The organism is Caulobacter sp. X, assembly GCF_002742635.1.
Taxonomy (GTDB): Bacteria; Pseudomonadota; Alphaproteobacteria; order Caulobacterales; family Caulobacteraceae; genus Caulobacter.
Genome location: NZ_PEGF01000001.1, coordinates 1 through 115343, shown reverse-complemented (window position 1 = coordinate 115343; position 115343 = coordinate 1). Strand labels below are relative to the sequence as shown.

Sequence of the window (115343 nt, the reverse complement as noted above, 5' to 3'; positions counted from 1 at the left end):
GTGCTGGACACCTTCGGCAACCCGATCGACCTGCGCGTTCGCGGCGCGGTGGGCTGGCGGTCGGGCGGCTGGGCGGCCAACATCTTCGCCAACTACACCGACAGCTATCTGAACACCGCGATCACGCCGAACGTGAAGGTCAAGAGCCAGACGATCTTCGACGCGACCGCGTCCTACGCCTTCGAACGCGACTCGGGCTTGGCCAAGAACCTGCGGATTTCGGCCAATGTGATGAACCTGTTCGACAAGGATCCGCCGATCGTCATGAACGGCACCTTCTCTTGGGACAGCCAGGCGGCCTCGCCGCTGGGCCGCTTCGTTTCCGTGGAAATCAGCAAGGCCTGGTGATCTCCGATCTTCCCCCCGGGAACACCTTTGGCGGGCGAGCTTGGCTTCGCCCGCCGCTTCTTTTTCAGTGAGCTTCGTATGAAGTGTTCAGCGAGCGCCCTCGCCGCCGTTCTGTCGGCCGCCGCCGTCAGCGCCGCGGCCGCCCCGCCGGCCAGCTTTGGCGCCTATGCGCCGAAAGAGACCTATTCGCAGCAAGTCGCGACCTCGTTCTACCTGCCGATGCGCGATGGGACGAAGATCGCGATCTCGCTCCACCGTCCCGCCATCGACGGCAGGCCGGTGGACACGCCCCTGCCGGTCATCTGGCACCATACGCTGGACATCGAGAAGTCCGGCGTGCGCGAGACGGGCGCGGCCCAATCGCTGACCGATCTCACCCGCGCAGGCTATGTCGTGGCGATCGTCGCGCGCCGGGGCAACGGCGCCTCGTTCGGCGTTCGACGAGGCTACGAGGACTTCACCGAAGGCTTTGACGCCTACGAGATCACCGAATGGCTGGCCGCTCAACCATGGTCGAACGGCCAAATCGGCATGTACGGCTGCTCGAACACCGGCGAAGCGGTGATGCACGCGCTTATCGCCCGTCCGCCGCATCTGAAGGCCGCCTTCGCGGGGTGCTTCGCCTGGGAGCGCTATGACGGCCACACGCGCGGTGGGATCATCGCCCAATACGGCACCGGCCCGACACGAAGCCTCGAGGACGACATGAAGGCCACGCCCGTTCAGGGCGACGAAGACCGCGTCCAGCTTCGCCAGGCTGCCGAGGAACATCAGAAGTCGACCAACCTGCTCGAGCTGATGAAATCCATGCCCTATCGCGACAGCTGGTCGCCGCTGGTCATGGCCAAGTTCTGGGGCGAGGTCAGCATTGGCGCCTATCTGAGTCAGCTGAAGGCTTCGAACGTGCCGCTCTACATCCAGGGCGGCTGGTACGACGACTTCCGCACCGAGGGCCTCATCGCCCAGGCCAACCTGCCGGGCCAGGCGCGCATCGTGATCGGTCCCTGGCGGCACTGCCTGAACGACGGCTTTGATCTGCGCGCCGAGCAGCTGCGTTTCTTCGACCACTATCTGAAGGGCGAAGCCACTGGCATCGAGACCGACGCTCCGATCCGCTACTTCACAATCGGCGCGCCCAAGGGCCAGGAGTGGCGCTCGGCCGAGCGTTGGCCGCGTCCCGATCCGCGCAATGCGCTCTTCCTCGACGCCGAGCAGTTGAAGGCCAAGCCGGCCGCCAGGACCGCCGCGAGCAGCGTCACGGTCGACTACGCCCCCACCTGTCCGCCCGATCCGGTAAAGCCAAATTGGGGCCCCTTCGCCCAGCCCTGTCATCCGGCCAAGGCCAGCTTCGTCTACAGCGGTCCTGAGCTGAAGGCCGATATCGAGATGACCGGCTCGCCGCTCGCCGACCTGTGGATTTCGTCCAACGCGCCGGAACAGGCGGTGTTCGCCTATCTGGAGGACGTCGCGCCGGACGGTTCGGTGACCGTGGTGAGCGAGGGACGCCAGCGCGCTTCGCTGCGCAAGGTCGTGACCGCCCCGTGGGACACGATCGGTACGCCTTGGCGCCGGGCCTGGACCGAGGATCATCAGCCGCTGAAGGCCGGCGAGCCCGTGCGTGTGTCGTTCGACATGCTGGCGGTGTCCTACGTCTTCAAGGCCGGTCACCGCGTGCGGATCGCTGTCAGCGGCGCCGAGCCGCGCGAGCGCGCCCGGACCGAAACGACACCGCCGCCAACCCTGACCCTGCACACGGGCGGCGACACGCCGTCCAGCGTGACACTGCCGGTGCGGAGCGCCCCATGACCGCGCCCTTCAAGCTCTACATGACCGGCGACCTCGTGCTGGACGAACCGAACGCCGACTTCTTCTTCGACAAGACAAGACCGCTGCTGGCGGAAGCCGACCTGCTGATCGGCCACGTCGAGGTGCCGCACACCACCCGCGGTCAGGAGTCGGTCGGCGACATTCCGGCTCCAGCCAGCGATCCGGAGAACCTGAAGGCGGTCGGCCGAGCGGGCTTCCACATGGTCAGTCTGGCCGGCAATCACATCCATGATCGCGGCGGCGAAGGCATCGAGGACACCATCGCCAACCTGACCGCCCAGGGGATCGTCAGCGCCGGCGCGGGGCTCGATCTCGCTCAGGCCCGACGCCCCGCCTTGGCGTCACGAGGCGGTCTTCGCGTCGGCCTGCTGAGCTATAACTGCGTGGGCCCTAAGGATGGCTGGGCGGGGCAGAAACGCGCGGGCTGCGCCTATCTGAAGATCATTACCCACTACGAGCTCGAGAACGCCAATCCCGGCGGCCCGCCCAAGGTCTACACCTTCGCCGATCCCGACACGGTCGAGGCCATGCAGACCGACATCGCCGGGATCCGCGATCGGGTCGACGTGCTGGTCGTGGCCTTCCACAAGGGCGTGGTCCACACCCCGGCCCATATCGCCATGTACGAGAAAGCGGTGTCGCGAGCGGCGATCGAAGCCGGCGCCGACATTGTCATCGGCCACCACGCCCACATCCTGCGGGGCGTCGAGGTCTGGCGCGGTAAGCCGATCTTCCATGGCCTAGGCAACTTCGTCACCGTCACGCGCGCCCTGACGGCGGAGGGCAACGACAATCCGGTCCGCCGCGCGTGGGCGGAAAAGCGCAAGGCGCTGTTCGGTTTCGAGCCCGATCCGGACTACCCGCTCTATCCCTTCCATCCGGAGGCCAAGAACGGCATGGTCGCCGCCTGCCACATCGATGCGAGCGGCGCGATCAGTCCCGGGTTCCGGCCTATCTGGATGACGCCGACAGGCCAGCCAGAACCGCTCGGCGCCGACGCGCGCGGTCGCGGGGTAGCCGACTATGTCGCGGCGATCAGCCATAAGGCCGGGCTCAAAACCGAGTTCGCCTGGGAGGGCGACCGCGTCGTCTTCAAAGGCGCATGACCATTGACCGCGACAGACTAAATCGACGAGGAAGTCATTCAGCCGCCGGAGAAACAGACCGCCGATGACCGCCAAGGCCGAGCCCATCGCGACCGTTGAAGACGACGAACCCCGAGGCGAGATTTCCCTTGGGGTGCTCGACGACTTGGTCGGCTTCCGGATCCGCCGGATCCAGAACCACCTGTCGCGCGCCTTCAACGCCCTGCTGGACCGCGAGGAAATTCGTCCTGGCGCGTTCTCGGCGCTGGCCCTGATCGCGGCTAACCCGGGGCTTTCGCAGAAGACGCTGGCTCGCGAGGTCGGGTTCGACAAGGCGACGATCGTCGCCATTCTCGACAATATGGAGCGCCTGGGATGGACCATGCGCCAGCGCTCACAGACCGATCGGCGCCGTCATCTCCTGTTCGCCACGCCCGTCGGGCTGAAGGCGCTGGAAGAGATGCGCGCCCTGGCCCACGTCAACGAGGCGTCGATCAAGACGGCGTTGACCGACCAGGAACATCAGATCCTGCACACGCTGCTCGACAAGCTCTACAAGCGCTGCTTCGCGGACAGCGATCAGTAAAACCTTAAGCGGCCGCCGGCTCGTTGGCTTTCAGCCAGCGCGCGCCGATCACCAGGAAGATCGCCGCGAGCAGAAAGCCCATGGAGACCACGACCAGCGCCGTCTGCAGGCCCGCGGCGGAAGCATGAGCGCAAGCCTGCGCGACGTCCGTGGCCGCCCCCTTGACCGCCCGGCCGCCAGGACAGGCGGCATGGAACACGCCAAGCGCGGCCGGGAAGGCGTGGCCGGCGACGCTGTCGCTGACCCCGCCCGCCAGCAGCGGACCGGTCATGCCGCCGACCACGGTCGCGCCGAACATGAACACGGCCGCCCCCGTGGCCCGCATCGTGCCGGGCACGATATTCTGCACCGCGGCGTACATCGGCCCATTCTTAAGATTGTAGGCGACCGAGGCTGCCAGCAGCAGCGGAAGCCCCAGCGTCCAGTTCTGCTGGGCGAAGGCCAGGCCATAGAAGAGGCAGGTCAGGACGCCGCCGACCGCTGGCACCAGCACGTATGAGCGTCCGCGCGCGTCGGCCAGCTTGTCGGCCGCCAGGCCGCCCAGAAAGGTTCCAGCCAGGCCGAGCATCCCCCCCAGGCCCACGACGCCGCCCGCCTCGGACAGAGTCAGACCATGGGTGCGGATCATGAAGGAGACGGTGAAGACCGTGACGCCGTTATAGGCCAAGCCGATGAAGGCCCCGCCCACCACCAGCATCACGAAGGCCGGATTGCGCAGCAGGACGCCCAGGTCGGCGAGGAAGGTGGAATTGGACTTTGCTTCGACCTTCGCGAAGGTGTCGGTCTGGACCCGGTCGCGAGGCTCCCGAAGCGTCAGCCAGGCCAGCAGGGCCAGCACCAATCCCGGCAGGCCCACGACCAGGAACGCGGCGCGCCAGCCCCAATGCTGGGCGACCAGCCCCCCGACGATCGGCGCCAGGATGGTGGCGAAGGATGGCGCCGTGCTGACGATCGACATGACCATGCCGCGTTGGCGCATGCTGAAGTTGTCGGCCAGCAGCGAATGGCTGACCGGAAGGCAGCCGCCCTCCCCCATGCCGACGCCGACGCGAAACAGCAGCAGTTGGACAAAGCCTTGGGCGACGCCGCAAAGCGCCGTCATCGCCGACCAGACCGCGACCACCGCCGCCATCAGGCGAGCGCGGTTGGTCCGCTCGGCCAACCTCGCCACCGGGATGCCAGCGACGGAGTAGAACAGCGCGAAAGCCGGACCGCTCAGCAAGCCTAGCTGCCAGTCGCTGAGCCGCAGCTCGCGCTTGATGGGCTCTTGCAGAACGTTGAGCACGATCCGGTCGAGGTAGTTGCAGATCGTGATCAGCAACAGCAGAGCGACGATGTAGATGTGATAAGGTCGCCAGACGATCTTGCTCGTCGCGCCAGCCTGGGACGCATCGACGTCTCCGCGCACGGCGTCAGACATAGGTTTCCTCCATGGCGACCGTCGCCGCGCCTTCGGCGGGCGCTTTATTTGTTTCTACATCATATTGTTTGCAGCGCAAATCATTTGGCAGAAGGCTTATTTGCCCTGGGCGCGGTCGCCTCGCTGGCGGAGCTAGATCTCGGCGATCCGCTCCAGCACGGCCAGAATCTGCTCTTTCTTGAGGTCGCCGAGCGCCGTCAGCACCTTCTTGTCGTGCGCGGCGTGCGCCGCTTTCGCCCCCTGCAGCAGCGCCGAGCCCTCGGGGGTTATCGAGAGCGCATAGGAGCGTCGGTCGCCAGGAACCGGATCGCGCCGCACAAGGCCTCTGGCCTGCAACTGGTCGAGGATGATCACGAGGTTCGGACGCTGAATGCGCAGCATGTCGCCGATCGCCCGTTGCTGGAGGCCGGGCGTGGCTTCGATGACCAGCAGGACGGAGAGATCCGTGACGCGCAGGTCAAAGGGCTTGAGCGCCGCCAAGAGATCCTTGAACACCGCGACCTGCGCCAGGCGAAGCACGAAGCCCACGGTGGTCTCCAACCCGCCCAACGAAGGGGTTGCCTCCGTCGTCGCCTTAAGTTCCGCAGCGTTAGCCATCAACGCGTCTTCCTCGCCTTGCCCGTTCGTAGCACGGCGAGCGGATTCGCGCCGATCGTCGCGAATAGGAGCGACATTCTATAATAGTTATGACACATATCAAAAAGACGCGACGCAGAGCGCGATGATGAGAAGGGGGAGGATCCATGATCGATGGAAACGACATGGCGCGTGGGCGCACGAGCCTGACCGCCGTCGCCATTTGTTGTCTTTTGGCCGTCTTCGAAGGCTTTGACCTGCAATCGGCGGGCGTGGCCGCGCCTCGCTTGGCGCCGGACCTGGGGCTCTCGCCCGACGCTCTCGGATGGTTCTTCAGCGTCAGCACGTTCGGCTTGATGTTCGGCGCCGCCATCGGAGGCCGCCTCTCCGATCGACTGGGGCGCAAGACCACCCTGCTCTTCTCCGTGGCCGTCTTTGGCCTGCTGTCGATCGCGACCGGCCTTGCGAACGACCTCAACAGCCTTCTCCTCGCCCGCTTCCTGACCGGCGTGGGCCTGGGCGGCGCCTTGCCGAACCTGATCGCGATCGTCGCCGAGAGCGTCGAGCCTCGTCTGCGCAGCCGGGCCGTCGGCTTTCTCTATGCGGGCCTGCCCTGCGGCGGGGCGATCGCCAGTCTGGTCAGCCTAGCCGGCGCCGATCCTTCGGATTGGCGGGTGATCTTCCATGTCGGCGGCGCCGGTCCCCTGCTCGCCCTGGTGCTGGCCATTCCCCTTTTGCCCGATCCGCCGAAACCTATTGCCGAGGCTCGCGACGCCTCCGTCCAGAAGGCCGGCTTCGCCGAAGCCGCGTTTGGCGACGGACGCGGCCTGACGACGCTCCTTCTGTGGGTCGCGTTCTTTCTGGCGCTGCTGATCATGTACCTGTTGCTGAGCTGGCTGCCGTCGCTGCTGATCGGCAAGGGCCTTAGCCGACCCGATGCGGGGCTGGTGCAAATGGCCTTCAACCTCGCCGGGGCAGTTGGCAGCGTCGCGACGGGCTGGCTGATGGATCACCCCAACAGACGAACCCTGACCATACTCGCGGTCTTCGGCGCCTCGGCCATCGCGCTGACCGCCGCGGCCTCGGCGCCCGCCTCGCTCTCGATCTTCCTGGTCGTGGGCGCGGCGGTCGGCGCCACGATCTCGGGCGTCCAGTCCACGGTCTATGGCATGGCGCCGAGTTTCTATCCTACCCGCCTGCGGGGCACCGGCGTCGGCGCAGCCGTCGTCATGGGCCGCCTAGGCTCGGCCGCCGGTCCCTTGCTGGCGGCGTCGCTGATCGGCGCGGGACGGCCGCCCAGCCAAGTTCTCCTGGCGCTTCTGCCCATCCTCGCGGCTGGCGGCGTCGCCTGCCTGTGGCTGAGCGGCCGCACGACTTCCAGCGACGACTAAGTCCAAGCCTTCTCGGTTGTCGAGAGGCTGAACGCGTCCGCTCAGCGCGAGCGGGCGCGCATGCCTCTGCGTGCGCCCGAGGCTCGCAAAGCGCGACCTTCACGCAACATTGTTCTTTGATTTTCGGAACGCCGCGAGAGGCGGTTGCACGCGGCATACAATCATGCTCTGAAATAGTTAGTACGCATAACAATCAGAACGGTCACGAGCGCTCGCGCTGGATGATCATCGACGTACCGGGAGGAAAACCTATGCCCAGGATTGGGACTATCTCCGGCCGCCTGCGCGCCGGGGGACTGATGGCTTGCGCGGTGGCCGGTGTTCAGGCGATCGCGACACCGTCCGTCGCTCAGAACAACGACACCCAAACGGCCCAGATCGAAGAAGTCGTCGTGACGGCTCGCCGCCGCGAAGAGCGACTGCAGGACACTCCCGTCGCCGTCACGGCGCTTGGCGGAGAGGCCCTGCAGAGCCGCGGCGTCGAAAGCGTCGACCAGATCGCCAAGTTCGCGCCCAGCATCCGCTTCGACGGCGCCGCGGCGCTTAGCGGCGGCAACTACAACGCAACGGTCTTCATCCGGGGCGTCGGCCAGAACGACTTCGCGATCTTCAGCGATCCCGGCGTCGGGGTCTATGTCGACGGCGTCTACTACGCCCGCTCCATTGGCGGCACGCTGGACGCCTTCGATGTCAGCCGCATCGAAGTGCTGCGCGGCCCGCAGGGCACCCTGTTCGGCAAGAACACCATCGGCGGCGCGGTGATCATCACCACCGACCAGCCGAAGGACGTGTTCGGGGGCAAGATCGAGGGCGTCATCGGCAGTCTCGATCGCCGCGACGTCAAGGGGCACGTCGACATCCCGCTCGGCGACAAGGTCTCCGCGCGCCTGTCGGCCGCCCGCCTCACGCGCGACGGCTATGGCAAGCGCCTCCTGACCGGCGACGACCTGGGCGATCGCAACGCCACGGCGGCCCGCGCCCAACTGCGCTGGGAAGCCTCGGACGCGGTCACGGTCAATCTGTCCGCCGACTACACCCGCGCCCGCGAACATTCCGCGCCGCAGAAGCTTCTGGTGATCGGCTCGGTCCCCGGCTTCGTGGCCGGACCGTTCATCGCCAACTTCAACACCTATGTCGCGCCTGGCCTCGGCATCACCGCGCCGAACGGCGCCAAGACGCTCAACACCTCGTTCCTGACCAACGATCCGTACACGACCTATGGCACAGGCCCGAACATCAACGATCTGGACCTGTGGGGGACCTCGGCCACCGTGGACTGGGATCTCGGCGCGGTGTCCTTCAAGAGCATCAGCGCGATCCGCGGCCTGAAGGCCACCTTCGCGCGCGACGGGGACAATACGCCCTTTACGTTCCGCGAGACCTTCAATCACGACGTCCAGGCGCAATACAGCCAGGAATTCCAGCTCAGCGGCCAGTCGTTCGACAATCGCCTGACCTGGGTCACCGGCGTCTACGCCTTCCGCGAGCGCGGCACCGACTCCGGCTACGCCAAGCTGGCCCTAGGTCTGGCCCCCGGCGTCTCGCCGCCGCCCTACAGCCCGTCGGCGGCGGTCTACACCAAGGTGACCAGCACAACCTACGCCGCCTTCGCCCAAGGCAGCCTGACCCTGACCGACCGCCTCAGCGCCACGCTGGGCGCGCGCTACAACCGCGATGAAAAGGACTACGTCCTGGATCACCGCCGCATCCGCGACGGCGGCGTGATCGCCCAGCTGTCGCGAAGCGGGTCGTGGAACTCGTTCACGCCGAAAGTCGGCCTGGAATATAAGGCCACGCCCGACATCCTGCTCTATGCGTCGATCGGCAAGGGCTTCAAGAGCGGCGGCCTCAATGCGCGTCCGCTCAACGACGCCTCGGAAGTCACTGAATATCAGCCCGAGACCCTGCTCACCTACGAGGCCGGCGCCAAGACGTCGTGGCTGGACCGCCGCCTGATCCTCAATGTCGCCGGCTATTTCAGCGACTATCAGGACATCCAGGTGACGGTGAACCAGACGCCACGCAACTTCGTCGCCAACGCGGCGGCCGGCGAGGTCAAGGGCGTCGAGGTGGAACTGCAGGCCCGGCCGACGACCAACTGGAGCTTCAACTTCGGCGGCGGCTACATGGACGCCAAATACACCGAGGTCGGTAACGGCCTGGCGGCCGGTCAGGTGCTGCCGATCACCCTGGCGACGCATTTCGTGAAGGCGCCCAAGTGGACGCTGAACGGCGGGGTCGAGTACGGCCACGATCTGCCCAACGGCGGGCGAGTGACCGCGCGGGCCGACTGGACTCACTACAGCACCGTCTACAACGACGTCGCCAACGACCCCGACCTGACCCAGCCCGCCTACGACCTGTTCGGCGCGCGCTTGGCCTATGCGTCTCCGGACCAGCTCTGGCAAGTGGCGCTGTTCGGCTCGAACCTGTCGGACGAGCGCTACAAGGTGTCCGGCAATGCTTCCAGCGGCTTCGGGCTGAAGGAGGCCAGCTATGGCCGTCCCCGTGAATGGGGTCTCAGCCTCAGCCGAAAGTTCTAGTCAACCTCAACGCCTTGCCCGAGCGCTCGCCGTTTCGGGCAAGGCTATCGACTCTCGGCCTGGTAGTCGGCTTCCCACCAGCCCAGCAGATCCCTCTCACCCATAATAGAGAAAAAGCGCATCAGGATCAGACGATGACGCTCGGCGAACTGCCGCCAGATGGGCGTGTCGAGCAGTTCGGCGGTGATCAGGTAGCCGCGAGACGCCTTCTGACACAGACCGTTCTCCGCCAGCCGCAAAGCATTGCGCCTTACGGTTTCGAACGGCATGCCCAGCGATCGCGACAGGGACAAGGCGGAGACGGGTCGCCCAGCGCCGGACTCTGTCGCCTGGCTCGCGCGCAGAATCGTAAACAGCAGAACGATGCCGAGCGGCTCCTGGACCATCGACAGAAGCGTCTCGATCAACCGCAGGAAATGATCCCCCCAGAGCCTCATCATGTATCGATGGGGCGGCTCTCCATCACCAAGCCCGCCAGCTGGCGGGCCCAGCGCGCCCGAGCGCCTGAGGGCGATATAAAGATCGCCGAGCGCGCGCCAGGTCGCCTTGGCGGTTTCGATGTAGACCGGGGTCTCGGTGACGCTCTTGGGCATGAAGACCCCGGCGTTCGTCTGGACCAGAAACCCGGACTCGACCATCAGCGCCACGCGCCGGCGCGCGGTTTCCTGCGGAATCCCAAGCGATATGGCGATCGACCGCGACCTTACCGGCCTGCGCAGTTCGTCGGGCGGTGAACTGCTCAAGCCCGCATAAGTCTTCTGGAACGCCAGGTTGCGAGCCATCGGCGCCAGGTTCGCTTGGGCGATCGCCAGCGCTAGAATCGTGTCGAGCGCCGAGCGAAAGGTCCCCCTGAGGAAGCCGCTAGCGATCAGTTCAGCCGAGAGCGCCAGACAAAGCCTTTCGACGTCTCTGTCCGTACTCGAGGCCGGCGTCGTCATCGCCCGAAATCCTCGTCAAGCCCCTTCCCAAATACTAAGCGCACAACACATGCCCCTGAGTCCCGCCTCGCAACATTTAGGCGTTGCGTTCGGCGGGCGCAATCAGGGCGCGCCAAGACTTGAACCGTCCGCCGCAAATACACCGAGATCATAAAATCATGCCGCGAGACGCATTGCGGACGCCACGCCTCAGGCGCGGCGTCCGGCGTCCCCACAAGAATTGCGCCAAGTGGGCCTAATCCGCGACGCGGTTAAGTCGCTCCAGGGCCTGGCGGCGAAGTGCGGGGACTCAATAGAACGTCACGTCGTCGAGCTCGAACCACAGCTTGCGGCCAGCCGGACGCGAACCTGACACGCCCACCTCCAGCAGATCGGTTCCGGTCCATGCCCCCTCGCCTCGCCCCGAGCGTTTGAACTCGGTGAAGGGCACGGCGACCTTCGTCCAGGTCTTGTCGGCCGACACCGTAGCCGCCCACGAGCCCGAGACGCTGTTGATGACCACGACATAGGGCCCGCCGTCGCCGCGCAGCTCGAAAGTCACGCCCTTGAACGCCGAGGCGTCGACCGGCTCGACCGAGCCGCGGCTCAGCGGCAGCAGGACCCCGGCGTCTGGTTCGGGCTTCTCGGCCATCTTGGCCGCCACGCTCAGCACGTGGTCGCCGTCCCCGCGATCGATAGTCTGGAGAACCTCGACGCTGCGGTCGCGACCGCCATCGAAGTCGCTGAGCCTTAGCGTGTCGAGGCTGGTGCGGCCGTCGGCGCGCTCGAAGTCGTCGACCAAAGGCCCCTTGGCCTTCAGCACCGGCATGGTGGGCTTGTCGTTGGCGGGCGAGCGGATCGCGCCAAGCCCGAAGACCGCCTTGCCGTCGATGAAGACACGCTCGACCTTGCGGACGTCGGTAATGGTCGTCCACGGCTGGCCGGCGATCAGCACGAAGTCCGCGCGCTTGCCCTTTTCCAGGGTGCCCCGGTCGGCCAGCAGGTTCATGGCGCGGGCGCTGGTGGCCGTGCCGGCGATCAGGGCCTCCGAGGGAGTCAGCCCGGCCTGGACCAGCAACTCCATCTCGCGCAGGGTCGAGACGCCATGCGCCGTGCCGGGCATGCCGGCGTCGGTGCCAAGCGCGATCGGCACGCCGGCGTCCTTTAGCGTCTTCACGTTGGCCAGGGCGTAGCCGAACTTGCGGGCCGCTTGCTTGGCGCGGGGGCTGTCGGCGTCGGCCGGCGGCTTCTGGCCCGGCTTGACGGGTTCGTACACCGCCAGGGTCGGCGCGTAGTAGGTGCCGTTGGCCTTCAGCTTGGCGACCGTATCGGCATCAATTGGCTCGTCCTGCAAGCTGTGGGCGATGATGTCGACGCCGCTGTCGGCCGCGACCGCGCCGCGCTCCACGGTGACGGTGTGCGACAGGACCTTGAGGTTCAGCTTGTGGGCCGCGTCCGTCAGGGCCTTCAACGTCCAGCCGTCCATGCTGGTGTTGTCCGGAGCCGAGCCGTAACGCCAGCCGTCAGTGAAGGCCTTGATGGCGTCTGGCTTGTAAGGGGCCAGACCCTCGATGGCGGCCTTGGCCGCTTCGGGCGTGTTGACCCAGCGGGTGGTGGCCTCGTCGGCCCAGTCCGCGCCGTGGCCGCCCGGCGTGCTGACGCGAGCCACGAAGTTGACGTGCGGCGCGGTCAGGGTCGATAGCCACTGGCGGCGCGGCGCGAAGGATTCCGGCTGCTGGTGGAAGTCGTTCACCGTGGTCACGCCCGAGGCCACATAGGCGTCGGCGATCTTGGGCGTGATGGCCGGCGAGCCGGCCGGGGTCCAGTGCGTATGAACGTCGAAGAAGCCCGGCACCACCGCCTCGCCCTTGGCGTCGATCACCTGTGCGCCCTTTGGCGGCTTCGCCTTGGGACCGACATCTACGATGCGGCCGTCCTGCGCCACCAGAACACCCTTGTAGGGCGCCGCGCCCGTGCCGTCGAAAATCTGGGCGTTGATGATCGCGACGGCGGGCGCAGCGGCGTGGGCGGTCAGGGGCAGCAGGACGCTGGCGGCGATCAGCGCGCCTCGGAAGCTGGCCTTGGAGAGCCCGAGGGGGAGAACAGTCATGAGACGCTTTCTTTCTGGAGTACGCATTACAAATCCGCGCTCGGAGCGCAGAACCAGCAGTCTTCGCCGCCAATCGGCATGCCGGGCGGCAGAGCCTCAACCGCGCCGGAGCGAGGCGCGGCCAGGGCCTGCCTGGCGCCGGGGTCGTCACTGAGCAGGGCCCGCGACAGCATGGCGGCCTGATCGCCCTCGGCCCCGCCCCCCTGGTAGACGGCCAGGCTCTTGCCGAAGGTCCGCAGCGCCGCGTCGATCTGGGCAGCCGCCGTCGGCGAGAGCGACTTGTCGCCCTGTGCTTCGATCAGGTCGCTGACGACGCGCGCGCGGATGCGACGACGCAGGTCGCCCAACCGCCCCTGAGCATCGCTTGGCGCCACGGACGCCAGCAGGCGCTCAGCCAACTCGGCAACGCCCAGCTGAGCCGGGTCGCGGCGATTCTGCTCGACCACCCGGTTCAGCCGTTGCGGATTGAGCAGCAGCGACACGGTCTGGTCGGCCGCCATCTCGGCGGCGGTCGGCAGGTCGAAGATCGCCGGGCCCGAGGTCGGGAAGATTTCGATCTCGTAGGCCTTGTCCCGCACGCCCGACTGACCGGACGACAGCAAGTTCAACAGGGGATCGGGCAGATCCAAAGTGGCCGCATCCGTGGTCCGCAGCAGGGCGTCCAGCGCCTTGCGTTGGGTGGCGGCCGCCGGGATCGACGCGCTCTCGTGACCATCGCCGCGCACGGCGTAGGCGTAGTCGACGCCGCCGATCAGCTTCACGGCGGCTTCGACCTGGTAGCGATGGAAGAGGTAGATCGGCGCTAGGACGCGCTTCAAGTCCGCCGCCGGCGCGCCCTTAGGCAGGTTGGCCAGACCGAACCGGCTGAGCGCGATCCTGCGCACGGCCAGCACATGATCCAGCTCCGCGACCGCGTCGGGACCGTTGTCCCATAGCGCGCCATAGGGCTGCCCCGCCGAACCGCTGCGCGAGTCGCCGTCGGTGACGTAGCGGAGCCCCTTGGCCTGAGCCTCGCGCGCCAAGCGGTCCAGGCGCGCGGCCTCGTTCGAACCCGGCGCGCCCTGCGAGTAGAGCCAGTTGATCGCGAAACGATCCCAGGCCCCCACGCCCTTGGCGTAGGCGTCGGAAAGGTCCAGGTGGTCGCCCTGGATCTTCACCTGCGGGGCGGGATAGTCCATGACCGACGCACGGCCATAGGTGCTGCCCGCGAAGTTGTGGGCCAGACCCAGGGTGTGGCCGATCTCGTGCACCGAAAGCTGGCGGATACGCGCCAGCGACACCGTGAGCGGATCGTCGGGACCGCCCTTGCCCGTCTTGTCCGCGCCAACGAGACCTTCGAAGATCAGCCGATCCTGGCGCACGCGCAGCGAACCCAGCTGGACGACGCCGCGGACGATCTCGCCCGTGCGCGGGTCGACCACCGTGGTTCCGGTCGACCAGCCCCGGGTCTGGCGGTGGATCCAGTTGACCACGTTATAGCGCGCGTCCATCGGGTCGACGCCCTCGGGCAGCAACTCCACCCGGAAGGCGTCGATATAGCCGGCCTCCTCGAAGGCCTTCGCCCACCAGCGGCCGCCTTCGATCAGGGCCGAGCGGATGGGTTCAGGCGCGCCGCGATCGACGTAATAGACGATAGGCTTCTTGACCGGCGAGCGGGCCGCGGCCGGGTCGGTCTTCTCGAGCCGGAACCGGCGCGCCAGGCGCTGGACGATCGGCTGGTCTAGCGGCGCGGCGTAATCGGCGAACAGCACCTGGGCGGAGGTGCCCGTGCGCGGATCGTAGGCGCGCGGGATAAAGCCCGGGGCCGGCAGACGGATGAAGCTGTGGTGGACGCCAAAGGTCACGGCGCGACCGTCGGGAACGATGCCGTTCACCTCGCCCCCCGGCTCGTCGGCGGTGAAGGTCTGCCGCGTCTCGAACTCGAGATTGTCGGGGAAGACGCCCGTAAGCGGCAGGTCGACATAGCTGAGCGACGAGGCCAGCTTGTAGGCGCCCTGCTTGCCGCGCTTGAGCCCGCCGGTGATGTCGAAGGCGTCGCGCAGCAGGAACGAGGCGATATCAACTGTCACACCGCCGTCGGGCGTGTCAGCGATCACATCGCCCGACCAGACCACCGAGGCGGGAAAGCTGTCCTGGACGGTGCGGGCTTCCTCCGGCGTGCCGCCGACGGCGCGGAAGCCGTAGTTTTCGAAGGCGATCAGCACCTTTTTGCCGACGCGCCGGAAGATCAACACCTGGGTCTCGCCGGTGGCGGCGCGATCCAGGCCCACGGGCGTCGATCCCAGGCCGCCGCTGAGGCTGGGCTGGTAGAGGAACCGTCCCGACACCCCATCGGCGGCCGGAGGCGGCAACGTCACGATCACGGCGTTCTTGGCCGCGTCGGTCTTCACCGGCAACAGGGCCGCTGGGGAGGCGACCGCCGGCGCCGAGGCGCCAGCGGTCTGAGCGAAGGTGGCCGGCGCGGCGGCGAGCGCGAGCGCGACCAGCGCGCTCGAAACCCGCCAGCGCGCCCGGTAAGCGCTGAACTCGTACTTCACGATCCGCCCCTTGTTCCTAGAACGTCTTCTTGACCGAGACGTACCAGTAGCGAGCGTACGGCAGATAGACCGTTCCGTCGTAGCCGGCCGAGCTCAGCGGCGGATCCTTGTCGGTGAGGTTGCGCACGCCCAGGCGCAGTTTGGTCTGGGCCTGAGCGAAGTCGTACTCGCCATACAGGTTGGCGGTGATCTGCGACTCCACGACCCAGGGGGCGCCGGCGGAGTCGATAAGCGCCGTGTCGTTGTATTCGCCGATATACTGAGTGAAGCCGCCGACAGTCAGTTGCTTGTAGCGCCAGGTCAGAGCGGCCGAGACCTTCCAGTCCGTCTTGCCGTTCTGTTGGAGCAGGTTGCCGCCGCCGGAGATGGTGGTGCCGGCGTTGATCTTGCCCGCGCTGCGCGCCGCCAGAAGTTCGGCGATGCCCGGGGACGGCGACTGGTAGTACTTGATCAGGTGCGCGGCGTTCACGTTCAGGTCGAAGTCACCAAACTTGTCCGTCGACAGACGGTACATCAGGCCCAGGTCCAGCCCTTCGACGTCCTGCGGCTGCAGGTTGGTGTACTTGTCGTTGACGTACAGGACCTGGCCCGCGGCCGCGAGACCGGTGCCGGCGAAGGCGGCGATGTCGTCCGTGGTCGGCGCGGCGCGGATCACGTTCGGATTGCTCGAACCGGACTGACGCAGCAGGTAGTCGAGGATCAGCGCGTTGCCCTCGCCGAAGACCCCGATCAGGCCCTTCTGCTTCACCTTCCAGTAGTCGGCGGTGAAGGTCAGGCGGCCATATTCCGAAGGAATGAACTTCGGCTCCAGAACGACGCCGTACGACAGGGTTTCGGACTCTTCCGGATTCAAGTCGGGGTTACCCGCCCGTCGCGCGGTGGTCAGGAGCGAGCGCGAGCAGCCGGCGAACGAGGTGATGCGGCCCGCGCGCAGGTCGGCCTCGCAGAAGGCGTAGTCGGTTCGGGTGTTCGAACGCGACACCACCGTGGCGTTGATCTGCTCCAGGTTCGGAGCCCGGAAACCCTTGGCCCAAGAGCCGCGAATGCGGACGCCGTCGACTAGGTCCCAGGCGCCGGCGATCTTGGGCTTCGCCGTGTTGCCGAAGTCGCTGTAGTGCTCGTAGCGACCCGCCAGTTGCAGATCCAAGCGATGGACCAGCGGGATCGACATTTCTGGCGAGACCAGAGGAACGGCGAATTCGATATAGGTCGAGGCGACCGAGCGGTGACCCTTGGTGTCGGGGTTCATGCTGGAGTTGATCAGGTCGCTCAGCACCGCGCCGCTGATCGGGTCGGTGAAGGTGATGGTGCCGTCGATGCGCTTGTCGCGGTCATCCAGCTGGGTCTCGCGACGCGCCTCGACGCCGGAGGCCACGCCCACATCGCCAGCCGGCAGACTGAAGAGATCGGGCTTGGAGACCTTGAAGTCCCAAGACGCCAAGGTGCTCTTGGTGCGGCGCTTGATCTTGACGCGGATGGCGTCGATCGCCGCCTCGCTGTTGCGGGTGGTGTCCGCGCCGCTGGGATTGTTGATGTCCGAGCCGTTGAAGACGTTGTAGGCGTCGGGCGTGGACAGCGCCAACTGAGCGTAGAGCTTGGTGTTGGAGATGTTGTCGCTGATGTCGTCGGCGGTGGCCTCCGAATAGACCAGGGCCGACTCCCAGTCGAAGCCGAACTTCCGGCCGCGAACGCCGCCGAGCACCCGGTACTGGTCGTTGGTGACGTCGACATGGGTCAGGCCCAGATCGGCGAAGGTGTAGCCGCGCAGGGTCAGGGGCAGGCCGGCGGCCGGGACATTCAGGTTAGGCAGGCGGTTGGGATTAGTCGTCCCGTTGGCGAAGGTCACCGGACCGAAGGGGTTCCAGTAGTTGCTGGCCGGGATGCTGATCACGCCCGAGGACAGCGTGGCGATCGGCGCTTGCAGGGCGCTGGTCTTGGCGTGGTAGAGGCCCAGTTCGCCAAAGACCGTCAGGTCCTCGGAGACGTCATAGTGGCCCGTGAAGAAGACATTGGTCCGCTTCAGCTCCGGGATCACCGTGGTGCCCAGGGCGGCCGAGTTGAAGCGCAGATCGCGGTCGGCGGCCGAGGTCGCCAGAGCGCCGTCGTCGATGCACATGCCGCCGCTGATATTTAGCTGGCAACCGGCGAAGGTCGACGGCTGGATGTGGAAGTAGCCGGCGCTGCTGGTCAGGGCCGTGGTCCCTTGACGCACGGTTCCGAAGCTCTGCGGCGTCTGGACATAGGCCCAGGGCGTCGTGGTGCTGCGACTGTCAAGGCTGGCGACGCCCGCGAAGCGCGTGTTGGCGAACAGCGGACGGCGATCCAGAGAGGCGGTGTAGTCCTGATCGGTCGAGCGCATGCGCGTACGCTGGTCGTACGAGACGAAGGCGCTGATGTTGCCGCGGCCGTCGGCGAAGTTCTTCCCGCCAAAGGCGTTGAAGTTATACTCCTTCAGGTTCGTGCCCTCGGCGAAGCCGTACTGGGCCGAGGTGGTCAGGCCGTCGATGTCGTCCCGGAGGACCGTGTTGACCACGCCGGCCACGGCGTCCGCGCCGTAGATGGCCGCCGCGCCGTCGCGCAGCACTTCCATGCGCTTGAGGCCCGTCACCGGGATGGCGCTGGTGTTGTAGGTCAGCACTGGCACGAGGTTGTCGTTGGCCTGGCTGGTCGGGTGGGTCACCACGCGGCGGCCGTTCAACAGCACCAGGGTGTTGCCGATGCCCAGGTTGCGCAGGTTCACCGAGCCGACGTCGCCCCGCGCGCTGTTGCTGGAGCCCGGCAGGTACTGGGCGTTGAAGTTCACGTCGCCCATCTGCGGGATCGACCGGAACAGTTCGTCGCCGGACACGGCCCCAGACGCCCCGATCTGGTCCTCGCCCACCACCGTCACTGGGAGGGCTGCGTTGACCTTCGCGCCCTTGATCTGCGAGCCGACGACCACGACGGCCTCGATCTCGGTGGGCTCCGCCCCGGCCGGCGGCGTCGTCTGCGCCCAAGCATGCGCGGCGAAACTCGCGGCGCATAGCGCGGTAGTGGCAAGCACCAGCTTGCGGTGATTAGTGATCATGTAAGCCCCTCCAATAAACGCAACGCGCAAGCCTCCCCCTGCCCCGCTCCCGAGAAAGCAGGGCATGGCTCACGCCACACTCCGAACACAAATGGATCGGACAGCCCTTAATCCCATCAAATTAGTCGTGTTTTAAATTGGAATTTTTCTGACGATAGACGCAGGTTTGATCAAATGGACATCCCAAAATAGGCGCCTTTGCCCAAGCCAAAGGCAAAAAATTACCCAAATAAAGGGATTGACGAACGTGAAGATGCGCCTCTCGCGCTGCAGGGCTGGCTTCTGAAATTATAGAGAGTAGCGCGTGCTGATTCACGGACTTGGAAGCCCCGCCCCGCCTTTGGTGTGGGCTCGCCGCAGCATCTCAAGATTGCCCTCAAGCAGCGCGTTGAGGTCGATCGCCAGGGGCCGCGCCTCGCTGGGAAGATCCTCCGGCTGGCGGCTCGCCTGGCCCATCCTGTCGGCGGGGCGACCGAGCGTTAACGGCTCGGCGACCCTGGCGGGCCGCGTAGAACTCTGGTCCTCAGAGGTTGGCTAACCGAAGCGTGGGGAGCCACACATGTATCCAGGCCAAAGCCAACAGGTAGGCCGCGGCGGCCATTAGAAACAGCGGCAGATAGCCGACGCCGCTGGTCAGCAGCATCCCCGCCAATTGCAGAACCGCCATGCCCGAAAGGTTTCCCGCCAGAGCGCCCAGGCTGGTGACCGTACCCACGCGCTGGTTCGGCACCACGTCGGTGATGATCCCGAAGACATTGACCGAGAAGCCTTGGTGAGCGGCCAGGGTCATGCCGAGCAGCAAGGTCGCGATCCATGGGCTGGGCGCGTGCAGCACCAAGGGCGCGGGCACGACCAGCAGCGCGCAGACCAGCATCACCGTCTTGCGGGCCCGGTTCACCGACCAGCCCTTGGCCAGCAGCCGGTTGACGGTCGCGCCTGCGATCAGCGAACCCGCGGCGGCGATCATGTAGATGACGGCCAGCGGAACGGCGAAGGCCTTCATGCTCAGGCCGAACACCCGGTGGAACAGGTCCGGGGTCCAGAACAGCAGGAACCACCAGACCTGATCGAACAAAGCCTTGGCTCCGACGATCGCCCAAGTGGCGCGATCACGCAGCACATCGACCCAGCGCACCCTCTCCGCTCCGTCCCGGCCGGGGTCAGCCGGGCGCGGCTGGAACACCTCGGACTTGCCCGCGCCGCTGGCGAACCAGACGGCCACCCACAGCAGTCCAGCGCCGCCGACGATGGCGAAGGTGTTTCGCCAGCCGACCGCCGCCGCGAGGAACGGCACAAACAGCGGGGTGACAACGGCTCCGATATTGCTTGCGGCGTTGAATAGCCCCAGCGCCAGGGATCGCGATCGGGCGTCGAAGGCCGCGCTGATGGTCTTGATCCCCGTCGGCGTGCCCAGGGCCTCGGTCGCGCCCAGCGCCACCCGCGCCACGGTGAACTGCGCGACGGTGTGGGCCAGGCCGTGCGCCATGGCCGCCAGGCTCCAGGAGCCGACGGCCAGGGGATTGGCGACCTTCAGTCCGACGCGATCGGTGAACCATCCGGTGAACAGGAACGCCACCGCGGCCGATAGCTGGAACATCGCGGCCAGATGGCCGTAGTCGGCGTCAGTCCAGTGCAGATCCTCCTGCAGCATGGGCTTGAGGATCGCGATGATCTGGCGGTCTGCATAGTTGAGGATGCTGGCGAAGATCAGCAGGGCCAGCAGGAAACGGCGGTCGAGCTTGAAGGTCATGGGCTGTCCTCAGAACGTCCGCAGATCTCGGAACAAGGCCGCGTCGGGCGCGTCCCCGCGATAGAAGACAGGTGGCTTTCCCAGGGGCGCCGGCGTCTCGACATGCTGGCCGCCCGCGAAAAGTTGCCCCGACCACAGATGGACCCAGTCCGCGCCCGTGGGCAGATAGACCGCGCGAGCCTTGCGCCCTTCCTCGATCACCGGCGCCACCAGCAGGTCTCGCCCGAACAGGTACTGGGTCTGCTCGGCATAGGTCGCCGGGTCATCTTCATGATGCAGGAATAGCGGTCGCTGCAGCGGGAGGCCCTGCCCGGCCGCCTCATCGCGAAGCCGCCTGATGTAGGGCGCGAGGTGGCGGTAGACCTTGGTCATGCGCGCGAAGTGGGCGAGCACCTCCGGGTCCTGGTCCAGCTGCAGGTTTTCGTCGGGACGATTGCCCTCGTGCGAGCGCATCACGGCGGTGAAAGCCGCCATCTCGCTCCAGCGCATCAGCAGCTCGGCGGTGCGGACATTGCCGAACAGGCTGGTGTACCCGCCGATGTCGCTGTGGTGGTAGGCGTTGCCCAGCAGGCCCGACGACAACGCCGCGACGATCACCGTGCCGATGCCGTCGTGCCGCGAAAAGTCCACCGACTGATCGCCAGCCCATAACAGCGGGCAGTAGCGCTGCACGCCCGTATAGCCAGCCCGCATGAAGAACAGGGCATCGCCCGTCTTACCCCGGCTGGCGACGGCGTCGGCGTTGACCTTGGCCCACAGGGTCGGCCAGGCGTTGTGCATCAGCATGCCGTCCACGCCATTGGCCAAGCGCACGTCAGTCGGCAGATATTCGCCAAAGTCCGCCATCCAGCCCGACAGGCCGAAGTCGAGCATTTCGCGGCCGATCACATGTTCGGCGAACCAGTCGGCCGCCGCGGGATTGGTGAAGTCGACCACACCGCAGTCAAACTCGCCGAAGTCGACGATGTAGGGCTCGTCGGCGTCCTGGCGAAGGGCCAGATAGCCGGCGTCGCGCGCGACCGGATAGAGATCGCCGTCGATGCAGAGATAAGGGTTCACATAGCCCAGGAAGCGTATGCCCCGCTCGGCCAGCTCGACGATCTTCCGATCGAGGCCTGGATAGCGCTGAGCGTTCCACTTCCAATTCCAGAACAGGCGCTTGCCGAACGAGGTGATGCGCAGGCCCACCCAGTCCTCGCACCAAAGGCCCGAGATCGCCGCGCCCGAGTTCGTGAAAGCCTCCAGGCGCTTGAAGCTCTCGTCGCCCTGCTTGAGGCCGATGATCGCCCCATCCAGCACCCAGTCCGGCAGCGGCGGCTGTCGCCCGAAACGTTCCGACAAGGCGCTGACGATCTCGACGAAGGTGTCGGCGGCGTAGAATTCGATCCGCTCGGGGACTTCCCAGACCTCGATCTCGTGGAAGGCCTCGTGGCGGAAGTCGAACGCAGCATAGGCCGTGGTCTCGAAATGCGCCGCGTAGCGCCGCGAGGAGACGAAGGTCGGCTGAGGATAGTTGGTGTGAAAATAGTCCCCGCCCGCCCCGACCTGGTCTGCCATCCAGGTGATCTGGGTCGACTTGTCCCGGCCGACTCCGGGTTCGGAGGTCCATAGCGGGAAGTGGCGGCCGCGCAGGTCGAAATAGGACATCTGCTCGCCGGCGCCCCAGACATTCTCGCCGGCGTCGGCGACGAGGCGAAGCCACAGGCGGTTGATCGGCGCGCCGCCAGCCTGGAACAGGACGCGGCCGTTACTCAGGACCTCGATCGCAAGACGTTCGGGCGTTCCGGCCTCGATTGAAAAGCTGATGCGGACACGGTCGCCCTTTTTCTCGGCCACGGCGGCGCGCAGCGCGACCCGCTCGGTGACATAGTCGGAGATCGCGAAGTTGCCCCGCGCCATCCGGACCTCGGCTTCGCCGACGCCGACGAAGACGCATGGCGCTTCCGGGGTGTGCCGCAGAACCTCACGGCCGCCGGCCAGCAGGACGAATCCATTTGCGAGGACACGGTATTCGAGCACTGGCGGCCTCCGCCGCGTGCGACGCGGCTTGGTGAACAAGAAGTCGGGCCCGGCCAGGCAGCGAGAGAGAGCGGCCGGGCCCGCAGGGGGGTATCAGTTGAAGTTGTAGCGGACCGTCGCGCCGAAATAGCGCTCGCCATCACGCGGCGTGATCTGCCGCATGAACGAGGAGCCGTTCGGGATACGGTTGATCACGAAGTGCTGGTCGGTGAGGTTCTTGCCCACCAGCGCCAGGCGCAACTTCTGATCCTTGCTGACGAAGGCGACGCTGGCGTCGACCGTCGTGTAGCCCTTCTGGATCGCGTAGGGGTTCTGGTTGATGTCGAAGCCCATCTTGCTCTGGTATTGAACGCCGGCTCCGAAATCCAAGTCGAACTTCTGGCCTTCCAGAGGCACGAAGTACGTCGTGTTGATCGAGACCTTGTGCTTCGACGACAGCGGCAGCGGCTTGCCGTTGATGGCCAGCGCCGTGCACGTGCCGGTGGGCGGGCATTTGAACTTGTCGATCTTGGCGTCGATGTACGCATAGCCGCCGGTGAAGCGCAGATTGCGGACCGGTTCGAAGGTGAAGTCGCTTTCGAAGCCCTTGGTCGAGACCGTGCCGGCGTTCGTCAGGCGCGAGACGACGGTGGTGCCGATCACGTCCAGGTTGGTGGCCTGGAAATTGTTGAAGGTCGTATCGAAGACCGAGAGGTTCAAAACCAGGCGGCCGTCCAACAGACGCGACTTCAGACCCAGCTCGTAGGCGTCGGAGGTCTCGGGCGAGATGCCGAAGTTGTCGGTGGCCTGCATGTTGAAGAACACGTTCATGGCCGGGCCCTTGTAGCCGCGCGTGTAGCTGCCATAGGCCATGATCTTCGGGGTCAGGTCGTACTGCGCGCCGACCTTGCCCGACCAGCCGCTGGAGTCGGTGCCGCCCACGCCCGAGAAGGTCGGGTTGACGCCGCTAAGCGCGGCCGCGCCGGTGGTGCGCAGGCGACGGTGGACGAAGTCGATGGAGTCATGCGTCCAGCGCGCGCCGAAGATGCCCCGCAAGCGGTCGCTGAAGTTCAGCGTGCCTTGGCCGAAGGCGGCGTAGTTCTCGAGCGTGGTCTGGAAATTGCCGATGCCGGAATTGGCCGTGTAGGTCGAGGCGCCCGGCGCGCACGGCGTCGCCGTTCCGAGGGCGCCCAAGGTCACCGGCGCCAAGGTCGAGGCGGTGCACGAGGTCACCGTCCGGACGAAATAGTTGCTCTCCCAGGTGTGGTAGTAATAGAGGCCCGCGACATATTCGAAGAAGTGGCCCACCGGCGAGGCGATCCGCAGTTCCTGGGTGAACTGGTCGAAGTTCAGCCGGCCATAGTCCTCCGTGCGGATGTCCGCGGCCAGAGCGCCCACGGCCACATAGCTCGGCGCGTCTGACCGGAAATCGCCGTCGCGGACCTGGTAATTCTTCCAGTTCCGATAGGCCGTGATCGAGGTCAGGGTGTAGTCGCCCAGCGACCAGTTCACCTGGGCCGAGAAGCCGCTGTTGATGTCCTTGGTCGACGGGTCGCGATCGTTGTCGATGTCCTTGTTGTCGTCGTTGGGCGTTAGCGGCTTCAGCGACGGCAGGAAGACGTTGTCGTTGTAGGCGCTGGAGAACACCGTGCCGATGCTGTCGGCATAGCCGTTATCGACATTGTGCGAGTAGTCGGCGATCAGGTCGACGGTCAGGTCGGCGGTCGGCGTCCAGCGCAGGCGGCCACGCACCCCGTTGTGCTCATAGCCGTTGATGTCGTGGCCGTTGAAGACGTTCTTGCCGTTGCCGTCGAAGTGGCTGAAGAACCCGGCCAGCGATCCGGCCAAGGTCTCCGACAGCGGTCCCGAGACCGAGCCGCGCACGCGGTATTCGTTGCCCTGGTAATAGGCCGCGTCGAGATAGCCTTTCCTTTCCTGGCTAGGCGCGCGCGTGATCATGCTGATCACGCCGGCCGAGGCGTTCTTGCCGAACAAGGTGCCTTGCGGGCCACGCAGGATTTCGATGCGTTCCAGATCCAGGAAGTCGGCGGTGGCCTGGCCGCTGCGGGCATAGACCACGCCATCGACGACGGTCGAGACCGACGGCTCGACGCCCGAGGCGAAGGAGACGGTGCCGACGCCGCGAACGGTCAGGGCAGAGTCCTTGTTGGTGTTGCCCTTCCGGAAGGTCAGCGAGGGGGCGGCCTGAATCAGCTGTTCAGCCGAGTTGATGTTGGCCCGCTCCATCGCCTCGCCGCTGACGACGCTGATGGCGATCGGAACCTTCTGGACATTCTCGGACCGCTTCTGGGCGGTGACGATGATCTCCTCGATCACCGGAGCGTCCTGGCTGGACTGCGCGTAGGCCGCCGTGGCCGAAACGGCGCTCAGCGCCAGAACCATCGCGGCGCCGCTAAGCATGGCGCCACGGTGCGTACTCTTCTTCATGTCCTATCCCTCCCTTTAATCCTACCTTTCCGGTAGGTGTTTATCTGCCCCTCGTGGAGGCGTTGGTCTTCCTAGAAAAACTGTCTCCCCTTGCAGCCCCTCATGCCGACAGCTTGAGCTGCAGGAAGTCGGCGACCTGGTCCCCGACCAGGGTCAGCTGTCCGATGGCGGCGGGGTCGTCACAGGTCCCGTCCTCGCCGAAGCGCGACGTGGAACTGTTGATGGCGGCGGCCATCGGCGTCGGCCAGCCGCGCAGGGCGTGAACGATGGAGCGCAAGGTCGCGATGGTGCTGCCGGTCGCCTGCCAGCCGTAAGCCGTTACGATGAGGCCCACCGGCATGCCGGTGAGATAGACGCGCCCGTCCCGAGCCGTCTCCTCCAACAGGTCCAGCGCGTTCTTGATCACGCCTGAAATGCTGCCGTGATAGCCCGGCGAGGCGATGATCAGGCCGTCGGCGCGACGAACGGCCTCGACGAAGGCCAGCTCTTCGGGCGTACGCGAGGCGGCTTTGGGCGCGTAGATCGGCAAGGTGGCCAGGAAATCGCCGCCGAACAGCTGGGTCTCGACGCCGCGCGCCTCGACAGTCTTCAACGCTATCGCCAACGCGCGCTCGGTGGACGAACTGGAGCCCGCCACGCCGCCCAAACCGACGACGAACGGACGTCCGTTGCGAGGATGAGCCATGACGCGCCTCCCCTTGCCCGGTCTAGCCTAACGGCCCGTGGTCGATGTTCGGCAGCACGTGGCGCGCGAACAGATCGGCCTCGGCGGCGTGCGGGTAACCCGACAGGATGAAGGCCTCGATGCCCATGTCGCGATAATCGTTGAGCTTGGCCAGGACCTGATCCGGATCACCGACGATCGCCGCGCCGCAGCCCGAGCGGGCGCGGCCGACGCCTGTCCACAGGTTGGCTTCGGCGTAGCCGTCGTCCTTGGCGCTCTCGCGCAGGGCGGCCTGGGCCTGGACGCCAGCCGAGGTCGAGTCGAGCGACTTGGCGCGGATGGCCGCGCCGGTGTCGGCGTCCAGCTTGCTGAGCAGACGGTCAGCCGCGGCGCGAGCCTCGGCCTCGGTGTCCCGGACCACGACGTGGGCGCGATAGCCAAAGCGCAGGGCGCGGCCATACTTGGCGGCGCGGGCGGTCATGTCGGCGATGATCTCGGCCACGACCTCCTTGCGATCGGGCCACATCAGGAACACGTCGCAGCCCTTGGCGGCGGCTTCGCGGGCGTCCTCGGACAGGCCGCCGAAATAGAGCTGCGGCGCCTTGCCCGAGACCGTGGTGACGCGCGGCGGATCCAGCTTCAGGTTCCAGAACTCGCCCTGGTGGTCGAGGCTTTCTCCGTTCAGCATGGTCTTCAGGATGCTCATCGCCTCGACCGTGCGGGCGTAGCGCGGCGCCGAGGCCAGCTTCTCCCCCGGCATGTCCGAAGAGATGATGTTGACGGCCAGACGGCCGCCCAGCATCCGGTCGATGGTGGCGATCTGGCGCGCCAGCTGCGGCGGCCACATCTCGCCGATCCGCACCGCCATCAAAAGGCGCATGCGCTTGAGCAGCGGGGCTACGCCAGCGGCAAAGGCCGTTGTGTCGATCCCAAGCTCATAACCCGACGGCAGCAGGATGTTGTCGAAGCCGCCGCTCTCGGCCTGCAGGACGATGTCGCGGCAGTGTTCCCAGCTGGACTTCAGCTTCGGGTCGGACACGCCCAGGAACTCGTAGTCGTCATCGCACAGCGCGGAGAACCAGCTGATCTCGCAAGGCGGGCGCTTAGTCATGGCAAGGGAGCTCCCATGGAGGCGACAAGCACGCGGTACCAGTCCGCGCGGGTCCAACGCGGCTTGTACGCGTCGGGAATTTCAGCGATGCGGGCCACGGTCTGCGAGCCGACGATCGGGATCGGTCGCGCCGGATGCGCCATGATCCAGCTGTAGGCCGCGGCGGCGCGTGAAACGCCAAAGGCCTCGGCCATCTCGTCCAGAACAGCGGCGACGGCGCGCGTGCGATCATCGGTCGGGGCGGCCAGGCGACCACCGCCCAACGGCGACCAGGCCAGGACGGTCATGTTGCGGGCCAAAGCCTGATCCAGCACGCCGTCAGACAACGGCGCGATGGCCAAGGGCGAGAACTCCGGCTGGCAAGACACCACCGGCAACGCCAGGTGGGCGGCCAGCGCCTCGACCTGCGAGGGCGTGTAGTTGGAGACGCCGACCGCGCCGATCTTGCCGGCCTTGTGCGCCGCTTCGAGCGCGCGAGCGATCTCGGCGGGATGGGTCAGGATGTCGGGACGATGGATCTGCCACAAGGCGACATGTTCGACGCCCAGACGACGCAACGAAGCGTCGATGGCGCTCTCCAGATAGGTCGCGCTGGAGTCATAGGGCACGCTGGGAATGATGCCGCCCTTGGTGGCGATCACCATGCGCTGGGCCAGGGTCGGCGCCTGCGCCAGAACCCGCCCCAACAGGGCTTCCGAGGCGCCGAACGCCTCGCCGTTGTCGGGACCGTAGATGTCGGCGGTGTCGAAGAGCGTGACGCCCGCGTCCAGCGCCGCCTCGACCAGGCCGCGAGCCGCCGCGACGTCTTGGCCGCGGAACCGCCACATGCCCCAGGCCACCGAGGAAATCTGGGGTCCATCAGCCTGAAGGCGGCGCGTCGGAGCGGGTGCGTCGAGATATGTCATCGTTGTCATATTGCCCAGGTTCCCATGGCGCGCAACAGCCAAAATTCACTTTCCGCAGCGACAACCAAAAATATCGACTTTCGAGAAAACTTCAGATAAGTTACTGAAATAGATGAGTTTCTTTGATAAATTTACGCCTCAGCGGGAATCGCCCGCTGTTGCCTCAAGACGCCAATATGATAACGGTGTCAGAGATAGACAGAACGTCGACAGACTGTTCTGAACGGCTTTTGGGGGAAGAACATGGCTCGGATAGGCACATATGCGCCCGGTTTGGCGCTGGCGGCCCTAGCAACGCTCGCCGCCGCCTATGTCTCCGACCATTACGGCGCGCCGCTGACTCTGATGTGCTTGCTGTTCGGCCTGTCGATGAACTTCCTGAGCGTCGATTCGCGACTTGAACCCGGCCTGACCATCGCCTCGCGAACTCTTCTGCGATGGGGCATCGTGCTGGTGGCCGCGCGCGTCACCTTTGGCCAGATCGCCCAGTTGGGCCCTCAAGCCCTGATCGCCATCGTGGTCATCGTGGCCCTGACCTTGAGCTGCGGCGTACTGGCCGCCCGCAAGTTGGGTTTCTCGCCCGCGTTCGGCGCCCTCTGCGGCGGGGCGGTGGCGATCTGCGGCGCCTCCGCGGCCATGGCCTTCGCTAGTCTGCTCGGCGAAAAGCGCATCGCCCAGGCCCAATTGACCCTCGTCCTGGTCGGGATCTCGGCCTGCAGCGCCGTGGCCATGGCGCTCTACCCCGCCCTCGCCCATCACCTGCATTTCAGTGACCTGCGCGCCGGCTTCATGCTGGGCGCCTCGATCCATGACGTGGCCCAGGCGCTCGGCGCCGGCTACAGTTTCTCTCCGGAAGCCGGCGAGACGGCCACGATCGTCAAGCTGACGCGGGTGGCCCTGCTGGCGCCGGCCATGGCCGTGGTCGCCCTGTTCATCCCCAAGGACCCGAACGCCGAAATCTCCACGCCCATCCTGCCCTGGTTCGTGATCGGCTTCTTTGGATTGGCGGCGGTCAACTCGGTTGGCCTGATCCCGGCCGTTGTCGCCAATGGAGCCAGCAAAGGCGCGACCGCGCTGCTGGCCTGCGCCGTGACCGCCACGGGCATCCGCTCGAACATGCAGACCCTGACAAAGACCGGACCGCGTCCCTTGCTGGCGATCGTCATCGCTTCAGTCCTGGCGCTAGCGCTCAGCGTCGCCGCGGCCGCCTTCGTGATCCGCGCCTAGGAGATCTTGGGCGGCGCGGTCGAGCCGCGCAAAACCAGCTCGTGGGCCAGGCGACGATTGACTGGCCCTTCGACGCCTTCGAACAGTAGGCTGGCGGCGGCGTGCGCCAGCTGACGCGTCGGCTGACGCACCGTGGTCAGCGGCGGCCATAGCTGGCTGGCCAGGGCGGTATCATCGAACCCGGCCACCGAGAGCTCGCCCGGCAAGGTCATGCCGCGCCGATGCGCGACCGTCAGCACCCCCGCGGCCATGTCGTCGTTACTGGCGAAGATCGCGGTCGGCGGAACGGGCAGGTCGAGCATGGCGTCGGCGGCGGCCTCGCCCGAGGCGAAGTCGAAAAAGCCCTGACGCACATAACGCGGCTCGTATGGCAGACCGGCGCGATCCAGAGCTCGCCTATAGCCGAACAGTCGCAGGTCGCTGGCCGTGTGGTTCACGTGGCCGATGATGAAGCCGATCCGCTTGTGGCCCAGCGAAATCAGGTGGCTGGTCATGTCATCGGCGGCTTGGACGTCGTCCATAGACACCGAAGGACTGCGACCATGGTCGGTGCCCGGAGAAATCCGCACATAGGGCACGCCGCGCCGGTCCAACTCTTCCAGCGCCGCCACCGAGTCGGTGACCGGCGAAGACAGGATGACGCCGTCGACCTGGGTCTGGTCGATCAATCCGCCAATTTCGGCCGCCAGACTGGGCGAGGCCGCGTCGCTGGGCTGGGCCAGCAGGCGAACCCCCTCCTCGATGCAGCGCTCCCAGATGCCGGTCTGGATCTGGTGAATGTAGTGTGGGCTATGATTGTCGTAGATCAGGGCGATCTGGTGACTACGCTTGCCGGCGAGCATCCGGGCGGCGGCGCTAGGCTGGAAGCTCAACGCCTCGATCGCCTCCTCCACCCGCTGCCGCACCTCATCCGAGACGTACTTCTCGCGATTGAGAACGCGCGACACGGTCTTGGTCGAAACACCCGCTCGGGCGGAAACGTCCTTGATCGTCGCGCGCATCACCCAGTCGGTCCATAGAAGCCCTGCACCATTGCTAGCCCATAGTGGGCTGCGGCTTCAATTGCGATCCCCTCAGCTCATCGGATGGATGACGGGATGTTCTCGTCATCCAGCTCTCCACAGTCGCCGCGAAGTCAGTTCATGACTTCAATGTCGCCGTCGCCGAGCCCGCGACCTTGCCTGAACTGGCGGGGCGACAGGCCGTATTGCTCGCGAAAGGCCCGACTGAAGTGGGCCGAACCGTTGAAGCCCCAGCGATAGCAGATCTCCGAGATCGACAGACGGCTATGCTGCGGGCTCGCCAGATCGATCCGGCATCGCTCCAGGCGACGCGTCCGCAGGTAGTGACTGAAGGTCTCGTTGGCCGACGCGAAAAGCTTCTGGACGTAGCGCGGCGAGACCCCCTCCTCGTTGGCGACGCGACGCAGGGAAAGTTCAGGGTCGGGCAGCAGGGTCTCGATGGTCTGACACAGGCGCTGCAGGTGCGCCGTCGGAGTCGAGGCGTCGAGGGTGTCCGTCGCGGCCGCGCCTTGCTCGATCAGGCATTGCGCCAGGAATTCGGTCAGGGCCAGATCCACCGGGCGCAGTTGATCGACCGAGAGGTTCTCCAGCTCTTCGGCCGTGCCCCGCAAGAGGTCCGACAGGATGCGCGGCACGCCCTTGGAGCCGTCCAGCCAACCGACACGAAGATTGAAGGGACGGATCAGGCGATGATCCAGCGCAAGGCGCGGCGCGCGGACGAACAGCAGCCGAGAACGAGTGTCCAGACGCAGCGCCGCGGCCTGGCCGGTCGGGCCGAAGGCGATGTCGCCCGTCGAAACGCCGACCGCCAGTTCGTCCGTGACCAGCGTGGCCTCGCCATGCAACAGGACGGCAAGCCAGACCGCCGCCGGCTGTCCGGACAGCCGGCCAGAGATCGTCTGGGCCCCAGCCTCGACCAGGGCGAACTCGATGCCCAAGGGCGAGGTCAGGCAGATGACCGAAGCCGCCGCCGGCTCGGCGTCCGACAGGCCTTCGATCGGCAGACCCAGACGCCCCATCGCCTCGCGCCAAGCCTCGGCGCGCTCGGCGCGGGGATGGCTCTCGGTGCTGAACGACCAGGCCTTCATGGGCTTGCTAGTCCTTCATCTTGGGGAAGATGTCGCGCGGGATGCGCACGTGGCAGCCCTGGGTGCCGTCGACCACCTGGGTGACGCCGAAGTCGGCGGCGACGCTCATCAGCGAATAGGCGTCGTTCTTGGACAGGCCGACCTGGTCGCTGAGCAGGCTCAGCATCTTGGTCGAGGCGTCCCGCATAGCCAGGTTCAGGTCCTCGTTGAAGCCGTGAACGATCCACCACTTGGGGGTCTCGAGCAGCGGGCCCGGGGTCTGGACGTCCTTGCGAAGAACGATCTGCATCAGGACGTTCAGCGAGCTTTCGATCGCCGTGCCCGAGAGCTCGCCGTCGCCCTGGCTGACATGGGGATCGCCGATCGAGAACAGGCCGCCGTCGACCTGCACCGTGTAGTACATCGTCGCCCCCGCCCCGATGCGCCAGTTGTCGATATTGCCGCCATGCTCGCCGGGCGGAATGGTGCTGACCCGGCCATCGACGGCCGGCGCCACGCCCGCGGTGCCCAGGTGGGGGCGAGCCGGAATTCGCACGCCCTTCAGGGCGGGCTGGCGATCGCATTCGGGACAGTTCGTGATCGTGCCCGGGATCAGATATTTACCTTCGAAGTCATAGGCGTAGAGGGCCGCGGCGGTATTGGTGTTCGGATCCAACTCGTAGATCGTCACCCGCTCCTTCTCGCCGAACTCCTTGTAGAGATAGCCCCAGTTGGCCGCGAGGTTGGAGCCGTAGTTGTTGCGCGGGACCATGCGCAGATAGCGTACTTCCAGCACATCGCCGGGCTTGGCGTCCTCGACATAGATCGGGCCGGTCATGATGTGGACGCCGGGATTACGGTCCTCCTCGGGAATCTCCCTGAAGATCCGGGTGACGCCCTCGTCCATCATCAGCTCGGGCGCGTCGCCGGCGTGGTGCGTGATCGCCTCGGCTTGGACCAGGTCGCCGCTTTTGATCCGCAGCGTCGGTCTTATCGAAGGATCGAAATAGCCCCAGTGTACGGTCTGGGGCGTCGCCGGCAGGCAATGGAGCGCGCCGGGGACGATGTCGGGACGCGTCTCGCCGGGTTCGCAGATGAAGGGCATCGGGATCTCCGGTCAGGCGGCGGGGGACAGGGTCACGCTCGTCATGCTGAGCGAGCCATGCTCGATGTGGTCGGGGGCGAAGGTCGGCGCGTCGCCGGGCAGGCGCGCGCCCAGCACGTAAAGCAGCGGCCAGTAGTGGTCGGGTGTCGGGACCGAACGTCTGGCGTCCTGCCCCTGGCTCTCGAAGTCAATCGCGCGCTGCGGCGCGTCCTCGACAATCGCGGCCTTGATGTAGTCGTTGAACCGCCTGGACCAGTCATAGGGCGCGCAGTCGCGATCGCCCCAGTCCATGGCCGGCAGGTTGTGGACGATGTTGCCGGTGCCGACGAGCAGCACGCCCTCGTCACGCAGCGGGGCCAGGCGCTGGCCGATCTCGAAGTGCCAAGCCGGCGGCTTGGTCGCATCCATGCTGAGCTGGACGACCGGCACATCGGCGTCCGGGAAGGCCTTGCCCAGCACCGACCAGGTCCCGTGGTCGAGCCCCCACCCCTGCTCGTCCTGGAGAACCGGCGTAGGGCTGAGAACCTCGGCGACCCGCGCCGCCAACCCAGGCGAACCCGGCGCGGGATATTGCTGATCGAACAAGGCCTTGGGGAAAGATGCTCCGAAGTCATGGATCGTCCGGGGCTTGGCCATGGCCGTCACCGCGACGCCGCGCGTCAGCCAATGCGCCGAGACGCAGAGGATCGCCTTGGGCTTGCCGGCGGCGTCGCCCATGGCCTTCCAGGCGCGTGTGGTGTCGTTGGTCTCCAACGCGATCATGGGGCTGCCATGACCAAAGAAAATGACGGGCAGGCGGCTCATGCGGCCGCCTCCGCGTTCGCTGACGCCGGAGCGCCCATGGCCTTCAAGGCCGCCCAAGCCTGCTGGTAGCGCGGCGTGAGCCAGCGGTTGAACTGCACCTGCGCGCCCTCCTGCCAGGAATAACGGCCCCGGATCGCGAAGCGCGACCGCAGGCCCTGCTGGACCAGCTCATCCACGTGCATGTCCTGCGCGATGATCTTGCCCGCCGAGGTCATGATCATCTCCAGCCGCTCGGCGAAGCCGGCTGTCTCGGTCGCGCCGGGGGCCACCAGGATGCCGGTGTCCTGCTCCATGGTCTCGGGCCCGGTGGGGCGCAGGATCAGGTAGATGACCATGTCGCTGGTCATCACCAGCGACAGCGTCGGCGGGATGTTGGCGAAGGTGGCGCGGTTGCGATCTTCCTCGGTCAGGTTCGGGAAGATCGGCAACACCGCCTTCTGGGTCGGGTTGAAGCTGGCGTCGGCGTGCAGCGTCCCGTTGAAGCGCAGGAAGCCGGCATCGCCCTCGCCCGCTTCGGGAAAGCTGCACAGCTCGCTGGGAATGAAGTCGTGCAGCGGGCCGCGGTGCAGCTTGCTGGCGTGATAACCGTCGTTGTTGTTCTCGAACATCACCTTCCAGTTCCAGGCGAACTGGCCCGTCATCGGCGGACTGAGGCCGTCGGCGTTAGCGAGGTCGTAGTTGGCGACCGCCGCCTCGACCGCCGCCAGGCGCGGAGCGAGCGGCGCGGCCTCGGCGTCGAAGTTGATGAAGATGAAGCCCAGCCAAATCTCGACCTTGAAGGTCGGCAGCTTGATGGCCTTTTTGTCGAAGTCGCACGTGCGCTCCATGGCCGGCGCGTTCACCAGGTCGCCGTTCAGCGAATAGACCCAGTGGTGATAGGGGCATACGAAGCCGCGCGTATTGCCCTTGCCCTCGGCGACCAGCATGGCGCGATGCTGGCACACGGCCGACATGGCCTTGATCTCATTGTCGCGATTGCGGGTGACGATAATCGGCTCGCCGATGATCCGCGTCGTGAAGAAGTCGCCGGGCTCCTTCACCCAGTCGACGCGGCCGACGCAAAGCCATTCGTGATTGAACAGCGCCTCCTTCTCGAACTCGTAGAAGCCAGCGTCGGTGTAGCAGGCCGGCGGGAGGGTCTCGGCGGCCTCGACGTTCAGCATCGAGCGCGAAAGATCTTCAAAGAAGGCGTCGCTGAGGAGACTCTGGCGCGGTGTCATCGTGAAGCGCTCTGCAAGGTCGGAAGTCGACCATCACGCTAGGTCGCCAAGGTCGGTCGGTCTTGCTCCAGCGCGCACGAAGAGTTGGTCGTCCAGCGCCCTTCCCGGCGCGACGCCGCATTTGCGGGCGATCGGCGCCCACCTGCCGCCAAGGGCGCCCAACAGCGGGTCAATCGCCGGCTCGACGAGAAAGCCGTCGTGCGCGTTGGAGCAAGACCGTGTCGATGACCAAGCCTAGTTTGAAGGGACATCGCACCACGGAGGACGCTATGACGCTGACCGCCGACCTCGCCATCCAGGACCTGAAGCCGGGCTTCGGGGCCGAGATTTCCGGCATAGACCTGGCGACCGCCTCCGACGCGGCGCTGGACCAGGTGGTCGACATCTTCCATCGCCACGGCGCCATCGCCCTGCGCGACCAGAAGATGACTCCGGACGACCTGATGCGCTTCATCGGCCGGTTCGGGGAGCCGGAGGATCATACCCAAACCCGTTTTACCCTGCCGGGTTATCCGAAGATCTTCATCCTCAGCAACCGTGTGGTGGACGGCCAGCCGATCGGCGCCCACAACGACGGGGTCGGCTGGCATACCGACTACAGCTACAAGCCCGAGCCCGTGATGTTGACCATGCTGTATGCGGTCGAGGTGCCCGACGAAGGCTCCGACACCCTGCTGGCCGATGGCTGCGCCGCCTGGAACGCCTTGCCGGCCGACAAGCAGGCCCTGCTGGAGAGCCTGCGGCTGCATCACAGCTACAAACACTTCATGGCCACCCGAACCTTCGGCGAGCAGCAGACGCTGTCGCCCGAGATGGAAGCGGCCAATCCCGACGTCGAGCACCCGCTGATCCGCACTCACCCTGCGGACGGCCGCAAGGCGCTGTGGCCCTCGACCGGCACGGTGACCGAGGTCATCGGCATGCCGGGCCCGGCGGGCCTGGCCTTGCTGGACGAGCTCGTCGAGTTCATGACCCAGGACCAGTTCGTCTATCGCCACAAGTGGCGCGTCGGCGACCTCCTGATGTGGGACAATCGCTGCACGCTCCATACTGGCACGCTGTACGACGACACGAAGTACGTGCGGACCATGCATCGCTTGTGGGTGAAGGGCGACAAGCCCTACTGAACATGACCAAGACCTGGATGATCACGGGCGTTTCCGGCGGACTGGGTCGCCAAATCGCCGAGGCCGCGCTCGCCCGGGGCGACGTCGTCGTCGGCTCGGTTCGCGAGTCCAAGGCCGCCGCCGCCTTCGAGGTGCTGGGCGGCCACGCCGTCATCATGGACGTGACCGACGAGGCCGCCGTGAAGACCGCTGTCGCCGGGGCCGAGCGCGTGACCGGGGCGATCGACGTCCTGGTCAACAACGCCGGATATGGCTTGGTGGGCGCGGTCGAGGAGGCCTCTCTGGACGAGGTCCGCCGGCAGTTCGAGACCAATGTCTTCGGCCCTCTGGCGGTGCTGAAGGCCGCCCTCCCCGCCATGCGCGCCCGCCGCGCCGGCCGGATCATCAACGTCACCTCGGTCTCTGGCCTCGCCGTCTGGGCCGGCACCGGCGTCTATTGCGCCAGCAAATGGGCCCTTGAAGGCCTGACCCAGACCCTGGCCCAAGAGGTCGCCGAGCTGGGGATCAAGGTCGTCAACGTCGCCCCCGGCGGCTTGCGCACCGACTTCGCCCAAGCCTCCAAGACGATCGTGGCCGAGAAGCTCTCGGACTATGACGGCCTGGCGCGCGACGCCGAGAAGATCATGGCCGAGCACGCCGGTCATGAACCCGGCGATCCCGTCAAGGCCGCCCAAGCGATCCTGGCGATCGCGGACGCGCCAAACCCGCCGATGCACCTGCTGCTGGGCGCCGACGCCCTGAAGTACGTCGACTACGCCACTCGAGCGCTGACCGCCGACATCGACGCCTGGAAGGACCTGTCCCTGTCCGTCGGCTTTAACGACTGACACAAAACGCGAGTTTATTCAGTGACCAACACCATGATCTTCGTCGACCTCGCCTCCGACGATCCGGCCGCCGCCGGCGACTTCTACGCTAAGGTGTTCGGCTGGCAGAACGATGCCCGCCCGGAAGGCGTCTATCACCGGATGGTGCCCGGCGGCTTCTTCAAGAAGCCGGACGGAACCGACAGCGAGATCGGCAACCTGCATCTGGGGATCTTCAAGGCCGCCAACGCACGCCCTCATCCGGAGCCGGAGGGCGTCGAGCCGCGCGCCCTGAGCACGGAGGGCCGCAAGCCGCGGGTCTGGGTGCTGATCGGCGATGACGACAACGCCGACCGCATCCTGGCGACCGCCGAGAGCCTGGGCGCGACGATCCTGTGGCGGAACCACTACTGGAAGGAATTCAACGGCTACAATCACGCCTTCCGCGACCCTTGGGGCAACGAGATCGTCCTGTGGGGTAAGGCCGGACCGGATCCGAAGATCCCGACGGACTTCACCCGCGAATAACAGAACGCCGCGCCCGATGAGCGCGGCGCCCTGCCAAATCCGCGAGCGCCGCCATGGCTCATGGCGGCGCTTTGCACATGCGGACGCTAGAAGGGCTTATCGCCGGCGATCGTCACCCGATAGCCCGTGCGGGTGTCGGGGAAATAGTCCCAGATCGCCTGGTGCCAGGTGCAGCGGTTGTCCCAGAACGCCACCGAATTGGGACGCCAGCGGAAACGCACCTGAAAATCCGGATTGCTGGCGTGCTGATAGAGGTAGCCCAGGATCGCCGCGCTCTCGGCCTTGGGCAGGCCGGCGATATGCGTCGTGTAGGATGGGTTCACGAACAGGCTCTTGCGGCCGGTGACCGGATGGGTTCGCACGACGGGGTGGGTCGAGCAATTGTACTTGCGGTCGATGTCCGGGAAGATCGCCTTGTAGACTGGGTTGGCGTCGTGGACCGCCTCCAGCCCCTCCAGATAGGCCTTCATCTTGTCCGACAGCGTCTCGTAGGCCCAGTACATGCTGGCGAAGCAGGTGTCGCCGCCATCGTCCGGAAGGACCTTCATATAGAGGATGCTGCCCAGCGGCGGCTCGGGGTCGCAGGTCAGGTCCGAGTGCCAGTTCTCGCCCGCCACGAATTTGGAATTGGCGTCGGCGTGGATGGCGACGATCTCGGGATGGTCCGGCAGGCCAGGCACGCCAGAATGTATGGCCAAGTCTCCGAACTTGCGGCCTAAATCCTTGTGCGCCTCATGTGACATGTCCTGGTCGCGGAAGAAGATCACCTGGTGCTGCAGCAGCGCCTGATGGACCTCTTCGAACTGGCGGTTGCTGAGCGGCTTGCCCAGATCGACGCCGAAGATCTCCGCGCCGATCCGGCGGGTCATGGGCTTCACGTCGAGCACGTCATAGGCCATGCGGCGAAACTCCAACTAGGTCTTGAGAAACACGCCGCGCACGTAAACAAGCGGCGTCTTGGTCTCGTCGGTCACGACCCGCAGGACGCGTCCGACCAGGATTTCGTGATCGCCGCCGTCGTGGGCGGCGCTCAGTTCGCATTCGATCGCGGTCACGCAGCCGGCCAGCAACGGCGCGCCGCTCACGCCCGCCTCGACGGCGGTCAGGGCGAAGCGATCATCGGCGCCGCTCTTGGCGAAGCGGTAGGCGAGATCCCCCTGCTCTTGCGCCAGGATGTTGACGCAGAACCGCTCCGCCGGCTTGACGGCCGCGAGCGTGCGGCTGTCGCGTTTGAGGCAGACCATGATCAGCGGCGGGTCCATCGACACCGAGCTGAAGGCGCTGACGGTCGTGCCGACCAGCCGCCCCTCGTGACAGGCCGTAACCACCGTCACGCCAGCGGGGAAGCTGCCCATGGCCTTGCGAAAGTCCGCGGGATTCGGCCCCTCTTGGGGCGCGTGAGTTTGTGCCGCCGCGCTCATCACGCATCCCCGAACGGGTTGTCGGGATAGACCGCCGATGCGGGGCGCTTGACGCTCTCGTCGGGAATGGCCCGGCCGCAAACCGCCAGCGCGGTCAGGGCGTAGACCAGCGCGCTGTCGATCAGGTCCTGGGGCGTCGGGCGCCAACGACGGAAGCCCGTGGTGATCGCCGGGATGCGATGCATGTTGAAGACGTTGTGGTCTCGCCACATGCTGGAATAGACCGGATTGGCCAGTGCGACCGGATGGCCGAGACCCAGCTGGGTCGCGACGTCGACAGCGCCGACCAGCGGCGCGACCTCGGCGGCGTCCGCCTCGAAGCCATGGCGCACAACGACCGGTTCGATGTCGATGCGGCCAAGCCCCGCGTCACGCACCATCTTCTCGAGCGAATGCTGGGCGTCGGCCACGCGCTGCTTGGGGCTCAGCCCCACCTCCAGATAGAGGTTCACCAGCTCGGTGCCCGCCCCGAAGGCGTAGGGAATGCCGCCCCGCACCGAGGCGATCTGCGACTTGGGCTGGGCGACGCCGCCGGCGCTTTCGTAGCGGCTCGCCCTCTCCCACTCGCCGCTCCAGGCATGGATCGCCTCGGTCAGCTTGCCCAGCTTGTAGATCGGGTTGGGATGCTGGTCGGCCTTTGGCGGATGCTCCAGCAACGGGGTGAAGACCCCCTCGCCCCACACCTGGAGACGGAACACCGCGTAGCCGCAGCCGACCCAGGTCAGGCCGAAATCGCAGCCCTCGGCGGCGATGGCGTAGTCGGGCGCGACGCCGCCATGGTGGAACAGATAGTGGGCCCCGATGTCCTTGCCCATGTACTGCACGCCCCGGTGCTCCTCGATCGGCTCGGGGCCGATCTCGCCGGGACAGGCGGTCAGGTACATCTTGCCGGCCAGCGCGTAGCCGGCCTTCTTCAGCGCCTTCGCCGCGATCAGGAAGCAGCTCATCGGGCCGCGATCGTTGGCGATCGGATAACCATAGAGCTTACCGTCCTCCAGCCAGCATTTCTCCCACTCGGGATTGGCCAGGGTCTCAGGCGCGTATTTGTAGGCGTCCAGGTCCGGGTTCCAGGTCGGCGCCTCGGTGTCGAGATGGGCGGTGAACAGCAGGTTCTTGCCGACACCCTTGCCGCCATAGGTCCCGATGACGTTGGGCCGCTCCGGCGTCGCGCCGACCTTGCGCGGCGCGAAGCCTTCGCGGGCCATCCAGTCATGGACGTAGTTGGCGACCTCCAGCTCCTTGCCCGACGGCGCGGGAATGTTGCCCAGCGCCAGAGCCAGTTCGACGATCTCGGCCTCATCGATCGCGGCGGCGATGGCCTTGCGATCTTCCTCGGTGACCGCGTACGGCGCCGAAGCGCCCAGGTTCGCAAATCCGTCGGCCATGGTCAGGCGCTCCAGGCGTGCGCGATCGCGGCCGTGTCGGTCAGGATCGCGCTGTTCAATTCCATCACCTTCAGCGAGGCGGCGTGGATGTCGGGCTCGTAGGCGGCGCAGGCGTCGGCGGCGACGAATACGTGGTAGTCCAGGCTGAAGGCGTCGCGCACGGTGCTGTCGACGCAACACTCGGTGGTGAGGCCGGCGACAACCAGAGTGTCGACGCCCATGCTCTTCAACTGCGCGTCCAACGTGGTGCCGACGAAGCCGCTGTAGCGGGCCTTCTTGACCACCAACTCTCCCGCCGCCGGTTGTGGTCCGTAAAAGTCCGAACCGGCCTCGCCTTCACGACACAAGGCGCTTTCGTTGTCGGGATCCCCACCGCGGCGGCGCATGCGCTCCTTCCAGGCCGGGGAGTCGGTCTCCAGCGTGGTGAAGAGACCCACGAACACCACCGGCGTCCCCGCCCCGCGCGCGGCGTCGACGAGGCGCTGGGCGGCGGTCACCGCGGGCTGGACCGCCGCCATGTCGACATAAGCCCCCAGCGCGCCCGCGGGCGAGGCGAAATCGACCTGGATGTCGATCACCAGCGCCGCCGTGCGCGATGGCGCGATCCAGGCGGCTAGGCCCTCGCCCCCTTTCGCGCCGGCGCTCACAACCGAAGCGATTTGGGCGTTCACGGGAAGACCGCCCTCAGGCCGGGCAGGATTTCGGAGCCGAACATGGTCAGGCCTTCGACATAGTCGGGGAAGATCAGCATCAGGCCGTCCAGCTCGCAGTAGCGCAGGAACTCCTCGATCTGGGCGCCGCAGGTCTTGGGCGAACCGACCACGGTCTGGGTCATGAACGCCCCTTGCGCGGCCGCCACGCTCGACAGCTTCTCGGCCGGAACGCCCCAGCTTTCCAGCATGGCCAGGATCGCCCCCATGTCCGCGCCGTCCTTGTAGCGCTCGACCTTGGCCTCGGCGTCCGCATCCGTGTCGCCGTGGACCACCGTGCACATGGCGAAGGTCTTGATGGTCTTGCCCATGCCCTCGGCGGCCTTCTTGGCCCGCAGCGACGCGTCGCGGCGCTCGTCGGGCGTGCGGCCGCCGATGAAGCAGATGTCGGCCTCGCGCACCGAGAACTGGAAGCCCCGGTCGCTCATCCCCGCGCAGACCAGGTCCGGGCGCGGTCGCGACAACGGCTTGGGCTTGGACTGGCAGTCCTTCATCGTGAAGTACTTACCCTGGACGTCGACGCTGTCCTCCGACCACAGCCGCTTGACGATGGCGGTCCATTCCTCGGTCAGGGCGTAGCGGTCGTCATGGGACAAGGAATCGTCCCACGCCCCCATCTGATCGAACTCGCCTTTATAGGCGCCCGCCACGATGTTGAGGCCCGCCCGACCGCCGCTGATGTGATCGAGCGTGGCGATCATCTTGGCCGCCACCGCCGGGTTCTGCAGCAGCGGATGGATCGTGGCCCAGATCTTCACATTGCGGGTCGCCTCGGCGATGCCCGCCATCATGGTCACCGACTCCAGCGCCGTGCCCCAGTGGTCGGTCTCGCCGCCAAAGCCGCGGAACTTGGCCATCGACATCACGAAATCCAGCCCGATCTCGTCGGCCTTCACCGCCGCCGCCCGGTTCTGGGCGTAGAGCCCGTCCAGAGGCGGCGTGGTCTTGGAGATGATCCAGCCGCCATTGGCGACCGGCAGGAAAACCCCGAACTGCTTGCTCTGCGAAGGACGGTGGAACATGGCGTTACTCTCCGGATTCTGATTAGGCCGCGTCGCGCAGCAGGACGGGCGTGGGCGCCGGAACCGGCGCGAGCGAGGCTTCCTCGGTCGCCTTGCGCGGCGGCCGCATGAACAGAGCCGCCACGAAGATCACCCCGATCACGGCGGCGAAGATCTGGAAGGTCGGCGCGAAGCCGCCGAGGCGGTCGCGCATGAAGCCGCCGATCACCGGTCCCAGGGCCGAGACGGCGCCGGCCAGACAGACCAAGGAAAAGAGTTCGAGATTGCTCTTCCGGCCATAGTAGTTGAGCAGCAGGATGCTGACGGCCAGCACGGTCATGCCGAAGCCGACCCCGACGCCGAGGGCGAAGATCACCATCATTGGCCAGGCGGCGGCGTTGGCCAGGGCCAACAGGCCGACGGCCATCATCCCTTGCGCGCCGGCCAGTAGCCAACGCGGATCGATGCGGTCGCCCAGCAGGCCGCCGCTCATCCGGGCCACGACCTGCATCAGCGATTCGAGGCTGAGCGCCGCGACCGCCACGGCCGAGGCCACGCCCATCTCGCCAAAGTGGCTCGGCGCCAGACTAACGGCCGTGACCCCGCCCAGCAGGTGAGCGAAATAGGCCGCGACGATGACGTAGAACTGCGGCGTGCGGAGCGCTTCCTTCACTGTCCAGTCGACCTGGGTGCGATAAACGCGAGCGTTGGCGGGCTGGGCCGCCGCCTCCTCGGCCACGGCCTTGTCGGTCTGGACCGCCGCGGCCTCCAGCCAAGCCTTGCCGCCGACCAGGCCCGCGGCCAAGACGCCGACCAGCGCCGAGGCGATGGCCTGCCAGGCCCAGTACGGTCGCCAGGCGCCGCCGGTCATCTCCATGCCGATCAGGGCCATCCAGGGTCCAGCCACCCCGCCCAGCGAGCCGATGGTGAAATAGATCCCAAACGGCAGGGCGCGCTTCTTGAACAGCATGGACAGCAGATGCGTGCCCGGGATCAGCGCCATCGCCTGGTAGCCGACGCCCAGCAGGGCCGTGCCGACCCAGTAGACCGGCAGGCCGCGCGAGACCGTCAGGCAAACGAAACCAGCGATCATCACGGCCGAGCCGGCGAGGATCGTCGCCCGCACGCCGACCTTGCGGATCAGCAGGGCCGGAAGCCAGGACGAGCCGCCGCAGAACGCCCCCAACAGCGTAAAGCCCAGGAACGCCGAAGCGAAGCTCCACTGCTGGTCCTTGATCATGGCCGGCAGCACCACTCCCAACGATGAGAATGTCGAGGCGGTGATCAGGAACAGCAGAAGGGAAAGAGCGCCCAGGAGGGTCCAGGAACGCCATTGGATCGTCGACATCGCCATCGAGCCTCCATGCAAGCTCGCGGCGCGTCCCTCGCGGGGCGCGCCGCGCGGGGAACTAGAACTTCCGAGAAAGGGTCACGCGCCACTCGCGGCCTTTGCTGGGCAGCGCGCCGAGGTTGGCGTAGCTGTCAGCGTCAGGCGTGAAGTAGAGCTTGTCGAACAGGTTATCGACGTTGAACGTGGCCGTGTACGGACCGTACTCGTAGTAGACGCTGCCGCTGGCCACCCAGTAAGCCGGATAGGTCACGGCGTTCTGGACGGTGCCCGAGGTCTTGGTCACGTGAGTCACGCCAAACGCGCCGCCGACCTTGCCCCAGTCGTGGTCGTCGCCGGTATAGGCGCCATAGAGGCTGACCACCGACTTCGGGATCAGGGTGTAGTCGTAGTCGCCCGCGCGGCCGGGCAGGCTGCTGAACGCCCAGACGACGTAGGTGCCGCCATAAGCCTGCTGCCCCGCGACGCCGGCGGTATAGGCCGGGATGTACTGGAACGAATTGTCGGGTCCCTTGACCGTCGTGTGCTGGGTGTTGCCCGAGAAGGTGAAGCTGAAGTGCTCGCTGGCCAGCCAACGCACCTCCATCTCGACACCCTTGGCGCGCGTGCCGGTCGGCGTGCCGGTGATGCCGGTAAGCTGGGTTCTGTTCTGGCGGTAGCCCGCCACCGATCCCACCAGCGTGCCCTTCAGCCACTGGAACTTGAAGCCGGCTTCCGCCAGGTCGCTGTTTGACAGCCAGGCGTCGCTGGGATCGGCCACCAGGCCAGGCGCGATGTCGCCCGCCTGGCTCATCTCCAAGGCCGAGGCCTTGGCGTAGGTGATGTAAGGCATCACCCCGACCGGGGTCTTGTAGGTCGCGCTGGCGCTATAGGTGAACTTGCCCTTGCTGGCCTTCTGCTGGCCGGCGACCTGGTAGCTGAGATAGCCGGTGTCATTCGACTTGACGTCATAGTCGTCGTAGCGGCCGCCCAGCATCAGGTTCAGACGCTCGCCGACCGTAACGTCGGTCATCGCGAAGACGCCCGCCTGGGTCCATTCGCTCTTGTTGTCGTTCTCCCACAGCAGGCCCTGAACGCCCGCGCCGGTCTCGGTCGAGAACGGACTGTCGATGATGTCGGTCGGGGTCGCGCCGAAGCTGATGTCGCGACGATCCAGCGCGATCATCCCGCTGTTATAGCTTTCACGGCGACGGCCCTCGAAGCTGCGATACGAGGCGCCAACGAACGACTTCGAAGTGATGATCCCCGTGTCGTAAGCGAAGTTATAGGTCGCCCTCGCCTCCCAGACCTTGCTGTCGAACCAGGCCGGATAGCCGTAGCTGACAAAGCGCTTGTTGTTCTGGTCGTCGTAAAACAGCTGCAGCTTCAAGGCGCTGTCGGCCGAGAGCTCCTTGGCCAGGTCGTAATAGAACGTGTTGGTCCGCGTCTTCGAGAAGTCGGCCCCGCTGATATAGACGGTGCGCGGATCCAGCTTCGTCGTGCCGACGCCGGTATCCAGCGTGTGCAGCGCGTTGCTGTCCGGATAGCCGTAGTAGGCCAAGTAGGTGGCGCTGCCGTACGGATAATAGCCGACCTCGTTCGGCGTCAGACGGCCATTGCCGTCGGTGTCCTTCAGCGTGGTGTCGCGGCCGGTGACATAGGTCTGGTTGTCGATCAGCGCCTGGGTCAGACGGTTCCAGCCCGGCGTCTGAACGTCGCCGTCCGAGTGGTAGTACATGCCGCCGAACGCCGTGGTCCAGCCGTTGCCCAGGTCGAAGTCCGATGAGGCCTCAAGTGTCTGGCGACGCGGATAGATGCCCTTGTAGTAGCTGTGGCTGTCCTCGACCTCGCCGTAGAGATAGACGCCGCCTGTGACCGAGCCGAAGTTCGCGGGCAGGCCAATCTGGGCCGTGGCGTTCTTCTTGTTGTACGAGCCGTAGGTGACGGTGGCCTCGCCGGTCGGCGCGGTCAGGTAGCCGCCCTCGTTCTTGCCCGACTTCGGGATGAAGTTGAGCATGCCGCCCACCTTGCCCGAGCCGTAGATCGGGGTCGGCGGACCGCGCACGATCTGGATCTGATCGGCCGCGCCGATCGGGGTCGAGTAGGTCCCGCGGTTCTCGATGCGCTTGAAGCCGCGGAAGTAGTTCTCGGCCAGGGTGCCACGAATGTTCAGCGCGCCCGGCACGCCATAGAAGCTGGCGGTGTAGGTCCCGGGCGAGACGGCGGTTAGTCCGTCGATCGTCTCGATGCCGTAGCGCTGGAGCGTGACGTCACTGACGAAGCTGGCCGAACGCGGCGTCTCCAGCAACGGCTTGTCGATGCCAAAGACGGTGTTGTTGGGCTGTTTCTCCAGTAGGCCAGCCTTGTCACGCGCCTTGACCACGATCTCATCGACGGTGTCGGATGACGGCGTTGGCTCCTCAGCGAAGACGGCTTGCGCGCCCGCAAGCAACACAAGGGCGGAACATCCCGCCATCAAGAGTCGATAGTTCGACATGCGGTCCTCTTTCGAGGCTGTCGCGCCCACCGCCTGCGGCGGTTATCCCCAGGTCGACGCCTCTAGACCGATCTTCCGCCGGTCTCGGCCAGCTTCGAGGCGCGACGGATGACATTTCACTGAAAATGTCGCCCCCGCATGGATGTTGAGCCACGTTCGCTCGCAAAAGCCGCTGGGTGACCACGAAACTTGCCTATAGGCGAACCACAAGGCCCCTAAAAGCGTCCAAAGACCGACGCCATCCGCCTGAGACGGCGCAACGCTCGCCCCGATCTATGGAGAGGCGCCAAAGGATGGGAAGCAGAGCGCCGTCAAGATATCCGACGCTTTTCAAGCTTTCGGGCGAGAGTTCGGCGATGCATGCCCAGGCGGCGGGCCGTTTCCGAAATGTTGAAGTCGGCCTCGACAAGGGTCTGATGGATGCGTTCCCACTCCAGGCTCTTGATCGAGGTCGCCCGAACGCCGATCTCAGCGTCGATGTCCCCTTCCCGCTTAAGAAACGCCGCTTCGATGTCATCGGTATTCGAGGGCTTGGCGAGGTAGTGGGAGGCGCCAAGTTTGATCGCCTCTACTGCCGTGGCGATGCTGGCGAAGCCCGTTAGAACCACGATCAGCATCGACGGATCGCGCCCGGCCAAGGCGCGCACGCAGGCTAGGCCAGACTCGCCGGCCAGCTTCAGGTCGACGACGGCGTAGCGTGGCGCGAAGGTCGTCAACGCCGTGAGCGCCTCGTCCAGGCCGCGAGCGTGGACGACTTCATAACCGCGACGCTCGAAGGAGCGCTTCAGCGTGGCGGCGAACTTCTCGTCGTCCTCGATGATGATCAGCTTGCGGTCAATCGACACGATCACCTCCGATTTCAAGTGACGACAGAGGCAGGCTCAAGACAACCCGCGCGCCCCCTTCAGGACCGTTCGCGGCGCTGACGCGCCCCCCCAGCTTGCGCAGGACATTGACGACCAGGAACAGGCCCAATCCGCCGCCGACCCGCCCCTTGGTGGAATTGTATGGCGTCCCGAAGCTTTGCAATGTCGCCTCGGTGAAACCCGGCCCGTCGTCATCGACCTCGATCCGGATCCAGCCGTCCCGTATCGCCGCGCTGAGCCGCGTCGTCGCGGCCGAAGCCTCGAGCGCATTGTCGAGCACGTTGTGGATCACCTGCTTTAGAGTCGACTCGGCGACGATCGGCGTCGCGTCCAGGAGGTCTGTTTCATAGATCAGATTGTGGTCTGCGCGACTGGCGCGCCACTCGGCCACCACCTCATCCATAAAGCCGCGCAGGGTGCTCGCCCTCACCTCGCCGCTTCGCGCCTCGCCAGCGGACTGCAGAACCCCGCTGACGATCGCCTTGCAGCGCCGCACCTCGCCGCGCATGTCCTCTAGCTCCTGAGCCAGTTCAGGGTTTGCGCCAAACAGCGGCATGCGGCTCCAGTCGCCGAGGATGACGTCCAGCGTCGCCAGGGGCGTGCCCAGCTCGTGCGCGGCGCCCGAGGCCAGCAGACCCATGCGGACGATGTGGGTTTCCTCGGCCGCCTGCTGGCGCAACGCGGCCAGGTGCGCGTCGTGCCGGCGCAGGTTGGTGTTGATCCGCCCGACAAAGGTCACCAGCAGCAGCGCGTCCAGGACGATGCCGATCAGCATGCCCATGATGAAGAGCTCGAAAAACGCCTGGTCGCTGAGTCCAGAGGCGATGATCGGACGATTGAAGGCGATCAGCCCCACGAAGCAGAAGCTGATGAGCGCCACGATCGCCCAGGTCGCCCAGGCCTCGAGCAGGACGGCGCCCAGGATCACGTGCAGCAGATAGAGGGTCGTGAAGGGATTGGTCGCCCCGCCGCTGAAATAGAGCTGGATGGTCAAGGCCAGGGCGTCCAAGGCCAGGGCGCCGAAGAGATCGTAAGGGCCCAGAGGCTCAGCGCGCTTGAGACGCAACAGGCTGAACAGATTGAGCGCCACCAGGGCCGCCAGGACCAGCATCATCGCCGTCAGCGGCAGCTTGAAGCCGAAGCTGAAATGCACCGCCAGGATCGTCAGCACCTGGCCCGCCACCGCGATCCAGCGCAGGTGGATCAGTTGAAGCATGTTCTGGCGCGCGATGGCGTCCGCGGGGCCGTTGGCGTTCTCGGCCGCGCGCGCGCCCGACAGCCAGCCCGAGACGCCGGAGATCAGAAGGCTGGCGCTGGGCGTCATTCGTCCTCTTTCCTATGGGCTCGGCGCGCGTCGATCACGACATAGGCCGCCGCGCCGCCCGTCAGCAGGGCGAGACCGAACCAGGTCAGGGCATAGATAAGATGGCTGTTGGGGAAACGCACGACGGTCAATCCGCCGCGGGGCCAGCCGCCGGGATTGGGCGTGGCGTCGGCGTCAACGAAGTAAGGCGCCAGGCCGCTGATACCCTCAGCGCGGCCGATGGCCTGGACGTCGCGGGAATACCAGCGCCCCTCCCCGGGGCGGTTAGCGCGCAGGAAGCCGCCGCCCGGCTCGCTGAGACGCAGCAGTCCGACGACGCTGACCGGTCCAGGCGCCTGGCTGGCGCCCCGCGCGGGCGACTTCGGGGCGGCGGGAACGAAGCCGCGATTGACCAGGACCGTGAAGCCTTGCTCCGTGCGCAAAGGCGTCATCACCCAGAAGCCCGGCCCCAACTCGGTCACCGCCTGGGTCAGGACCTCGCGCCCGTGATCATAGACGCCCGTCAGCCGCACGCGGCGGTAAGCGTCCTTATCCTGCGATAGATTAGCCCATTGCGCCGGTCCGGGAGGCGGGACTGGCGCGGCGTGGAGGCGCTGCTCGACCCGGGCGATCAGGTCGAGCTTCCAGGCGCGCCGCTGGACCTGCCACGCGCCGAGGGCGAGGAAGACCGCCGTGAAGACCACGCAAAGGCCGATCAGGATGATCGACCGCATGCGAAGGCCTTGGGTCACGGCGTCTGCTGCATGTCGTGCGCCGTCGTCGGCATCATGTGAGTGTTCAGATTGTGCATCACCCACAGCGAGCCGCTCAGCGTGATCACCACCAGGATCAGGGTGAACATCAGGGCCAGCAGGGTCCATCCGCCCTCCGAACGCGAGTTCATGTGCAGGAAGTAGATCATGTGGACCAGCACCTGGATCACCGCCAGCCCCATGACCGCCACGGCGGTCATCGGCGGCGACAGGACATGGCCCATGACCAGCCAGAACGGGATGGCGGTCAGGATCACGGCCAGGACGAAGCCGATCACGTAGTCCTTCAGCGAGCCGTGGGCGCCGCCGTCATGGTCTTCGTGCGCGCCGTGCGCGTCGTGGCTGGCCGCGCTCATTTCAGGACTCCGAGCAGGTAGACGAACGAAAAGACGCCGATCCAGATGACGTCCAGGAAGTGCCAGAACATCGACAGGCACATCAGGCGGCGCTTCATCTCGGCGCCGAGACCGCGCTGGGCGACCTGGACCATCAGGGTGACCAGCCAGATGACGCCGAAGGTCACGTGCAGCCCGTGCGTGCCAACCAGCACGAAGAATGACGACAGGAACGCGCTGCACTGCGGACCGGCGCCTTCGCTGATCAGGTGATGGAACTCGTAGAGCTCCAGCGACAGGAAGCCGAGACCCAGCAGGCCGGTGACCGCCAGCCAGGCCAGGACGGGCTTCGCCTTCTTGGCCTGGGCCGAGATCATCGCAAAGCCGTAGGTGATCGACGACAGCAGCAGCAGGCCCGTGTTCACGGCCACCAGCGGCAGGTCGAACAGGTCCGCGCCCGACGGACCGGCCGCGTAGTTGCGGCCGAGCACCGCGTAGGTGGCGAACAGCACCGCGAAGATCAGGCAGTCGCTCATCAGGTAGATCCAGAACCCCAGCAGGGTCCCGTTCTCCGGATGATGCTCCTTGGTCAGGTAGAAGCGGTTCTTGTCCGCTTCGGTCAGGGCATGGGCTTGAGAGGCCATGGTCAGGTCAGGCTCCGCAGGGCTTCGGTGCGCGCGTCCTCGACGCGGACGACCTCCTCGGCTGGGATGTAGTAGTCACGCTTGAAGTTGAAGGTGTGGGCGATCGCGCTGGCGATCAGGGCGACGAACGAGACGGCCGCCAGCCACCAGATGTGCCAGATCAGGGCGAAGCCGAGCACGACGCTGATCCCCGCCAGGACCACGCCCGCGCCGGTGTTGGCGGGCATGTGGATCGGGATGAAGCCGCTGGTCGGCCGCTGATAGCCCCGCGCCTTCATGTCCCACCAGGCGTCCAGCTCGTGGACCACCGGGGTGAAGGCGAAGTTGTAGGCCGGCGGCGGCGACGAAGTCGACCATTCCAGCGTCCGGCCGCCCCACGGGTCGCCGGTCAGGTCGCGCAGGGCCTCGCGGTTGCGGATGCTGACAACGATCTGGACCAGGAAGGCCAGGATGCCGCACAGGATGATCACCGCGCCGATCGCCGCGATCACGAACCAGATCTGCAAGGAGGGATCCTCGAAGTGGCTCATGCGGCGGGTCACGCCCATCAGGCCCAGCACGTAGAGCGGGGTGAAGGCGACCCAGAAGCCGACCAGCCAGCACCAGAACGAGACCTTGCCCCAGAACGGATCCAGCTTGAAGCCGAAGGCCTTGGGGAACCAGTAGGTGATGCCGGCGAACATGCCGAACACCACGCCGCCGATGATCACGTTGTGGAAGTGGGCGATCAGGAACAGGCTGTTGTGCAGCACGAAGTCGGCGGGCGGGACGGCCAGCAGCACGCCGGTCATGCCGCCGATCACGAAGGTGACCATGAAACCGACGGTCCACAGCATCGGCACCTCGAACCGGATGCGGCCGCGGTACATCGTGAACAGCCAGTTGAAGATCTTCGCCCCTGTCGGGATCGAGATGATCATCGTCGTGATCCCGAAGAACGAGTTCACGCTCGCGCCCGAGCCCATCGTGAAGAAGTGGTGCAGCCAGACGATGTAGGACAGGATGGTGATGACGACGGTGGCGTAGACCATCGAGCTGTAGCCGAACAGGCGCTTGCCGCAGAAGGTAGAGACCACTTCCGAGAAGACGCCGAAGGCCGGCAGGATCAGGATGTAGACCTCCGGGTGACCCCAGATCCAGATCAGGTTCACGTACATCATCGGGTTGCCCCCGAAGTCGTTCGTGAAGAAGTTGGTCAGCAGGTAGCGGTCGGCGGTCAGCAGGGCCAGGGTGGCGGTCAGGATCGGGAAAGTCGCCACGATCAGGACGTTGGTGCACAGCGAGGTCCAGGTGAAGACCGGCATCTTCATCAGGCTCATGCCCGGGGCGCGCATCTTGATGATGGTCACGACCAGATTGATGCCGGAGAGCGTTGTCCCGACCCCCGCGACCTGCAGGGCCCAGATGTAGTAGTCGACGCCGACATCGGGGCTATAGGCCAGGTTCGACAGCGGCGGATAGGCCAGCCAGCCAGTGCGGGCGAACTCGCCCACGAACAGCGAGGCCATGACCAGCACGGCGCCGCCAACGGTCATCCAGAAGCTGAAGTTGTTCAGGAACGGGAAGGCCACGTCGCGCGCGCCGATCTGCATCGGCACGACCAGGTTCATCAGGCCCGTCACAAGCGGCATGGCCACGAAGAAGATCATGATCACGCCGTGGGCGGTGAAGATCTGGTCGTAGTGGTGGGGCGGCAGATAGCCAGCGACCTCGCCGAACGCCATGGCCTGCTGGGCGCGCATCATCAGCGCGTCGGCGAAGCCGCGCAGCAGCATGACGATCGCCAGGATGATGTACATCACCCCGATCTTCTTGTGGTCGACGCTGGTCAGCCACTCGCGCCACAAGTAGCCCCACAGCTTGTAGCGGGTCAGCAGCGCCAGCACCGTCAGGCCGCCCAGGGCGACCATGGCGAAGGTCGCCAGCAGGATGGGCTCGTGGAGTGGAATGGCGTCCCAGGTGAGACGGCCGAAGATGACTTTTACGAGGTCCGGGGACATTAAGCGTCTCTAAGGAAATCAGCGCGCCGCGGAGCCGGCGAAAGGAGCGCAAAGCGCGGCGACGAAGGAGCGGAAACCACCGCCCTCCCCGCGCCGGGTGCGCTTGTCGTATTCGAGGGTGGTGACGTTGTAGACGCCGGCCATGCCCAGCCCGCCCTTGGCGTCGATCGCCATCATGTCGTGCTGGCACATCTTGCCCGGCTCGACGCAGCGGTTGACGGCCTTATGGAAGAGCTCGGCGTCCACCGTGGCGAAGCGCTGGGGCGGGACCCTCTCGCTGGGCTTTTCCAGGACGAGGTAGCGCGAGCCGTCCAGGCGATCGCCCCCCTTGCGGACCTCCTCGGCCCAGCGGGCGAACTGCGCCTCGCTCATGCCGCGGAATTTGAAGCGCATGTGCGAGAAACCCTCGCCGCTGTAGTTGGCCGAGAAGCCGTCATAGACACCCGGCTTGTTGATCACGGCGTGCAGCTTGGTCGTCATGCCCGGCATGGCGTAGATCTGGCCGGCCAGGGCGGGGACGTAGAACGAGTTCATCACCGACGAGCTGGTCAGCTCGAAGTTCAGCGGACGATCGACGGGCGCGGCCAGTTCGTTGACCGTGGCGATCCCCAGCTCGGGGTAGATGAACAGCCACTTCCAATCCAGGGCCACGACCTGGACCTTCAGCGGCTTGATGTTCTCGGCCGTGCGGCCTGGCGCGATCCGGTCCAGCGGACGATAGGGGTCCAGCAGGTGGGTGCTGCTCCAGGTCACGGCGCCCAGGATCGTGATGATCACCAGCGGCGCGGCCCAGATCACGATCTCCAGGCGGGTGGAGTGGTGCCAATCGGGGTCGTACTTAGCCGCCTCGTTCGAGCGCCGGTACTTCCAGGCGAAGAACAGGGTCAGCGCGATCACCGGCACGATGATCAGCAGCATCAACACCGTCGCGAGGATGATCAGGTCGCGTTGCTGGGCGGCGATGTCGCCGGACGGGTTCATGACGACCCAGTCGCAACCGCCCAGCGCCAGCAGCAGGGGCGCCAGGGCGAGCATCTTAAGCGGGGTCGAGCTCGGTTTGAGCCTGATATTCGGTCGCATGGGCGCGCTGATACGCTTGGGCGCCGCGACGCAACATTGGACCGTTTGTCCTAGGTCAATTGCCAGCTTGACGATGATCAAGCGATCTCTGGCCGGGCTGTAACGGGGGCGCGGAGCCGTAGAGGCCTCAAAGGCGTTTGCCAGACGACATACGTTCGCGGCATGCTCGTATCCAGACCGTCGACAAGGCGGCGCGATGCTGGGACGAAACCAAGGACAAGGCGCTTTACGACATGGCCCACGAATTCGCGGTTCCCACTTCTTCCGGCCTTGAGCGCGACGCTCGGCGCCTCCACGCCGACCACAAGGGCGCGCGACCTGGCGAGATCGCGCTGGGCGTGGTCATTGGCAGAACCTCGGAATTCTTCGATTTCTTTGTCTACGCCATCGCCTCGGTGCTGGTGTTCCCGCAGCTGGTGTTTCCGTTCGTGGACCGCCTGACCGGCGTGATGCTGGCCTTTGCGCTATTCTCGCTGGCCTTCGTGGCCCGGCCGATCGGCTCGGTAATCTTCGGCGCCGTCGACCGGCGCTACGGGCGGGGCGTCAAGCTGACCATCGCGCTGTTCCTGCTGGGCGGCTCGACGGCCACGATCAGCTTCCTGCCCAGCTACGCGTCGATCGGTCCGCTGGCGATCTGGGCCCTGGCGGCCTGCAGGATCGGCCAGGGCCTGGCCCTCGCCGGGGCCTGGGACGGCATGGCCTCCCTGCTCGCGCTGAACGCGCCGGAAAAGAAGCGCGGCTGGTACGCCATGATCCCGCAACTGGGCGCGCCGTTCGGGTTCATGCTGGCTAGCGGCCTCTTCGCCTATTTCGTCGCGACCCTCGCGCCGCGCGACTTCCTCGACTGGGGCTGGCGCTATCCGTTCTTCGCGGCGTTCGCCATCAATGTCGTGGCGCTGTTCGCGCGTTTGCGCATCGTGGCGACCGAGGAGTTCGGCGCGTTGTTCGAGTCGCGTGAGCTTCGCCCCGTCCGCATCGCCAGCCTGATGCGCGCCGAGGGGGGCAATGTCCTGATCGGCGCCGTCGCGCCGCTGGCCACCTTCGCGATGTTCCACCTGGTGACGGTCTTTCCGCTGTCCTGGGTCGCCTTGCATAACCCCAGCCAAGCCCTGACCTTCCTGCGCATCGAGGTGGTCGGCGCGGTGTTCGGGGTCGGCGGCATCCTGGCGTCCGGCTGGATCGCCGACCGCATCACGCGCCAGAACGCCCTGGCCCTTTCGGCCCTGCTGATCGGCGCCTTCAGCCTTCTGGCGCCGCGTCTGCTGGACGGCGGTTCTGCGGGACAGACGGCTTATGTAATCGTCGGCTTTGTCATCCTGGGCCTATCTTTCGGCCAGGCGGCCGGCGCCGTGAGTTCGGGCTTCTCCAAGCGCTACCGCTACAGCGGCGCGGCCCTCACCTCTGACCTTTCCTGGCTGGTCGGCGCAGGGTTCGCCCCCCTGACCGCCCTGGGCCTGGCCAGCCTATGGGGCTTGCCGGCCATCGGCCTCTACCTGGCGTCCGGCGCGGTCGCGACCCTCGTCGCGCTGACCCTGGATCGGCACAGGCGATTGGGCCGTAACCAAGAACCAGTCGCTCCTTTCTCATAGATTTGGATTCCCAGAGCGCCGTCCACTCAGCGCCAATTGCCGCCGTTGGCCTGCGCCCAGGAAGGCGACGGTCAGCAGCGCTGTATGTCTATGGCTTGGCGCCGTCCGGAATACTGGGGTCGTCTGCTCTCTGGCGAATGAGCTGGCGCAAAGCCAAGTTCTCGGCTTCGAGGGCGGTCAGGCGTTGCCGGAGCGTCGCGACGGTCGCTTCGACCTCGGCGGCCGTGAACCTTGGCGTGATATGCTGAGGGCAGTTCCAGTCGAAGGCCTCCAGTCGCAGCACCAACGCCCGCTCGATACGGGCGCGGTAACCCGGCAAGGCTAGCCGCTCGGCGAGTTCAGGTTCGTCCGAAAGATTCCGTGCTTGCATGCGGGCCAGGATCTTCAGACGCGCCCGACGCGGATAGTCGACAAGGATCAGGCTGACACGGTCGTCAACCGAGGCGTTGCCGAGACTGATGTACTGCCGGTTGCCCGCGAAATCTGGCAGAGCCAGCGTCTTATCGTCCAACACCTTCACAAAGCCAGGCGGTCCGCCTCGGTGCTGGACGTAGGGCCAGCCGCTTTCGGAGACCGTGGCGAGATAGAAGCTGTCACGCTCCGCAATGAACGTCGTCTCGCTTTGAGTGAAACGATCGAAGGCGCGATCGCCGTCAAAGTCGCTCCAGGCGACGCCGCCGTTTGCGGCCTGCGCCGCGCGCACTGCTGGCGTGGCGAGCGTGTCGAGAAATCCATAGGCCATGAGGTTCTCCTGCGCGGTGACGCCCGCCGGCGGCATGGCCGCCGGCGGGACGATCGGGTCAGACCTGTTCAGCGGCCCGGACGACCGGGAAATCGATCTCGGTTCCGGCGACGTTGTTGAGGAAGTTGGTGAGGACGTTCTCGGCGACCACGGCGACGATCTCGACGATCTGAGCGTCGGTGAAGCCGGCGGCGCGAACCGCGGTCAGATCGACGTCGGAAACCTGACCGCGCGAACGGGTCACCGCGACGGCGAACGCCACGGCGGCGTTTGCCACGGGATCGGACGACGCGCCACGGCGGTTCAGGGCGATTTCCTCGGCGTCGATCTTGGCCAGGTTCAGGCCCAGATAGGTGTGGGCCGACAGGCAGTAGTCACAGCCGTTGATCTGGGCGACAGCCAAAGCGATGCGCTCGCGGGTCTTGACGTTCAGGGTCTTGGCCAGCGCGCCGCCAAGGCCCAGGACGCCTTGAAGCACGGGCGGGCTGAGGGCGATCAGGCGATAGAGGTTGGGCACGACGCCAAGCTGCTTTTCGACGGCGTCGAGCAGGGGTTGAGCGGCGGCGGGGGCGGCTTCACGGGCCGGAACGGCGATGCGGGACATGGGCTCTCCAAGGGATGGAACGCGGCGGCTGCCGTCGTCGAGCAACAGGTAGGCCTCTCCGATCGCCGCGATAATCTAGTGATTTGACAAGTCATTATTGCTCGTGAAGCAATTCCGGAATGGACCGTTTCGACAGCTTGCGGGTGTTTGTGTCGGTGGCCACCCACGGCAGCTTCGCCGAGGCGGCGCGGCGCTTACGCCTGTCGCCGTCGGTTGTGACCCGCGCCATCGCCGACCTGGAGCACCAACTGGGCCTGACGCTGCTGCACCGAACCACACGGTCTGTCCGCCTGACCGAGCGCGGCGAGATCTATCTGGAAAGCAGCCGACGCATTCTCACCGACGTCGAGACCTCGGATGCGCGAGTGCGCGGCGCGAACGCGACGCCAAGGGGCCTGCTGACCATCACCGCGCCGATCCTGTTTGGGCGGCTGCATGTGCTGCCGATTGTCAGCAAGACCCTGAAGACACACGGCGAGCTCGCCATTCGGCTAACCCTCTCGGATCGGTACGTGCACCTGGTCGACGAGGGCGTGGACGTCGCCGTCAGGATCGGGGACTTGGCCGATAGCAGCTTGATGGCCGCGAAACTGGGCTCCGTGACGCGCGTGCTGGTCGCCAGTCCGGCCTATCTGGAAGCGCGCGGCGCTCCCAGGACGCCCGACGATCTGGTCGACCACGACATAGTCTCGTTCGAGAATGTCGACGCGACGAACGAGTGGCGCTTCGACGCCGGCCGTAAGACCGTGCGCCTTAGTCCGCGGCTGATGGTCAACAGCGCCGATGCGGCGATCGCCGCCGCCGAATCCGGCCTGGGCATTACCCGCGCCCTCTCCTACCAGGTGCGCGAGGCCGTGATGCGCGGCCGACTTGTTCTGATACTGGCGGACCGGATGCCAGAAATCTTGCCGGTGAACGCGGTCTTCCCCGCGCGGCGTCAGGCGTCAGCCAACCTCAACGCGTTCTTGGAAACCGCGCGCGGCCATTTCAAAGCTCATCCGCTGAACCCTGACCCGCCCGAGACGTCGGTCCCATAGCGCGCGCCGAGGCATTCGCCGATGTTGGAGCCGCCTGTAACCTTTGAGCGGTTCCCCGCGAATAAGAATGATCGAAGAGGGGAAGACCATGGCGATCAGCGGCGATTATCCCACCCCAGTCAACGTCAACGGCTTTTCGTGCAAGAACTGCACGGACGTCGACAATGCCAAGAAACATATCGATCCCGCCCACCCAAAAGACGGTCCGTATGGGATCAACGCCGAGAACCGAAATGGCGGGGATCGTGGGAAAATCGCCGCAAGCTCCCTCGACACGACCTACGATAGCCAGAAAGCTGTCGTTCTTGGCGGCCGGCTGAGCGCCCTCGTCGATAGGCCCGCGACAGTGCCAGCGGCACGCGCCGCCGCCGGCCATCGCCTTGATCTAGCGGTTTGAAAACGCGCTAGCAAAGACCCCCGCAGACGATACCGATCGGCCGAACAATTTCCGAGGCGACCCGCCGCGCGATCAATCGTCTGGGCCCGATCGCGCCCGATCTCCTGCGCCAGTTCGCCGAGGCGAACCGGATGGCGCTCCGAAACGAAGACGGCTCCTTGAGGCGGCACATCCCTCGAGCGACCGCTCAACGGGGCGAAATCAAATCAAAAGCGGAGGTCGGGGTCTCCGGCTGTCGCGGGGAGCTTTTCCGCTCACGCGCCGCCGCGACTGGATCGCGCGACGCCACACTCGCGGTTCCGTCGCGTGTGCCGGATTGGCGCCACCGGTTGGATATGCGTGAGAACTATTTCTACGACATTGCCTCCGTTCGTACGCCACGGCGCGATAAGGGCAAGAAGCGTCTCAAGCTTTAGGATACGGGGGCGGAGATGGCCTTCCCGGTCTGCGCCAGAAGCGAAAGTTGGCGGACCTCCGGAGACGCGACGTTAGGCTCCAGCCGCGAGGGCCCCTATCTCTCGCCCTGCTTTCCGAAATCCATGGGGCGGCGCGTCAGGAGTGGCAGCAGATCGCGATGGCCGTCGTGGGCATCGGTCCAACAGACGCGTCGCCCACTTTCGCTCTCAGCGCACCAGACGCCCCATCCAACCTCGTGAACACGCGCCAAGCAGCTCAAGGCGATCGTTGTTCGGGCGCTGTAGATGAAGGGTCCGGCATGGCGGGCTGGGCCTTCAAGGCTTTCGGGAGACAGACTGACGACATCGTCGCCTCTCAGAACTCTCAGGCCTCGCCAAATCAGGAGGCCGCAAAACCCAATCATGACGAACGCCGCCTTGGCGACACGGGGGTCATGATCGGTCGCGAAGCGATAGAAGGAAACTGGCGTGAATATCAGCGCCAGCCCGAGCCAGAACCAGGCGACAGATCGGTCGGGGCAAAACTCACGCATCCTCGCCGGCTCCAGCGCCGATCCTGTGAGCCTGGTCGCTGAAAGTTCGCCCTTCCAGGCCCCGTTCACGCAAATACCCTGCGGTCGGCGCAGTGACTTGAGGGAGTGGTCGCCAACGCGGCGACCTCGCCGATGACGATCAGCAGCGGCCCACCTTCTGTGCGAAGCGGAGCGACGGCGAGGTTGGCCAAGGTCGTCTCCGTCAGCCGCGCATGTGACGCCCCGGCGTTTTCGACGGCTGCCACGGAGGTGCTGGCGGCGCGGCCCTGGGCCATAAGCGCTTGGGCCAAGGTCGGCGCGGCCTCGGCGCCCATATGGACCGCCACCGTCGCCTCAGAGTCACCGCCTATACGCCAGTCGCCGGCCATGGCGCCGTCCTCCACGCGCGCCGTGGTGAACACAACGCGCCGTGCATTGCCGCGATGGGTCAGCGGGAAGCCGAACTGGGCGGCGGCCGCGCAGGCGGCGGTCACGCCCGGCACAATCTCAGTCTCGACGCCGAAGCGGTTCAGGAAGGCGGCCTCCTCGCCGACGCGACCGAAGATCGAAGGATCGCCGCCCTTCAGTCGCACCACGTTCAGCCCCCTACGAGCCAAGCGCAGCATCAGGCGGTTGATCTCATCCTGCTTCATGCTTGGCTTGCCGGCGCGCTTGCCTGTCTGGGTTCGCACACAGCCCGGCGGCGCCAGGGCGATGGCCTCTTCCGAGCACAGGGCGTCATAGAGCAGCGCCTGGGCGCTCTCGACCGCCCGGAAGGCGCGGACGGTCATGAGGTCCACGGGACCGGGCCCCGCGCCGACCAGCAGCACCTTGCCGAGCGTGGTCTCAATCGACATGGGCGGGCTCCTTGGACGTCGCGGACAGGGCTTTAATCATGCGAGCGATCTCGGGGCGGCAGGACCCGCAGTTGGTCCCGGCGCCGGTCGCCTTGCCGACGACGTCCGGGGTGCTGGCCCCCTCAGCGATGGCGGTTTCGATGGTTCTGGCGCCGACCTTCAGGCAGGCGCACACCAAGGGTCCCCTGTCGGCCGCCGCGCCGGACGGGCGGCCAAACAGCAGGGCCGAGCGCGCCTCGGCGGATAACGCCTCCTCTGCGAACAGCTCGACCAGCCAGTCGCGGGGCGGCAGGCGGCCGGTCGTAGTCATGTAGAGCGCCGCGACGAGGCGCCCATCCGCGATCCACGCCTCGCGCCGCGCGCCAGTGGCGGCGTCCTCATAGGTGACGAGTTCGCCGGCCAGTCCTTTGGACAGGACCTTGCGCAGGGCGTCGCGCTCGACGGCGTCGCCCCGGCCGGCGAACTCGTGCCGCTGGCAGGCGTCTTGGGGGATGCGCCGCCAGACAAGATCCGCCCCCGCTGGGGGATTCAGGGCGGACCGGGCCAGAAAGAAGCCCGTCCAGGTCTCGCGATAGGCGCTGATCCGGGCGGGGGTATGCTTGAATTCCGGTTGGCCGGACGTCGGATCGACGTTCGGCGCGACCAGGACGTTCGCGCGGCCCGAGGGGGCGAACGCGTCGGTCCAGTGCATGGGCATGAAGAGCCCGCCGCGCCGCTGGCGGTCCGTGACCTTGGCCACGGCGACGGCCTCGCCGCGCGCGGTCGTCACCCGCGCCAGGACGCCGTCGCGCAGGCCGCGCGCCTGGGCGTCCTCCGGATGGATCTCGACATAGGGCTCGGGCGCGTGGCGGCACAGGTCCGGCGCCAGGCCGGTGCGGGTCATAGTGTGCCACTGGTCGCGGATGCGCCCGGTGTTCAGCGACATTGGAAAGGCGGCGCTGGTCGCCTCGGCCGGGCCGCGCGGGCGGGTGGGCGTCATGCGGGCGCGGCCGTCGGGGGTTTGAAAGCGGCCATCGACGAACAGCCGAGGCGTGCCTTCGCCTTCGGCCTTCACCGGCCACTGGATCGGCGAGAGGTCGCGATAGGCCTCAGGCGTCAGCGCCGAAAGACCGGCGAGATTTAGCAGGCGGCCCTTGTTCTCATAGGTCGTCAGGCGCGCCCATTCGCGGAAGACCGCGGCGTTGCTCGCCCAGCCGAAGCCGTCGAAGCCCATGGCCGTGGCGACGTCCGCGACGATCTTCCAATCGCTTTTCGCCTGGCCGGGCGGGGGAAAGAGCGCCCGCTGGCGGGAGATGCGGCGTTCCGAGTTGGTGACCGTGCCGTCCTTCTCGCCCCAGCCCAGCGCCGGCAGCTTGACGTGGGCGAAGGCGGTGGTGTCGGTCTCGACGCAGTCGGAGACCACGACAAAGGGACACGCCGCCAGGGCTTCGCGGATCGCACCGCTGTCGGGCAGGCTGACGGCGGGGTTGGTGGCCATCACCCAGATCGCCTTGATCCGTCCGTCGCGAACGGCGTCGAACATCTCGATGGCCTTCAGGCCCGGCGCGCGGGCCGTGTCCGGCGCGCCCCAAAACCGGGCGACGCGATCGCGATCCTCGGGCGAGAAGTCCATGTGGCCGGCCAGGGTGTTGGCCATGCCGCCCGTCTCGCGTCCGCCCATGGCGTTGGGCTGGCCGGTGATCGAGAACGGGCAAGCGCCGGGCTTGCCGATCCGGCCGGTGGCCAGATGGGCGTTGATGATCGCAAGACCCTTGGCCACGCCCTGGACCGACTGATTGGCGCCCATCGAGAACAGGCTGACTGTCCGTTCATGCTGGGCGAACAGGTCGTAGAAGTCCTGCGCCGCCTCTACTGGAACCCCGCAGTCGGCGGCGACGGCGCTGACTGACTGGTCCATTTCCAGCAGGGCGGCGACGGTCTGCTCGAAGCCGTTCACGTGCTCGGCGATGTAGTCGCGATCGAGGGCGCCGCGCCGGATCAGGTCAGCCAGCAGGCCGTTCCACAAGCGCACGTCGCTCTGAGGCGCAATCGCCAGGTGCAGGTCCGCGCCCTCGGCCGTGTCGGTGCGGCGGGGATCAATGACCACGTGCTTCTGGCCGCGCGCCCTGGCCGCCTCCATGCGCCGGTAGAGCACCGGGTGGGTCCAGGCGGCGTTGTGCCCGCTGAACACCACGAGGTCGGCCAGCTCTAGGTCCTCATAGCAGCCCGGCACCAGGTCAGCGCCGAAGGCCTGCTTGTGAGCGGCGACCGCCGAGGCCATGCAAAGGCGGCTGTTGGTGTCGATGTTCCCCGAGCCGATGAAGCCCTTCATCAGCTTGTTGGCGACGTAGTAGTCCTCGGTCAGCAACTGACCCGAAACGTAGAAGGCGACGCTGTCGGGGCCGTGCCGGGCGATCGTCTCCTTGAAGCGCTTGGCGACCAGGGCGGTGGCTTCGTTCCAGGATGCGACCTTGCCCTTGATCATCGGCTCCAGCAGCCGCCCTTCGAGCCCGACGGTGGCTCCAAGCGCCAAACCCTTGGAACACAGCCGCCCGAAGTTGGCGGGATGGATAGCGTCGCCGGCGATGGCGACCGAACGCCCCTGCCCCACCGCGCCCGCGACGCCGCAGCCGACGCCGCAATAGGCGCAGGTCGTCTTGACCGTTTGCAGGGCGGCGGAGCCGTCGGCCATGATCAGTCCGCCATCGCCGGCTGGGCCAGCAGGACTCGGCCGTCGCGGACCAGGACCGGCACGACGGGCGCGCAGCCCTTGCCGGCGTCAGCGCCCGTCGGTCGCCCCGTCGCGAGGTCGATGACCCAGCTGTGCAGCGGACAGGTCACGCCGTGGCCGTGGACGATGCCCTGGCTCAAGGGACCCTTCTTGTGCGGGCAGCGGTCGACCAGGGCGAACACCTGGCCGTCGCCGGTGCGGAACACCGCGACGTCGCCCTGGGCCGTGGTCACCCGCCGCGCGCCGCGCTCAGGGATGTCGGTCACCGCGCCGACATCCCGCCAATCGGGGTCGATATGGGCTTGCAGGGTCATTCGGCCGCCATCTCCATCGGAAGGGTCGCCATGGGCTTGAACTCGCCGGCCGCCACGCCGCCGGTGGCGCGCTCCGCCCACGGGTCGATCTGGGCGGTTTCCTGCGATTTCACGAAGCGGGCGAAGAGCGCCGCGCGGCTCTCCAGATCGTCCACCGTGGCGGCGCGGATCGTGTCGAGCCCCACCCGGGCCATCCACTTGTAGATCCGCTCCAGGTACCAGCCGCCCTCGCGATACATCTGCATGACCGCCGCGATCACGGCGATCGCCTCGTCTTCGGTGGGGACCTTGGTCAGCAGCTGCGTGCCTTGGATGTGCAGGCCCGCCGCGCCGCCGACATGGATCTCGTAGCCGCTGTCGACGCAAATGACGCCGATGTCCTTGCAGGTCGACTCCGCGCAGTTGCGGGGGCAGCCCGACACGGCCAGCTTGACCTTGGCCGGGGCCCATGAGCCCCACATGAACTTCTCAAGCTTGATCCCGAGACCCGTGGAGTCCTGGGTGCCGAACCGGCACCAGTCGCTGCCGACGCAGGTTTTCACCGTCCGCAGCCCCTTGGCGTAGGCGTGGCCGCTGACCATGCCCGCCGCGTTGAGATCGGCCCACACGGCCGGAAGGTCGTCCTTCCTGACGCCCAGCAGATCGATGCGCTGGCCGCCCGTCACCTTCACGGCCGGAATGTCGTACTTGTCGGCGACGTCGGCGATGGCCCGCAGCTCGGCGGGGCTGGTCATGCCGCCCCACATCCGTGGCACCACCGAATAGGTCCCGTCCTTCTGGATGTTGGCGTGGACGCGCTCGTTGATGTAGCGCGACTGGCCGTCGTCCACGTACTCGCCGGGCCAAGCGCACAGCAGGTAGTAGTTCAGGGCCGGTCGGCACGCGGCGCAGCCGTCGGGCGTGGTCCATTCCAGTGCCTGCATGACTGCGGGCATGGACTTCAACTTGAGCTCGACGATCGCCTTGCGCACGTCGCCATGCGGGTGGTGCGTGCACTTGCAGATCGGCTTGGGACCAGTCTGGGCCTTGAAGCCGTCTCCGAGGGTCAAGCGGATAACCTGCTCGACCAGCGGCGTGCAGGATCCGCATGAGGCCGAGGCCTTGGTCACCGCGCGGACATCGTCCAGCGTGGTCAGGCCCTGGTTCGTGATCGCCGAGGTGATCGCCCCCTTGCAGACGCCGTTGCAGCCGCAGATCTCCTGCGTGTCGGGCATGGCCGCAACGGCCGCGCTAGGGTCCAGGCCCGAGAGGCCCTCCGTGATGGCTTGCCCAAAGATCAGGGTCTCGCGGATCTCGGCGACATCCGTCCCCGCCTTCATCAAGTCAAAGTACCAGCCGCCGTCGGCCGCATCGCCGAACAGCACCGCGCCGGCGACCTTGCCGTCCTCGATGACCACCCGCTTGTAGACGCCGCGCGCGGCGTCGCGGAACACGATGTCCTCGCAACCATCGCCGCCGGCGAACTTGCCGGCCGAGAACACGTCGACGCCCGAGATCTTGAGGCGCGTCGACAGGACCGAGCCCTGATAGGCGCCCTCGCCGTCCGTCAGCGCCTCGGCCAGGACCCGGCACATGTCCCAGATGGGCGTGACCAAGCCGTAGCAGTTCCCGCGATGCTCGACGCACTCGCCGACCGCGAACACGGCCGGGTCCGAGGTCCGCATGGCGTCGTCGACGATGATCCCGCGACTGACCTGCAGCCCGGACGCCTTAGCCAAGGTCGCGTTCGGACGGATGCCGACGGCCATGACCAGCAGGTCGCATGGCAGGATCCGGCCGTCCTTCAGCTTCAGGCCGGCGACTTCGCCGTCCTCGCCGACGATCTCCTGGGAATGAGCGCCGAGCACCGTGTCAACGCCACGCTCGGCCAGGGCCTCGCGCAGCAGATATCCCGCGCTCTCGTCGAGCTGTCGTTCCATCAGCACGTCCATCAGGTGGACGACCGTGGCCGCCATGCCCCGGCGCGCTAGGCCGTAGGCGGCCTCCAGGCCCAGCAGGCCGCCGCCGATGACCACGGCGCGGGCGCCGGGCTTGCCGGAGGCCTCGACCATCGCCTCGACGTCGTCCAAGTCGCGGAAGGTGACGACGCCCTTCAGGTTGGCGCCGGGCAGTGGCAGACGGAACGGGTCCGAGCCGGTCGCCAGGATCAGCTTGTCGTAGCCAACCTCCAGCCCGCCCTCGGCGACCACCTTGCGGCCGTCCAGGTCCACGGCGGTGACGGCGCGGCCGGCGTGCAGGATGATGGCGTTGTCGCGGTACCAGGCCTCGTCGTTGATGACGATGTCGTCGAAGGTCTTCTCGCCCGCCAACACCGGCGACAGCATGATGCGGTTGTAGTTCACCCGCGGCTCGGCGCCGAAGATGGTGACGTCGTAACGGGCGGGATCGCGCTTGAGCACTTCCTCGACCGCCCGGCAGCCGGCCATGCCGTTGCCGATGACGACCAGACGTTCCTTAGGCTTTGGCGCCTTGGTCATGGCTATCTCGCTTGTCGGGGAAAAGGATCAGACGCGGACCGAGACGGCTTCGCCGTGCAGGGTCGGCCAGACGGCGCGCCAGCGGGCCTTGAGCCCGAACAGGGCCACCAGCGCGAACAGGGCAAGAGCCGCGAAGCCGATGAAGCCGGACTGGTAGGAACCGGTCATCTTCTTGGCGAGCCCCAGGGTCGAGGCCAGGTAGAAGCCGCCGATGCCGCCGGTCATGCCGATCAGGCCGGTCATGACGCCGATCTCCTTGCGGAACCGCTGCGGGGCGAGCTGGAACACCGCGCCATTCCCGGCGCCGAGCGCCAACATGGAGAACATCAGCACCGCCAGCGCCATAGAGGCCGAGGGCAGTTGGAAGCTGGCCGCCGTCAGGCCCAGCGCGGCCAGGGCGTAGACGAAGCTCAAGGTCCGGACCCCGCCGAAGCGGTCGGCCAGGGCGCCCCCCACCGGCCGGATGAACGAGCCCGCGAAGACGCACGCGGCGGTGAAGAAGCCGGCGATGACCGGGTCCAGGGCGTACTCGCTGTTGAAGTACATGGTCAGCGACGAGGCGAGGCCCACGAAGCCGCCGAAGGTCACGCCGTACAGCAGCATCAGCCACCAGGCGTCCGGGACCTTCAGGACGTCGAGATACTCGGCCAGCTTCTTGGGCGCCGGCTGCTCAGGGGCGTCCTTGGCCAGCAGCATGTAGACCACAAACGCCACGGCCAGCGGGATGGCGGCCAGGCCGATCACGGCCTGCCAGCCATAGACCTTGGCCAGGACCGGCGCGAACAGCGCGGCCAGGGCGGTGCCGGAGTTGCCGGCGCCGGCGATGCCCAGCGCCAGGCCCTGGTGCTCCTGCGGATACCAGCGCGAGGCCAGCGGCAGGGCGACAGCGAACGAGGCGCCCGCCACCCCGAGGATGACGCCGAGGGCCAGGACCTGATGATAGTCGTGAACGCCGAGCGCCCAGGCCGTAACGAGGCCAGCCAGCACGATCAGTTGGCCAATCATGCCCGTCTTCTTCGGCCCGATCCGGTCGACCAGAACCCCGTTGACGAGGCGCAGAACCGCGCCGGCCAGCACGGGAACAGCGACCATCAAACCCTTCTGGGCCGGGTCCAGGTGGAAATCCTTGGCGATGGCCACGCCCAGCGGGCCCAGGATGACCCAGACCATGAAGCTGAGATCGAAATAGAGGAAGGCGGCGAACAGGGTCGGCGCATGGCCGGCCTTCAGGAAGTCGCGGGAGATCATGACGGCCTCGAACGGTTGCGTGTCTGCGAGAGCGGAGCGTCATCGCCCCGAGCGGGTGACCGCATCCGAGCGGTCCTCTGGCAGCCGCGAACGCCGTTGTTCGGTGGCCTGAGTTAAAGGGGAAACGATGCCGGGCGATCTGTCACGCGAGCTGAAGGAACAGAGACCACCGCCGATGCCCCACGCTCACTTGCTCACCATTCAGGCAGGCCCGGCGCCCGCTAAGGAGGCAGATCAGCGCTGAACGCGGGCGATGTCGAAGCTCTCGGCATAGGCGCGCGCGGCGTTCGGGTCGAAGGGGCGGCCGTCGAAAAGCCGCGCCTCGACAGGCCCGACAGCGTCGGCGAACACCAGCGCCGGCTCCAGGACGGGGCCCAGCGACAAGGCCGCCTCCCGATAGAGGTCGGGCCGATAGACCTGGTCGACGATGACGTCCAGGTCCCGGTTCGCGGCGATCTGCCCCCAGCGGATCATCTGGGACAGGAACCACAGTCCATGTTCGCGCCGCGGCAAGCCGGCGGCGTCGCGGTGGAACACGAGCTCGTGCTCCAGGGCGCGGACGATTGCCGCGGGCGGCGCGTCAACCGTGTCATGCCGGGCCAGAAGCGCGACGAGCGCGTCACGGTTCTCGACCGCGTCCGCCCAGGCCGCCCCGCGGATGATCGCGCGCAGGAGGGCGCGGAGCTCGTCAGGCTTGCGGCCGGCAAGCGCTGTGCTGATCCCGAGAACCTTGTCCGGCCCGCCCAGCCACAATTGGGACGAGGTGGCGAGGATGCGCCCTATGCCCTCGGCCTCAGCGACGGCGTTCCAGGGGGCGCCGACGCAGAAGCCATCGACCTCGCCGGCCCGCATCCGCTCGACCATGCGAGGCGGCGGAATGACCACCAGACGCACGTCGCGGTCCGGATCTACCCCGCCCTCGGAAAGCCAATAACGCAGCAGGTAGTTGTGCATAGACGCGGGAAAGACCACGGCGAAGGTCAGCGGCGCCTCGCCTTGAACACGACGCTTGGCGATCACCTCCCGGAGCTTCGCGGCGGAAAGCGCCGGATTCGTCGGTTCGCCGCCCAGCGCCTCGAACAGCGCCTTGGAGACGGTGATGGCGCTGCCGTTCCGGTTCAGGGCCAGCGGCGCCAGCACAGGACTTTCGGCGGTCTCAAAGGCGGAAGCCAGGGCCATGGGCGCCAGCATGTGGGCGCCATCCAGGGCGCCGACGGCCACCTTGTCGCGTATCGTGGCCCACGAGGCCTCGCGAACGAGTTCGACGGCCAGCCCCTCGTCTTCGAAGAAGCCTTGAGTTTGAGCCGCGATCAGCGGCGCGCAATCGGTCAGTGGGATGAAACCGAGGCGCAGGTCCGACAGGCCGCTCACGAAGCATCCCCCTTCAGCACGCCCGCGAAGGCCAGCAGATCGGCGGCGATCACGCCGATCGGCTTGCCGCGATCCATGGCGAGCTTGCGCAGGAGGCGGTAGGCGCCGTCCTCGTCGAGCCCCCGCTCCTTCATCAGAAGGCCCTTGGCCCGGTCCACGACCTTGCGCGACTCCAGGTCCGCCTTCGCCCGGGCCAGATCGCTTCGAAGCTGTCGCGTCAGGGCGAACCGGCTCATGGCCACGTCGAGGATGGAGCGCACGCGATTGGGGGCCAGGCCATCGACCACATAGGCGGCGACGCCCGCCCGCACAGCCTGCTCAGCGAGCCCGGGCTCCGAGCGATCGACAAACATCACCACCGGATGGCCCTGGCTCGACTCCTTGAGGCTGTCGAGCGTATCGCGGTCGGGGCTCTCGGCGGCGATCACCACCACGTCGGGGGCGAACGCCAGAACCTCGGCCTCGTCGTACAGCGCTGAATGGCGCACCTCCAGAGGCTCGATGCCCTGCAGCCCTTCGGCCACCAGTTCGGCCCGGACCTGATCGGGGTCTATCACGAGGACGCGCATGAGGCTGACCTAGGCGCTGCCCGGCGACTTTGTGGAGCGCCGCCGGGACGTTAATCTCCGCAAAATCCAAACTGCCTAATTCGCGGGCGCCGTCCATCCACAGCTAGGGTCTTTGCCAAAGGCGCCGAACCATGCGTACGAAGCGCCGCGTCCCCCGCGACGGCTGCCGGTCTAGGGCTTACACAGTCGCCGCGTTCGAAAGGCTCGACCATGTCCCTCCACATCGCCCTGCTGCGTGGCGTCAACGCCGCCGGTGGCCGTCTGATCTCCGCTGAAGAGTTGACGGGCCTGCTGACCGATCTTGGTCACACCGAAGTCCGCATGGGCCCCAAGGTCGGCGATCTGGTGTTCGAGAGCGAGCGCACCGGCGCGGACCTTCAGGCCCAGATCGAAGCCGAGCTGATGGCGCGCCTGGGCCTGCGCACCGATGTCTATGTCCGCACCGCGGAGGCCTGGCGGGCCCTGGTCGCGGCCAACCCATTCCCGGAGTTCGCGGCGTCCGATCCGGGCTGGATGATGACTCTGTTCTGCAAGGACACCCCCGACAAGAAGGCCATGGGCGCCCTGCGCGCGGCGATCCGCGGAACCGAGCAGGCGCGGGCCGAAAGCCGTCAGATCTATGCGATCTATCCCGACGGCGTCGGCGGCTCGAAGCTGACGACGAGTCTGGTCGAGAAGACCCTCGGCGCGCGGGTCACGGGGCGGACGTGGACGGTGGTGCTGGCGCTCGCCGAGATGCTTGAGCCAATCTAGTCGCTCACCGTCTTTCCTGTCGCCATCGCCACGCCCTTGGCGTCTAGCTCAAACGGCGCCAGCGCCGTTCAGGCCTTGCCTGACAAGGCCGCCATCACGGCGGCCGACGTGATCGGGATGTGCCGCAGACGGACCCCGACCGCGCGGAAGATCGCGTTGGCGATGGCCGGCGCCACCACCGTCGTCGCCGGCTCGCCCAGGCCGACCGGAACCTCGACGCTGTCGACAAACTGGATGTCCAGCTCCGGCGTGTCGGAAATCCGCAGGGGCGTATAGGTGTCGAGGTTCAGGTCCTTGACCTCCCCGTTCACGAACGCCGTGCCCTCATGCAGCGCCATGCTCAGGCCCCACAGCGCGGCGCCTTCCGTCTGGGCCCGCGCGCCATCGGGATCGACGATGGTCCCGGCGTCGGTCACCAGGGTGAGCTTCTGGACCGTGACCACGCCATTGGCCCGGTTCACATGGACCTTGGCCACGCAGGCCACCCAGGTGGGCATGTCACGCTCCTGGCCAAAGCTGGTGGCCAGGCCCAGGGCGGTGTCCTTAGGCAGGGGCTGCCCCCAGCCGGCCGCCTGAGCCGCGCGGCGCACCACCTCGGCCTGGCGTTTCGCGCCGCCCTTGGCGCTGGCGTCGTCGCCGGCGTTGGCGCCCGCGCCGGTCAGCAGTCTCAGCCGCAGGGCGACCGGATCGGTCTTGAGGTGATGGGCGGCCTCGTCGATGAAGCTCTCGCTGGCCCAGTTGGTCCAGCCCGGTCCCACCGACCGCAGCCAGCCCGGACGGAAGGTCTCGTTGGCCAGGTCGTTATTGATGGCCCGCACCTTGTGGGCGCCCACCTCGTACCAGTGGTCCGCGCCGGAGATGGCGAAGGGGTCATAGACCACGCCATTCTTGCCCTTGGGCATGAGGGCCGGCGCGTTAGCCAGGGTGGGCCAGCCGGCCGCGGCGTGATGCTCCTGAGCCAGAATGTTTCCCGCGCCGTCGAAAGCCATGCGCACGGTCTGGACCGAGGGCGAGCGCACCGAGTCGAAGCGCACGTCGTCCTCGCGGGTCAACACCAGCTTGACCGGGTTGCCCAGCGCCTTGGCCGCCAGGGCCGCGGGCACGGCGTAGTCGCCGTTCAGCCGCCGCCCAAAGCCGCCGCCCAGCATGTAGGTGCGCATGACGACGCTGGTCTCGGGGCGCCCGAGCGCCTTGGCCAGGGTCGGCAGGATCAGGCTCTGCCACTGGTTGCCGGTGTGGATCTCCATCACCCCGTCCTTCTCGAAGGCCAGGGCGTTCAGCGGCTCGAGCTGGAAGTGCAGCACGGTGGCGGCGGTGTAGGTCTGCTCCAGCACCGACTTGGCGGCCTTGAAGGCCGGCGCTGTATCTGCGGTCTTGGTGTCCAGAAGCGCCCCGACATCGGGCTTGGCGATCAGGCTGGCGGCGTGGTCCTGAAGGTCCTTCTCGGACACGGTCGCGCCAGGGCCAGCGGTCCATTTCACCTTGACCAGCTCCGAGGCGCGCAGGGCGGCGGGATAGGTCTCGGCGATCACCAGCACCCAGCCGGGCACGGTGTCGGACGGATCCTCGAGCGTCAGGCAGCGCAGGTAGCCTTTGATCTTCTTGGCCGCGCCATCATCGATCGACAGGACCTTGGCGCCATGGCGGGTCGGCGGCAGCTTGGGCCGGGCGAAGACCATCCCGGGAACCTTGGCGTCGATGCCGTAGATCGCGGTTCCGTTGGTCTTGGCGGCGATGTCCAAGGCCTTGCCCGGCTTGCCGATCAGCTTGCGCTCGGCGGCCGGCTTGATCGGCAGCTTGGCCAGTTCCTCGGGCGTGAACTGCCGCGCGACCCCGCCGCGCTTGACGATGTCGCCATACGAGATCGACCGGCCGCCGACATGCACCACGCCGCCCCGCGCCGTTCCGCCGGCTGGCGAGACACCCAGCAGCTTGGCCCCAGCCTCGACCAGGGCGATGCGCCCGGCCGCCCCGGCCCGGCTGAAGATCGGGAAGGTCTGCCACACCGACCAGCTGCCGCCGGTGACCATCAGGCCCCACTTGGGATCGGAGTCGACATGGACGATCCGCACCTTTTCCCACGCCACGTCCAGCTCGTCGGCCAGGATGCGCGCCAGCGCCGTCCCCACGTGCTGGCCCATCTCGGCGCGGATGATGTTGACCGTGACGATCCCCTCGCCGTCGATGGCGAACCATAGGGTCGGCTCGAATTGAGGCCCGGCCTTGGCCATCGGGACGCCAGCGGGCGCGGCCGGATCCATCGCCGCCTCAACCAGCGCCGAGAAGCCGAAGGCCAGGCCCGCTCCCGTCGAGGCGATCAGGAAATTGCGGCGCGACAGGACGCCGCCGCCCTCGCCTCCCCTCTTTTCGCTCAGCGGCGGAAGGCGGCTCACGACTTGCCTCCCACCGTCTTGGGCGCCTGGCCTCCCATCGCGGCGGCCGCCTGCTTGATGGCGGCGCGAATGCGGACATAGGTCATGCAGCGACAGAGATTGCCGCTCATGGTCGCGTCGATGTCCTGGTCGGTGGGCTGGGGGAAATCCTTGAGCATCGCCGCGGCCTGCATGATCTGTCCCGACTGGCAGGAGCCGCACTGCGGGGTCTGCAGGTCCTGCCAGGCCTGCTGCACGGGATGCTGGCCGGCCGGATCCAGGCCCTCGATGGTCGTCACCTCGGCGCCGTCGACGGCGCTGAGCGGGGTGATGCAGGATCGCGTCGCCCGCCCGCCGACATGGACGGTGCAGGCGCCGCACATGCCGATCCCGCAACCGAACTTAGTTCCGGTCAGGCCGATGTCGTCGCGGATCACCCACAGCAGGGGCGTGTCCTCATCGGCGTCAATGGAGACGGCCCGGCCATTGATCGTGAACTGGGTCATGGCGGGCTCACTTTCCCTGCGCTCGGATCGCCGCGACCTTTTTCTCAAGGTCGGGCCAGGCGGGTTTGCTTGTGCGGGTGGCGCGCAGGTAGGTCGCCAGCTTGGCGACGTCGGCGTCGCTGAAACGGTTGAAGCTGGGCATCAGAACGCCCGGCGCGCCGTCCTTGGCGCTGACGCCGTAAAGCACCACCCGGATCAGATTGGTCGGATCATCCAGATTGACGGCGCTGTTGAGGGCCAGGTCAGGCCGCAGCGGATTGAGCTGGCCCGCGCCGTTGTAGTGGCAGGAGGCGCAGGCGGCCGTATAGAGCCGCGCCGACGGATCGGTCTGCGGCCCGACGTTCAGCCGATCGGCGGCGGCCGCCCTTTGCAGCGCCGGCGCCAGGGCGGCGGCGCGACCCAACGCGCCGTCGCGGTCCGCGAAATAGATCGCCAGGGCCTGGATGTCGGCGTCGGGAAGCTTGCTCAGGCCGTCGTGAACCACCGGCGCCATCGGACCGGCGGCGACGCCGTGATAGCGGCTGACGCCGGTGCGCAGGTAGGAGATCAGTTCGGCCTGATCCCAGGGCGCGGGTGAGGGATTGGCCGCGGTCAGCGGCGGGGCGATCCAGTTGTCGATGGCCGCGCCGGCGAAGGCCTTATCGCGCTTTTCCGCACCCAGGACGTTGCGTGGCGTGTGGCAGGCGCCGCAGTGGCTGACACCTTCGGCCAGATAGGCGCCGCGGTTCCATTCGGCGCTTTTGGTCTTGTCGGGCTCGAAACGGCCAGGCTTGAAGAACAGCAGTTTCCAGCCGGCCTGCAGGGCGCGGATATTTAGCGGGAACGGGACGCCGTTGCGCTTGGCCTGAGCGACCACCGCCGGCCGGGTCATCATGTAGGCATAGAGCGCCGAGACATCGGCGTCCGACAGCTTGGTGAAATGGTCATAGGGCAAGGTCGGGAACAGGTGCGAGCCATCGCGGCCCACCCCCTCGCGCAGCGCCCGGTCGAAGGCGGCCTCAGACCAGTTACCGATCCCGGTCTTGGGATCGGGGGTGATATTGGTCGAATAGACTACGCCAAAACCCGTCTTCATCGGGTAGCCGCCGGCGAACGGCTGGCCGCCTTTCGTGGTGTGGCATGTCGAGCAATAGCCAGCCCCGGCCAGCACCTCGCCACGCGCCACGAGGTCCGGCGCGAAGCTCGACGGGGCGGGCGGCGCGATCTCGGCGATCGCCGGACGCCAGGCGAAGACCCCGAAACCGACCAGTCCCACGACCGCCACGACCAGCAGTCCGACGAGGATACGCTTCAGCACGGGAGGCCCTCCTGGCGGTCCCGCCGCAGACTTGCAAAGCGCATCCGCAACAAGGCCAGATGCCAGAGACCTTGAGATTAAAGCTCGCTCTAGGCAAGGCGCTCAAACCTTCTGCGAGACGTTTGCAGCAACCCCTACCACCGGCTTCGGGGCCTCATTCCATGTGCGGCGCTTTCGAACGCTGCGGCCATGGCGTCGTTCACGCGCCAGAAGCTGTCGTTGGCTTATCCCAGAGCGACGACGTTCAGCTCTGCTTAGATCGCCGAGACGATGCGGCGTGACTGCAACCACAGCCTGCGGCGTCGCCTCGACGAAGGCGCAGACGGGCGAAGCGGGGCGTCGAAGGACAAGGAAAACCTACAAATGGGCGAGCCAGCTATGGCTTAGCCAAAGCCACCCGCTGTCATTCCCAGCCGCCCCCCAAGGCCAGAAAGAGGTTCACCTGGTCGACGGCGACCTGGCTGTCGGACGCCGCAAGCGCGGCTTCAGCGCCAGCCAGGGTCCGCTGGGCGTCGAGACCGGCGAGATAGGGGCTGCGGCCCGCCTGGTAGAGACGCCGGGCCTGGTCCTCGGCCAGAACCGCCTGGTCGCGCGCCGCCTTCAGCGCGGCCTGGCGTTGCAAGTCGTGGGCGTAGGCGTCAAGCCTCGTCTCGGTCTCGCGCAACGCCGTCAGCACGACGCCGTCGAATCGCGCCAGGGCGACGTCAGCCCCGGCCTCGGCCTGGCGAATCCGCGCCCGCTCGCCTTCGCCCGGCAGAGTCCAGGTGATCAGCGAGGTCAGGCCCCAGCGATTGGCGGCGGGTTGGCCGATGTCGGCCAGCAGGCCCGTCGAGCCAGCGCCCGCCCCTAGAGTGATGCTGGGATAAAGCGCGGCAGTCGCCACCCCGATGCGGGCGGTCGCGCCGGCCAGGGTCCGCTCGGCCTGGCGGACGTCCGGTCGCCGCTTCAGCAGGGCCGCGCCGTCGCCGACCGGAATGGGCTGCTTGAGCGCTGGCGGCGTCACGCAAGCCTCGACCGCTTTTGGAAACTCGGCGGGCGGCTTGCCGGTCAGGGTGGCGAGCCGATAGAGCGCGGCGCGGCGCCGACTCTGGAACGTTGGCAAGGCCGCGCGCGACTGGTCCAGCAGAGCCTGGGCGCGCGTCAGGTCGACCACCGTCCCCCTGCCCGCTCCGACTAGCTTGCGCGTGACCTCGAGGCTGCGGGCCTGCAGGTCGACGGTTCGTTGCGCCACCGTCAGTTCGTGGCCATTGGCGCAGGCCTCGACATAGGCGCGCGCGACATCGGCCGCGACGCTGACGCGAGCCAGGTCGAGCGCGGCCGCTGAGGCCTCGGCGTCGGCATGGGCGGCCTCGGACGCGCGCTTCAGGCGCCCGACCAGATCCACCTGGTAGGAGACCTTGACCCCCGCGTCGGCTAGGTTCTCGACCGGCAAGGGCTCGGACAGCAGGAACTGCTCGCCGGACTCCCGCGCGTGCTGGGCGGCCGCCGAGGCGCCGAGTTTGAAGCCGCCCGCGTCGTCGGCCTCGCCCGCCACCGCGCGGGCGCGGGCCAGGTTGGCGGCGGCGACGCGCAGGTCGGTATTGGCCTTCAGGGCCTCCTCGACCAGCCCATTCAGCACCGGGTCGTCGTAGAGCTTCCACCAGCCAGGAGGAACGGGGTCCTGGCTAACGGCGGCTGAAGCGGCGCCCACGAATGGTCCCTGGGCGGAGGGCGCGTTCAACTTCGCTTCGGCGGGCAGCTTGTAGTTCGGCCCGACGGTCGCACAGGCCGCCAGGGCCAGCGCCGAAGCGGCCAGGACCAGGCCTCTCAGCATGCTCATCACCGGGCTCCCGCCAGGACCGACACCGTGGCGGTGCGCCCGGCGATCAGGCGCAGGTCGCGCGGCGTCTGGTCCAGCGCCACGCGCACGGGCACACGCTGGGCCAGGCGCACCCAGCTGAAGGTCGGATTGACGTTGGGCAGCAGGTTGCCGCTGGCGGCGCGATCGCGATCCTCGATGCCGGCGGCGATTGACTGGATATGGCCCTTCAGGGCCTTGTCCTCGCCCATGACCTTAACGCTGACCGGCTGGCCGATCCTCAAACCGGAGAGCTTGGTCTCCTCGAAATAGCCCTCGACCCGGAACGAACGGGAATCGATCAGCGCCAGCACCGGCTTGCCCGCCGTCACATAGTCGCCGGCGCGTAGCGTCAGGTCCGACAGGAAGCCGTCGGTCGGCGCCGTGACGACGGTGCGCTTCAGGTTCAGCGCGGCGATGTCGCGCGTGGCCACGGCCTGGACGAGGGCGGCATCCGCCTGCTCGACCTTGGAGCGGCTCTGCTCGGTCACCTCGACGGCCACGAGATCACCGAGTTCGCGGTTGCGGTCGAGTTCTCGCCGCGCCTGGGCCAGGGTCGCGCGCTGGGCCTCTACGGCGGCGTCGGCCTGGCGCAGGGCCAGGGCGTAGCGCGCGCGATCGACATAGAACAGCGGCTGGCCGGCCTTGACCGTCTGGTCGTTGGCGGCGTCGACGCGGGTGACAAGGCCCGACACGTCCGGCGCCACCTGCACCACGTCGGCGCGCACGCGGCCGTCGCGGGTCCAGGGATCCACCTGGTAGTGGGTCCAGAGCGCCTTGCCGCCAACGACGGCGGCGACGAGGACGGCGCCGGTGACGGCCATGCGACCAGCATAGGGCAGAACGGTCTTCAGTGAGGGCATGATCAGAACTTCAAGGGAGATGGGACCGTAACGACGGCGGCCCAGAGGATGACGAACAGCGCGGTGTCGAAGAGCGCCGGGTGCCAGACGAGGCGATAAGCGCCGAGCCAGGTCAGCAGGCGGCGCAGCACGAAGGAGACGATCAGGGCGATCATCGCCGAGATCAGGACGGACGACAGGAAGACGCCGTCGATATCGATTTCGCCGGTCATCGGGCGGTCTCCGGAACGAAGGCGGGCGCCTCGGGGAACAGGTTTCGGCGCAGGCCGACCAGACCCGACACGCCTTGCACCGCCGAGGCGGCGGACGCTCCGGCAAGATCGCGCAGGGCGGCGTCGATGCGGTCCAGCAGTTCGGCGCCGGGTGTTTTGCGCTCGCCCGCGGCCAGGGCGGCGAAGTGGTCGCCGACACCGTCCAGCGCTGCGTCCACATGGTCCTTGCCCTCGCGCGGCAGGTCAGGACGGGCGGCCTGGACGGCCACCAAATTCATGCCGACCCGCAGGTCGCGCAGCGCGTCGACGCCGACCAGGTCGTGAGCGTGGCCGACCTCGGCCAGCTTCGGCGTCAGGATGCCCAGGCGGTCCACCAGCACGGCGGCGAAGGCGGCCGACTCCGGGGCCTGGCGGGCGCGGGCAAGGCGCGCAAGATTGCGCCAGGTGCGCGACAGCAGCCGGCGAGCGCTGGCGTCCGCCCCCATCGAGCGCAGGCCCGCTGTGACGATGATGGCCAGGAAGAGGCCGACGAACTGACCTAGATTGCCGTTCAGGAATCCCGCGAAGTCGGCGCTGAACGTCTCTTGCAAGGCCAGGGCGTTACAAAAGCCCATCAGCACCGCCAGGGCCGAGCCCATGCGGCGAGGATCGGGGATGTAGAGGCCCAGGAACAGCAGCGGCGGCGCCATGGCGGCGACCAGCATCGGAAAGCCGTCGATCGCCGGCAGCACGGCGAACATGTAAAGCGCCGCCAACGGCAGGGCCAGTAGCGAATAGATTCCGAAGTTCTTGATGGCCGGCACCGGATCGTCCATCGCGGCGAAGAAGCAGCAGAACACGGCGGCCATGACCGGCGCGGCGATCCCGTCGCCCCATCCGAACTGGATCCAGGCCGCGCAGGACAGCATCACCGCGATCGCCGCGGCGGCTCCCGACAGCAGGGCCAGCGGCAGGTCGGCGTGCATCTTGCGGCGCGCGGTCTCGCGGGCGGCCGCGTCCAGCGCCGGCGACAGCGGCGCGTCAGGATCATCGAGCCGCGCCATCAACGCGTGCCCCTCGGCCAGCGCTTGAACGGCTTCGGACAGACGGACCAGCAGACTCTCGATCAGCAGGCTGTTCCAGCTGGCGTCCGACCGACGCGCGGCAAGCGCCCGAAGGTCGGCGATCAGCGCGAGGCCCTTCTCGCGCGGGGCGTCGGCCTCGATCCAGGCGATCACCGCATTGAGGGCTTCACGTACGCGCGGCTCGCGGACCTCCCTGAGCGCCGCGATGCGGTCGCCCAGGCCGGAGAGCAGCGGGATCAACAGCAGCATCCGCTCCTGCAGCGCGCGAACCACGCCGGTCGTCTCGCGCAGGCGCGAGGTGTCGAACGGCAGGTGGACAGCGAGCATGCGGATCTCGCTCGCGGCGGCGGCGAGATGGCGGCGGTCGCGGGCGATCGTGGCCTGATCGCCCCCTTCGCGCAGCACGTCCAGCGCCCAGCGATCGGCCTCGCCCAGCCAGCTGGCCAGGCGCGCCTTCAGCACGCTGCCGACGGGACGCGGAAACACGAGACTGTGGACCAGGGTCGCGCAGAGGATGCCCAGACCGATCTCGATCACGCGCGAGACGGCGACGTCGAAGATCGCGCCGGGCTGGGAGACGCTGGGAAAGCCGATGATCGCGGCGGTGTAGCCGGCCAGCATCATCACATAGCTGCGCGGCGTGCGGTCGAGCAGCGAGATGGTCAGGCAGCCGCCAACCCACAGCGCGAGCGCCAGCGACAGCAGCCACGGGGCGTTGACGAGGTTGGGGACCAGCGCCACGGCGGCGGCCGCGCCCAGCATGGTGCCGAGCACGCGATAGACCGCCTTGGAGCGCACCGCCCCCGCCAACGGCTGGCTGACGATGTATGCGGTCGTCATCGCCCAGTACGGGCGCGGCAGGCCTAGGGCGAAGCCGATATAGAGGGCGAGCATCGCCGCCGCGAAGCTGTTCGCCGAGAACAGCAGCGTATGCCGATCGAACTTGGGCAGCATGTCGGGCGTTTCAGACCCCTTGTCCGGCCGCGAGATCCAGGGCGGTCTCGAAGGCCGCGAAGACACGAAGGGCGGCGGACAGGTCATCGTCGCCGACCTCGGCCAGCATCTGGGCGCGCACGACCTGCACAGCGCTTTCGACGACGGCGGCCAGAGCCTGGCCCTCGGCGGTCAGGTGCAGGGTCTTGGCGCGCTTGTCCGTCGGATCGTCGCGCCGCTCGACGAGATTGGCCTGGCACAGCTGGTCTAGGATCCGGACCAGCGAAGGCCCCTCCACCCCGATCTCCTCCGCCAGCGCGCCCTGGCGGAGACCGCCGCCGGCGCGGGCGATGTGCAGCACCGGCATGGCCTTGGCGTCCGAAATGCCGTGGGCGGCAAGGGCGCGATTGACTTCGCGCCGGTAAACCCGCGCCAAGCGCAGCAGCGACTGGGCGAAAGTGCGTTCGTGAACGGTGCGAGCAGAGGTCATGGAACAGCGATCAATTAAATAGGTAGCTTGCTATCTTTTTTAGATAGCATCCTATCTATCTGACAGCAAGATGAGGCGCTCCAGGAACCCGACGTTCGGTGGAGGCGCGTCGTGCTCTAGCGCAGCGTCTGCTACGCTAAAGGTCGATCTGCTCTGATAGCTCAAGCGCGTCTTCGACCTCGACGCCAAGGTATCGGACCGCTTTCGAGCTTCCGGCGCCCCGGCAGAAGTTGGCGCGCGCAAGTTGCCTGTCTTCTTGTAGATCAGCCACTCCTGGGCTTTTCAAGTCTTTCGGCGCTTTCCAGATGGAGATTTAAAAGCAGGAAAAATCTTCGCTCGGCGACATGAAGCAAATAGAGCCCGGGTTCTGGATGAGTGACACGCATTATGCGTTTTACATCGAAATTCCGGCTCCGCGCCGCAGGCCGATATCGCGTCCCGAACGGTCAAACCAGGGCCATAACTAGGCCAACCGCAACACGCCCATAGCGTGCATTTTGGATCGACCCCATGCTCGACTCGAACCAAAAGCGCCGCCTTTTGCACGCCTTTTCACGATCTCGAGCAAGGTCGTCGGCTTCGGGCGGCTTTGGAGTAGCAGATCGTACAATCGGCGGTGTTGGCGCCCCTTGTCGGATGAAGCCGATCAATATGCGTACGCTATTGTACTCCAACGGCTTCCACGGAGCGACAAGGGCTGCAAACGCGGCCGTCGGACATCGCGGGCTAGGCTGGCCAAAGATATCTGATCCGGCCGCCGAAGGGTCCGCCGCTGCCTTATGACTGGAAGTCGGTAGCTCCCGGCGAAGCTTGATCCCCGCCGGGAGCCCTACCCACTAGTTCTTGACTAGCGTCAGCGACGCGAGGTCCATCGTGAAGCGTCCACCGGCTTCAGCGGGCGGCTTCATCACCGCGGCGAACAGCATCATCGGGCCACTCACGTCCCCAGGAAGATCGATCGTTCCTTGGGCCGAGGTGTGCAGATGGCTACGGACGCCGTCCGGCTTGGCGATGATCACCGGATAGTTCGCCAGCGGAGCTCCCTTGCTCAGCAGGGTGAAGCTCTTCGCCGAAGCATCGGTCGCGATGAACTCGACGCTATGGCCCAACGGCCGCATCGGGTCGCTCCCGCCGTCGCACCGTTCGACGCAGACGAAGGACTTGGCGAAGCGGGTCGACAGGGCCTTTAGGACACGCGGGCGCGGCAGCGCCTCGACGGCCTTCACCGCCGCCGGCTCGACTTGATACTCCTCCATGATCCCGGCGATCCGCTCTTCCGGGTATTCCACCTCCCTGGCTACGGCGCGGGCGGAGAGGATCGCCAGCCCCGGCGTATCACCCTTGAAGTGGGTCTTCAGCGACTTGGAGCCGGGCCCTTCGACCTCGAAGACCGACTGAGGGCCGCCGACGACGCGAAGCTCGGCGATGCGCTCAGGCGGCACCGGGTTGGTCAGGCCAGGAAAGCTGCTGCCGATCGTGACGTCGACCATCAGTGGCGCGCCGCGTTCGACCTTGAACTTGGCGGGCATGATGAAGAAGTCATGCGCCGAGGCGCTGGACGCGAAGAGCGCCGCCAGACAGGCCCCGACCAGACGCGCCTGCACCTTGCTCGGGATGAGAGAGAACTTACCACACATTTCGATATTCCTGATTTATCTGAAGGTCTTGCGATTAGAACTTGGCCGTCAGGCCGACATAGAAGCGCCGCCCGATCAGGTCGTACGTCGACGGATCGGTGTTGGCCGAGATGGCCGGCGTGTAGACCGGAGGCTGCTGGTCGGTGAGGTTGTTCACGCCACCGCGGAGCGAGATCGCGCCATTGACCTTCCACGAACCGTTGAGGTCGAAGTAGTTCACGGCATCAATGGCTTGGGCGCGATTATTGAAATTCTCGACCGCGCCCTGGTAGCGCCACCGCGCGCCAAGGTTCACCGGGCCGTAGATCCAGTTGGCCGATGTCAGCACCTTCCATTCCGGCAGCGTCAGGCCGAAGGAGTTGGAGATGGTGCCCTTGCGATCGGTGAAGGCGCCGCCCGGGATGTCCTGGCGCTGCCACTTCTGCAGCTTGTTGCCCGTGACGTTGAAAGCCAGCGTCCCCCAATCAGGCGCGCCGAGGTCGACCAGGTTCAGACGCCAGTCGACCTGGAAGTCGATGCCGGTGGTCTTGAGCGTGCCGAGATTGGCGTTGGTCTCGAAGGTGTTGATGATCTGGCCCGAGTTGGGGTCGCGGCTGAACAGCTGGCAGAAGAAGTTGTTCTGGTCGTAGGTCGGGTTGGAGACCCCGTCCTGATTGAAGCAGCGCCGCAGCTGTTCGGTCACCGACACGGTGCCGACCACCTGCTTGATGCTGATGTCGTAGTAGTCGATCGACCCCGACAGGTGGCCAAGCCAGGGGTTGGCGAACTGCGACTGCCACGAGACGCCGACCGTGAACGAGTCCGCGGTCTCTTCGCGCAGGTTGGGATTGCCGCCCGTCAGACCCGAGACCTGGGAGTTGGAGAAGGTGAAGCCGTCGATCACCTGCCCCGGCACGTTCTGCGCCAGACAGAGGTTTCGAACCGAAGCTGCGCCCGTCGCGCCCGGCGCGCGATAGGAGCCGCGAACGTCGCAAGGATCGCCCGAGAATTGCCGAGCGCCCGTCGAGGACACCGGCACGCCGATCGACGGGAAGGACAGGTTCTGCGGACCGAACAGTTCACCGATGGATGGCGCGCGGACCGCGCGCTGGATACCGCCGCGCACGCGAAGGCGCTCGACGATCTCCCAGCTGGCGTCGGCCTTGTACGACTGGACGCCGCCGATGGAGTCGTACTTGGAGACCCGATAGCCGAGGTTGGTCTCCAGGCGGTGGACGAACGGCAGGTCCCGCAACAGCGGGATCAGGATTTCGCCATAGCCTTCGTAGACGCTGTCCGAACCGGCCAGGGGCTGGGCCGAGTTGCCCGCCAGTTCAGGGCCGGTGACGCCGTTGAGCGTGAAGGTGGCCAGCAGCAAGGCGTCCGGGACGAGCTTGTAGTTCTGCTCGCGGTAGGTGCCGCCCAGAGCGAGACGGACCTGCCCAGCCGGCAGATCGAAGACGCCGCCCTGGACGTTGGCCTCGAAGACGCGCTGGTCATTGACCGTCGTGTTTTTGGCGATGCGGCTGATGTAGTTGATGCACGAGGCGCTCAGCTTCGTCTCGCCGAACGGATTAAAGCCGCCCGCGCAGAGAGAATTGCCGCCGTCACTGGCGTCCAGCAGACGCTGCGTGGCCGAGCGCGACAGATAGCCGGTGTAGGTGGTGCCATCGTCGACGCGGCCATACGAGAAGTAGGCGTCGTAGGTCCAGTCGCCCAGGCCCTTCAAGTCGCCGCGAAGCCCCGTGGTGACCTGGAAGACGCTGTAGTTCTCGGTCTGCTGGCGCGGACCCAGGATGTTGAAGCGCTTGTCGAGGCGGAACGACCCGGTCGGGTCGGGCCGGGAGTTGAGCACACCGCGCAGCTCGGCCGAGATGAAGGGGTTGGTCGAGGGAACGCGGAAGCCGGTCGTGGGCCCGGTGGCGGGATTGGGCGCCAGCAGGTTGCCGCTTTCGTACTGCGAGAACATGAAGTCGGCATAGGCTTTGATCGCCGAATTGATCTCGTAGCTTGCCGCGCCGTAGATGTTGTAGCGGGTCTGCGGAATGATCAGGTAGTTCTGCGGACCGGTGTTGTAGGTGAAATCGGTCTGCTGCAGCGGCCCGGGCATGCGGAAGCCCTCGTAGTCGATACCGCCGGGGCTGATGTAGTCACGTGCGCCCTGGTAGGCGAACAGCGTGCCGTTGTTGTTGAAACCGAAGGTGTTGCCCCGGGCCGCGCCCGGAATCGCCGCCGTGATGGCCGCGGCGCTTGGCAGGTTGGTGGCGTCGAAGACCGTGGAGCCCAGCGGTGAGGTGCCCGCGAAACCCGAAATCGAGGGCGAACGGCGCGCGGCGTTAAAGACGCTGTCGCGCTCCGAATAGCTTAGCGACAGCGCCGCCCTGCCCCGCCCGTCGGCGATCGGGCCGCCCATCGTCAGGCTGACGGCGGTGGTGGCCGCGTCGTTGCGGCTCGACTGGCCATACTGCAGATCCAGCTGCACGCCTTCGAACTTGTCGTTGACCAGGAAGTTCAGAACGCCCGCCACGGCGTCCGAGCCGTAGGTCGACGAAGCCCCGCCGGTGATCGTCTCGATGGATGAGATCAGAGGCGTGGGCAGTAGGTTCAGGTCGACCACGGAGGAAGCGTTGGACGGCACCACGCGGCGACCGTTGAGCAGGACCAGGGTGCGCACCGTCCCCAAGCCGCGCAGCTGCACGTTCGCCTGGCCGCCGGAGTTGGGGTTGTTGGATGCTGCGTTCGCCGCCGGCGTGAACTGCGGCAGGTCGTTGATCAGGGTCTCGATGTTGATCGAGCCGGTCGCCTGGAAATCTTCCTGGGTGACGGTGACGATCGGGCTGTTGGCGGCGTAGTCCTTCCGGGCGATGCGGGAGCCGGTGACGATGACTTCGTCGATCTGGGCGGGCTCATCCTGCGTCTGGGCGACGGCGGGAGCCGCCATCAGGCTGGTGGCGCCGACCATCGCCAGGCCGGCGATGACGGAGGTGCTGAAGAGTCGGCAACGAAAAGTGTTGTTGGCCAAAATGCTGTTCTCACGATCTGGATTTGGGCCAAATTGCGGCCCCCTGTATCGCGTACGCAGTGGCGATAGCTCACCCCTCAGACCGTGTTTCCCCGCTAAAAGCCGCCCTGCTTTTGCAGGATCGGGCGCCTAAAATTTCCGTTTTTCTGGCCATGTCTGATCAAACAGGCAGCGGTCCGCGGAAGCCGCGGCCGCCTTTTCGGCGACGCTGATGGATGGCGATCGAACCCGGACGACCAGACCCATGGCTCACCCGCGCCTCGTATCGGTGATCAGGATGCGCAGCCACGATCTTGCCCCGACGGTGCTCGGAACAGCGTCGCGCCCGGACCGTTATAGCCAAGGTTCAGGCCCGCCGCCGTCGGGATAGAGCGCGCCGAACCTTGGGGAGATGGCCCGATGGGCGACCGTTTCAGGCGTCGTTTTCTCGACGTCCTCTGCTCGATCTACCTCTACAATGAACATCGCGGATACACGGCGATCGACCGCATGCTCACCGCGATCCGTTCAAGCTGGCCTGACGACCAGGCGCTGATCGGGCTGGTCGAGCGCCATCGCGCCGACGAGCGCAAACACTATCTGATGTTCCGCCGGTGGTTCGAACGCCGAGGCGTGATGCCGCTCGATCTGGACCGCGCCTTCGGGCACATCGATCGCTTCGTCGAGATCATGTTCGGCTCGCCGATTGACGATCTGCCCCCCGAGCTGATCGGCCGCGACGACCTGTTCGAACGGCTCTGCCGGATCATTTCCCTGACAGAAAAGCGGGGCCATCGTCAGGTCGAGGACCTCCTGCGCAACGCCGCGGTGCGGGACGACAGCACCCTGACCAAGATCTTTCGGGTGATCGAGCAGGACGAGCCCAGCCATTGGGCGCCGTACGATGGATGGCTGCGCGACCATGGTCGTCGCCCGCCCAACTGGTGGGAGCACCTGGTCGATGGCTTCGTCCATGGCGAACTCTTGGCCTTCAAGCTGCCACTCCTGTTCCTGACGCCAGGATTGGCGCGCCGCACCGCCTGGCCCGACCAGGACGAGGACGCCTGCCCACCAGACACCACCCTGCGCGCCGCCTGATCCGACGACACGCCTTCGGCGATCGGCCGCGAGCATTTTCTGCAGCTACACATGAGGGGTCCCGCCCACCGGCGCGTATCGACACGCAGTATTGATAGCGGTGAGAGCGAACGATCGTGAACGAGCATTCGCACGAGCACCACGGCCATGGCCGTGGTGCGCAGCAGACCTCCACGCCCGCGCCCCGACGCGAAGGCCTCGTCCATACCTGCCCCATGCACCCCGAGATCCGCCGGGATGCGCCGGGCGCCTGTCCGATCTGCGGCATGGCGCTCGAGCCGGTCACGGTCACCGCCCAGTCCCAGCCCAATCCCGAACTGCGGGACATGACGTGGCGCTTCTGGATCGCGGTGGTTCTGACCCTGCCGGTGTTCGCCCTGGAGATGGGGCCGCACATGGGCCTGATGCTCCTGCACCTGCCGCCCGGCGTGTCGGCCTGGATTCAGCTCGTGCTGGCCACCGCGGTGGTTCTCGGCTGCGGCTGGCCGTTCTTCGAGCGCGGCGCGCGGTCGATCCTGACCCGTCAGCTCAACATGTTCACCCTGATCGCCATGGGCATCGGGGTGGCCTGGAGCTACAGCATCGCCGCCACCTTGGCGCCGCAGGTCTTTCCGCCGGCTTTCCGCGGCGCCGACGGCTCCACCCCGATCTATTTCGAGGCCGCGTCGGTCATCACCGTCTTGGTGCTCTTGGGCCAGGTTCTGGAATTGCGGGCTCGCGAGAACACTTCGGGCGCCATTCGGGCGCTGCTGGACCTGACGCCAAAGACCGCGCGCCGTTCGTTCGACGGCGAGGACTTCGAGATCCCGGTCGAGGAGATCCAGCCAGGCTTCAACCTCCAGGTCCGGCCCGGCGAGAAGGTCCCGGTCGATGGCCGGGTGCTGATGGGCGAGGCCCAGGTCGATGAGTCTCTGGTCACCGGCGAGTCCATGCCGGTGGCCAAGAAGCCGGGCGACACCGTCATCGGCGGTTCGCTCAACAAGACCGGTTCGTTCCTGATGATCGCCGACAAGGTCGGCTCCGACACGCTGCTGGCCCAGATCGTCGCCATGGTGGCCCAGGCCCAGCGCAGCCGCGCGCCGATCCAGCGCATGGCCGACCGGGTCTCGAGCTGGTTCGTCCCGGCGGTGATCGCTGCGGCCGTGGCCGCCTTCCTGGTCTGGGCGTTGATCGGCCCGCCCCCGCGCCTGGCCTTCGCGCTGGTGGCGGCGGTCTCGGTGCTGATCATCGCCTGCCCCTGCGCTCTGGGCCTGGCCACGCCGATCTCGATCATGGTCGGGGTTGGACGCGGCGCGCGGGCCGGCGTGCTGATCAAGAACGCCGAGGCGCTGGAGCGTTTCGAAACCATCGACACCCTGGTGGTCGACAAGACCGGCACCCTGACCGAAGGACGGCCGGCGGTCACCGCGATCCATGTGGTCGAGGGCTTTGCCCAGGATGAGGTCCTGCGCCTGGCCGCCAGCCTAGAGCGCGCCAGTGAACACCCCTTGGGCGATGCGATCCTGCGTGCTGCGGCGGCCAAGGAACTGCCGCTCAGCCACCCGCAAGGCTTTGACTCCCCGCTGGGCAAGGGCGTGATCGGCAAGGTCGACGGCCGCGCCGTCGTCATCGGCTCGGCGCGGTTCCTGGATGAACAAGGCCTGGCGCCCGGCGCGCTGTCGGACATCGCCGAAACCCTGCGCCAGGACGGCGCCACGGCGATCTATGTCGCCATCGACGCGCGTCCGGCCGCGGTCCTGGCCATCGCCGACCCGATCAAGCCCACGACGGCCAAGGCGGTCGAGACGCTGAAGGCCGACGGGATCCGGGTCGTCATGCTGACGGGCGACAACCGCACGACTGCCCAAGCCGTGGCCGCCAAGTTGGGCATCGAGGAGGTCGAGGCCGACGTCCTGCCGCACGAGAAGGCTGAAGTCGTCGAACGCCTCCGTCGCGAAGGCCGCAAGGTCGCCATGGCCGGCGATGGGGTCAATGACGCCCCTGCCCTGGCCGCCGCCGAGGTCGGGGTCGCTATGGGCGCGGGCTCGGACGTGGCCATCGAAAGCGCGGGGGTGACCCTGCTGCATGGCGACCTGGAGGGTCTGGTCAAGGCTCGCCGGCTGTCGCGCGCGGTGATGGGCAATATCCGCCAGAACCTGTTCTTCGCCTTCGCCTACAACGTCGCCGGCATCCCCATCGCCGCGGGCGTGCTCTATCCGGCCTTTGGCTGGCTGCTGTCTCCGGCCATCGCAGCAGCGGCCATGGCGCTCTCGTCGGTGAGCGTCATTGGCAACGCCCTGAGGCTGCGCGCGATCCGCCTCTGAGCGGACGGACGCGGTCGCTCAGAGGCGCTGCATGCCTCGGTCGAGACGCCGCTTATGAACGGCTTCCCGGCTCCAAAACGTGGCTTGCGATTTTTTTGAGGGGCATTCGCACGCGCTGCGTATCCCCGCTGAAGAGCGTGGATGCACGGCGGCGCCCACAAGGTCCGCCCCCCACGCTCATTTGAATATAAGCTCGACTAAGCGTTGAATTAGTTCGACGCTCGATATGTCACGTCTAATTTATATGGCCAGTATTTTTCAGAATTGATCAAATATTTGAATCTTCAGTATAAGATTGTCGAATCGATATTGATCAATCATCGCTGCATTGAACGATTAGACTCCGATCATCAGGCACTGAAATTATAGGCGCAGGCCAACTGGCCGATCGAATAATTGGATTTCCGAAAAATAACCGTTACGTGACGGAAATATTCTGAAATTCGACACCAGTTTCCATAATTCGGTAATTTTCATGCGCGTTTCCGCCTCGAGAGCGCGCTAACGCGCACGAACTTACCCGTCCAAACGCGCTCATATGTATATACATAGCTTGACGCTGCGGCCAGCGGTTCCCGAGCATGCCCCTCAAGACGCCCTGGTCGGGGCGGGATTGGACACACACGAGGGGGATCACTCGATGAACCGGCAGTTCAAGCGGATGCTATTGGCCGGCGCCATGGCCACGGCGTCTTTCAGCGCATGGGCCGCGCAAGCCCAGGAGGCCAGCAGCGTCGAGGAAGTTGTCGTCACCGGCACCCGGATCAAACGTCAGGACATCAGCGGGGTCGGTCCCGCGACGGTGATCTCGCAGGAGCAGGTCGAACGGTCTGGCGTCAACAATGTCGAGACCCTGCTCCAGCGCCTGCCGTCGTCGGCCGGCAACGCGGGCAACCAGACCAACGCCTACTGGACGGGTAACGGTTATGGCACCGCCCAGGTCAATCTGCGCGGTCTGGGGATCAACCGGACGCTGACCTTGATCAACGGCCGCCGGGTGGTCAACGGCGGCACCGGCGCCAACAGCGCACCAGACCTGAACATGATCCCCACCGCGATTATCGGCCGGATCGACGTCCTGAAGGACGGGGCCTCGGCCATCTATGGCGCCGATGCGGTTGCCGGCGTCGTCAACATCGTCACGCGCACCAATGTCGAGGGCCTTACGGTCACGGGCAAGTACGGCGTCGCCGATGAAGGCGATGGGGCAGAATACGCCATCGACGGACTTTGGGGCATGCACAGCGAGCGCGGCTCGGTGACCGCCGCGATCACCTGGCAGAAGACCGAGGCGGTCAACCTGGCCAGCCGCGCCCCGTGCGGCCTGGGCGAGGTCGGCGGCGTGCTGACCTGCTTGTCGTCGGCCTCCACGATCGGCGGGCGGGCGGTGCTGCCCAACGGCCAGCAGATCAACTTCAACCAGACCCCAGGCGGTAACGGGAACTTCTACGAGCCATACAGCGCCGCCAAGCACAACTTCAACTCCAACCCCTTCCTCAACGCCGTCAGCCCGATCCAGCGCTTCAGCACCGCCTTCCTGGCCGACTACAAGCTGACCGACAGCGTGACGCTGTTTGGCGAGGCCTTCTTCACGCATCGCCAGAGCCGGCAGATCGCCAGCCCCGGCACCTTGCGCAACCTGGCGATCGCGGCGTCCAACCCGACCAATCCGACGGGCCAGAACATCACCCTGGTGCAGCGTCGTCTGGCCGAACCCGGCGCGCGCATTTTCTCCCAGAACGTCGACACCTATCGCTTCGTGGGCGGCGCCCGCGGCGAGCTGGGCGGCGACTGGACCTGGGAGGCGGCGGCCAACTGGGGCCGCAACACCGGCGTCGATGGCATGACCAACATCGCCAATCTTGAGCGGGTGGCCAACTCGATCAATCCGGCGGTGTGCAGCACCACGCCCGGCGCGGCCATCCCCTGCGCCGACTATCTGGGCGCGGGCGACCTGACGCCGGCGGCGCTGAAGTACATCCTCTACAATTCGCGCGACACGGGCGGCAACGAGCAGCGCAGCGTCACCGCCGACGTCTCGGGCTCCCTGCTGACCCTGCCCGCCGGCAAGCTCGCCATCGCCGCCGGTGTGGTCTATCGCGAAGAGAAGGGCTGGCGCGACCCTGACGCCTTGACCGTGCTGGGCATCGCCAACACCAACCAGCAGGACCCGATCTCCGGCCAGGTCTCCACCAAGGAAGCCTATGTCGAGCTGTCCGCGCCACTACTGGCCAACCTGCCCCTGGTGCGCACCCTCGAACTCAACGGCGCGGTGCGCTATTCCGACTACAATCTCTTCGGCTCCAACGAGACCTACAAGCTCGGCGTCAACTGGGGCGTCATCGAGGGCCTGCGCCTTCGGGCCACCTACGGCACCGGCTTCCGCATTCCCAGCGTCCCGGAACTCTTCGGGGGCGTGGCCGAAGGCAATCTGACCACCACCGATCCCTGCAGCCGCTATTCCAGCAGCACCAACGCCACACTGGTCGCCAACTGCCGCGCCAGCGGCGTGCCGGCCAACTATGTGCAGCTGGGCAACACGGTGCTGACCACCGTCGGCGGCAACGCCAACCTGTCGCCGGAAAGCGCCAAGACTTTCACGGTCGGCGGGGTGTTGCAGCCGACCTTCGTTCCGGGCCTGTCGGTGACGGTCGACTATTTCGACATCAAGATCACCGACGCCATCCGCTCGATCCCCGGCTCCACCAAGCTGGCGGTCTGCTACGCCTCGACCAATCTCAGCCACCCGTTCTGCGGCCCGGCCAACTTTACCCGCAGCACCCTGACCGGCGAGATCAACTTCCTGTCCTCGCAGCCTTCCAACGCGGGCCGCGAGCAGATGCGCGGCGTCGATATCGGCGTGCGTTACGACTTCGATGTCCGAGGGCTGGACGCCAGCATCGACTGGAACACCACCTATCTGGACAAGTACGTGATCACCCCGTTCCTGGGCGCCAGTCCGATCGTCTTCGACGGCTTTATCGGCGGCGGCAACGGCGGCTATCCGCACTGGCGCTCGAGCGCCAACGCCTCGCTGCGCAGCGATCACTGGTCTGCCAATTACTCGGTGCAGATGATCGGCAAGGCCACCGACTTCAACGCCGCGTCCAAGGACATCGGCTACCGCACATCCAACGTCTTCTACCACAACGCCCAGTTCGCCCACCGGCTGGGAACGCGCGCGGGCCTGACGGTCGGCGTCGACAACCTCTTCGACAAGAAGGCGCCGTTCATCAAGAGTTGGACCGACGGCAACACCGACACCATGACCTACGACCTGCTGGGTCGTCGCGGTTACCTCAAGCTCACCTACCACTTCGACTAAACAAGGGGGAAGCCGGCCAGGCCCTGCGCCTGGCCGGCGACGTTTCGTTCATGGCGACCGCTAAGAAATCCACGATCCGCTGGCCGGCCTGGGCCCGCAAAACCCACAAATGGCTGGCGCTGATCATCGGCGTCCAGGCGCTCTTCTGGATGCTGAGCGGCCTCTACATGACCGCCGTCCACATCGACATCATCCATGGCGACGCCCTGGTGCGCCCCGCGCCCGTCCTGCCGATCGATCCGGCGAGCCTGCGCGACCCCGCCGAGATCCTGGCGCGCTACGCGGCCGCCAGCACGATCAAACTCGACAGCCAGCTGGGCCAGCCGGTCTTCGTCGTCGGCGAGGGCAAGAAGCGCGTGCTCGTAGACGCCCGGTCCGGGGCTCAGATGTCGCCCCTGGACCAGGCGGCCGCGCAGGATCGGGCGCGGGCGCACTTCGCTGGCCCCGGCAAGATCGTGCGCACCGAGCTGCTCAGCGTCATCCCCAGCGAGATCAAGGGCCGCCCGGCTCCGATCTGGCGTGTGGAGTTCGCCGGGCGCTGGCGCCCAACGCTCTACATCTCCCCTCAGACCGGCGAGCTGGTGGCCAAGCGTCACGACCTTTGGCGGATGTTCGACTTCGTCTGGATGTTCCACATCATGGATTACGAGGCGCGGGTCGACGTCAACAACCTGCTTCTGCGGGTGGCGGCCTGGATGGCCGTGGCCACCTCGCTCACCGGAGCCTGGCTCCTGCTCTACAGCTTCCGTCGCAAGCGCCGCGTGCGCAAGCCCGCCCAAGGGTGACCTCGTGTTCCTGATCCGCACCCTGCACAAGTGGTTTGGCCTGATCCTGGGCCTGCAGTTCCTGCTCTGGTCAATCAGCGGGGCCATGATGGCCATGCTGGACGCCAAGAAGGTCGCCGCCGAGGACAGCGAACGCGCCCCGCCCGCGCTGTCTCAGCCGCTGTCGCCCATCCGGCTGGCCAGCCTGGCCCAGTCGCTGGACGCGCCCATCCTGCGCGCGCGGTTGCGCCCGCTCGGCGAGCACTATGTCTATGAGGTCGAGACGCCGCTGGATCTTCGCCTGTTCGACGCGGCCACGGGCGCGCCGGTGACGATCGACGCCCCGCGCGCCCAGGCCCTTGCGCAAGCCGGCTACGCCGGTTCGGGCGCGGTGGCGTCGGTCGAGAAGGTCGAGAAGGTCAGCGGCGAGGTCCGCGGCGTGACCCTGCCGGTCTGGCGCGTGGCCTTCGCCGATCCTGATCACACGACCTTGTTTGTCGATCCCCGCACCGGCGCCATCCATCACCGGGTCAATGACACCACGCGGACCTGGAACCTCTTCTGGATGATCCACATCATGGATTATCCCAACGGCGCGGGGTTCAACCATCCCCTGATCGTCACCGTGGCGACCGGCTGCGTCTGGCTGGCCTTGAGCGGTTTCATCCTGCTGGTCCGCAGCTTCCGCCGGCAGGACTTCGCCTATGTCCTGGATCCCATCGATAAACTGCGGGGCCGCTGATGGCGGCCCCTGACAGCGCTCCGGCCCTTGGTCCGCCGGGCGAAAGCCTGCACGGGCGCATCAAGGCCGACATCGCCGACAAGATCGTCTCGGGCGCCTGGCCGCCGGGTCACCGCATCCCGGCTGAACACGAGCTGATGCGGCGCTACGGCTGCTCGCGGATGACCGTCAGCAAGGCGTTGTCCAAGCTGGTCGATGGCGGCCTCATCATCCGCCGCAAGCGGATGGGCAGCTTCGTCTCGCGACCCAGGATCCATTCGGCGGTGCTCAACATTCCCGACATCCAGGCCGAGGTGCGCGCCCGGGGCCAGACCTACGCCTATCGGCTGCTCAGTCGCCGCACGCGGCCCGTCACCCGGCGCGAAGCCCTCGAGTTCGACCTGCCCGAGACCTGCGAGGTTCTGCTACTGCGCTGCCTGCACAGCGCCAACGAGCGCCCCTTCGCCCTGGAGGAGCGCCTGATCAGCCTGGACGCCGTGCCCGAGGCGCAAGGGGTGGAGTTCTCACTCATGCCGCCGGGCACCTGGCTGCTGCGCACCGTGCCCTGGACCGAGGCCGAACATCGCATCAGCGCCGTGCGCCCGACCAAGGCCGTGGCCCAAGCGCTCGAGACCGATCAGGCCGGTGCGTGCCTACGCCTGGACCGCCGTACCTGGCGTCTGGGCGCGGGTGTCACCCATGTCAGCCTGCTCTTCCCCGGCGACGCCTTCGATCTGGTCGCCCGCTTCACGCCGACCGCGCCCCTGCCCTGATAGGACCCGAGCCGGCGCGATCCGGTTCCTGCGACAAAAAAGCCAGAACCGGGACGAGGGGCCGAAGCCGGGGCCGCGTATGGCCTTACGCAACCTCCTCTCTAGGACTGGATTCCATGAAAGTTCGCGCTCTCCTCCTCACCGTCATGGCCGTCTCGGCCCTGGCCGCCGGCCAAGCCAGCGCTCACGCCAAGCTGGTGTCGTCGAACCCGGCCGCCGCCGCCACCGTCGCCGCGCCCAAGACCATCACCCTGACCTTCAACGAGAAGCTGGCTCCGGCCTTTTCGAGCTTCGAGCTGGCCATGGCCGACGGCATGAAGGTGCCGGTAAAGACCACCGTCTCCAAGGATCGCAAGTCGATCAGCGGCACGCCGCAGGGCAAGCTGATGCCGGGCGGCTACAAGATCACCTGGCGCGCCGCCGCCGGTGAAGATGGTCACCGCATGGACGGCGTCGTCGCCTTCACGGTGAAGTAAGCATGGAAACGGCGGTCGTCCTGCTGCGGTGGGCGCAATATACGGCGGGCTTCGTCCTAATGGGCGGCGCGGCTTTTGCGCTCTACGCACTCCCCGCTCAGGGGCCCTCCAGCGCTGCAACGCTGGGCTGGCCCCGACGCATCCTGTGTGGGTCGGCCGTCGCCCTGCTGCTGACGACGGTGATGGGCCTGATCGCCCAGACCGCGGTCGTCGCCGGTTCGCTGGCCGACGCCCTGAACTTGCAGACGCTCAGCTCGGTGCTGACCGACATGGCCATGGGTCCCTCCTCGGCCATCCGCGCGGTCGTCGCCTTGCTGGCCGCCCTGATCCTTCTGACGCTGCGGCCCGGCGCGGCTTCCTGGTTCGTCGCCGCCCTTCTGGGCGCGATCGCCACCGCCAGCTTCGCCTGGATGGGCCATGGGGCGGCCACCGAAGGGTCCGGCGCCCTGCTCCATCTGGTCGCCGATATCCTGCATCTGGTGGCCGCGGCCATCTGGATCGGCGCCATCGCCTTCTTCATCGGCCTGGCCGCACGTCGGGGTGAACCCGACCGCGACCAGCTCACGGCCTTTCACGTGGCTCTGGCCGGCTTCTCCGGCATCGGCTCGGGTCTGGTCGCCGTCCTCCTGGCCACGGGGCTGGTCAACAGCTGGTTCCTGGTCGGTCCGGACGGGTTGGGCGGCCTGTTCTCGACCCTTTACGGTCGTCTTTTGCTGGTGAAGCTGGCGGCGTTCGGAGCCATGCTGCTCCTGGCTGCGGCCAACCGCTTCCGGCTCACCCCGGCGCTCAATGCGGCGCTGGAGGCTCCGGAACGGGCGCCAGCGGCGGTGGCCGAACTCAAGCGCAGCCTCGTGATTGAGGCCGGCGCGGCGCTGACTGTCTTGGCGCTGGTAGCCTGGCTGGGGCGCCTTGCGCCCATCGTGTCCCAGTAGGCGCCCGTCCCCCGGCGACGCCGGGCAGTCACGCCGGGACGCCGAGGGACGTCGTCACCCCTTAAGACGTCCCTCGGCGATCCTTCGCTCTCCCGCGTGGGCGCCCTGCCGATCCGATCGGACCAGGGCGCTTGACGCGACTAGGCCAGACCCTACCAGGCGGCGTGCAGGCCGTCGTCATCAAGGCCGCCTTCGGGCGGCCTTGAGCCTGTTCAACATCGGGGAAAGTCCATGAAGATTTCAAGCCCGTTGGCGCGCGCCGTCCTGATCGTCGCGGCGCTCAACCTGGCCTATTTCGGCGTTTAGTTCGCGGTGGCCATGCGGATCCAGTCGGCCTCGCTGCTGGCCGACGCGGTCGACTTCTTCGAGGACGCCGCCGTCAATCTGCTGATCTTCATCGGTCTGGGCTGGTCGATCGCCAACCGCGCCCGGCTCGGGCGCCTGCTGGCGCTGATCATCCTGGCTCCGGCCCTGGCGTTTCTATGGACGCTGTGGCGCAAGCTCGGCGCGCCGGTCACGCCCGCCGCGGACCTGCTGTCGCTGACGGGAGCGGGCGCGCTGGCGATCAATCTCTTCTGCGCTTTCCTGTTGGCCCGCCATCGCCACCATGCCGGAAGCCTGGCCAAGGCCGCCTTCCTGTCGGCGCGCAATGACACCATCGCCAATGTGGCGATCATCGCCGCTGGCGGCGCGACAGCCCTCACGCGCTCGCCCTGGCCCGATATTGTCGTTGGCCTGGGCATCGCGGCGATGAACATCGATGCGGCGCGCGAAGTCCTGGCCGCGGCCAAGGGCGAGAAGGACACGGCCGGCGCCCAACCCTAGGGTCGCGGCCCGGCCGTCTGGCGACGATCAGATTAGCGGCTCTCGCCGCGGCTCGGGCAGCGGACGCCGCGCGAAGGGATCGTGGGCGCGCAGCCAGTCGCGCGCCGGTCGCTCGACCAGATGATAGGCCGCCACCGACACCGCCAGGCAGACGACAAAGACGCCAAGCCAACCCACGAACGCGCCGATGCCGGAGAGATTGGGAGCCACGCGAACCAGGGCGTGGAAATAGGCGATGTCGACCGGCAGGTGGGTCATGTAGACCGCGTAGGACACCTCGCCCAGATAGACCATCGCCGGCGCGGTCATCAGCCCGGCGCGACCTTGCTTGGCGGTCTCGGCCAGACAGAAGATGACGAGCGCCAGGGCCGGCCAGATGTAGAGATCGCTCAGGCGCAGGGTGGCGGCCACCACGATCCAGGCCGTGGCGATCAGCGCCCCTGGCCCTGCCCAGCCGGCCGGCAAGGTCACCGAGGATCCGAGGCGATGCAGCGCAGCCCCCATCAGGAAGCTGGGGATGATCCGGATCGCGCCGATCTGGGCGGTCATGTCGGTGAAGAGCACGCCATGGCGCTTGGCGCTCAGGAACATCGCGGCGAACAGCAGCAGCGCCAGGCCCACCAGCAAGCGCGGTCGCGCGCGCAGGGCCAGCGACGCCATCGCCGCCAGTGGAAAGCCCAGATAAGCGAACCACTCGGCCGAGATCGACCAGGAGGGGAAGTTCCACTGCACGGTGGGCGTCGTGCCCCAGGCATGGATCAGCAGCAGGTGTTGGGGCAAGGATCGCAGGTCGAACGCCACGGGGTCGAAGGTCGCCCCCAGTTTCACGGCCAGCATCCAGATGGCCAAGGTGGCGGCCAGCGTGACCAGATGGACCGGATAGACCCGAGCCAGGCGCGCCCACAGGAAGGAGCCGTACTTGAAGCGCTTCTCGGCCACCGCCCGGGTATAGACGTGGCTGAGGATGAAGCCCGAGAGGATGAAGAAGAGATCGACGCCCAAATAGCCCTTGGCGATCAGGCCGTAGCGATCCAGGCCCAGCGTCAGGTGATCGCGAAAATGATAGACGAGCACCCAGAGCGCCGCGCAGATCCGTAGCGACGTGAGCGGACGGATGTCCGTTGGATACATGACCCCCCCCGAGAATCGTGACGGGGCCGGCGTTGATCGCCGGCCCCGTGGCGGCGACTAGAGCGCCTTCAGGCCGACGATGGTCTTGCCCTGCAGCTGGAAGCGGACCTTGGTCCCGACAGCCATCCCCTTGAGCAGGGCCGGGTCGGAGACCTTGAAGGCCATGGTCATGGCCGGCCACTTCAGCGCTGGGATGGCTTCGTGGGCCAGAGTGACGCTGGCGGCCTTGGCGTCGATGGCGCGGATCACGCCGGTGGCTTCGACCGGCGCGGCGGCCGGCATGGCGTGGTCGCCGTGACCGGCATGCTGGTCGCTCATGCCGGCCATCTGGGCGCCGGCGGGTTGCACGCTCGCGGCCAGGGCGGCGAAGGCGAGCAAGGACATCATGCGTTTCATGGGAGTCTCCTTGAGAGGGGCAAAGAAGAAGGGCCTAGAACCAGGCCCGCAGGCCGACGACGAAGCTGGTGTCGCTGACGTCGCGTCCGGCCGCGCGCGCCAGATCGGCGGTCTTGCCGACCGAGCGCTCGTAGGAGACGCCGATATAGGGCGCGAACTCGCGGCGGATTTCGTAGCGCAGGCGAAGCCCCAGCTCGGCCGTCGACAGACCCGAACCCGTTTCGGTTTCGGGGATGTTCTGGGCGGCGAAGTTGAGCTCGGCGCGAGGCTGCAGCAGCAAGCGCTGGGTCAAGCGCAGATCGTAGGCGCCTTCGACCCGCGCCAGCAGGTTTCCCTTGTTGGACAGGAAGACCGCGCCGCTGGCCTCCACCCAATAGGGCAGCAGGGTCTGGAAGCCGGCCGTCAGATAGGTGCGCGACTTGGGCTCCACATCCTGGCGCAGGCCGAACTGCAGGTCGGTATAGGGCGCCATGGCGCGTGAATAGAGAAGCTGTACTTCGCCAGCGTCGACGCCCTTGCGGTCGCCTTCACCCTCGGTCTTGACGACGAAGCGATTGATGTCGCCGCCGAACCAGGCCTCGCCTTCCCAGCGATAACCGTCCGCGCCGGAGCGAACCTGGCGCTCCAGGATGCTGGCCATCACCTGCGAGACCTGGGCGCCGCCGTGTTCACCGGCCAGCACCTTGCGCGCCCGGACCATCGCGCCCGGATCGAAGACCTTGTCGGCCAGGTAATCGACCGGCGGGGGCGGCGGGGGCGTCTCGTGCTCGGCGACCGGAGGCGCGCCCATCTCCATGCCGCCCTGCCCGCCGCTCATCGCGGACATGTCATGGCCAGCGGGCATCGCCATCGCCGCGCCGGGCTTGGCGTCGGCCGGCGCCATACCGTCCATCTTCATGTCGCCCATGGTCGACATGTCGTGGCCGGCCATCGGGGCGGCGGCGGGCTTGGCCGCGTCCATCTTCATGTCGCCCATGCCCGACATGTCATGGCCAGCGTGCGGATCGGCCGGCTTGGCCGCCGGCGCGGCGGGGGCCATGCCGCTCATGCCGCTCATCCCGGACATGTCGTGCCCGGCATGAGGGTCGGCCGCCTTGGCGGCCGGCTTCTTGGCCGGCGCCCTTTTCTTGGCGACCGGCGCGGCTTTCTTGGCGGGGGCCTTCTTCTTGGCGACCGGCGCCGAAGCGGCCGGCTTCATATCGTCCATCTTCATGCCGCCCATGGTCGACATGTCGTGGCCGCCTTGCTGGGCCAGCACCGGGCCAGCCCAGAGAACGGGCAGAAGAGCCAGAACCGAAACCTTCATCGCGCGGCCTCCCCTTGGGCGTCGCGCACGCTGAAGACCTGAAACATCCCGGCGTGCATGTGGTAGAGCATGTGGCAGTGGAAGGCCCAGTCACCGGTTTCGGCGGTGAAGTCGAAGCTGACCTTGCCGCCCGGCAGGACGATCACGGTGTGCTTGCGCGGCAGGTAGCCGCGTGGCCCGAAGGTCAGCTCGAAGAAGTGACCGTGCAGGTGAATGGGGTGGGCCATCATGGTGTCGTTCACCAGGGTGACGCGCACGCGCTCGCCGTTGCGGAAGGTGTAGGGCGGCGGCCCTTCGCTGAACTTGCGCCCGTCGAAACCCCACATGAACCGTTCCATGTTGCCGGTCAGGTGGATTTCCATCGATCGGCTGGGCGCGCGGGTGTCAGGGTTGGGCTCCAGGGCGACAAGGTCCTGATAGACCAGCACCCGGTGCCCGACGCTTTCCAGGCCCTGGCCCGGCTCACCGGTGCGATCGGCCGGCATCGGCGAGATCGTCTGCACGCCGGGGCCGAGCTTGACCCCCGGCGCGTTCAGCGGGTTGCGCATCGACATGTCCATGCCGCCCATGCCCGACATGTCGCCCATCGCGTCGGAGCCGCGCACGCGCGGCGCCGCCATGCCCGGCGCGGGCTTGACCGCCGGCATGGCGCCGTGGCCCATGGCCGCGTGATCCATGCCGCTCATGTCCATGCCCGGCATCGCCTTGCCGCCCATGTCCATGCCGTCCATCTTCATGCCGCCCATGTCCATGGACCCCATGTCCATGCCCATGTCGCGCATGTTGGCCAATGGACGGCTCCGCAGCGGCGGAACCTCGGCGCTCATGCCCAGGCGCGGCGCCAGGGTGGCGCGCCCCAGGCCCGAACGGTCGACCGACTCCGAGACGATGGTGAAGGCCTTGTCCTCGCGCGGCTGAACGATGACGTCGTAGGTCTCGGCGTTGCCGATCTGGAACTCATCGATCTCGACCGGTCGCACCGGCAGGCCATCGGCGGCCACCACGGTCATGCGCAGGCCCGGGATGCGAACGTTGAAGACCGACTGGGCCGCGGCGTTGATGAACCGCAGCCGCACGCGCTCGCCGGGCGAGAACAGGGCCGTCCAGTTGTCCTTGGGGCCGTGGCCGTTGATCAGGAAGGTGTAGGCCGCGGCGGTGACGTCGGAGATGTCGGTGGGGTCCATCAGCATCTTGGCCCACTCCCTCCGCTCGGCGAAGGTCTGGTCGCGGCCGGCTAGCAGGCCCGCCACGGTCTGGCGCTGATAGTTGAAGGCCCCACTCTGCTGCTTCATCTTCTTGAAGATGGTGTGGGGGTGCAGGCGGCTGTGATCGGACAGCACCACCACGTGCTCGCGATCGAAGGTGATCGGATCCTCGCCGGCCGGATCAATGATGATCGGCCCATAGTGACCCATCTGTTCCTGCAGACCCGAGTGACTGTGATACCAGTAGGTGCCCGACTGCTTGACCGTGAACTCGTAGGTGAAGGTCTCGCCCGGCTTGATGCCCGGGAAGCTCACGCCAGGCACGCCGTCCATCTCGAAAGGCACCAGCAGGCCGTGCCAGTGGATCGAGGTCTCCTCGTCCAGGGTGTTCTGCACCGAAAGCTTGACGCGCTGGCCCTCCTTCAGACGGATCAGCGGGCCGGGCACGGTGCCGTTGATGGTGACGGCATGGCCTTCGACGCCATCCACCCGGAACGGCGTGTGGCCGATCGTCAGCTTGATTTCCGAACCCGAGAGCGCGGGGGGCGAGCGACCGGCTTCAGCCGCCTTAGCCCAGCTGGGCAGCAGCCCGGAAAGCGCGGCCCCGCCGCCCAGCAGGCACAGGCCCTGAAGTAAGCGACGGCGGTCTAGAGCCGCATCGGATCGAAGCATGATAACCCTTTGGTCGAAGGTCCGCCGCCGGAGAAGCCCGAAGGGGCTGTGGCGCGGTCTTGACGGGGATTACGCAGCGCGGGGGCTCGGCCCTCACCGGCGCGTCGAAAAAGTATCAGCCCGGCGCAATCCATTCGGCCAGGCGCTTGCGCGCCCGATAGGCCCGGGTCTCGATGGTCTTGGCGCTGACGCCCAGGAGGTCGGCGGCTTCCTGTTGGGAGTAGCCTTCCAGATAGGTCAGGATCAGCGGCTCCTTGAGCTGAACCGGCAGGCGGGAAATCGCCGCTTCCAGCCGCGACAGTTGCTGGGCGCGTTCGGTTTGTGCCTCGGGATCCAGCCCCTCGTCGGCATAGTCGGGCGTACCGGGCGCATCGATCGAGCGTTCGCCCAGGATCAAGCGGCGCACGACCAGGCGGCGGCCATGGTCGCGGCATTTGTTGAGGGCGATGGCCCGCAGCCAGGTCGAAAACGGCCGAGCCGGATCGTAGCGGTCGAGCGCCTTCCAGGCGGCCACGAAACTGTCCTGAACGACATCGCGTGCGGCTTCCTGGTCGCCGACGTGACGGCGGGCAAAGGCGTGCAACGTTCCTTTGTGGCGGCGCATCAGCTGGCTGAATGCCGGCTCGTCGCCAGCCGCGGCCCGCCGCGCGAGGACGGCGTCCTCCGCTTCGCCGAGCCCTTCGGTCACGGCGCTTCGTTCGTGAGAGCCTGGGTGACGCGGCGATCGAACTTCTCCGCCTGCTCGGGAGTCAGCACCTTACGCATCGCCAGAACGTGCTGGACGGTTTCCAGTTGCAGGGCGCCCATGGCGGCGTGGAAGCGTTCAACGGCGGCCTGGACCTCAGGCGAATATTCGTGCCGTTCCTGGATGGCGGCAGCCAGCTGGGCGTTGGCGGCCCTCAGCTCGGCTTCGCGAGCCTTGCGACGCACTGAAAAATCCTGCTCGAGCACGTCGAGCTGGCGGTCCTGGTCCGCTGACAGCTTCAGTTCGTGGTGGACCATCTCGTGCAGCGAGACCGGGCGGCGCGTGGGCAGCAGACCGCAGGAACCGATCCAGGCCCCGGCCGCGCCGGCCAGGAACGCCAGGATGACGGTGAGGATCAGGCCACGGGTGATCTTGAGCATCAGCGACCGCCGCCCAGCAGGGTCGAGGGCGCCAGGTGTGCGTCCACCGAGAAGGCCGAGATTTCCGCCGGCTCGCGCGCGGCCGCCACGGCGGTGAAGGTGCCCCCCGCCAGGCCAACACCCAAGGCGGCGATCACGCAGGCCGCGCGCACGGGCAGAAGCGCGCTGGACATTCGGCGAGCGTCCCGGGCGCTATCGATGCGCGCCCAGATCTGGCCTTCGAGGCCATGCAACGATGCTGTCGGCGATCGCCTCAGCACCTCCAACATTTGATCGAGCTCATCGCTCATGGGTCGATCCCCTGACCTTGAAGTCTCACTATACGCAAGCGGCGCGCGGTCCCCCTCACTTAAGGACCCTTTGGCGCCGTGACCTAGCATCTTAGCGACAAATGGGGCGCGCAGTTGTCTTGTCCGTAGGGGGGGATCGCTCGGGCGGTAGCGCGGCGGACCGAGGGGGCGCGCCCTCGATCCGCGGCGTCAAACCCTGGAGACCGTCGGTTCAGCGGGCCAGCATGGTGCTCATCTGGTCGATCTCCTTCTTCTGGCCCTCGATGATGCCGGCGCAAAGGGTGCGGATTTCCGGATCGCGGATCGGGGCCTTGCCGCACATCAGGATCGCGCCGGAATGGTGAGGGATCATCGAGCGCAGGAACTCGCGGTCGCCGATCAGCCATTGCTGGCGAATAGCGGCAAAACACAAAATCCCGATCGCCAGGCTGGTGGCGATCAGGGCCCGGTTGAGGCCGGCCTTTGGATACATCATCCCCATCAGGGCCAGTTCCAGGACGATCATCGGTGCGGTCATCAGCCCGGCCATGTAGGCCTGGTTTAGGCTGGGGTGGATGCTCGAGGCCTTGTCGACCATGGCGTACATCAGGATGTACATGGCGATGAATGACAGGACGGTCATCACCGCCAGGCGAAGATAGGGTCCATGCTTGTCGTGGGAATGATCCATAGGCGTCGCTCCGTCAGGCGCGGTTTGAGGGATCTTCGGGATACGGCGCGCGCGAGCGCTTCCCTCAGCCCCTTAAGCGTGGCCATGCTCTTTTGTTTGACCGCCAGCCGGCGTATTCAGAACACCATGTGGAGCATCGCGCGCCTCATCCTTATGGTCTTGGCCCTGGCCGGCTTCGTCGGCCAGACCAGCGTGCGCGCCATGCCGATGACGCCAGACGCACCGCCCGCGGCGGCGCCCCTGTCGATGATGGACTGCGCCGACATGCCGGGCATGGGCGAGGCGCCCATGGCCATGGACGTCGGCAAGGCCCAGACGCCGGCCAAGACACCGGCCCCCGCGCCCTGCAAGAAAATGACGCCCGATTGCATCGGCAAGATGGGTTGCGGCACGGCGGCGATCCCCCCGCCCGCCACCTTGGCTTTCGCTGCCATCGCCCACTTCGCCGACGTCTCCTTCCAGATCGCAGAGCGCGACCATGACGGCCTCGATCCGTCGCCTCCCTTCATCCCACCGATAAGCCTGGCCTGAACGCGCGTCCGCACGTCGGACGCCCATGACCAGCGCTCGCCCGTCGCGCCTTGGACGGGCTTTCAATCGGTATGGAGAAGGTCGATGACCTCCAAGATGATCCTGGCGATCGGCGCTGGCGCGCTGTCGCTCACCCTGGCCGCTGCGGCTCAGGCCGCCGACATGCCGGCGCCCGCCAAGGACTACGTCCTGCGCGTCGCCCCGCCGTCACCGAACCCGCACGACGTGTTCCGTCGGACGATCCAGGTCCCGCGCGCGACGGACATGGCTCAAGCGCCGTGCGACTGCCCGATGATGAAGGGCGGTTCGGCCATGCGGGAACACTGCATGGACAAGTCGGCCTAACGACCTGACGTCCGGGACGCGTTGGCGGTCCGCCGTCGACGCGTCCTTTCCTCGACATCGCAAATACGGGAGCGCGTGATGCGCCTTGCCCTCTTGTGCGCGGCGGCCGTGCTGGTCGCGCCGTCCGCGAACGCCAGCCCCCTCACCTATGCCCAGGCCCTGGACGCGGCCGCGCGCTCGGCGCCCAGCCTCAAGGCCTCGGCGCTGAAGATCGACGCGGCCAAGGCCGAGGTCGGCCCGGCCGGCGCCCTGCCCGATCCGACGCTGGCGCTGGGGATCGACAACTTTCCGGTCTCGGGGCCGCTCGCCGGCCGCCTCGGCGCCGACGAGATGACCATGGGCCGCGTCGGCTACGCCCAGGACGTCCCCAATAGCCGCAAGCGCGCCGCCCGGGTCGAACGCGCCGAGGCTGGGGTGGCCACCGCCAGCGCCGAGGCCGTCCTGGAAGCTCGCCAAGTCCGCACGGCCGCCGCCATCGCCTGGATCGAGGCCGACTACGCCCATCGCCGCCTCGCGGCGATCGACGCCATTCTCGCCCAGCTCGAACCGCTATGGTCCGCCGCGCCATCGGCGGTCGCCTCGGGCAAGAGCCGTCCCGCGCAAGCCTTGGCGGTTCAGGCGGCGCGGGCGGCTCTGGAAGATCAGCGAGCCGAGGTCCAGGCCAGCGAGGTTCGCGCCTTGGCTCAGTTGGCCCGCTGGACCGGCGAAGATGATCCATCGACCGCCGGAGCGCCGCCACCAGTCGAAATCGACCCAGCAGTCCTGCGTGCCGGATTGGACCGCCATCCGTCCCTGGCCATCCGCGACGCCGCCGTCGGCGAAGCCCGCGCCGGAACGCGCCTGGCCAAGGCCGAGACTTCGCCCGACTGGGGCTGGGACGTTGCTTATCAGCGACGCGACCCGATGTTCGGCGACATGGTCTCGGCCGGCGTCACAGTCTCCCTGCCCCTCTGGAAACACACGCGTCAGGACCCGATGATCGCCGCCCGCGCCGCCGACCTGGGCCGCGCCGAGGCCCAGCGCGAGGATACGCGACGGACCTTACGCGCCCAGCTCGACTCGGATCTGGCCGATCACGTCATGCACCATGACCAGTGGCTCCGCGCCCGCGACCGGCTCGTCCCCTTGGCCAAGCAGCGGGCCGAGCTGGAGACCGCCGCCTACGGCGCTGGGACAACCGGCCTCTCCGATGTCCTCGACGCCTTCGCGGACTTGGCCAACGCCCAGCTGACCGCCCTCGACCGCGAGGCGGCCGTCGCCGTCGACGCCGCGCGCCTGACCCTCACCTACGGATCCGACCAATGACCTCCGCCCGTTCCCGCACGCCGGTCATCGCGGCCAGCGCCGCCACGCTCGTCCTGGTCGCCGGCGCTGGCGGTTATGGCCTGGCGCGCTTGACCGCCCAGCCCATGGCTGCCGCGCCGACCAACGCCGACGCGCGCAAGCCGCTCTACTGGTACGACCCGATGGTCCCGGGCCAGCACTTCGACAAGCCTGGCAAGTCGCCGTTCATGGACATGCAGTTGCTCCCTAAATACGCCGACGAGAAGGGTGCGGAAGATGGCGCCGTTCGGATCGACGCCGGCGCCGCCCAGAACCTTGGCCTCCGCACGGTCCAGGTGCGCGAGGGCCGCTTGCCCGGCGGTCTTAGCGTTCCCGGGACCGTCGAATTCAATCAGCGCGATGTCGCCGTGGTGCAGGCGCGCGCGGGCGGCTTCGTCCAGAAGGTCAATGCCCGCGCGCCCGGCGACGTGATCGCCGCCGGCGCGCCATTGGCCGACATCCTGGTCCCGGACTGGGGCGGCGCTCAGGCCGAGTACTTGGCGGTGCGCCGATCGGGTGATCCCGCGCTGATCTCGGCCGCGCGTCAACGCCTGAAGCTGCTGGGCATGTCCGAAGGCCTGGTCCAGGCCGTCGAGCGCGATGGTCGCCCCAGAACCATCATCACCATCCCGACGCCGAGTGGCGGCGTCATCACGCGCCTGGACGTCCGCGCTGGCATGACGGTGGCCATGGGCCAGACCCTGGCCGAGATCAACGGCGTGGGCCGTGTGTGGGTGACAGCCGCCGTCCCCGAGGCCCTGGCCGGCAAGCTGCGATCGGGTCAATCGGCGGGCGTCACCTTCACCGCCTGGCCAGGAGAGCGGTTCGATGGCCGCGTTCAGGCGATCTTGCCTCAGGTCCAGGGCGACAGTCGCACGGTCCAGGCCCGCATTGAGCTGGCCAACCCACAGGGCCGCCTACGACCTGGCCTTTTCGCCACCGTCACCTTTGCCGCCGCCGACAAATCAGCCCTGCTCATCCCATCCGAGGCGGTGATCCGCACCGGCCGGCGGGCCGTCGTGATGCTGGCCAGCGGCAATGGCCGCTACCAGGCCGTCGAGGTGCGCACTGGCGAGGAAGCCGGCGGCCAAACCGAGATCCTGGCGGGCTTGAACGCCGGACAGTCCGTCGTCGCGTCGGGCCAGTTCCTGGTCGACTCCGAGGCCAGCCTTTCCGGTCTCCAGGTTCGCCCCCTGCCCGCGCAACCGGCGATGTCGCCAATGCCCAGCATGGCGATGCCCCCGACGTCCAAAGTCGCTCCGACGTCGCCCCTGCTTCCCAGCGCCGAGGGCCGCATCGAGATGATCGACAAGGACGGTGTGACCATCTCGCACGGCCCGGTCCCAGCCATAGGCTGGCCGGCCATGACCATGACCTTCAGCGCTGACGCCCGCCAACTGCAAGGCCTGAAGGCCGGCGATCAGGTCACCTTCGCCTTCGAGCAGACCGCGCGGGGCGCGACGGTGCGGCGCATCGCCAAGATGGAGACGGCCCGATGATCGCCGCCGTCATCCGCTGGTCGGTCGCCAATCGCTTCTTTGTCTTGCTGGCGGCCCTGATCCTGGTCGTGGCCGGCGGCTTCGCGGTGCGCTCGACCTCGATCGACGCGCTACCCGATCTCTCCGACACCCAGGTGATCATCCGCACGAGCTATCCTGGCCAGGCGCCGCAGCTGGTCGAAAACCAGGTCACCTATCCGCTGGCCAGCACCATGCTGTCGGTCCCCGGGGCTAAGACCGTGCGCGGCTACTCGTTCTTCGGCGACAGCTTCGTCTACGTCATCTTCGACGACGCGACCGACCTCTACTGGGCGCGGTCGCGGGTGCTGGAATATCTCAACCAGGTCCAGTCGCGCCTGCCGGCCAGCGCCAAGCCGTCCCTGGGCCCCGACGCCACCGGCGTAGGCTGGGTGTTCGAATACGCCCTGGTCGACCGGCGCGACGGCCATGACTTGTCGCAGCTGCGCGGCCTGCAGGACTGGTTCCTGCGCTATGAGCTGAAGGGCGTGCCGGGCGTGGCCGAGGTCGCGCCGATCGGCGGCATGGTTCGGCAGTACCAGGTGGTCGTCGATCCGGCCAAGCTGGCCGGCTACGGCGTCACCCACCAGCAGGTCGTCGAGGCGCTCAAGGCCGCCAACGGCGAGGCCGGCGGCTCGGTGCTGGAACTGGGCGAGGCCGAATATATGGTCCGCGCCGGCGGCTACCTGAAAAGCCTCGACGACTTCCGCGCCGCTCCCTTGCGCACCGGCGTCGGAGGGACGCCCGTCACCATCGGCGATGTCGCCACCGTCCAGGTCGGCCCCGAGATGCGCCGAGGCGTCGCCGAGCTGAACGGCCAGGGCGAGGTCGCCGGCGGCGTCGTGGTGATCCGCTCCGGCGAGAACGCACGCGCGGTGATCGCCGCCGTGAAGACCAAGCTGGAGACGCTGAAACACAGCCTGCCGCCAGGCGTCGAGGTGGTCACCACCTATGACCGCTCGGGCCTGATCGACCGCGCCGTCCACAACCTCTCGAGCAAGCTGGTCGAGGAATTCCTGGTCGTGGCCTTGGTCTGCGCCCTCTTCCTGGGCCACCTGCGCTCGGCCCTGGTGGCGATCGTCACCCTGCCGCTGGGCGTGCTGGCGGCCTTCCTGGTGATGAAGAGCCAGGGCGTCGACGCCAACATCATGTCGCTGGGCGGCGTGGCCATCGCCATCGGCGCCATGGTCGACGCCGCCGTGGTGATGATCGAGAACGCCCACAAGCACCTCGAACGGTGGGCGCACGCACACCCCGACCAGGACCTGGCTCCGGCCGAACGCTGGCGCATCATCACCGAGGCCGCGGTCGAGGTGGGGCCGGCGCTGTTCTTCAGCCTTCTGATCATCACCCTGTCGTTCATCCCCGTCTTCACCTTGCAGGCCCAGGAAGGACGCCTGTTCCGCCCCTTGGCCCTGACCAAGACCTACGCCATGGCCGGCGCGGCGATCCTGTCGGTGACCCTGGTCCCGGTGCTGATGGGCTGGCTGATCCGGGGCCGCATCCCCAACGAAGCCTCCAACCCGATCAACCGGACCCTGACGGCGCTCTATCGTCCCACGCTCGACGCGGTGCTGGCCAAGCCCCGCCTGACGCTGATCGTGGCCGCCGTCGCCCTGCTGACCACGGCCTGGCCGCTGTCGCGACTGGGCGGCGAGTTCATGCCGGCGATGGACGAGGGCGACCTGCTCTACATGCCTTCGGCCCTGCCCGGTCTTTCCGCGGCCAAGGCCGGCGCCCTGCTCCAGCAGACCGATCGGCTGATCAAGACCGTGCCCGAGGTCGAGAGTGTGTTCGGCAAGGCCGGCCGCGCTGAGAGCGCCACCGATCCCGCGCCGCTGGAAATGTTCGAAACCACTATCCGCCTCAAGCCTCGCAACCAATGGCGGCCGGGCATGACACCCGACAAGCTGGTGGCGGAGCTGGACCGGACCGTCCGCGTCCCAGGCCTGACCAATGTCTGGGTTCCACCGATCCGCAACCGCATCGACATGCTGGCCACGGGGATCAAGAGCCCGATCGGGGTGAAGGTCTCGGGCGCGGATCTCGCCCAACTCGACGACGTGGCTCGGCGGATCGAAACCGTGGCCAAGACCGTGCCGGGTGTCAGCTCCGCCCTGGCCGAGCGCCTGACGGGCGGCCGCTATATCGACGTGACCATCGATCGGACCGCGGCGGCTCGCTACGGCCTCAATATCGCCGACGTCCAGTCGATCGTCTCCAGCGCCATCGGCGGCGAGACCATCGGCGAGACGGTGGAGGGCCTGGCCCGCTATCCAATCAGCGTCCGCTACCCGCGCGAGTTGCGCGATAGCCTGGACGGCCTGCGAACCTTGCCGATGCTGACGCCCAGCGGTCAGCAGATCACGCTGGGAACCGTGGCCGATGTCCGCGTCACCGATGGCCCGCCGATGCTGAAGACCGAGAACGGCCGTCCCACCACCTGGGTCTATGTCGATGTCCGCGACCGCGATCTGACCTCGGTCGTCACCGACCTGCAGAAGGCGGTGGCACGCGAGGTCCGAACGCCGCCCGGCGTCAGCCTCTCCTATTCGGGCCAGTTCGAGTATCTGCAGCGCGCTGCCGACCGCCTGAAGATCGTCGTGCCGGCCACTCTGCTGATCATCTTCGTGCTGCTCTACGCGATCTTCCGCCGCTTCGATGAGGCGGGACTGATCATGGCCACCCTGCCGTTCGCCCTGACCGGCGGAATCTGGACGCTCTACCTGCTCGGCTACCACCAGTCGGTCGCCACCGGCGTTGGGTTCATCGCCCTGGCGGGGGTCGCCGCCGAGTTCGGCGTGGTGATGCTGATCTATCTCAAGCACGCGCTCGACGCGCTGCCTCCGGATCCAACGACGGATCAGGTCGCCCAGGCGGTGCGTGACGGCGCCCTGCTGCGGGTGCGGCCCAAGGCCATGACCGTGGCGGTGATCCTTGCGGGTCTCATGCCCATCCTGCTGGGCCACGGCGCGGGCGCCGAGGTGATGAGCCGCATCGCCGCGCCGATGATTGGCGGCATGCTGAGCGCGCCGCTGCTGTCGATGTTCGTAATCCCGGCCGGCTATCTGCTGCTGCGTCGACGGACAGCGCGACGATAAAGCGCAAAAAGGCACGCGTCGCGGTCTGGCGACGCGTCCCGGATCGACCTAACCGCGGCCGCAGCAGCCCTTGACTGGCGCCGGCCCGCCACCGGCCGCGGCCATCGCGATGGGCACGGGTGTGTAACCGGCCGCGGTGATGGCGGCCGCTACCGGCTCGGGCCTGGCCTCGGTGTCCACGGCGACTTGCTTGGCCGACAGATCGACCTGGACCCGAGCCTTGGGGTCCAGCGCGACCAGGGCCTCGGTGATGGCCTTGGCGCAGTGGCCGCAGCTGATGTCCTCGACGGCGAAACGAAGCATGGAAGTCTCCTTGTGATCGGCTTCGTTGCGGTACATGGGGCTTCCCACCATGGGAAGGTCAAGGGCGCCGTCTCTGGATCGACGATCTTCGACAACGGCTTGACCTTACCATGATGGGAAGGATCATCAGGATCGGGCACCCTTTGCAGGAAAGCCGCCAATGCCCGCTCCGACCTTCGATCCGATCGATATTCCTGTGCTGGGGATGACTTGCGCCAGCTGCGTGCGCCGGGTGGAGACGGCCATCGCCGCCGTTCCCGGCGTCAGCGCGGCCGCCGTCAACCTGGCGACCGAACGCGCCCAGGTCCGGTTCAGCGAGGGCGGTCAGACAAAGGCCGTCGTCGACGCCATCCGCAAGGCCGGATACGAGCCGCTCTCCAGGACAATGGACCTGGTGATCGAGGGCATGACCTGCGCCAGTTGCGTGGGTCGGGTCGAACGCGCGCTCGCCAGTGTTCCGGGTGTGCTCGACGCCACGGTCAATCTGGCCACCGAGCGCGCCAGCGTGACCGTTCTTGAAGGCCTCGAACCCGCCGGGCTGATCGGCGCCATCGCCGCGTCGGGCTATTCGGCCCACATCGCCCCAACCGCCTCGGCCGAGAACGCCGACCGCCAGCAGCAGGCTCGCGAACACGAGATCAAGGGCCTCAAGCGCGACGTGGCGCTGGCCGCGGCCGCCACCTTGCCGCTGTTCATCGTCGAAATGAGCCGCCACTTCGTGCCCGGCGCACATGCCTGGCTGATGACCTATCTGCCCGATGCGATCTGGCGGCCGGCCAGCTTCCTGCTCGCCGCCGCTGTGCTGCTGGGTCCGGGCTTGCGCTTCTATCGCAAGGGCGTTCCGGGCCTGCTGCGCGGTGCGCCCGACATGAACGCCCTGGTCGTGCTGGGGGCCAGCGCCGCATTCTTGTTCTCGGCGGTGGCCACCTTCGCTCCGGCTTGGCTGCCAGCCGGCGCCGACCAGGTCTATTACGAGGCCGCCGCGGTCATCGTCACCCTGGTGCTGGTGGGCCGACTGTTCGAGGCCCAGGCCAAGGGCCGCACCAGCGAAGCGATCAAGCGGCTGATGACCTTGCAGGCCAAGACCGCCCGGGTCGAGCGCCAAGGCGTGATCCTGGACGTCGCCATCGGCGAGGTCCGGGTCGGCGACATCGTCCTGGTCCGGCCCGGCGAGCGCCTGCCCGTCGACGGACAGGTCCTCGACGGCGCCTCGTTTGTCGACGAGTCGATGCTGACGGGCGAGCCGATCCCCGTGGAGAAGAGCGCCGGAGCCAGTGTCACTGGCGGCACGCTCAACAAGAACGGCACCTTGCGGTTCCGCGCCGACAAGGTCGGCGCGGCCACCATGCTGGCCCAGATCGTCCGCATGGTCGAAAGCGCCCAGGGCGCCAAGCTGCCGATCCAGGCCCTGGTCGATCGCATCACCGGCTGGTTCGTGCCGGCGGTGATGGCCGCGGCCTTGCTGACCTTCGTCGCCTGGCTGGTTTTCGGCGCCTCCCCGGCCCTGAGCTTCGCCCTCGTCAACGCCGTGGCTGTGCTGATCATCGCCTGTCCCTGCGCCATGGGCCTGGCCACCCCGACCTCGATCATGGTCGGAACCGGCAAGGCCGCCGAACTGGGCGTGCTGTTCCGGCGCGGCGAGGCCCTGCAAGGATTGGCCGACGTTCAGGTCGTGGCGTTCGACAAGACCGGCACCCTGACCCTGGGTCACCCGGCGCTCACCGACCTGCAGCCCGCGCCTGGCTATCAGGCCGAAACGGTCCTGGCGCTGGCGGCCGCTGTCGAGGCCCAGTCCGAGCACCCCATCGCCCTGGCCGTGATCGATGCGGCCCGCGCCAAGGGCCTGGACATCGACACAGCCGAAGGCTTCGAAGCCGCGGTCGGACACGGCGCCCAAGCCGTTGTTGGCGGCCGGCGGGTCCAGATCGGAGCCGATCGCTTCATGGCCAGCCTGGCCATTGCGGTCGAGGCCTTCGCGCCAGAGGCCGAGCGGTTGGCCGGCGAGGCAAAGACCCCGCTCTATGTCGCCATCGACGGCGTGCTGGCCGGCCTGCTGGCGGTGGCCGACCCGATCCGCCCGACCAGTCTGGCGGCGGTGCGGGCGCTTCAAGCCCAGGGCCTGAAGGTGGCCCTGGTCACCGGCGACAACGCCGTCACCGCCCGAGCCGTGGCCGATCGCCTGGGCCTGGACGAGGTGGTTGCTGAGGTGTTGCCCGATGGCAAGATCGCCGCCGTCGAGGCCTTGAAGGCCCAGTTCGGACGGGTGGCCTTCGTCGGCGACGGGATCAACGACGCGCCCGCCCTGGCCGCGGCCGACATTGGCCTGGCCATGGGCGGCGGCTCGGACATCGCCATCGAGAGCGCCGATGTCGTATTGATGCGCGGCGATCCGCGCGCGGTGGCCACGGCCCGGGCTCTAAGCCGAGCGGTGCTGGCCAACATCCGCCAGAATCTGATCTGGGCGTTCGGCTACAACGCCGTACTCATCCCCGTGGCGGCAGGCGCGCTCTATCCGCTGTTTGGCCTACTGCTTTCGCCTATGGTCGCGGCCGGCGCCATGGCGCTGTCGAGCGTCAGCGTCCTGGCCAACGCGCTGCGCCTGCGCGGCTTCAAGGACGCCGCCAGCCTGGAAGGAACACCCGCATGAACATCGGTCAGGCCGCGCGCGCATCCGGCGTCACCGCCAAGATGATCCGCTACTACGACGAGATCGGCCTGGTGCGGCCGGTCAGTCGGACCGACGCCAACTATCGCGAATATGACGCGCGGGAGGTCAACGAGCTGCGCTTCATCAAGCGGGCGCGCAGCCTGGGCTTTTCAATGGAGGAGATCACCGGGCTTCTCTCGCTCTGGCGCGACCGGGGCCGGCCCAGCCGCGAGGTCAAGGCCATTGCCGACAAGCACGTGGCCGCGCTCGATACGCGGATCGCCGAAATGCAGGCCATGGCCGACACCCTGCGGCACCTGTCCCATTGCTGCGCCGGAGACGACCGGCCCGAGTGTCCGATCCTGGCGGATTTGACCGGCGGAAGCGAGCCGACATCGGCGCGTCCCAAGCAGGCCGCCCACGGCCGCAGGCGTGGGCGCGACTAGGTCTTGTCGAGCAAGGACAGGGTGCTCTTTTCCATCGCGTCCAGGTTCTCCAGGACGTTGAGATTGGCCTCGTAGGCCCGCATCGCCTGCTTCATGTCCAGCCCCTCGGCCAGACCGTTGACATTGGGGGTCAGGACATAGCCGGCCGCATCCGCCGCCGGATGGCCAGGCTCATAAGCCTTGGGAAAGGGCGACGGATCTGGCCGCACGCGGCTCATCTCCACGCCCTGTCCCTCGCCGAGGTCCTTGACCTCGAAGACCGGGATCTGGCGGCGATAGGGCTCCGCGCCTGGCGTCGATCCCGTCGAATTGGCGTTGGCCATGTTCTCGGCGATCACCCGCATGCGGCCCTGCTGGGCGCGCAAGGCCGAGGCGGCGATCGCCGCCCCGCCCCCATCTCCATGGCCGATCTTGCTCATCGTCACCTCCTGGCGGTGGAAAGACGCGCGCCGCCCAGGCCGGCGGCGGCCGGAACCAGCGGCCAGACGTCGAAAGGTCTGACGCTCATGGCGCGAGATCGGGTTCGGCCGCATGGTCCATGGCGCTGTAGCGCACTTCCAAGCGCGCCACGGCCGCGTCCGAGACACCCTTGAGCAGGACATCATAGCGAGCCGGCTGGGCGTCTTTGCCGGGCGGCAGCAGACCGCTCCAATGGGTGACGGCCCTGGCCAGGATCGCGCCACCGCCGTCGAAAGCGGTGACATCCAGATGCGCCGTCAGCGGCGGCGCGGCGGCATGGATGCTGCTGGTGACCTTGCCCAGCACCCAAAGCCCCTTGGGCGTCGGCAAGGTCGTGGTCGTCAGGATGGTGACGGGCGGCGCGTCGACGCGATCGATGTGCGCCGGTTCCTGGGCCGCGGCCAAAACCGGCATGAGCTGAGCCAGGGTCGTGCTGGCCATCAGCACCGCCGCCGCGCCGAAGAGCCAGGCGTTGGGCGACAGACCGGTCCCGCGCGCCGTTGAGCGCCGATCGGGGCGCCGTGAACGCCAAGCCATGCTTAAATCGCCTCCCAGAACGAATGGGCCTTCGACTCTGTGTACGCGAGCCAAGGCGTTACCCCTCGCCCGTCACCTCCGCCGAAGGATCAGGCCAAATCGGCGGCCTGCTCGCGAAGGAGGTTGTGGATGGCGGTTGCGGCGATCGCCGCCTCGCCGACGGCGACGCTGATCTGGTTGAGCCCTCGCACCACGTCGCCGGCCGCGTAGAGACCTGGGCGAGAGGTCTTCTGATGCCCGTCGACGATCGCGCAGCCGCCCGCATCCAGCGCCAGATCAAGCGACGCCAGAAGCCGTGTCTGAGGCTCCACGCCCAGCGCGCCGTAGATGGCGTCGAAGGGCGCCAGCTCGCGCCCGTGGGCGTCGCTCGCCCGGACCACACCACCGGCGAAGCGCACGGATCCTGGCTGCGTCGCCTCGAGCGCCACGCCGGCTTGGCGCAAGTCGGCCGCCATCGTCGCGGAGAGTTCGCGCCCGTCGCTGAGCAGGGTGACCGAGGCGCTGTAGGCGCGCAGGAAGAGCGCTTCGCGGGCGGCATGGTCGCCATCGCCGATCACCGCAACCCTCTTGTTGATCGCCTCGAAGCCGTCGCAGATCGGGCAGAACCGCAGGACCCCTTGCTGCACAGCCGCCTGGGCGTCGAGCAGTTGGGGCCAGCGGTCGCGCACCCCGGTGGCGACCAGCACGGTGCGCGCCCGCACCACCTGCCCCTTGAAGATGACCCGCCAGTCGCGCGCCTGAGCCTCCAGCGCCAGCACCTCCCCGCCCCACTCGGGCTTGCCGTAGGGCAGCATCTGGCGTTGCAGGCGCCGCAGGAGGTCCAGGCCGCCGATCCCCTCGGGAAAGCCCGGGTAGTTGTGACTGCGCGGGATCATCGCCACGCGGCTGCCGCCGCGTTCGGCGATCAGCACGGTGCGTCGAAACCGGAGCAAATAGAGCGCGGCGACCAGGCCCGCGGGGCCAGCTCCGATGATCACGCAGTCGACGGGGTCGGACATCGGGCAGCATCCGGGTCAGAGGTCAGGATCGGGCGGCCCGGCGCGAGCGCAGCGTCCGCGCTGGATATACGCAGCCGCCGCCTGGCGCCCTCGCGCCTGGCCCCGGGCACAACGCGGGCGCACAGAATGGGTCTGGCGCCGCTGGGTCCAAAGCGCTTTGCTGGCCAAGCGCCGCCACGCCGATTCAAGGCGGCCAGGAGGGGCCTTAAGTGTCGGATGCTTTGATGCGGGAGCTGTTGGGCCGCTGGCGGGACGATCCACGCGGCGCCTATCGCGGCTGGTTTCTGTGGGAAGACCGGCTGAAGAACTTCAGGTCGATCCGGCGCGGCGTCCAGCAGGTCGCCGCCGAGATCGAGACCAACCGGTTTGGCGTGACCTATCGCGGCTCATCGCTGGAGACCGTCGTCCACTCGATCGCCGAGCAGCGGCAGGTGTTCAAAGGCGCCGACCACGCCTTTCTGTGGAAGCCCAAGCTGCGCATCCCCGACATCTATGAGAACCCCGACAACCAGCGGGCCTTTGGCCGCCTGCTGGACGCCTGCGTCTGCTGCGACACCGAAGAGCACGTTCTGGCCGAGATCCATCGCATCGACGCGCTGAAGATCAAGGGCCTGGGACCGGCGGTCGCCAACATCCTCTATTTCCTGCACCCGACCATCGCCCCGCCGTTCAACACCGCCATTGTCCGGGGCTACAACGCCCTGACCGGGGCCAATGTGAAGCTGGGGCGCTGGGACCAGTACCTGGCCATGCGCCAAGGCCTGATCGCCTTCAACCAGCGCCATCGCGACCTGCTATCCAACGACCTGGGCGCGGTCGCCGCTTTCTGCTTCGATCTGGGCATGGGCCTCTATGCGCCGCCGCCGCGCGCCGACGACGAAGCAGCCCGCCAGGCCTTCGTCGCCGACCTGGCCAAGGTCCGCTCGCAAGCCGCCACCTCGACGCCGGCCGAAGCCGACGACCGGACCCATACCCAGATCCAGGGCTGGTTGCGCGATCTGGGGCTGGCGCTGGGCTATCAGGTCTGGATCGCTCAGAACGATCGCGGCCGCGCCTATGGGACGGGCCGGCTGGGCGACCAATGCCTGCCAAGGCTTCCGGCCGAGCTTGAGGGCCGCCCCGGCGCCGAGGCGGTGCGCCTGATCGACGTGCTATGGCTGGACGCGGCCGGCGCTATCGTCGCCCCCTTCGAGGTCGAGCACACCACGTCGATCTATTCGGGTATCGTGCGGATGCTGGACCTAGCCCTAGGCGGAGAGACCAGCGGCCTGCACAGCCTGTTCCTGGTCGCGCCCGACAAGCGTGAGACCGATGTCCGCGCCCAGATCGCCCGGCCCGCCTTCAGCCGCATCGCCGATCTCAGCGTCCGCTACCTGCCCTACAGCGCCCTGGAGAAGCATCGCGACGCCATCGGCCAGTTCGGCGCGGGGATCGCCGCCCTGGAGAAGGTGTCCCACCGCCTCACCTGATCGGCGCCGACCGGTCGAGGGCCAGATCCTTGCCTAGCAGCTTGCGCGCCCGATAGACTCGGGTCTCGATCGTCTTGACCGAGACCTTCAGGACGTCGGCGGCCTCCTGCTGGCTCATGCCTTCGAAGGCCGTCAGCAGCAGCGCCGCCTTCAGCGCCGAGGGCAGCCTGGCGATGGCGCGGCCCAGGCGCGCGGCCGCCTCGTCCTGCAGCACGCCGGTTTCGGCGCTGGCGGCCGGATCGGGGGTCGCCAGCGCCTCTGCGTCGTCCAGGCCGCGCGCGCCGAACACCAGCCTGCGCACCATCATGCGCCGTCTGCGGTCGCGAGCCTTGTTGATGGCGATGGTGCGCAGCCAGGCGCCGAACGAGCGGTCGGGATCGTAGCGCTTCAGCGCGCCCCAGGCGGCGATGAAGGCCTCATGCACCGCCTCATAAGCCTCATCGGCGTCGTCGGTGTAACGGCGCAGCAGACGATAGAGCCGCTCCTTGTGGCGGCGCACCAGGACGGCGAAGGCCTGATCGTCGCCAGCCGCCGCCCGTTCGGCGAGTGCGTTGTCGGACGCTTGGCTGTCCACGGTCAGCGCGCATCTTCGGTCAGGGATCGCACGACGGCCTGATCGAACCGGGCGGCTTGCTGGGGTGTCAGCTCCCGGCGCATGCCCACCGTGTGGACGATGGTTTCCTTCTGCAGCGCCCCCATGGCCTCATGCACCCGGTCGATCGCCCGCTGTACCTTGGGGGTATAGGCGTGCGTCTCCTGGATGGCCTGGGCCAGCTCGATATTGGCCGTGCGCATCTCCGCTTCGAGCTTCAGTCGGCGGGTTTCGTGATCGCTTTCGATGTCGGCGATGCGCTGCTTCTGAGCGGCGCTGAGACGCAGTCCGTGATGAACCAGCTCATGAAGCGCCGGTGGACGCGCGCCCAGGGTGATCAGCTGCGCGCCGGTCCACACGCCCAGCAAGGCCACGACCAGCGACAGGCACAAGGTCAGGGCCGTGCTGCGGACCATGCCCACTAACGCCCCTCCAGCAGGCGGATGGGGCCTTGCCCGCCTTCTTCGCCCCCAGCCTGGACTACGGGGTCTACACCTTCCGCGCGGACCTGCCGACCGACGGAACCTGGGCGCTGAAGTTCACCGCCAAGATTCCTGGCGAAGCCCAGCCCGTCGCCGCCAGCGTTACCTTCAAGGTCGTCGGACGGTTGACGCCGCCCCAGGGCGCGGGCGCGCCGACATCCTCGCCGACACCGCTCCCGAACCGCCGTTAGCCGTCCACCCGGCAAGGGTCTCGACCCGAGCTTCTGAAGATCGCGCAAGCGTCGCAGGGGGCGCGCCGCCCTGACGCGTATCCGCTTTGGGGAGAGCTTGAAGGATCCTGCACATGACCGAGCCTTTGGATGAGCTGATCGGGCGCCTGGCGGCCCGCCCGGCCGACAGGTCGCTGGACGGCCTGGAGGCCGAAGTCGGCCGGGGGATCGCCGCGTTGCGGCGTGAGGCTCTGGTCCAGGCGGCCATGGCCCCCGTCCAGATCGCCTCGGTAGTGCTGGCCCTGGCCATGGGCCTGACCGCTGGCAGCGCCCTGGCCGCCTCCACGGTCGAGCCTCAACGCGACTACGGTCTGTTCGCGAGCGCGGCGCGGCTGGCCCCGTCCAGCCTGCTGGAGGGGCGTTAGTGGGCATGGTCCGCAGCACGGCCCTGACCTTGTGCCTGTCGCTGGTCGTGGCCTTGCTGGGCGTGTGGACCGGCGCGCAGCTGATCACCCTGGGCGCGCGTCCACCGGCGCTTCATGAGCTGGTTCATCACGGACTGCGTCTCAGCGCCGCTCAGAAGCAGCGCATCGCCGACATCGAAAGCGATCACGAAACCCGCCGACTGAAGCTCGAAGCGGAGATGCGCACGGCCAATATCGAGCTGGCCCAGGCCATCCAGGAGACGCACGCCTATACCCCCAAGGTACAGCGGGCGATCGACCGGGTGCATGAGGCCATGGGGGCGCTGCAGAAGGAAACCATCGTCCACACGGTGGGCATGCGCCGGGAGCTGACACCCCAGCAAGCCGCCCGGTTCGATCAGGCCGTCGTGCGATCCCTGACCGAAGATGCGCGCTGACCGTGGACAGCCAAGCGTCCGACAACGCACTCGCCGAACGGGCGGCGGCTGGCGACGATCAGGCCTTCGCCGTCCTGGTGCGCCGCCACAAGGAGCGGCTCTATCGTCTGCTGCGACACCGAAGAGCACGTTCTGGCCGAGATCCATCGCATCGACGCGCTGAAGATCAAGGGCCTGGGACCGGCGGTCGCCAACATCCTCTATTTCCTGCACCCGACCATCGCCCCGCCG

General features: G+C 67.1%; 98 protein-coding genes and 1 pseudogene (1 of these 99 running past the window's edge). 34 read left to right on the top strand and 65 right to left on the bottom strand.

The genetic code is table 11. The annotated features are described in order from the left end of the window. The 4 genes from CSW60_RS00495 to CSW60_RS00480 form a co-directional block, all read left to right on the top strand. Positions 1–348 carry the 3' portion of a TonB-dependent siderophore receptor gene (locus tag CSW60_RS00495; protein ID WP_099535175.1) on the top strand. 2361 nt of this gene lie to the left of the window's left edge, so only the last 348 of its 2709 coding nucleotides appear in the window; its start codon lies beyond the left edge, outside the window; the stop codon is at positions 346–348. 78 nt (positions 349–426) lie between these two features. Further along, complete coding sequence (locus tag CSW60_RS00490; RefSeq protein ID WP_099537505.1) at positions 427–2154, top strand: CocE/NonD family hydrolase; 1728 nt, start codon at positions 427–429, stop codon at positions 2152–2154. Beyond that, positions 2151–3281, top strand: coding sequence for a CapA family protein (locus CSW60_RS00485; protein WP_099535174.1), 1131 nt, complete (start codon positions 2151–2153; stop codon positions 3279–3281). The genes CSW60_RS00490 and CSW60_RS00485 overlap by 4 nt, the downstream gene beginning before the upstream one ends. A 64-nt stretch (positions 3282–3345) precedes the next feature. Beyond that, positions 3346–3846, top strand: coding sequence for a MarR family winged helix-turn-helix transcriptional regulator (locus CSW60_RS00480; RefSeq protein WP_099535172.1), 501 nt, complete (start codon positions 3346–3348; stop codon positions 3844–3846). A gap of 4 nt (positions 3847–3850) precedes the next feature. On the opposite strand, the gene CSW60_RS00475 is transcribed toward CSW60_RS00480, so the two are convergent. Both CSW60_RS00475 and CSW60_RS00470 read right to left on the bottom strand, forming a co-directional pair. After that, positions 3851–5266 (bottom strand): MFS transporter, encoded by a 1416-nt coding sequence (locus tag CSW60_RS00475; RefSeq protein ID WP_099535170.1) that lies wholly within the window; start codon positions 5264–5266, stop codon positions 3851–3853. A gap of 132 nt (positions 5267–5398) precedes the next feature. Then, a complete protein-coding gene (locus tag CSW60_RS00470) occupies positions 5399–5794 on the bottom strand; it encodes a MarR family winged helix-turn-helix transcriptional regulator (RefSeq protein ID WP_236634189.1) in 396 nt (131 codons plus the stop codon). A 215-nt stretch (positions 5795–6009) separates the two neighbouring features. Between CSW60_RS00470 and mhpT the strand changes: the two genes are divergently transcribed. Together mhpT and CSW60_RS00460 are read left to right on the top strand one after the other, a co-directional pair. Then, the gene (gene mhpT / locus CSW60_RS00465) at positions 6010–7233 is read left to right on the top strand and encodes a 3-(3-hydroxy-phenyl)propionate transporter MhpT (RefSeq protein WP_099535166.1); all 1224 of its coding nucleotides are present in this window, start codon (positions 6010–6012) and stop codon (positions 7231–7233) included. A gap of 251 nt (positions 7234–7484) precedes the next feature. Continuing rightward, on the top strand, positions 7485–9776 hold the full coding sequence (locus CSW60_RS00460; protein WP_099535164.1) for a TonB-dependent receptor: 2292 nt from the start codon (positions 7485–7487) through the stop codon (positions 9774–9776). Positions 9777–9820: 44 nt separating this feature from the next. Here the strand turns inward: CSW60_RS00460 and CSW60_RS00455 are convergent, their stop codons facing one another. From CSW60_RS00455 to CSW60_RS00410, 10 genes are all read right to left on the bottom strand, one after another. Next, complete coding sequence (locus CSW60_RS00455) at positions 9821–10714, bottom strand: hypothetical protein (RefSeq protein WP_099535162.1); 894 nt, start codon at positions 10712–10714, stop codon at positions 9821–9823. A 289-nt stretch (positions 10715–11003) separates the two neighbouring features. After that, the gene (locus CSW60_RS00450) at positions 11004–12803 is read right to left on the bottom strand and encodes a CIA30 family protein (protein WP_099535160.1); all 1800 of its coding nucleotides are present in this window, start codon (positions 12801–12803) and stop codon (positions 11004–11006) included. Positions 12804–12829: 26 nt separating this feature from the next. Next, entirely contained in the window at positions 12830–15340 is a 2511-nt protein-coding gene (locus tag CSW60_RS00445) for a zinc-dependent metalloprotease (protein WP_099535158.1), read from the bottom strand. Positions 15341–15356: 16 nt separating this feature from the next. After that, positions 15357–18407 (bottom strand): TonB-dependent receptor domain-containing protein, encoded by a 3051-nt coding sequence (locus CSW60_RS00440; protein ID WP_099535156.1) that lies wholly within the window; start codon positions 18405–18407, stop codon positions 15357–15359. Positions 18408–18930: 523 nt separating this feature from the next. Further along, complete coding sequence (locus CSW60_RS00435; RefSeq protein WP_099535154.1) at positions 18931–20157, bottom strand: MFS transporter; 1227 nt, start codon at positions 20155–20157, stop codon at positions 18931–18933. Positions 20158–20166: 9 nt separating this feature from the next. Further along, positions 20167–22176: an alpha-glucosidase gene (locus CSW60_RS00430; RefSeq protein ID WP_099535152.1), complete on the bottom strand. Its 2010-nt coding sequence runs from the start codon at positions 22174–22176 to the stop codon at positions 20167–20169. A 93-nt stretch (positions 22177–22269) separates the two neighbouring features. Next, the gene (locus CSW60_RS00425; protein WP_099535150.1) at positions 22270–24603 is read right to left on the bottom strand and encodes a TonB-dependent receptor; all 2334 of its coding nucleotides are present in this window, start codon (positions 24601–24603) and stop codon (positions 22270–22272) included. Between the two features lie 100 nt (positions 24604–24703). After that, positions 24704–25288: an NADPH-dependent FMN reductase gene (locus CSW60_RS00420; protein WP_099535148.1), complete on the bottom strand. Its 585-nt coding sequence runs from the start codon at positions 25286–25288 to the stop codon at positions 24704–24706. 22 nt (positions 25289–25310) lie between these two features. Continuing rightward, positions 25311–26378 (bottom strand): LLM class flavin-dependent oxidoreductase, encoded by a 1068-nt coding sequence (locus tag CSW60_RS00415; protein WP_099535146.1) that lies wholly within the window; start codon positions 26376–26378, stop codon positions 25311–25313. Continuing rightward, on the bottom strand, positions 26375–27292 hold the full coding sequence (locus tag CSW60_RS00410; protein WP_201722940.1) for an aldo/keto reductase family oxidoreductase: 918 nt from the start codon (positions 27290–27292) through the stop codon (positions 26375–26377). The genes CSW60_RS00415 and CSW60_RS00410 overlap by 4 nt, the downstream gene beginning before the upstream one ends. A gap of 234 nt (positions 27293–27526) precedes the next feature. On the opposite strand from CSW60_RS00410, the gene CSW60_RS00405 reads away from it, so the two are divergent. Continuing rightward, positions 27527–28510 (top strand): YeiH family protein, encoded by a 984-nt coding sequence (locus tag CSW60_RS00405; protein WP_099535142.1) that lies wholly within the window; start codon positions 27527–27529, stop codon positions 28508–28510. Here the strand turns inward: CSW60_RS00405 and CSW60_RS00400 are convergent. From CSW60_RS00400 to CSW60_RS00380, 5 genes are all read right to left on the bottom strand, one after another. Continuing rightward, a complete protein-coding gene (locus tag CSW60_RS00400; RefSeq protein ID WP_099535140.1) occupies positions 28507–29511 on the bottom strand; it encodes a LacI family DNA-binding transcriptional regulator in 1005 nt (334 codons plus the stop codon). The two genes, CSW60_RS00405 and CSW60_RS00400, sit on opposite strands and share 4 nt — an antisense overlap. 134 nt (positions 29512–29645) lie before the next feature. Further along, positions 29646–30620, bottom strand: a complete 975-nt coding sequence (locus tag CSW60_RS00395) for an AraC family transcriptional regulator (protein ID WP_099535138.1) — start codon at positions 30618–30620, stop codon at positions 29646–29648. A 7-nt stretch (positions 30621–30627) separates the two neighbouring features. Continuing rightward, positions 30628–31704 (bottom strand): acetamidase/formamidase family protein, encoded by a 1077-nt coding sequence (locus CSW60_RS00390; RefSeq protein WP_099535136.1) that lies wholly within the window; start codon positions 31702–31704, stop codon positions 30628–30630. 12 nt (positions 31705–31716) lie between these two features. Next, on the bottom strand, positions 31717–32508 hold the full coding sequence (gene ygiD, locus CSW60_RS00385) for a 4,5-DOPA dioxygenase extradiol (protein WP_099535134.1): 792 nt from the start codon (positions 32506–32508) through the stop codon (positions 31717–31719). Further along, complete coding sequence (locus CSW60_RS00380) at positions 32505–33728, bottom strand: aromatic ring-hydroxylating dioxygenase subunit alpha (RefSeq protein WP_099535132.1); 1224 nt, start codon at positions 33726–33728, stop codon at positions 32505–32507. Before CSW60_RS00380 ends, ygiD begins: the two co-directional genes overlap by 4 nt. 269 nt (positions 33729–33997) lie before the next feature. On the opposite strand from CSW60_RS00380, the gene CSW60_RS00375 reads away from it, so the two are divergent. Genes CSW60_RS00375 through CSW60_RS00365 form a run of 3 tightly spaced genes read left to right on the top strand, consistent with a single transcriptional unit; the run spans position 33998 to position 36189 of the window. Next, positions 33998–34855 (top strand): TauD/TfdA family dioxygenase, encoded by an 858-nt coding sequence (locus tag CSW60_RS00375; protein ID WP_099535130.1) that lies wholly within the window; start codon positions 33998–34000, stop codon positions 34853–34855. A 2-nt stretch (positions 34856–34857) separates the two neighbouring features. Further along, complete coding sequence (locus tag CSW60_RS00370) at positions 34858–35682, top strand: oxidoreductase (RefSeq protein ID WP_099535128.1); 825 nt, start codon at positions 34858–34860, stop codon at positions 35680–35682. Between the two features lie 21 nt (positions 35683–35703). Next, complete coding sequence (locus tag CSW60_RS00365; protein ID WP_099535126.1) at positions 35704–36189, top strand: VOC family protein; 486 nt, start codon at positions 35704–35706, stop codon at positions 36187–36189. Positions 36190–36275: 86 nt separating this feature from the next. Here CSW60_RS00365 and CSW60_RS00360 read toward each other — a convergent pair whose 3' ends face one another. The 14 genes from CSW60_RS00360 to cyoA all read right to left on the bottom strand — a co-directional run bounded on the left by CSW60_RS00360 (position 36276) and on the right by cyoA (position 51531). After that, a complete protein-coding gene (locus CSW60_RS00360) occupies positions 36276–37088 on the bottom strand; it encodes a TauD/TfdA family dioxygenase (RefSeq protein ID WP_099537504.1) in 813 nt (270 codons plus the stop codon). A 15-nt stretch (positions 37089–37103) separates the two neighbouring features. Further along, entirely contained in the window at positions 37104–37544 is a 441-nt protein-coding gene (locus CSW60_RS00355) for a flavin reductase family protein (protein WP_236634188.1), read from the bottom strand. A gap of 65 nt (positions 37545–37609) precedes the next feature. Then, positions 37610–38995 (bottom strand): peptidase M20, encoded by a 1386-nt coding sequence (locus CSW60_RS00350; protein WP_099535122.1) that lies wholly within the window; start codon positions 38993–38995, stop codon positions 37610–37612. A gap of 2 nt (positions 38996–38997) precedes the next feature. Further along, complete coding sequence (locus CSW60_RS00345; RefSeq protein ID WP_236634187.1) at positions 38998–39666, bottom strand: cysteine hydrolase family protein; 669 nt, start codon at positions 39664–39666, stop codon at positions 38998–39000. Further along, the gene (locus CSW60_RS00340; RefSeq protein WP_099535120.1) at positions 39663–40727 is read right to left on the bottom strand and encodes an LLM class flavin-dependent oxidoreductase; all 1065 of its coding nucleotides are present in this window, start codon (positions 40725–40727) and stop codon (positions 39663–39665) included. Before CSW60_RS00340 ends, CSW60_RS00345 begins: the two co-directional genes overlap by 4 nt. 22 nt (positions 40728–40749) lie before the next feature. Next, positions 40750–42054 (bottom strand): CynX/NimT family MFS transporter, encoded by a 1305-nt coding sequence (locus CSW60_RS00335; RefSeq protein WP_099537502.1) that lies wholly within the window; start codon positions 42052–42054, stop codon positions 40750–40752. Between the two features lie 61 nt (positions 42055–42115). Then, positions 42116–44530, bottom strand: coding sequence for a TonB-dependent siderophore receptor (locus CSW60_RS00330; protein WP_099535118.1), 2415 nt, complete (start codon positions 44528–44530; stop codon positions 42116–42118). 311 nt (positions 44531–44841) lie between these two features. Beyond that, on the bottom strand, positions 44842–45375 hold the full coding sequence (locus CSW60_RS00325; RefSeq protein WP_099535116.1) for a response regulator transcription factor: 534 nt from the start codon (positions 45373–45375) through the stop codon (positions 44842–44844). Next, complete coding sequence (locus CSW60_RS00320) at positions 45365–46720, bottom strand: ATP-binding protein (protein ID WP_099535114.1); 1356 nt, start codon at positions 46718–46720, stop codon at positions 45365–45367. The genes CSW60_RS00325 and CSW60_RS00320 overlap by 11 nt, the downstream gene beginning before the upstream one ends. Continuing rightward, entirely contained in the window at positions 46717–47433 is a 717-nt protein-coding gene (locus CSW60_RS00315) for an SURF1 family protein (protein ID WP_099535113.1), read from the bottom strand. Before CSW60_RS00315 ends, CSW60_RS00320 begins: the two co-directional genes overlap by 4 nt. A gap of 14 nt (positions 47434–47447) precedes the next feature. Continuing rightward, complete coding sequence (cyoD, locus tag CSW60_RS00310) at positions 47448–47828, bottom strand: cytochrome o ubiquinol oxidase subunit IV (RefSeq protein ID WP_099535111.1); 381 nt, start codon at positions 47826–47828, stop codon at positions 47448–47450. Then, positions 47825–48451: a cytochrome o ubiquinol oxidase subunit III gene (gene cyoC, locus CSW60_RS00305; protein WP_099535109.1), complete on the bottom strand. Its 627-nt coding sequence runs from the start codon at positions 48449–48451 to the stop codon at positions 47825–47827. Before cyoC ends, cyoD begins: the two co-directional genes overlap by 4 nt. A gap of 2 nt (positions 48452–48453) precedes the next feature. Beyond that, complete coding sequence (gene cyoB / locus CSW60_RS00300; RefSeq protein WP_099535107.1) at positions 48454–50451, bottom strand: cytochrome o ubiquinol oxidase subunit I; 1998 nt, start codon at positions 50449–50451, stop codon at positions 48454–48456. Between the two features lie 18 nt (positions 50452–50469). Further along, positions 50470–51531, bottom strand: coding sequence for a ubiquinol oxidase subunit II (gene cyoA / locus CSW60_RS00295; RefSeq protein ID WP_099535105.1), 1062 nt, complete (start codon positions 51529–51531; stop codon positions 50470–50472). Positions 51532–51764: 233 nt separating this feature from the next. Between cyoA and CSW60_RS00290 the strand changes: the two genes are divergently transcribed. Then, complete coding sequence (locus CSW60_RS00290) at positions 51765–53120, top strand: MFS transporter (protein ID WP_099537501.1); 1356 nt, start codon at positions 51765–51767, stop codon at positions 53118–53120. 88 nt (positions 53121–53208) lie between these two features. Here CSW60_RS00290 and CSW60_RS00285 read toward each other — a convergent pair whose 3' ends face one another. Next, entirely contained in the window at positions 53209–53862 is a 654-nt protein-coding gene (locus tag CSW60_RS00285; RefSeq protein ID WP_099537500.1) for a pyridoxamine 5'-phosphate oxidase family protein, read from the bottom strand. Between the two features lie 58 nt (positions 53863–53920). Continuing rightward, the gene (locus CSW60_RS00280; protein ID WP_099535103.1) at positions 53921–54466 is read right to left on the bottom strand and encodes a carboxymuconolactone decarboxylase family protein; all 546 of its coding nucleotides are present in this window, start codon (positions 54464–54466) and stop codon (positions 53921–53923) included. 119 nt (positions 54467–54585) lie between these two features. On the opposite strand from CSW60_RS00280, the gene CSW60_RS00275 reads away from it, so the two are divergent. Further along, positions 54586–55503: a LysR family transcriptional regulator gene (locus CSW60_RS00275; protein WP_099535101.1), complete on the top strand. Its 918-nt coding sequence runs from the start codon at positions 54586–54588 to the stop codon at positions 55501–55503. A gap of 88 nt (positions 55504–55591) precedes the next feature. Further along, positions 55592–55900 carry a hypothetical protein gene (locus CSW60_RS00270; RefSeq protein ID WP_143324105.1) on the top strand — a complete coding sequence of 103 codons (309 nt, stop codon included), beginning with the start codon at positions 55592–55594 and terminating at the stop codon, positions 55898–55900. 1014 nt (positions 55901–56914) lie between these two features. On the opposite strand, the gene cobA is transcribed toward CSW60_RS00270, so the two are convergent. The 7 genes from cobA to CSW60_RS00235 all read right to left on the bottom strand — a co-directional run bounded on the left by cobA (position 56915) and on the right by CSW60_RS00235 (position 66374). Further along, complete coding sequence (cobA, locus tag CSW60_RS00265) at positions 56915–57685, bottom strand: uroporphyrinogen-III C-methyltransferase (RefSeq protein WP_099535097.1); 771 nt, start codon at positions 57683–57685, stop codon at positions 56915–56917. Then, positions 57675–60356 carry a nitrate reductase gene (locus CSW60_RS00260; protein ID WP_099535095.1) on the bottom strand — a complete coding sequence of 894 codons (2682 nt, stop codon included), beginning with the start codon at positions 60354–60356 and terminating at the stop codon, positions 57675–57677. The genes cobA and CSW60_RS00260 overlap by 11 nt, the downstream gene beginning before the upstream one ends. Positions 60357–60358: 2 nt before the next feature. After that, the gene (nirD, locus tag CSW60_RS00255; protein ID WP_099535093.1) at positions 60359–60709 is read right to left on the bottom strand and encodes a nitrite reductase small subunit NirD; all 351 of its coding nucleotides are present in this window, start codon (positions 60707–60709) and stop codon (positions 60359–60361) included. Beyond that, positions 60706–63186: a nitrite reductase large subunit NirB gene (gene nirB, locus CSW60_RS00250; protein ID WP_099535091.1), complete on the bottom strand. Its 2481-nt coding sequence runs from the start codon at positions 63184–63186 to the stop codon at positions 60706–60708. Before nirB ends, nirD begins: the two co-directional genes overlap by 4 nt. 27 nt (positions 63187–63213) lie before the next feature. After that, a complete protein-coding gene (locus CSW60_RS00245) occupies positions 63214–64434 on the bottom strand; it encodes a NarK/NasA family nitrate transporter (protein WP_099535089.1) in 1221 nt (406 codons plus the stop codon). A gap of 234 nt (positions 64435–64668) precedes the next feature. Next, positions 64669–65805, bottom strand: coding sequence for a CmpA/NrtA family ABC transporter substrate-binding protein (locus tag CSW60_RS00240; protein WP_099535087.1), 1137 nt, complete (start codon positions 65803–65805; stop codon positions 64669–64671). After that, on the bottom strand, positions 65802–66374 hold the full coding sequence (locus CSW60_RS00235) for an ANTAR domain-containing response regulator (RefSeq protein WP_099535085.1): 573 nt from the start codon (positions 66372–66374) through the stop codon (positions 65802–65804). The genes CSW60_RS00240 and CSW60_RS00235 overlap by 4 nt, the downstream gene beginning before the upstream one ends. Before the next feature lie 210 nt (positions 66375–66584). Between CSW60_RS00235 and CSW60_RS00230 the strand changes: the two genes are divergently transcribed. After that, positions 66585–67127: a DUF1697 domain-containing protein gene (locus CSW60_RS00230; protein WP_099535083.1), complete on the top strand. Its 543-nt coding sequence runs from the start codon at positions 66585–66587 to the stop codon at positions 67125–67127. Positions 67128–67195: 68 nt separating this feature from the next. Here CSW60_RS00230 and CSW60_RS00225 read toward each other — a convergent pair whose 3' ends face one another. The 11 genes and pseudogenes from CSW60_RS00225 to CSW60_RS00180 all read right to left on the bottom strand — a co-directional run bounded on the left by CSW60_RS00225 (position 67196) and on the right by CSW60_RS00180 (position 81339). Then, complete coding sequence (locus tag CSW60_RS00225) at positions 67196–69520, bottom strand: xanthine dehydrogenase family protein molybdopterin-binding subunit (protein WP_099535081.1); 2325 nt, start codon at positions 69518–69520, stop codon at positions 67196–67198. Then, positions 69517–70005, bottom strand: coding sequence for a (2Fe-2S)-binding protein (locus CSW60_RS00220; RefSeq protein WP_099535079.1), 489 nt, complete (start codon positions 70003–70005; stop codon positions 69517–69519). Before CSW60_RS00220 ends, CSW60_RS00225 begins: the two co-directional genes overlap by 4 nt. Positions 70006–70012: 7 nt before the next feature. Next, the gene (locus CSW60_RS00215) at positions 70013–71302 is read right to left on the bottom strand and encodes a cytochrome c (RefSeq protein ID WP_099535077.1); all 1290 of its coding nucleotides are present in this window, start codon (positions 71300–71302) and stop codon (positions 70013–70015) included. Between the two features lie 403 nt (positions 71303–71705). After that, on the bottom strand, positions 71706–73121 hold the full coding sequence (locus CSW60_RS00210) for an efflux transporter outer membrane subunit (protein ID WP_099535075.1): 1416 nt from the start codon (positions 73119–73121) through the stop codon (positions 71706–71708). Further along, positions 73121–74002 (bottom strand): efflux RND transporter periplasmic adaptor subunit, encoded by an 882-nt coding sequence (locus CSW60_RS00205; protein ID WP_099535073.1) that lies wholly within the window; start codon positions 74000–74002, stop codon positions 73121–73123. Before CSW60_RS00205 ends, CSW60_RS00210 begins: the two co-directional genes overlap by 1 nt. Before the next feature lie 2 nt (positions 74003–74004). Beyond that, positions 74005–74214: a DUF1656 domain-containing protein gene (locus tag CSW60_RS00200; protein ID WP_099535071.1), complete on the bottom strand. Its 210-nt coding sequence runs from the start codon at positions 74212–74214 to the stop codon at positions 74005–74007. Continuing rightward, entirely contained in the window at positions 74211–76232 is a 2022-nt protein-coding gene (locus CSW60_RS00195) for an FUSC family protein (protein WP_099535069.1), read from the bottom strand. Before CSW60_RS00195 ends, CSW60_RS00200 begins: the two co-directional genes overlap by 4 nt. 10 nt (positions 76233–76242) lie before the next feature. Further along, on the bottom strand, positions 76243–76701 hold the full coding sequence (locus CSW60_RS00190; protein WP_099535067.1) for a MarR family winged helix-turn-helix transcriptional regulator: 459 nt from the start codon (positions 76699–76701) through the stop codon (positions 76243–76245). Between the two features lie 136 nt (positions 76702–76837). Then, a pseudogene (locus CSW60_RS24335) lies at positions 76838–76968 on the bottom strand (integrase); the annotation flags it as partial. Positions 76969–77537: 569 nt separating this feature from the next. Beyond that, on the bottom strand, positions 77538–78338 hold the full coding sequence (locus CSW60_RS00185; protein ID WP_062099957.1) for a DUF4198 domain-containing protein: 801 nt from the start codon (positions 78336–78338) through the stop codon (positions 77538–77540). 34 nt (positions 78339–78372) lie between these two features. Then, the gene (locus CSW60_RS00180) at positions 78373–81339 is read right to left on the bottom strand and encodes a TonB-dependent receptor domain-containing protein (RefSeq protein WP_062099958.1); all 2967 of its coding nucleotides are present in this window, start codon (positions 81337–81339) and stop codon (positions 78373–78375) included. A gap of 399 nt (positions 81340–81738) precedes the next feature. Here CSW60_RS00180 and CSW60_RS00175 point away from each other — a divergent pair, with 399 nt between their 5' ends. The 9 genes from CSW60_RS00175 to CSW60_RS00135 all read left to right on the top strand — a co-directional run bounded on the left by CSW60_RS00175 (position 81739) and on the right by CSW60_RS00135 (position 92535). After that, complete coding sequence (locus CSW60_RS00175; protein ID WP_062099959.1) at positions 81739–82416, top strand: hypothetical protein; 678 nt, start codon at positions 81739–81741, stop codon at positions 82414–82416. A 215-nt stretch (positions 82417–82631) separates the two neighbouring features. Beyond that, positions 82632–84719 carry a copper-translocating P-type ATPase gene (locus CSW60_RS00170; protein WP_062099960.1) on the top strand — a complete coding sequence of 696 codons (2088 nt, stop codon included), beginning with the start codon at positions 82632–82634 and terminating at the stop codon, positions 84717–84719. Between the two features lie 640 nt (positions 84720–85359). After that, positions 85360–88044, top strand: coding sequence for a TonB-dependent receptor domain-containing protein (locus CSW60_RS00165; RefSeq protein ID WP_096033052.1), 2685 nt, complete (start codon positions 85360–85362; stop codon positions 88042–88044). Positions 88045–88094: 50 nt separating this feature from the next. Further along, entirely contained in the window at positions 88095–88829 is a 735-nt protein-coding gene (locus CSW60_RS00160; protein ID WP_062099962.1) for a PepSY domain-containing protein, read from the top strand. A gap of 4 nt (positions 88830–88833) precedes the next feature. After that, complete coding sequence (locus CSW60_RS00155; RefSeq protein ID WP_062099963.1) at positions 88834–89550, top strand: PepSY domain-containing protein; 717 nt, start codon at positions 88834–88836, stop codon at positions 89548–89550. After that, entirely contained in the window at positions 89550–90302 is a 753-nt protein-coding gene (hutC, locus tag CSW60_RS00150) for a histidine utilization repressor (RefSeq protein ID WP_062099964.1), read from the top strand. Before CSW60_RS00155 ends, hutC begins: the two co-directional genes overlap by 1 nt. Positions 90303–90418: 116 nt before the next feature. Further along, a complete protein-coding gene (gene copC / locus CSW60_RS00145; protein ID WP_062099965.1) occupies positions 90419–90778 on the top strand; it encodes a copper homeostasis periplasmic binding protein CopC in 360 nt (119 codons plus the stop codon). A gap of 2 nt (positions 90779–90780) precedes the next feature. Next, positions 90781–91710: a copper homeostasis membrane protein CopD gene (copD, locus tag CSW60_RS00140; protein ID WP_062099966.1), complete on the top strand. Its 930-nt coding sequence runs from the start codon at positions 90781–90783 to the stop codon at positions 91708–91710. Between the two features lie 318 nt (positions 91711–92028). Then, positions 92029–92535 (top strand): cation transporter, encoded by a 507-nt coding sequence (locus CSW60_RS00135; protein WP_197425318.1) that lies wholly within the window; start codon positions 92029–92031, stop codon positions 92533–92535. 27 nt (positions 92536–92562) lie between these two features. Here CSW60_RS00135 and CSW60_RS00130 read toward each other — a convergent pair whose 3' ends face one another. The 8 genes from CSW60_RS00130 to CSW60_RS00095 form a co-directional block, all read right to left on the bottom strand. Then, entirely contained in the window at positions 92563–93666 is a 1104-nt protein-coding gene (locus CSW60_RS00130) for an acyltransferase (protein ID WP_062099967.1), read from the bottom strand. A 57-nt stretch (positions 93667–93723) separates the two neighbouring features. Then, positions 93724–94062 (bottom strand): copper-binding protein, encoded by a 339-nt coding sequence (locus CSW60_RS00125; RefSeq protein ID WP_231737598.1) that lies wholly within the window; start codon positions 94060–94062, stop codon positions 93724–93726. Positions 94063–94096: 34 nt separating this feature from the next. After that, complete coding sequence (locus CSW60_RS00120) at positions 94097–95368, bottom strand: copper resistance protein B (protein ID WP_062099968.1); 1272 nt, start codon at positions 95366–95368, stop codon at positions 94097–94099. Further along, positions 95365–97245 carry a copper resistance system multicopper oxidase gene (locus CSW60_RS00115; protein ID WP_062099969.1) on the bottom strand — a complete coding sequence of 627 codons (1881 nt, stop codon included), beginning with the start codon at positions 97243–97245 and terminating at the stop codon, positions 95365–95367. Before CSW60_RS00115 ends, CSW60_RS00120 begins: the two co-directional genes overlap by 4 nt. A 115-nt stretch (positions 97246–97360) precedes the next feature. After that, on the bottom strand, positions 97361–97933 hold the full coding sequence (locus CSW60_RS00110; protein WP_062099970.1) for an RNA polymerase sigma factor: 573 nt from the start codon (positions 97931–97933) through the stop codon (positions 97361–97363). Next, positions 97930–98370 (bottom strand): periplasmic heavy metal sensor, encoded by a 441-nt coding sequence (locus CSW60_RS00105; RefSeq protein ID WP_062099971.1) that lies wholly within the window; start codon positions 98368–98370, stop codon positions 97930–97932. The genes CSW60_RS00110 and CSW60_RS00105 overlap by 4 nt, the downstream gene beginning before the upstream one ends. Next, complete coding sequence (locus CSW60_RS00100) at positions 98370–98660, bottom strand: hypothetical protein (protein ID WP_062099972.1); 291 nt, start codon at positions 98658–98660, stop codon at positions 98370–98372. The genes CSW60_RS00105 and CSW60_RS00100 overlap by 1 nt, the downstream gene beginning before the upstream one ends. Before the next feature lie 211 nt (positions 98661–98871). Continuing rightward, complete coding sequence (locus CSW60_RS00095; protein ID WP_062099973.1) at positions 98872–99330, bottom strand: DUF305 domain-containing protein; 459 nt, start codon at positions 99328–99330, stop codon at positions 98872–98874. An 84-nt stretch (positions 99331–99414) separates the two neighbouring features. Between CSW60_RS00095 and CSW60_RS00090 the strand changes: the two genes are divergently transcribed. The 5 genes from CSW60_RS00090 (at position 99415) to CSW60_RS00070 (ending at position 106147) form a co-directional block, all read left to right on the top strand. Next, positions 99415–99861, top strand: coding sequence for a hypothetical protein (locus CSW60_RS00090; RefSeq protein ID WP_096033048.1), 447 nt, complete (start codon positions 99415–99417; stop codon positions 99859–99861). A gap of 84 nt (positions 99862–99945) precedes the next feature. Then, entirely contained in the window at positions 99946–100206 is a 261-nt protein-coding gene (locus CSW60_RS00085; protein ID WP_062099975.1) for a hypothetical protein, read from the top strand. Positions 100207–100284: 78 nt separating this feature from the next. Beyond that, complete coding sequence (locus tag CSW60_RS00080; RefSeq protein WP_062099976.1) at positions 100285–101511, top strand: TolC family protein; 1227 nt, start codon at positions 100285–100287, stop codon at positions 101509–101511. Further along, a complete protein-coding gene (locus CSW60_RS00075; RefSeq protein ID WP_062099977.1) occupies positions 101508–103028 on the top strand; it encodes an efflux RND transporter periplasmic adaptor subunit in 1521 nt (506 codons plus the stop codon). Before CSW60_RS00080 ends, CSW60_RS00075 begins: the two co-directional genes overlap by 4 nt. Continuing rightward, positions 103025–106147 (top strand): efflux RND transporter permease subunit, encoded by a 3123-nt coding sequence (locus tag CSW60_RS00070; RefSeq protein ID WP_062099978.1) that lies wholly within the window; start codon positions 103025–103027, stop codon positions 106145–106147. Before CSW60_RS00075 ends, CSW60_RS00070 begins: the two co-directional genes overlap by 4 nt. A gap of 48 nt (positions 106148–106195) precedes the next feature. Here the strand turns inward: CSW60_RS00070 and CSW60_RS00065 are convergent, their stop codons facing one another. Continuing rightward, on the bottom strand, positions 106196–106450 hold the full coding sequence (locus CSW60_RS00065; protein ID WP_062100005.1) for a heavy-metal-associated domain-containing protein: 255 nt from the start codon (positions 106448–106450) through the stop codon (positions 106196–106198). Positions 106451–106610: 160 nt separating this feature from the next. Between CSW60_RS00065 and CSW60_RS00060 the strand changes: the two genes are divergently transcribed. Both CSW60_RS00060 and cueR read left to right on the top strand, forming a co-directional pair. Continuing rightward, positions 106611–109097 carry a heavy metal translocating P-type ATPase gene (locus CSW60_RS00060; protein ID WP_062099979.1) on the top strand — a complete coding sequence of 829 codons (2487 nt, stop codon included), beginning with the start codon at positions 106611–106613 and terminating at the stop codon, positions 109095–109097. After that, positions 109094–109543: a Cu(I)-responsive transcriptional regulator gene (gene cueR, locus CSW60_RS00055; protein WP_062099980.1), complete on the top strand. Its 450-nt coding sequence runs from the start codon at positions 109094–109096 to the stop codon at positions 109541–109543. Before CSW60_RS00060 ends, cueR begins: the two co-directional genes overlap by 4 nt. Here the strand turns inward: cueR and flgC are convergent. From flgC to CSW60_RS00040, 3 genes are all read right to left on the bottom strand, one after another. Continuing rightward, positions 109540–109962 carry a flagellar basal body rod protein FlgC gene (flgC, locus tag CSW60_RS00050; protein WP_062099981.1) on the bottom strand — a complete coding sequence of 141 codons (423 nt, stop codon included), beginning with the start codon at positions 109960–109962 and terminating at the stop codon, positions 109540–109542. The two genes, cueR and flgC, sit on opposite strands and share 4 nt — an antisense overlap. Before the next feature lie 85 nt (positions 109963–110047). Further along, complete coding sequence (locus CSW60_RS00045) at positions 110048–110539, bottom strand: hypothetical protein (protein WP_062099982.1); 492 nt, start codon at positions 110537–110539, stop codon at positions 110048–110050. Between the two features lie 89 nt (positions 110540–110628). Beyond that, entirely contained in the window at positions 110629–111537 is a 909-nt protein-coding gene (locus tag CSW60_RS00040; protein WP_062099983.1) for an NAD(P)/FAD-dependent oxidoreductase, read from the bottom strand. Between the two features lie 224 nt (positions 111538–111761). On the opposite strand from CSW60_RS00040, the gene CSW60_RS00035 reads away from it, so the two are divergent. Then, positions 111762–113006: a type II restriction endonuclease gene (locus tag CSW60_RS00035; protein ID WP_231737600.1), complete on the top strand. Its 1245-nt coding sequence runs from the start codon at positions 111762–111764 to the stop codon at positions 113004–113006. On the opposite strand, the gene CSW60_RS00030 is transcribed toward CSW60_RS00035, so the two are convergent. Beyond that, positions 112999–113580 carry an RNA polymerase sigma factor gene (locus CSW60_RS00030; protein ID WP_369800993.1) on the bottom strand — a complete coding sequence of 194 codons (582 nt, stop codon included), beginning with the start codon at positions 113578–113580 and terminating at the stop codon, positions 112999–113001. The two genes, CSW60_RS00035 and CSW60_RS00030, sit on opposite strands and share 8 nt — an antisense overlap. Positions 113581–113582: 2 nt before the next feature. Further along, positions 113583–114014 carry a Spy/CpxP family protein refolding chaperone gene (locus CSW60_RS00025; protein WP_231737602.1) on the bottom strand — a complete coding sequence of 144 codons (432 nt, stop codon included), beginning with the start codon at positions 114012–114014 and terminating at the stop codon, positions 113583–113585. A 35-nt stretch (positions 114015–114049) separates the two neighbouring features. On the opposite strand from CSW60_RS00025, the gene CSW60_RS00020 reads away from it, so the two are divergent. From CSW60_RS00020 to CSW60_RS00010, 3 genes are all read left to right on the top strand, one after another. After that, entirely contained in the window at positions 114050–114271 is a 222-nt protein-coding gene (locus CSW60_RS00020; RefSeq protein ID WP_099535061.1) for a hypothetical protein, read from the top strand. A gap of 113 nt (positions 114272–114384) precedes the next feature. After that, positions 114385–114675, top strand: a complete 291-nt coding sequence (locus CSW60_RS00015) for a hypothetical protein (protein WP_062099987.1) — start codon at positions 114385–114387, stop codon at positions 114673–114675. Positions 114676–114680: 5 nt separating this feature from the next. Continuing rightward, positions 114681–115112: a Spy/CpxP family protein refolding chaperone gene (locus CSW60_RS00010; protein ID WP_231737602.1), complete on the top strand. Its 432-nt coding sequence runs from the start codon at positions 114681–114683 to the stop codon at positions 115110–115112. Positions 115113–115343 lie beyond the last annotated feature (231 nt).

Coding starts and splice junctions, on each gene's coding strand:
- CSW60_RS00185 (WP_062099957.1), bottom strand. CDS start 78,338: ATGTGTGGTAAGTTCTCTCTCATCCCGAGCAAGGTGCAGGCGCGTCTG.
- CSW60_RS00105 (WP_062099971.1), bottom strand. CDS start 98,370: ATGCTCAAGATCACCCGTGGCCTGATCCTCACCGTCATCCTGGCGTTC.
- CSW60_RS00065 (WP_062100005.1), bottom strand. CDS start 106,450: ATGCTTCGTTTCGCCGTCGAGGACATCAGCTGCGGCCACTGCGCCAAG.
- CSW60_RS00370 (WP_099535128.1), top strand. CDS start 34,858: ATGACCAAGACCTGGATGATCACGGGCGTTTCCGGCGGACTGGGTCGC.
- CSW60_RS00205 (WP_099535073.1), bottom strand. CDS start 74,002: ATGCCCTCACTGAAGACCGTTCTGCCCTATGCTGGTCGCATGGCCGTC.
- CSW60_RS00340 (WP_099535120.1), bottom strand. CDS start 40,727: ATGTTCCACCGTCCTTCGCAGAGCAAGCAGTTCGGGGTTTTCCTGCCG.
- CSW60_RS00390 (WP_099535136.1), bottom strand. CDS start 31,704: ATGCCCTTCATCTGCGAACCCGGCGAGACGCGTCCCGACATCGTCCCC.
- cobA (WP_099535097.1), bottom strand. CDS start 57,685: ATGTCGATTGAGACCACGCTCGGCAAGGTGCTGCTGGTCGGCGCGGGG.
- CSW60_RS00220 (WP_099535079.1), bottom strand. CDS start 70,005: ATGACCCAGTTCACGATCAATGGCCGGGCCGTCTCCATTGACGCCGAT.
- CSW60_RS00195 (WP_099535069.1), bottom strand. CDS start 76,232: ATGCTGCCCAAGTTCGATCGGCATACGCTGCTGTTCTCGGCGAACAGC.
- CSW60_RS00060 (WP_062099979.1), top strand. CDS start 106,611: ATGCCCGCTCCGACCTTCGATCCGATCGATATTCCTGTGCTGGGGATG.
- CSW60_RS00175 (WP_062099959.1), top strand. CDS start 81,739: ATGGGCGACCGTTTCAGGCGTCGTTTTCTCGACGTCCTCTGCTCGATC.
- CSW60_RS00320 (WP_099535114.1), bottom strand. CDS start 46,720: ATGACGCCCAGCGCCAGCCTTCTGATCTCCGGCGTCTCGGGCTGGCTG.
- copD (WP_062099966.1), top strand. CDS start 90,781: ATGGAAACGGCGGTCGTCCTGCTGCGGTGGGCGCAATATACGGCGGGC.
- CSW60_RS00415 (WP_099535146.1), bottom strand. CDS start 26,378: ATGACTAAGCGCCCGCCTTGCGAGATCAGCTGGTTCTCCGCGCTGTGC.
- CSW60_RS00380 (WP_099535132.1), bottom strand. CDS start 33,728: ATGACACCGCGCCAGAGTCTCCTCAGCGACGCCTTCTTTGAAGATCTT.
- CSW60_RS00100 (WP_062099972.1), bottom strand. CDS start 98,660: ATGAGCGATGAGCTCGATCAAATGTTGGAGGTGCTGAGGCGATCGCCG.
- CSW60_RS00045 (WP_062099982.1), bottom strand. CDS start 110,539: ATGGCTTGGCGTTCACGGCGCCCCGATCGGCGCTCAACGGCGCGCGGG.
- cyoC (WP_099535109.1), bottom strand. CDS start 48,451: ATGGCCTCTCAAGCCCATGCCCTGACCGAAGCGGACAAGAACCGCTTC.
- CSW60_RS00475 (WP_099535170.1), bottom strand. CDS start 5,266: ATGTCTGACGCCGTGCGCGGAGACGTCGATGCGTCCCAGGCTGGCGCG.
- CSW60_RS00270 (WP_143324105.1), top strand. CDS start 55,592: ATGGCGATCAGCGGCGATTATCCCACCCCAGTCAACGTCAACGGCTTT.
- CSW60_RS00400 (WP_099535140.1), bottom strand. CDS start 29,511: ATGCGCGCGACGATCAAGGACGTTTCCGCCCGAGCGGGTGTTTCGACC.
- CSW60_RS00200 (WP_099535071.1), bottom strand. CDS start 74,214: ATGACCGGCGAAATCGATATCGACGGCGTCTTCCTGTCGTCCGTCCTG.
- CSW60_RS00035 (WP_231737600.1), top strand. CDS start 111,762: ATGCGGGAGCTGTTGGGCCGCTGGCGGGACGATCCACGCGGCGCCTAT.
- ygiD (WP_099535134.1), bottom strand. CDS start 32,508: ATGAGCCGCCTGCCCGTCATTTTCTTTGGTCATGGCAGCCCCATGATC.
- CSW60_RS00115 (WP_062099969.1), bottom strand. CDS start 97,245: ATGCTTCGATCCGATGCGGCTCTAGACCGCCGTCGCTTACTTCAGGGC.
- CSW60_RS00075 (WP_062099977.1), top strand. CDS start 101,508: ATGACCTCCGCCCGTTCCCGCACGCCGGTCATCGCGGCCAGCGCCGCC.
- CSW60_RS00230 (WP_099535083.1), top strand. CDS start 66,585: ATGTCCCTCCACATCGCCCTGCTGCGTGGCGTCAACGCCGCCGGTGGC.
- CSW60_RS00350 (WP_099535122.1), bottom strand. CDS start 38,995: ATGGCCGACGGATTTGCGAACCTGGGCGCTTCGGCGCCGTACGCGGTC.
- CSW60_RS00080 (WP_062099976.1), top strand. CDS start 100,285: ATGCGCCTTGCCCTCTTGTGCGCGGCGGCCGTGCTGGTCGCGCCGTCC.
- CSW60_RS00160 (WP_062099962.1), top strand. CDS start 88,095: ATGGCGACCGCTAAGAAATCCACGATCCGCTGGCCGGCCTGGGCCCGC.
- CSW60_RS00085 (WP_062099975.1), top strand. CDS start 99,946: ATGACCTCCAAGATGATCCTGGCGATCGGCGCTGGCGCGCTGTCGCTC.
- CSW60_RS00450 (WP_099535160.1), bottom strand. CDS start 12,803: ATGACTGTTCTCCCCCTCGGGCTCTCCAAGGCCAGCTTCCGAGGCGCG.
- CSW60_RS00480 (WP_099535172.1), top strand. CDS start 3,346: ATGACCGCCAAGGCCGAGCCCATCGCGACCGTTGAAGACGACGAACCC.
- CSW60_RS00125 (WP_231737598.1), bottom strand. CDS start 94,062: ATGAAACGCATGATGTCCTTGCTCGCCTTCGCCGCCCTGGCCGCGAGC.
- CSW60_RS00435 (WP_099535154.1), bottom strand. CDS start 20,157: ATGACCTTCAAGCTCGACCGCCGTTTCCTGCTGGCCCTGCTGATCTTC.
- CSW60_RS00290 (WP_099537501.1), top strand. CDS start 51,765: ATGGCCCACGAATTCGCGGTTCCCACTTCTTCCGGCCTTGAGCGCGAC.
- CSW60_RS00190 (WP_099535067.1), bottom strand. CDS start 76,701: ATGACCTCTGCTCGCACCGTTCACGAACGCACTTTCGCCCAGTCGCTG.
- CSW60_RS00420 (WP_099535148.1), bottom strand. CDS start 25,288: ATGGCTCATCCTCGCAACGGACGTCCGTTCGTCGTCGGTTTGGGCGGC.
- CSW60_RS00360 (WP_099537504.1), bottom strand. CDS start 37,088: ATGGCCTATGACGTGCTCGACGTGAAGCCCATGACCCGCCGGATCGGC.
- nirB (WP_099535091.1), bottom strand. CDS start 63,186: ATGACCAAGGCGCCAAAGCCTAAGGAACGTCTGGTCGTCATCGGCAAC.
- CSW60_RS00210 (WP_099535075.1), bottom strand. CDS start 73,121: ATGAGCATGCTGAGAGGCCTGGTCCTGGCCGCTTCGGCGCTGGCCCTG.
- CSW60_RS00015 (WP_062099987.1), top strand. CDS start 114,385: ATGACCGAGCCTTTGGATGAGCTGATCGGGCGCCTGGCGGCCCGCCCG.
- flgC (WP_062099981.1), bottom strand. CDS start 109,962: ATGAGCAAGATCGGCCATGGAGATGGGGGCGGGGCGGCGATCGCCGCC.
- cueR (WP_062099980.1), top strand. CDS start 109,094: ATGAACATCGGTCAGGCCGCGCGCGCATCCGGCGTCACCGCCAAGATG.
- CSW60_RS00070 (WP_062099978.1), top strand. CDS start 103,025: ATGATCGCCGCCGTCATCCGCTGGTCGGTCGCCAATCGCTTCTTTGTC.
- CSW60_RS00275 (WP_099535101.1), top strand. CDS start 54,586: ATGGACCGTTTCGACAGCTTGCGGGTGTTTGTGTCGGTGGCCACCCAC.
- CSW60_RS00040 (WP_062099983.1), bottom strand. CDS start 111,537: ATGTCCGACCCCGTCGACTGCGTGATCATCGGAGCTGGCCCCGCGGGC.
- CSW60_RS00405 (WP_099535142.1), top strand. CDS start 27,527: ATGGCTCGGATAGGCACATATGCGCCCGGTTTGGCGCTGGCGGCCCTA.
- CSW60_RS00285 (WP_099537500.1), bottom strand. CDS start 53,862: ATGGCCTATGGATTTCTCGACACGCTCGCCACGCCAGCAGTGCGCGCG.
- CSW60_RS00330 (WP_099535118.1), bottom strand. CDS start 44,530: ATGTCGAACTATCGACTCTTGATGGCGGGATGTTCCGCCCTTGTGTTG.
- CSW60_RS00165 (WP_096033052.1), top strand. CDS start 85,360: ATGAACCGGCAGTTCAAGCGGATGCTATTGGCCGGCGCCATGGCCACG.
- hutC (WP_062099964.1), top strand. CDS start 89,550: ATGGCGGCCCCTGACAGCGCTCCGGCCCTTGGTCCGCCGGGCGAAAGC.
- CSW60_RS00440 (WP_099535156.1), bottom strand. CDS start 18,407: ATGATCACTAATCACCGCAAGCTGGTGCTTGCCACTACCGCGCTATGC.
- CSW60_RS00245 (WP_099535089.1), bottom strand. CDS start 64,434: ATGATCTCCCGCGACTTCCTGAAGGCCGGCCATGCGCCGACCCTGTTC.
- copC (WP_062099965.1), top strand. CDS start 90,419: ATGAAAGTTCGCGCTCTCCTCCTCACCGTCATGGCCGTCTCGGCCCTG.
- CSW60_RS00460 (WP_099535164.1), top strand. CDS start 7,485: ATGCCCAGGATTGGGACTATCTCCGGCCGCCTGCGCGCCGGGGGACTG.
- CSW60_RS00425 (WP_099535150.1), bottom strand. CDS start 24,603: ATGAAGAAGAGTACGCACCGTGGCGCCATGCTTAGCGGCGCCGCGATG.
- mhpT (WP_099535166.1), top strand. CDS start 6,010: ATGATCGATGGAAACGACATGGCGCGTGGGCGCACGAGCCTGACCGCC.
- CSW60_RS00335 (WP_099537502.1), bottom strand. CDS start 42,054: ATGTCGACGATCCAATGGCGTTCCTGGACCCTCCTGGGCGCTCTTTCC.
- CSW60_RS00135 (WP_197425318.1), top strand. CDS start 92,029: ATGCGGATCCAGTCGGCCTCGCTGCTGGCCGACGCGGTCGACTTCTTC.
- CSW60_RS00010 (WP_231737602.1), top strand. CDS start 114,681: ATGGTCCGCAGCACGGCCCTGACCTTGTGCCTGTCGCTGGTCGTGGCC.
- CSW60_RS00315 (WP_099535113.1), bottom strand. CDS start 47,433: ATGCGGTCGATCATCCTGATCGGCCTTTGCGTGGTCTTCACGGCGGTC.
- CSW60_RS00025 (WP_231737602.1), bottom strand. CDS start 114,014: ATGGTCCGCAGCACGGCCCTGACCTTGTGCCTGTCGCTGGTCGTGGCC.
- cyoB (WP_099535107.1), bottom strand. CDS start 50,451: ATGTCCCCGGACCTCGTAAAAGTCATCTTCGGCCGTCTCACCTGGGAC.
- CSW60_RS00260 (WP_099535095.1), bottom strand. CDS start 60,356: ATGGCCGACGGCTCCGCCGCCCTGCAAACGGTCAAGACGACCTGCGCC.
- CSW60_RS00455 (WP_099535162.1), bottom strand. CDS start 10,714: ATGACGACGCCGGCCTCGAGTACGGACAGAGACGTCGAAAGGCTTTGT.
- CSW60_RS00490 (WP_099537505.1), top strand. CDS start 427: ATGAAGTGTTCAGCGAGCGCCCTCGCCGCCGTTCTGTCGGCCGCCGCC.
- CSW60_RS00410 (WP_201722940.1), bottom strand. CDS start 27,292: ATGACAACGATGACATATCTCGACGCACCCGCTCCGACGCGCCGCCTT.
- CSW60_RS00355 (WP_236634188.1), bottom strand. CDS start 37,544: ATGGGCAGCTTCCCCGCTGGCGTGACGGTGGTTACGGCCTGTCACGAG.
- CSW60_RS00485 (WP_099535174.1), top strand. CDS start 2,151: ATGACCGCGCCCTTCAAGCTCTACATGACCGGCGACCTCGTGCTGGAC.
- CSW60_RS00170 (WP_062099960.1), top strand. CDS start 82,632: ATGCACCCCGAGATCCGCCGGGATGCGCCGGGCGCCTGTCCGATCTGC.
- CSW60_RS00090 (WP_096033048.1), top strand. CDS start 99,415: ATGCTCTTTTGTTTGACCGCCAGCCGGCGTATTCAGAACACCATGTGG.
- CSW60_RS00395 (WP_099535138.1), bottom strand. CDS start 30,620: ATGAAGGCCTGGTCGTTCAGCACCGAGAGCCATCCCCGCGCCGAGCGC.
- CSW60_RS00235 (WP_099535085.1), bottom strand. CDS start 66,374: ATGCGCGTCCTCGTGATAGACCCCGATCAGGTCCGGGCCGAACTGGTG.
- cyoD (WP_099535111.1), bottom strand. CDS start 47,828: ATGAGCGCGGCCAGCCACGACGCGCACGGCGCGCACGAAGACCATGAC.
- CSW60_RS00130 (WP_062099967.1), bottom strand. CDS start 93,666: ATGTATCCAACGGACATCCGTCCGCTCACGTCGCTACGGATCTGCGCG.
- CSW60_RS00095 (WP_062099973.1), bottom strand. CDS start 99,330: ATGGATCATTCCCACGACAAGCATGGACCCTATCTTCGCCTGGCGGTG.
- CSW60_RS00280 (WP_099535103.1), bottom strand. CDS start 54,466: ATGTCCCGCATCGCCGTTCCGGCCCGTGAAGCCGCCCCCGCCGCCGCT.
- CSW60_RS00375 (WP_099535130.1), top strand. CDS start 33,998: ATGACGCTGACCGCCGACCTCGCCATCCAGGACCTGAAGCCGGGCTTC.
- nirD (WP_099535093.1), bottom strand. CDS start 60,709: ATGACCCTGCAAGCCCATATCGACCCCGATTGGCGGGATGTCGGCGCG.
- cyoA (WP_099535105.1), bottom strand. CDS start 51,531: ATGCGACCGAATATCAGGCTCAAACCGAGCTCGACCCCGCTTAAGATG.
- CSW60_RS00120 (WP_062099968.1), bottom strand. CDS start 95,368: ATGAAGGTTTCGGTTCTGGCTCTTCTGCCCGTTCTCTGGGCTGGCCCG.